At 51.6% G+C, this 114595-nt stretch carries 111 protein-coding genes, 1 tRNA gene and 2 other annotated features (2 of these 114 only partly in view); of the genes, 16 read left to right on the forward strand and 96 right to left on the reverse strand.

What is annotated here, in order from left to right; all coding sequences use genetic code 11:
* From rimM to ylxM, 4 genes are all read right to left on the reverse strand, one after another.
* On the reverse strand, positions 1–172 hold the 5' portion of the coding sequence (gene rimM / locus AC2JF8_RS06845; protein ID WP_500762291.1) for a ribosome maturation factor RimM. It extends 344 nt beyond the left edge of the window; 172 of the gene's 516 nt are visible here — the first part of the coding sequence; it begins with the start codon at positions 170–172; its stop codon lies off the left edge, out of view.
* Between the two features lie 68 nt (positions 173–240).
* Complete coding sequence (gene rpsP / locus AC2JF8_RS06850) at positions 241–513, reverse strand: 30S ribosomal protein S16 (RefSeq protein ID WP_500728965.1); 273 nt, start codon at positions 511–513, stop codon at positions 241–243.
* 102 nt (positions 514–615) lie between these two features.
* A complete protein-coding gene (gene ffh, locus AC2JF8_RS06855) occupies positions 616–2043 on the reverse strand; it encodes a signal recognition particle protein (RefSeq protein WP_500728966.1) in 1428 nt (475 codons plus the stop codon).
* Positions 2044–2046: 3 nt separating this feature from the next.
* The gene (ylxM, locus tag AC2JF8_RS06860; protein ID WP_500728967.1) at positions 2047–2388 is read right to left on the reverse strand and encodes a YlxM family DNA-binding protein; all 342 of its coding nucleotides are present in this window, start codon (positions 2386–2388) and stop codon (positions 2047–2049) included.
* Between the two features lie 353 nt (positions 2389–2741).
* Here ylxM and AC2JF8_RS06865 point away from each other — a divergent pair, with 353 nt between their 5' ends.
* Positions 2742–4169 carry an APC family permease gene (locus tag AC2JF8_RS06865; protein WP_500728968.1) on the forward strand — a complete coding sequence of 476 codons (1428 nt, stop codon included), beginning with the start codon at positions 2742–2744 and terminating at the stop codon, positions 4167–4169.
* Positions 4170–4222: 53 nt separating this feature from the next.
* Here the strand turns inward: AC2JF8_RS06865 and rsgA (AC2JF8_RS06870) are convergent, their stop codons facing one another.
* The 19 genes from rsgA (AC2JF8_RS06870) to AC2JF8_RS06960 all read right to left on the reverse strand — a co-directional run bounded on the left by rsgA (AC2JF8_RS06870) (position 4223) and on the right by AC2JF8_RS06960 (position 29535).
* Positions 4223–5131 (reverse strand): ribosome small subunit-dependent GTPase A, encoded by a 909-nt coding sequence (rsgA, locus tag AC2JF8_RS06870; protein ID WP_500762293.1) that lies wholly within the window; start codon positions 5129–5131, stop codon positions 4223–4225.
* On the reverse strand, positions 5058–5240 hold the full coding sequence (locus tag AC2JF8_RS06875) for a hypothetical protein (protein WP_500762295.1): 183 nt from the start codon (positions 5238–5240) through the stop codon (positions 5058–5060). The genes rsgA (AC2JF8_RS06870) and AC2JF8_RS06875 overlap by 74 nt, the downstream gene beginning before the upstream one ends.
* A gap of 76 nt (positions 5241–5316) precedes the next feature.
* Positions 5317–6852: an ATP-binding cassette domain-containing protein gene (locus tag AC2JF8_RS06880; RefSeq protein WP_500762445.1), complete on the reverse strand. Its 1536-nt coding sequence runs from the start codon at positions 6850–6852 to the stop codon at positions 5317–5319.
* 240 nt (positions 6853–7092) lie between these two features.
* Positions 7093–8517, reverse strand: a complete 1425-nt coding sequence (locus tag AC2JF8_RS06885; RefSeq protein WP_500728970.1) for a C69 family dipeptidase — start codon at positions 8515–8517, stop codon at positions 7093–7095.
* A gap of 32 nt (positions 8518–8549) precedes the next feature.
* Positions 8550–9821 (reverse strand): signal recognition particle-docking protein FtsY, encoded by a 1272-nt coding sequence (gene ftsY, locus AC2JF8_RS06890; protein WP_500762297.1) that lies wholly within the window; start codon positions 9819–9821, stop codon positions 8550–8552.
* Positions 9822–9823: 2 nt separating this feature from the next.
* A complete protein-coding gene (gene smc / locus AC2JF8_RS06895; RefSeq protein WP_500762299.1) occupies positions 9824–13387 on the reverse strand; it encodes a chromosome segregation protein SMC in 3564 nt (1187 codons plus the stop codon).
* Between the two features lie 14 nt (positions 13388–13401).
* Complete coding sequence (gene rnc, locus AC2JF8_RS06900) at positions 13402–14088, reverse strand: ribonuclease III (protein ID WP_500762301.1); 687 nt, start codon at positions 14086–14088, stop codon at positions 13402–13404.
* A gap of 143 nt (positions 14089–14231) precedes the next feature.
* Positions 14232–15998 carry an oligopeptide ABC transporter substrate-binding protein gene (locus AC2JF8_RS06905; RefSeq protein ID WP_500762303.1) on the reverse strand — a complete coding sequence of 589 codons (1767 nt, stop codon included), beginning with the start codon at positions 15996–15998 and terminating at the stop codon, positions 14232–14234.
* Between the two features lie 193 nt (positions 15999–16191).
* Positions 16192–17964: an oligopeptide ABC transporter substrate-binding protein gene (locus tag AC2JF8_RS06910; protein WP_500728975.1), complete on the reverse strand. Its 1773-nt coding sequence runs from the start codon at positions 17962–17964 to the stop codon at positions 16192–16194.
* A gap of 190 nt (positions 17965–18154) precedes the next feature.
* Positions 18155–19924 (reverse strand): oligopeptide ABC transporter substrate-binding protein, encoded by a 1770-nt coding sequence (locus AC2JF8_RS06915; protein WP_500728976.1) that lies wholly within the window; start codon positions 19922–19924, stop codon positions 18155–18157.
* Positions 19925–20151: 227 nt separating this feature from the next.
* A complete protein-coding gene (locus AC2JF8_RS06920) occupies positions 20152–21072 on the reverse strand; it encodes an ABC transporter permease (RefSeq protein ID WP_500728978.1) in 921 nt (306 codons plus the stop codon).
* 13 nt (positions 21073–21085) lie between these two features.
* The gene (gene opp4B / locus AC2JF8_RS06925; protein WP_500728979.1) at positions 21086–22045 is read right to left on the reverse strand and encodes an oligopeptide ABC transporter permease; all 960 of its coding nucleotides are present in this window, start codon (positions 22043–22045) and stop codon (positions 21086–21088) included.
* 2 nt (positions 22046–22047) lie between these two features.
* Positions 22048–23025: an ATP-binding cassette domain-containing protein gene (locus AC2JF8_RS06930; protein WP_500728980.1), complete on the reverse strand. Its 978-nt coding sequence runs from the start codon at positions 23023–23025 to the stop codon at positions 22048–22050.
* Positions 23026–23030: 5 nt separating this feature from the next.
* Positions 23031–24041, reverse strand: a complete 1011-nt coding sequence (locus AC2JF8_RS06935) for an ABC transporter ATP-binding protein (RefSeq protein ID WP_500728981.1) — start codon at positions 24039–24041, stop codon at positions 23031–23033.
* A 120-nt stretch (positions 24042–24161) separates the two neighbouring features.
* On the reverse strand, positions 24162–24404 hold the full coding sequence (gene acpP / locus AC2JF8_RS06940; RefSeq protein ID WP_500728982.1) for an acyl carrier protein: 243 nt from the start codon (positions 24402–24404) through the stop codon (positions 24162–24164).
* 33 nt (positions 24405–24437) lie between these two features.
* Positions 24438–25436, reverse strand: a complete 999-nt coding sequence (gene plsX, locus AC2JF8_RS06945; protein WP_500762305.1) for a phosphate acyltransferase PlsX — start codon at positions 25434–25436, stop codon at positions 24438–24440.
* Between the two features lie 18 nt (positions 25437–25454).
* Positions 25455–27491, reverse strand: a complete 2037-nt coding sequence (gene recG, locus AC2JF8_RS06950) for an ATP-dependent DNA helicase RecG (RefSeq protein ID WP_500762307.1) — start codon at positions 27489–27491, stop codon at positions 25455–25457.
* A gap of 2 nt (positions 27492–27493) precedes the next feature.
* Positions 27494–29152, reverse strand: a complete 1659-nt coding sequence (locus AC2JF8_RS06955) for a DAK2 domain-containing protein (protein WP_500762309.1) — start codon at positions 29150–29152, stop codon at positions 27494–27496.
* A gap of 20 nt (positions 29153–29172) precedes the next feature.
* A complete protein-coding gene (locus tag AC2JF8_RS06960; RefSeq protein WP_500728986.1) occupies positions 29173–29535 on the reverse strand; it encodes an Asp23/Gls24 family envelope stress response protein in 363 nt (120 codons plus the stop codon).
* A 163-nt stretch (positions 29536–29698) separates the two neighbouring features.
* Between AC2JF8_RS06960 and rpmB the strand changes: the two genes are divergently transcribed.
* On the forward strand, positions 29699–29884 hold the full coding sequence (gene rpmB / locus AC2JF8_RS06965) for a 50S ribosomal protein L28 (protein WP_046307139.1): 186 nt from the start codon (positions 29699–29701) through the stop codon (positions 29882–29884).
* A 170-nt stretch (positions 29885–30054) separates the two neighbouring features.
* Positions 30055–31272, forward strand: coding sequence for a CPBP family intramembrane glutamic endopeptidase (locus AC2JF8_RS06970; RefSeq protein ID WP_500762311.1), 1218 nt, complete (start codon positions 30055–30057; stop codon positions 31270–31272).
* 99 nt (positions 31273–31371) lie between these two features.
* Here the strand turns inward: AC2JF8_RS06970 and AC2JF8_RS06975 are convergent, their stop codons facing one another.
* The 10 genes from AC2JF8_RS06975 to gmk are packed head-to-tail and all read right to left on the reverse strand — an operon-like array spanning position 31372 to position 41911.
* Positions 31372–32058 carry a thiamine diphosphokinase gene (locus AC2JF8_RS06975; protein ID WP_500762313.1) on the reverse strand — a complete coding sequence of 229 codons (687 nt, stop codon included), beginning with the start codon at positions 32056–32058 and terminating at the stop codon, positions 31372–31374.
* The gene (gene rpe, locus AC2JF8_RS06980; RefSeq protein ID WP_500728989.1) at positions 32055–32705 is read right to left on the reverse strand and encodes a ribulose-phosphate 3-epimerase; all 651 of its coding nucleotides are present in this window, start codon (positions 32703–32705) and stop codon (positions 32055–32057) included. The genes AC2JF8_RS06975 and rpe overlap by 4 nt, the downstream gene beginning before the upstream one ends.
* Before the next feature lie 8 nt (positions 32706–32713).
* Positions 32714–33607 (reverse strand): ribosome small subunit-dependent GTPase A, encoded by an 894-nt coding sequence (rsgA, locus tag AC2JF8_RS06985; RefSeq protein ID WP_500762315.1) that lies wholly within the window; start codon positions 33605–33607, stop codon positions 32714–32716.
* Positions 33604–35586, reverse strand: coding sequence for a Stk1 family PASTA domain-containing Ser/Thr kinase (gene pknB / locus AC2JF8_RS06990; protein WP_500762317.1), 1983 nt, complete (start codon positions 35584–35586; stop codon positions 33604–33606). The genes rsgA (AC2JF8_RS06985) and pknB overlap by 4 nt, the downstream gene beginning before the upstream one ends.
* Entirely contained in the window at positions 35583–36332 is a 750-nt protein-coding gene (locus AC2JF8_RS06995; protein ID WP_500728992.1) for a Stp1/IreP family PP2C-type Ser/Thr phosphatase, read from the reverse strand. The genes pknB and AC2JF8_RS06995 overlap by 4 nt, the downstream gene beginning before the upstream one ends.
* A gap of 4 nt (positions 36333–36336) precedes the next feature.
* Positions 36337–37665, reverse strand: coding sequence for a 16S rRNA (cytosine(967)-C(5))-methyltransferase RsmB (rsmB, locus tag AC2JF8_RS07000; RefSeq protein ID WP_500762319.1), 1329 nt, complete (start codon positions 37663–37665; stop codon positions 36337–36339).
* Positions 37655–38599 carry a methionyl-tRNA formyltransferase gene (fmt, locus tag AC2JF8_RS07005; protein ID WP_500762321.1) on the reverse strand — a complete coding sequence of 315 codons (945 nt, stop codon included), beginning with the start codon at positions 38597–38599 and terminating at the stop codon, positions 37655–37657. The genes rsmB and fmt overlap by 11 nt, the downstream gene beginning before the upstream one ends.
* Positions 38600–38612: 13 nt before the next feature.
* Entirely contained in the window at positions 38613–41015 is a 2403-nt protein-coding gene (gene priA / locus AC2JF8_RS07010) for a primosomal protein N' (protein ID WP_500762323.1), read from the reverse strand.
* A gap of 60 nt (positions 41016–41075) precedes the next feature.
* On the reverse strand, positions 41076–41294 hold the full coding sequence (gene rpoZ / locus AC2JF8_RS07015) for a DNA-directed RNA polymerase subunit omega (RefSeq protein WP_500728996.1): 219 nt from the start codon (positions 41292–41294) through the stop codon (positions 41076–41078).
* 2 nt (positions 41295–41296) lie between these two features.
* On the reverse strand, positions 41297–41911 hold the full coding sequence (gene gmk, locus AC2JF8_RS07020; RefSeq protein WP_500762325.1) for a guanylate kinase: 615 nt from the start codon (positions 41909–41911) through the stop codon (positions 41297–41299).
* 209 nt (positions 41912–42120) lie between these two features.
* Here gmk and AC2JF8_RS07025 point away from each other — a divergent pair, with 209 nt between their 5' ends.
* A complete protein-coding gene (locus tag AC2JF8_RS07025; protein WP_500728998.1) occupies positions 42121–42396 on the forward strand; it encodes a hypothetical protein in 276 nt (91 codons plus the stop codon).
* A gap of 54 nt (positions 42397–42450) precedes the next feature.
* Here AC2JF8_RS07025 and AC2JF8_RS07030 read toward each other — a convergent pair whose 3' ends face one another.
* The 16 genes from AC2JF8_RS07030 to AC2JF8_RS07105 all read right to left on the reverse strand — a co-directional run bounded on the left by AC2JF8_RS07030 (position 42451) and on the right by AC2JF8_RS07105 (position 56999).
* Positions 42451–43323 (reverse strand): GNAT family N-acetyltransferase, encoded by an 873-nt coding sequence (locus AC2JF8_RS07030; protein ID WP_500762327.1) that lies wholly within the window; start codon positions 43321–43323, stop codon positions 42451–42453.
* On the reverse strand, positions 43320–45020 hold the full coding sequence (recN, locus tag AC2JF8_RS07035; protein ID WP_500729000.1) for a DNA repair protein RecN: 1701 nt from the start codon (positions 45018–45020) through the stop codon (positions 43320–43322). The genes AC2JF8_RS07030 and recN overlap by 4 nt, the downstream gene beginning before the upstream one ends.
* A gap of 8 nt (positions 45021–45028) precedes the next feature.
* Positions 45029–45841, reverse strand: coding sequence for a TlyA family RNA methyltransferase (locus tag AC2JF8_RS07040; RefSeq protein ID WP_500762329.1), 813 nt, complete (start codon positions 45839–45841; stop codon positions 45029–45031).
* Positions 45842–46708: a polyprenyl synthetase family protein gene (locus AC2JF8_RS07045; RefSeq protein WP_500762331.1), complete on the reverse strand. Its 867-nt coding sequence runs from the start codon at positions 46706–46708 to the stop codon at positions 45842–45844.
* Positions 46709–46710: 2 nt separating this feature from the next.
* Complete coding sequence (locus AC2JF8_RS07050) at positions 46711–46953, reverse strand: exodeoxyribonuclease VII small subunit (protein WP_500729003.1); 243 nt, start codon at positions 46951–46953, stop codon at positions 46711–46713.
* A complete protein-coding gene (gene xseA, locus AC2JF8_RS07055) occupies positions 46934–48301 on the reverse strand; it encodes an exodeoxyribonuclease VII large subunit (RefSeq protein ID WP_500762333.1) in 1368 nt (455 codons plus the stop codon). The genes AC2JF8_RS07050 and xseA overlap by 20 nt, the downstream gene beginning before the upstream one ends.
* Positions 48291–49139, reverse strand: coding sequence for a tetrahydrofolate dehydrogenase/cyclohydrolase catalytic domain-containing protein (locus AC2JF8_RS07060; protein ID WP_500729005.1), 849 nt, complete (start codon positions 49137–49139; stop codon positions 48291–48293). Before AC2JF8_RS07060 ends, xseA begins: the two co-directional genes overlap by 11 nt.
* A 52-nt stretch (positions 49140–49191) precedes the next feature.
* Positions 49192–49590: a transcription antitermination factor NusB gene (gene nusB, locus AC2JF8_RS07065; RefSeq protein ID WP_500729006.1), complete on the reverse strand. Its 399-nt coding sequence runs from the start codon at positions 49588–49590 to the stop codon at positions 49192–49194.
* Positions 49568–50026 carry an Asp23/Gls24 family envelope stress response protein gene (locus AC2JF8_RS07070; protein WP_500729007.1) on the reverse strand — a complete coding sequence of 153 codons (459 nt, stop codon included), beginning with the start codon at positions 50024–50026 and terminating at the stop codon, positions 49568–49570. The genes nusB and AC2JF8_RS07070 overlap by 23 nt, the downstream gene beginning before the upstream one ends.
* Positions 50027–50044: 18 nt before the next feature.
* Complete coding sequence (efp, locus tag AC2JF8_RS07075) at positions 50045–50614, reverse strand: elongation factor P (protein WP_500729008.1); 570 nt, start codon at positions 50612–50614, stop codon at positions 50045–50047.
* A 72-nt stretch (positions 50615–50686) separates the two neighbouring features.
* Positions 50687–51796, reverse strand: a complete 1110-nt coding sequence (locus AC2JF8_RS07080; RefSeq protein ID WP_500762336.1) for a M24 family metallopeptidase — start codon at positions 51794–51796, stop codon at positions 50687–50689.
* Between the two features lie 148 nt (positions 51797–51944).
* Positions 51945–52238 (reverse strand): 50S ribosomal protein L27, encoded by a 294-nt coding sequence (gene rpmA / locus AC2JF8_RS07085; RefSeq protein ID WP_500729011.1) that lies wholly within the window; start codon positions 52236–52238, stop codon positions 51945–51947.
* Positions 52239–52250: 12 nt separating this feature from the next.
* Positions 52251–52565 carry a 50S ribosomal protein L21 gene (rplU, locus tag AC2JF8_RS07090; RefSeq protein ID WP_500729012.1) on the reverse strand — a complete coding sequence of 105 codons (315 nt, stop codon included), beginning with the start codon at positions 52563–52565 and terminating at the stop codon, positions 52251–52253.
* A gap of 12 nt (positions 52566–52577) precedes the next feature.
* Positions 52578–52655 (reverse strand) — a sequence feature (ribosomal protein L21 leader region).
* Between the two features lie 97 nt (positions 52656–52752).
* The gene (locus AC2JF8_RS07095) at positions 52753–53592 is read right to left on the reverse strand and encodes a YitT family protein (protein WP_500762338.1); all 840 of its coding nucleotides are present in this window, start codon (positions 53590–53592) and stop codon (positions 52753–52755) included.
* Positions 53593–53705: 113 nt separating this feature from the next.
* A complete protein-coding gene (locus tag AC2JF8_RS07100) occupies positions 53706–55058 on the reverse strand; it encodes a DUF2325 domain-containing protein (RefSeq protein WP_500729097.1) in 1353 nt (450 codons plus the stop codon).
* A gap of 156 nt (positions 55059–55214) precedes the next feature.
* Positions 55215–56999 carry a DUF2207 family protein gene (locus AC2JF8_RS07105; protein ID WP_500762340.1) on the reverse strand — a complete coding sequence of 595 codons (1785 nt, stop codon included), beginning with the start codon at positions 56997–56999 and terminating at the stop codon, positions 55215–55217.
* 279 nt (positions 57000–57278) lie between these two features.
* Between AC2JF8_RS07105 and AC2JF8_RS07110 the strand changes: the two genes are divergently transcribed.
* From AC2JF8_RS07110 to AC2JF8_RS07130, 5 genes are all read left to right on the forward strand, one after another.
* Positions 57279–57352: transfer RNA gene (locus AC2JF8_RS07110), tRNA-Arg, on the forward strand.
* 425 nt (positions 57353–57777) lie between these two features.
* Positions 57778–57930, forward strand: a complete 153-nt coding sequence (locus AC2JF8_RS07115; RefSeq protein ID WP_500762342.1) for a hypothetical protein — start codon at positions 57778–57780, stop codon at positions 57928–57930.
* A gap of 10 nt (positions 57931–57940) precedes the next feature.
* Positions 57941–58978, forward strand: coding sequence for a PTS sugar transporter subunit IIC (locus AC2JF8_RS07120; RefSeq protein WP_500762344.1), 1038 nt, complete (start codon positions 57941–57943; stop codon positions 58976–58978).
* A 71-nt stretch (positions 58979–59049) separates the two neighbouring features.
* Entirely contained in the window at positions 59050–59406 is a 357-nt protein-coding gene (locus AC2JF8_RS07125; protein ID WP_500762346.1) for an arsenate reductase family protein, read from the forward strand.
* Between the two features lie 88 nt (positions 59407–59494).
* Positions 59495–61897 (forward strand): Xaa-Pro dipeptidyl-peptidase, encoded by a 2403-nt coding sequence (locus tag AC2JF8_RS07130; RefSeq protein ID WP_500762347.1) that lies wholly within the window; start codon positions 59495–59497, stop codon positions 61895–61897.
* A 337-nt stretch (positions 61898–62234) separates the two neighbouring features.
* Here the strand turns inward: AC2JF8_RS07130 and glnA are convergent, their stop codons facing one another.
* The 9 genes from glnA to AC2JF8_RS07175 all read right to left on the reverse strand — a co-directional run bounded on the left by glnA (position 62235) and on the right by AC2JF8_RS07175 (position 70291).
* The gene (gene glnA / locus AC2JF8_RS07135) at positions 62235–63572 is read right to left on the reverse strand and encodes a type I glutamate--ammonia ligase (RefSeq protein ID WP_500762349.1); all 1338 of its coding nucleotides are present in this window, start codon (positions 63570–63572) and stop codon (positions 62235–62237) included.
* A 161-nt stretch (positions 63573–63733) separates the two neighbouring features.
* Positions 63734–64981 (reverse strand): methionine gamma-lyase family protein, encoded by a 1248-nt coding sequence (locus tag AC2JF8_RS07140; RefSeq protein ID WP_500762351.1) that lies wholly within the window; start codon positions 64979–64981, stop codon positions 63734–63736.
* Positions 64974–65894 (reverse strand): tRNA (adenosine(37)-N6)-dimethylallyltransferase MiaA, encoded by a 921-nt coding sequence (gene miaA, locus AC2JF8_RS07145; protein ID WP_500762353.1) that lies wholly within the window; start codon positions 65892–65894, stop codon positions 64974–64976. The genes AC2JF8_RS07140 and miaA overlap by 8 nt, the downstream gene beginning before the upstream one ends.
* A gap of 75 nt (positions 65895–65969) precedes the next feature.
* On the reverse strand, positions 65970–66374 hold the full coding sequence (locus AC2JF8_RS07150; RefSeq protein WP_500729022.1) for a rhodanese-like domain-containing protein: 405 nt from the start codon (positions 66372–66374) through the stop codon (positions 65970–65972).
* Between the two features lie 66 nt (positions 66375–66440).
* Positions 66441–66647 carry a YqgQ family protein gene (locus AC2JF8_RS07155; protein WP_500729023.1) on the reverse strand — a complete coding sequence of 69 codons (207 nt, stop codon included), beginning with the start codon at positions 66645–66647 and terminating at the stop codon, positions 66441–66443.
* Positions 66647–67324, reverse strand: coding sequence for a rhomboid family intramembrane serine protease (locus tag AC2JF8_RS07160; protein WP_500762355.1), 678 nt, complete (start codon positions 67322–67324; stop codon positions 66647–66649). The genes AC2JF8_RS07155 and AC2JF8_RS07160 overlap by 1 nt, the downstream gene beginning before the upstream one ends.
* A 15-nt stretch (positions 67325–67339) precedes the next feature.
* Positions 67340–67912: a 5-formyltetrahydrofolate cyclo-ligase gene (locus AC2JF8_RS07165; protein WP_500762357.1), complete on the reverse strand. Its 573-nt coding sequence runs from the start codon at positions 67910–67912 to the stop codon at positions 67340–67342.
* Between the two features lie 54 nt (positions 67913–67966).
* On the reverse strand, positions 67967–68116 hold the full coding sequence (gene rpmG / locus AC2JF8_RS07170) for a 50S ribosomal protein L33 (RefSeq protein WP_172999151.1): 150 nt from the start codon (positions 68114–68116) through the stop codon (positions 67967–67969).
* 75 nt (positions 68117–68191) lie between these two features.
* Positions 68192–70291: a peptidoglycan D,D-transpeptidase FtsI family protein gene (locus AC2JF8_RS07175; RefSeq protein WP_500762359.1), complete on the reverse strand. Its 2100-nt coding sequence runs from the start codon at positions 70289–70291 to the stop codon at positions 68192–68194.
* Between the two features lie 283 nt (positions 70292–70574).
* Between AC2JF8_RS07175 and AC2JF8_RS07180 the strand changes: the two genes are divergently transcribed.
* Positions 70575–71489 carry an N-acetylglucosamine kinase gene (locus AC2JF8_RS07180; RefSeq protein ID WP_500762361.1) on the forward strand — a complete coding sequence of 305 codons (915 nt, stop codon included), beginning with the start codon at positions 70575–70577 and terminating at the stop codon, positions 71487–71489.
* 131 nt (positions 71490–71620) lie between these two features.
* On the opposite strand, the gene greA is transcribed toward AC2JF8_RS07180, so the two are convergent.
* The 5 genes from greA to AC2JF8_RS07205 all read right to left on the reverse strand — a co-directional run bounded on the left by greA (position 71621) and on the right by AC2JF8_RS07205 (position 77137).
* On the reverse strand, positions 71621–72097 hold the full coding sequence (greA, locus tag AC2JF8_RS07185) for a transcription elongation factor GreA (RefSeq protein ID WP_500729028.1): 477 nt from the start codon (positions 72095–72097) through the stop codon (positions 71621–71623).
* An 87-nt stretch (positions 72098–72184) separates the two neighbouring features.
* Positions 72185–74602, reverse strand: coding sequence for a phenylalanine--tRNA ligase subunit beta (gene pheT, locus AC2JF8_RS07190; protein ID WP_500762363.1), 2418 nt, complete (start codon positions 74600–74602; stop codon positions 72185–72187).
* Complete coding sequence (gene pheS / locus AC2JF8_RS07195; RefSeq protein ID WP_500729030.1) at positions 74602–75651, reverse strand: phenylalanine--tRNA ligase subunit alpha; 1050 nt, start codon at positions 75649–75651, stop codon at positions 74602–74604. The genes pheT and pheS overlap by 1 nt, the downstream gene beginning before the upstream one ends.
* Positions 75652–75940: 289 nt before the next feature.
* Entirely contained in the window at positions 75941–76291 is a 351-nt protein-coding gene (locus tag AC2JF8_RS07200; protein ID WP_500762365.1) for a winged helix-turn-helix transcriptional regulator, read from the reverse strand.
* A gap of 78 nt (positions 76292–76369) precedes the next feature.
* On the reverse strand, positions 76370–77137 hold the full coding sequence (locus AC2JF8_RS07205) for a TrmH family RNA methyltransferase (protein ID WP_500729032.1): 768 nt from the start codon (positions 77135–77137) through the stop codon (positions 76370–76372).
* Between the two features lie 91 nt (positions 77138–77228).
* Between AC2JF8_RS07205 and AC2JF8_RS07210 the strand changes: the two genes are divergently transcribed.
* Together AC2JF8_RS07210 and yidC are read left to right on the forward strand one after the other, a co-directional pair.
* A complete protein-coding gene (locus AC2JF8_RS07210) occupies positions 77229–77546 on the forward strand; it encodes an acylphosphatase (RefSeq protein WP_500729098.1) in 318 nt (105 codons plus the stop codon).
* A gap of 32 nt (positions 77547–77578) precedes the next feature.
* Positions 77579–78544 carry a membrane protein insertase YidC gene (gene yidC, locus AC2JF8_RS07215; RefSeq protein WP_500762367.1) on the forward strand — a complete coding sequence of 322 codons (966 nt, stop codon included), beginning with the start codon at positions 77579–77581 and terminating at the stop codon, positions 78542–78544.
* 52 nt (positions 78545–78596) lie between these two features.
* Here the strand turns inward: yidC and AC2JF8_RS07220 are convergent, their stop codons facing one another.
* The 26 genes from AC2JF8_RS07220 to AC2JF8_RS07345 form a co-directional block, all read right to left on the reverse strand.
* Positions 78597–80180 carry a sensor histidine kinase gene (locus AC2JF8_RS07220; protein ID WP_500762369.1) on the reverse strand — a complete coding sequence of 528 codons (1584 nt, stop codon included), beginning with the start codon at positions 80178–80180 and terminating at the stop codon, positions 78597–78599.
* A complete protein-coding gene (locus AC2JF8_RS07225; protein ID WP_500729035.1) occupies positions 80158–80871 on the reverse strand; it encodes a response regulator transcription factor in 714 nt (237 codons plus the stop codon). The genes AC2JF8_RS07220 and AC2JF8_RS07225 overlap by 23 nt, the downstream gene beginning before the upstream one ends.
* 123 nt (positions 80872–80994) lie before the next feature.
* A complete protein-coding gene (locus AC2JF8_RS07230; protein ID WP_500762371.1) occupies positions 80995–81561 on the reverse strand; it encodes a DUF177 domain-containing protein in 567 nt (188 codons plus the stop codon).
* A gap of 1 nt (position 81562) precedes the next feature.
* Positions 81563–82717 carry a nucleotidyltransferase gene (locus tag AC2JF8_RS07235; RefSeq protein WP_500762373.1) on the reverse strand — a complete coding sequence of 385 codons (1155 nt, stop codon included), beginning with the start codon at positions 82715–82717 and terminating at the stop codon, positions 81563–81565.
* Between the two features lie 6 nt (positions 82718–82723).
* Complete coding sequence (gene rsfS / locus AC2JF8_RS07240; RefSeq protein WP_500762375.1) at positions 82724–83071, reverse strand: ribosome silencing factor; 348 nt, start codon at positions 83069–83071, stop codon at positions 82724–82726.
* Positions 83068–83676, reverse strand: coding sequence for a bis(5'-nucleosyl)-tetraphosphatase (symmetrical) YqeK (gene yqeK / locus AC2JF8_RS07245; RefSeq protein ID WP_500762377.1), 609 nt, complete (start codon positions 83674–83676; stop codon positions 83068–83070). Before yqeK ends, rsfS begins: the two co-directional genes overlap by 4 nt.
* Complete coding sequence (locus AC2JF8_RS07250; protein ID WP_500729040.1) at positions 83669–84313, reverse strand: nicotinate-nucleotide adenylyltransferase; 645 nt, start codon at positions 84311–84313, stop codon at positions 83669–83671. Before AC2JF8_RS07250 ends, yqeK begins: the two co-directional genes overlap by 8 nt.
* Positions 84314–84324: 11 nt before the next feature.
* Positions 84325–85440: a ribosome biogenesis GTPase YqeH gene (gene yqeH / locus AC2JF8_RS07255; protein ID WP_500762379.1), complete on the reverse strand. Its 1116-nt coding sequence runs from the start codon at positions 85438–85440 to the stop codon at positions 84325–84327.
* Positions 85433–85957: a YqeG family HAD IIIA-type phosphatase gene (locus AC2JF8_RS07260; RefSeq protein ID WP_500729042.1), complete on the reverse strand. Its 525-nt coding sequence runs from the start codon at positions 85955–85957 to the stop codon at positions 85433–85435. The genes yqeH and AC2JF8_RS07260 overlap by 8 nt, the downstream gene beginning before the upstream one ends.
* Positions 85958–86061: 104 nt before the next feature.
* Positions 86062–86418, reverse strand: coding sequence for a 50S ribosomal protein L20 (gene rplT / locus AC2JF8_RS07265; RefSeq protein WP_500729043.1), 357 nt, complete (start codon positions 86416–86418; stop codon positions 86062–86064).
* 36 nt (positions 86419–86454) lie between these two features.
* Positions 86455–86655: a 50S ribosomal protein L35 gene (gene rpmI / locus AC2JF8_RS07270; RefSeq protein WP_500729044.1), complete on the reverse strand. Its 201-nt coding sequence runs from the start codon at positions 86653–86655 to the stop codon at positions 86455–86457.
* 21 nt (positions 86656–86676) lie between these two features.
* Positions 86677–87189, reverse strand: a complete 513-nt coding sequence (gene infC, locus AC2JF8_RS07275; protein ID WP_500762381.1) for a translation initiation factor IF-3 — start codon at positions 87187–87189, stop codon at positions 86677–86679.
* A gap of 38 nt (positions 87190–87227) precedes the next feature.
* Positions 87228–87340 (reverse strand) — a sequence feature (ribosomal protein L20 leader region).
* Between the two features lie 115 nt (positions 87341–87455).
* Positions 87456–88271 carry a transporter substrate-binding domain-containing protein gene (locus tag AC2JF8_RS07280; RefSeq protein WP_500762383.1) on the reverse strand — a complete coding sequence of 272 codons (816 nt, stop codon included), beginning with the start codon at positions 88269–88271 and terminating at the stop codon, positions 87456–87458.
* Between the two features lie 127 nt (positions 88272–88398).
* Positions 88399–90330 carry a threonine--tRNA ligase gene (gene thrS, locus AC2JF8_RS07285; protein ID WP_500762385.1) on the reverse strand — a complete coding sequence of 644 codons (1932 nt, stop codon included), beginning with the start codon at positions 90328–90330 and terminating at the stop codon, positions 88399–88401.
* Positions 90331–90608: 278 nt separating this feature from the next.
* Positions 90609–91508, reverse strand: coding sequence for a primosomal protein DnaI (gene dnaI, locus AC2JF8_RS07290; RefSeq protein ID WP_500729048.1), 900 nt, complete (start codon positions 91506–91508; stop codon positions 90609–90611).
* Positions 91509–91517: 9 nt separating this feature from the next.
* Entirely contained in the window at positions 91518–92864 is a 1347-nt protein-coding gene (locus tag AC2JF8_RS07295; protein WP_500762387.1) for a DnaD domain protein, read from the reverse strand.
* 2 nt (positions 92865–92866) lie between these two features.
* Positions 92867–93334 (reverse strand): transcriptional regulator NrdR, encoded by a 468-nt coding sequence (gene nrdR / locus AC2JF8_RS07300; RefSeq protein ID WP_500729050.1) that lies wholly within the window; start codon positions 93332–93334, stop codon positions 92867–92869.
* A complete protein-coding gene (coaE, locus tag AC2JF8_RS07305) occupies positions 93321–93938 on the reverse strand; it encodes a dephospho-CoA kinase (RefSeq protein WP_500729051.1) in 618 nt (205 codons plus the stop codon). The genes nrdR and coaE overlap by 14 nt, the downstream gene beginning before the upstream one ends.
* Positions 93935–94765 (reverse strand): bifunctional DNA-formamidopyrimidine glycosylase/DNA-(apurinic or apyrimidinic site) lyase, encoded by an 831-nt coding sequence (gene mutM / locus AC2JF8_RS07310; RefSeq protein ID WP_500729052.1) that lies wholly within the window; start codon positions 94763–94765, stop codon positions 93935–93937. The genes coaE and mutM overlap by 4 nt, the downstream gene beginning before the upstream one ends.
* Before the next feature lie 13 nt (positions 94766–94778).
* Positions 94779–97454, reverse strand: coding sequence for a DNA polymerase I (gene polA / locus AC2JF8_RS07315; RefSeq protein WP_500762389.1), 2676 nt, complete (start codon positions 97452–97454; stop codon positions 94779–94781).
* Between the two features lie 151 nt (positions 97455–97605).
* Positions 97606–98916, reverse strand: coding sequence for a UDP-N-acetylmuramate--L-alanine ligase (gene murC / locus AC2JF8_RS07320; protein ID WP_500729054.1), 1311 nt, complete (start codon positions 98914–98916; stop codon positions 97606–97608).
* Between the two features lie 133 nt (positions 98917–99049).
* A complete protein-coding gene (gene ytpR / locus AC2JF8_RS07325; protein ID WP_500729055.1) occupies positions 99050–99697 on the reverse strand; it encodes a YtpR family tRNA-binding protein in 648 nt (215 codons plus the stop codon).
* Between the two features lie 19 nt (positions 99698–99716).
* Complete coding sequence (locus tag AC2JF8_RS07330) at positions 99717–100037, reverse strand: thioredoxin family protein (protein ID WP_500726691.1); 321 nt, start codon at positions 100035–100037, stop codon at positions 99717–99719.
* 37 nt (positions 100038–100074) lie between these two features.
* Complete coding sequence (gene trmB, locus AC2JF8_RS07335; RefSeq protein ID WP_500729056.1) at positions 100075–100734, reverse strand: tRNA (guanosine(46)-N7)-methyltransferase TrmB; 660 nt, start codon at positions 100732–100734, stop codon at positions 100075–100077.
* Positions 100731–101930: an ABC transporter permease gene (locus tag AC2JF8_RS07340; protein WP_500762391.1), complete on the reverse strand. Its 1200-nt coding sequence runs from the start codon at positions 101928–101930 to the stop codon at positions 100731–100733. Before AC2JF8_RS07340 ends, trmB begins: the two co-directional genes overlap by 4 nt.
* Complete coding sequence (locus AC2JF8_RS07345; protein WP_500762393.1) at positions 101923–102663, reverse strand: ABC transporter ATP-binding protein; 741 nt, start codon at positions 102661–102663, stop codon at positions 101923–101925. The genes AC2JF8_RS07340 and AC2JF8_RS07345 overlap by 8 nt, the downstream gene beginning before the upstream one ends.
* 100 nt (positions 102664–102763) lie before the next feature.
* On the opposite strand from AC2JF8_RS07345, the gene AC2JF8_RS07350 reads away from it, so the two are divergent.
* The 3 genes from AC2JF8_RS07350 to AC2JF8_RS07360 all read left to right on the forward strand — a co-directional run bounded on the left by AC2JF8_RS07350 (position 102764) and on the right by AC2JF8_RS07360 (position 104595).
* Positions 102764–103195 carry an HIT family protein gene (locus AC2JF8_RS07350; RefSeq protein WP_500729058.1) on the forward strand — a complete coding sequence of 144 codons (432 nt, stop codon included), beginning with the start codon at positions 102764–102766 and terminating at the stop codon, positions 103193–103195.
* Positions 103196–103214: 19 nt separating this feature from the next.
* Positions 103215–103577, forward strand: a complete 363-nt coding sequence (locus tag AC2JF8_RS07355; protein WP_500762395.1) for a hypothetical protein — start codon at positions 103215–103217, stop codon at positions 103575–103577.
* Between the two features lie 115 nt (positions 103578–103692).
* Complete coding sequence (locus AC2JF8_RS07360) at positions 103693–104595, forward strand: peptidylprolyl isomerase PrsA (RefSeq protein ID WP_500729060.1); 903 nt, start codon at positions 103693–103695, stop codon at positions 104593–104595.
* 49 nt (positions 104596–104644) lie between these two features.
* Here AC2JF8_RS07360 and AC2JF8_RS07365 read toward each other — a convergent pair whose 3' ends face one another.
* The 5 genes from AC2JF8_RS07365 to AC2JF8_RS07385 are packed head-to-tail and all read right to left on the reverse strand — an operon-like array spanning position 104645 to position 111753.
* The gene (locus tag AC2JF8_RS07365; RefSeq protein ID WP_500729061.1) at positions 104645–105622 is read right to left on the reverse strand and encodes a 3'-5' exoribonuclease YhaM family protein; all 978 of its coding nucleotides are present in this window, start codon (positions 105620–105622) and stop codon (positions 104645–104647) included.
* A complete protein-coding gene (locus tag AC2JF8_RS07370; RefSeq protein WP_500762397.1) occupies positions 105615–108122 on the reverse strand; it encodes an ATP-binding protein in 2508 nt (835 codons plus the stop codon). The genes AC2JF8_RS07365 and AC2JF8_RS07370 overlap by 8 nt, the downstream gene beginning before the upstream one ends.
* Positions 108109–109320 (reverse strand): metallophosphoesterase family protein, encoded by a 1212-nt coding sequence (locus AC2JF8_RS07375; protein WP_500762399.1) that lies wholly within the window; start codon positions 109318–109320, stop codon positions 108109–108111. Before AC2JF8_RS07375 ends, AC2JF8_RS07370 begins: the two co-directional genes overlap by 14 nt.
* Before the next feature lie 8 nt (positions 109321–109328).
* A complete protein-coding gene (locus AC2JF8_RS07380; protein ID WP_500762401.1) occupies positions 109329–109679 on the reverse strand; it encodes a YlbF family regulator in 351 nt (116 codons plus the stop codon).
* 16 nt (positions 109680–109695) lie between these two features.
* Positions 109696–111753 (reverse strand): PBP1A family penicillin-binding protein, encoded by a 2058-nt coding sequence (locus AC2JF8_RS07385; RefSeq protein WP_500762403.1) that lies wholly within the window; start codon positions 111751–111753, stop codon positions 109696–109698.
* An 85-nt stretch (positions 111754–111838) separates the two neighbouring features.
* Here AC2JF8_RS07385 and AC2JF8_RS07390 point away from each other — a divergent pair, with 85 nt between their 5' ends.
* Positions 111839–112705: an RluA family pseudouridine synthase gene (locus AC2JF8_RS07390; protein ID WP_500729066.1), complete on the forward strand. Its 867-nt coding sequence runs from the start codon at positions 111839–111841 to the stop codon at positions 112703–112705.
* Positions 112706–113102: 397 nt separating this feature from the next.
* Here the strand turns inward: AC2JF8_RS07390 and AC2JF8_RS07395 are convergent, their stop codons facing one another.
* Positions 113103–114017: a proline-specific peptidase family protein gene (locus tag AC2JF8_RS07395; RefSeq protein ID WP_500762405.1), complete on the reverse strand. Its 915-nt coding sequence runs from the start codon at positions 114015–114017 to the stop codon at positions 113103–113105.
* A 28-nt stretch (positions 114018–114045) separates the two neighbouring features.
* A protein-coding gene (locus AC2JF8_RS07400) for an oligopeptide ABC transporter substrate-binding protein (RefSeq protein WP_500762407.1) crosses the window boundary here: on the reverse strand, positions 114046–114595 show its 3' portion. It continues 1217 nt past the right edge of the window; 550 of the gene's 1767 nt are visible here — the last part of the coding sequence; its start codon lies off the right edge, out of view — the gene reads right to left on this strand; the stop codon is at positions 114046–114048.

Raw genomic sequence — 114595 nt, forward strand, 5'->3', positions numbered from 1 at the left:
GCTTGAAGGGGCGACTGCTGCTAACCGTCAGCACCTGGCTCTCGTTACCCTTGAGCGCCAATTTGCTGCCCGGGGCAAAGCGCTCGGCGGGAAAGTCCGTGATTACCTTGACTTTCACTTCACCTGCCAGACCATGTGTCGTCAATACTTGCGCAACATCGTAAAATTGCATTTTTTCTCCTAGTCAACAAAGAAAAAAGTTTGAAGCAGCTGGCTCCAAACTTTTAACTGACAAATTCATTATTTGGTGAATTTTGATTCATGCAGCTTCTTCATTAAGCCGGCACCTGAAAGCAGTGACCGAACAGTGTCTGAAGGCTGTGCGCCCTTCTTCAACCATTCAAAAATCTTTTCTTCATCAAGTTTCAGTTCTTTTGGTTCTGAAACTGGGTTGTAGAAACCAACTTCTTCGATGAAACGACCGTCACGAGGCATTCTGGAGTCCGCAACAACGATTCTGTAGAAAGGCTTTCTCTTGGCACCCATGCGGCGCATACGAATTTTTACTGACATAATTAATTCCTCCTAAAAGTTACGAACATTAATATAGCACTTTTTTTGATGGGTGTAAAGTGTTTTTACTTAACAGGCAAAACAACCATAGACGCCTGCTAATTATGAATGATAACGTTTGACCTTCAGACGTTTTTTCTTGTTTTTCTTAAACTTCTTGCCCATGTGGCGCATTGCCATCTTGGCCATCGGCGAGTCCATTCCCGGCAGCTTGTCCATGCCCTTGAAGTTGCCCTTGGTGATCTTGCTCATCATGTCGCGGGCCTGCTTGAACTGCTTAATCATGCGGTTAACCTCGACAATCGGTCGACCGGAACCCGCCGCAATCCTCCTTCTGCGACTCGGGTTGAGCAGTTCCGGATTTTCGCGCTCCTGCGGGGTCATGGAAGAAACGATGGCCTTGACGTGCGTAATCTGACTTTTATCAAAATTAATGTTCTTAAGCTGGGGGTTGTTGGCCATGCCCGGAATCATCTTCATGATCTGGTCCAATGGTCCCATCTTCTCAACCTGGTCCAGTTGGTCAACAAAGTCGTTGAAATCGAAGGTGTTTTCCTTCATCTTTTCGGCAACTTCCTCGGCCTTCTTGGCGTCATAGTCCTCCTGGGCCTTCTCAATCAGGGTCAGCATGTCGCCCATGCCGAGGATTCTTGAGGCCATCCGGTCCGGGTAAAACGGCTCCAGGTCGGTCAGCTTTTCGCCCTGACCGGTGTAGATGATCGGCTTGCCCGTGACGGCCCTGATCGAAAGGGCCGCACCACCACGGGTGTCGCCGTCGAGCTTGGTCAGGATGATGCCGGTAATGTCCAGGCGGCTGTCAAAGCCCTTGGCAACGTCCGTAGCGGCCTGACCGGTCATCGCATCAACGACCAGCAGAATGTTGTCGGGCTGGGCTACCTGCTTGACCTGCTCCAGCTCTTCCATCAGCGGTTCGTCAATTTCCAAACGGCCGGCGGTATCGATGATAACGTAGTCGTTCTTATTTTGCGCGGCCTGCTTCAGGCCGTTTTCAACGATCTGCGCAACGTTCTTCTGGTCCCTTTCGCTGTATACCGGTACCTGCAGCTCATCGCCAATCTGCTGGAGCTGGTCAATGGCTGCGGGGCGGTAGACGTCGCCGGCAATAAAGAGCGGCCGTGCCTTTTCCTGCTTCATCAAGCGGCTGGCCAGCTTGCCGACCGTCGTCGTCTTACCGGTACCCTGCAGGCCGACCATCATGATAACCGTCGGGATGTGTTTCGACTTGTTCAAAGTTGCGGCACTCGTGCCCATCATCTTGGTCAATTCATCGTTGACAATCTTGATGACCTGTTGACCCGGATTCAGACTCTCCTGGACCTCCTTGCCCAGTGCCTCCTCCTTGATTTTCTTGATAAAGTCCTTGACCACCTTGAAGTTAACGTCGGCTTCAAGCAGAGCCAGTCTGATCTCCCGGCTGGCAGCATTAATGTCTTCCGCCGAAATTTTGCCCTTGCCCGTTAAATTGCGCAGCGCCTTCTGAATTCTTTCACTCAAATTTTCAAAAGCCATGAATTACTCTCCCCTCATTTTCGTCAATAATTCGTCGATTCTTTGTCTGGCTTTTTCTGGTTTCCCCTGCTTTAGCAGTCCAGAAATACCCGTTAATTCTTGCTCAATATCATCATAGTCCCGCTTCAGGTGCAGCTTAGCTTCATAATTGCCCAAAAGCTTGCGGCAGCGCCGCAGGTTGTCATAGACCGCCTGGCGCGACACGCCGTGGTTAGCCGCAATCTCGCCCAAAGAAAGATCATTGTAGTAATAGTCAGAAAAATAATCCTGCTGGTTCTGGGTGAACAGAGCACCGTAATATGCGTACAGGTCGCCTAATTCTTCATTTTTTTCGAGTTCATTCATTAACTTTCACCTTGAACCAGTATAGCAAAAATAGCGGCTATTGACGATTGAAAAAGCCAAGATTAGGCCCCCCAATTCCGTAAATCTTGCTTTTTGGCCTGAATATCTGTATGATTACCATTGATTATTTTTAACAACCAACTTATTATTTTTAATATAATGATGTTATTAATGTTAAAATATTTTAATTACGGCGCTTAAAGTTTGACCTGAGTGCCGTCTTTTTATTTAATCCTGCAAGGGTCACTAAAAGCATGACTACTTCGCACAATGCCAGTCACGTTAACGGTTACTCCGCGCTCCGGATTGCCGCCTTTTAGCGCCCATCTTAGTAACAAAGGAGTATATTTTACGTGAATTTATGGAAAGCAATGAACCGGAAAGAAGATCCCAGCATCTACCAGCAAAAAGACGGGCGGCTGGTTCGGACGCTCAAGGTGCGGGACTTTCTCGCCCTCGGGGTGGGCACAATCGTGTCAACGTCGATTTTCACCTTGCCCGGTGAGGTGGCAGCACTGCACGCCGGGCCCGCCGTTGCCCTCTCCTGTATCATCGCTTCGATCGTTGCCGGCCTTGTTGCCTTCGCCTACGCCGAGATGGCGGCGGCAATGCCGTTTGCCGGCTCCGTCTACTCGTGGATCAACGTCATCTTCGGCGAATTCTGGGGCTGGATCTCCGGCTGGGCCCTTCTGGCCGAGTACCTGATCGGAATGGCCTTCATCAGCTCGGGGCTTTCCGCCAACCTGCGGGCCCTGATTGCGCCCTGGGGCTGGAAATTGCCGCGTGCACTGGCCAACCCGCTCGGCGTTAGCGGCGGCATCCTTGACTTGGTTGCGCTGATTGCCATCGTAATCGCCGCCATTCTTGTTAGTTTTGGCGTTTCCAAGGCTTCACGCGTCGAAAACATCCTGGTCGTCGTCAAGGTATTGGCCATCCTCTTATTTGTGGTCGTCGGCCTCACCGTAATAAGAAAGGCCAATTTCTTGCCCTTCATTCCCCACTACCGCCAAACGCCACACGGACCTTTCGGTGGTTGGCAGGGAATTTATGCCGGCGTCTCGATGATCTACATTTCCTTTTTGGGCTTTGATACGATTGCGTCTAATTCGGCGGAGGCGGTCAACCCGCAAAAGACGATGCCCCGCGGCATTATCGGCTCCCTTCTGATTGCCGTCGTCCTGTTCGTTGCCGTCAGCCTGGTACTGGTCGGCATGGTGCCCTACCATCAGTATCTGAACTCGGCCGAACCCGTTGGCTACGCCTTAAGACAAACGGGCTATGGCAAAATTGCCGTCATCGTTCAGGGTATCGCCATCTTAGGCATGTTCACCGCGCTGATTGGTCTTGCCATGGCCAGTTCCCGCCTCGTCTATTCCTTCGGCCGCGATGGCATGATGCCGAAGGCGTTAGGAAAATTGAATAAAGACCACCGCCCGGCTAACTCGCTTTGGACCGTCGCAATTATCGCGATTGTGATCTCGGCCTTCATCCCCTTTTCGTTTCTGACCCAGCTTGTTTCCGCAGGAACGCTCATTGCATTCATGTTTGTTTCCATCGGCATCTACAAATTGCGCCCGCGTGAGGGGCTCGACATCGCTGACCCGGCCTTCAAGGTGCCCCTTTACCCGGTTCTGCCCGGTCTCGCCTTTCTGGGCTCTTTAGCGGTCTTCTGGGGCCTTGATAGCCAAGCCAAAAAATACATGCTGGGCTGGACCATCATCGGACTGTTCATCTACTACCTGTATGGAATCCGCCATTCGGCAATCATCACCAAACAGTAAATTTAATACTCAAAAAGCCGCGAGCAGAAATTACGCTCACGGCTTTTTTGTGCCTACATCGGGGGCTTGCGGTAGCGGCGCTTACTGACTGCCTCTTTTTTGCCTTCCGCCTTGCGCCGCAGCTTTTTGGCCGTCTTCACGTCCAGATATCCTTGAGTCCTGTTCCCTTCTGCCTGCAGTTCGATGAATTGTTCATAGTCGCGCGCGTCCAGCTGGCCGTTCTCAACGGCGGCACGAACGGCACACCCGGGCTCATTATTATGCCTGCAGTCACGGAAGCGGCAGTTTTGGGCTAATTCAACGATTACGGGGAAAACTTGGGCCGCGTTGCTTGTCCCGACGCCCACGCTCTTGATGCCGGGCGTGTCAATCAGGACAAAGCCACCGCGCGCAATCGGAATAAGCCGCGAAGAGGTCGTCGTGTGCCGGCCCTTGTCGGTCTTGGCACTGATGCTGCTCGTTGCCATTACCTCTTCGCCCGCAACCGCATTGACCAGTGTCGACTTGCCCACGCCCGAATTGCCGTAAAACGAGACCGTTTGACCAGGCAAGATGCTGGCCTTGAGCCCATCAATTCCCCCACCCGTGACGCTTGACGTGCAAAAAACGGCAACGCCCAATTCCGCCGCAAGCCTAGCCGCCAATTCACCGCTTGCCGGATTAAGGTCCGCCTTGGTCAAAACTAGGGACGTTTGGTATTCCTCATCTTTTTGGAAGGCGTAAAGGTAGCGCTTGATCCGCGTATCCTTAAAATTCTTGTTCAGCGAGATGCAAATGAATAGCTGGTCGAGGTTGCTGGCAGTATCCTTTTCGACGGCGTGGTACTCTTCGCCTGTTATGCGGCCCAAGGTGCTGTAACGCGGCAGGCGTTCATTAATGAGGTCGAAGTCAACTTGCCACCCAATCGCCCACCAAGAACCGCTCCGTGCGGTCCTTCGGAATGGCAGTATATTCGCTGCCATCGAGGTGCAGCACTTTGCAAACGCCCGCCGAGTTGAGTGCAACGCGTGCTAGCGTCAGGCTGCCTGCGACTTGCACGTGCTTTTTATATGTATCTAAACCTAATTCCATGTTTAACCCCTATAAAAAGCAGCGTTTGACGATGGCAGGCAACTTTTTCCTGCAGTCTTGCCACCGCTTTCAACGTTTAACTAACCTTTATTAGCTGCTTATCTTCTAATTTATACGCATGCGTAAACTCATTCTGCAAATCTTCCGGAATATGGTGATCAATCTCGACCACGGTCAGGTCGGAACCCAGAATTAATTCGTGAATTTCGTGTGCGGTTTGCGGATCTAATGAAGCGGTACCCTCGTCAATCAGCAGGAAATTGCGGTTATACAGGAATGCCCGGGCCAATTCAATCCGCTTCTTTTCACCGCCCGACAGGTTGGTCCCGTCTTCCTTGATGACCGCGTCCAGGCCAATCTTCTCGACCAGCGGTGTCAGGCCCGCTTCTTGAACGGCATGCGCTAGTTCCTGTTCAGAAAAATCCCGTCCCAGCGTCAGGTTGAAGCGCAGGGTATCGTGAAAAATGTTGGAATCCTGGTTAACCTCCCCGAAGTAGTCGGGGCGCGGGGCGATGGCCGTGCCGTCCGGCTGGATCAGTTCGACTCGACCCCGGCTAGGCTGCAGGACGTGGTCAATCAGCTTAAGCAGCGTACTCTTGCCCTGACCGCTGCGCCCGGTCAAAAGGATCTTCTCCCCGCGCCTAACCGTCAGGCTGGCGTTTTGCACAATGGGTTTATCTGCATAGCCAAAGGTCACATTGTCTAAATATAGCTCCTTGAAGTCGATTGTTGTCAGCTGGTCGCTTACTTCAGACTGGGGCAGCTTTTTAATCTTTTCCAGCTTGCCCAGAAGCGGCTTAGCCGAATTAATTGTTGTCATCGACTGGTTAATGGCTAAGATTGAGTTGACCACCCAGGTACTGGAATACTGGACCATGATAAAGGAAGAAAGCGGCAACCGGTGATCTAGAACAAACAAAATACCGATTCCGATGGGCAGGTACGACAGGGCATAAGCCAAGATGCCAGCCAGCAAGTTGCTCATAGCAATCGTATTCTCCCGCTTTTGCTTAGCAGCGGCAGTGGCGGTAATAGCCTTCCTACCCTTTAGTAAAAAGAAGGGCATAGCGTTGTAGTGCAGAATCAGGTCGATGTGCTTAAGGTAGTCCGACATGAAACCCTTGTACTTGCCCACGCTGGCACTCCACGCCTTGGAACTAAGCATGACGCGCTTGGCCATAATCCTGGGAGCGACTGCCGAAATAACCGAGAAACACATGAAGACCAAGGTTAGCAGGAAGTTGGCGTTTAGAGCCATGACCAGGCAAAGCAGCAGGTTAACAATACTAGTAATTAATTTAAAGATTTCCTTGACGTAATTATTCTCGACCAGCTCTAAATCATTGGTGACAAAAGACAGCTTGTCGGAAACCGATCCCTTCTGCCGGACAAAGTCGGAAGAGAGCAGGTCGCTGCGCACGTTCCGGTTAAAAAGGTAGATGTTCCGGTTCAGGGTCCGCTCATACAGGTAACGAGCAAACGTCAAAAGAATGGTAGCCAGGACAATCAGACTAACTTCGACCACCACCCGCCTTTTATCGGCGGCCTCAACCATGGCAAAGATCTGCGAATAGGTCCACGTGCTGAAGGGCGTATCCAGGCCCACAATCACGGTCAAAATATTTTTTCATAATTTTCCATTCCTTGCGTTATTTTAGAAGGCCCCTTGCCTATCGTTACAAGCCATAGTGCAGATGCTGCAGCAAAATACAACGAAACAATCTTTTCTTAATTATAGAATATCTTATTAATATTTCAATGTTAAACTAATATTTTTTTAATTAAGTGCAACAAAAAACGATTCAGTCATGCTGAATCGTTTTAAATTAAAGAGATAATTGGCGCTGTTGCCCTAAAGGTTGGCGTCCATGTTAAACGTCAACTTCGACATCTTGATCGACTCGATCATCATCTGGCCCCAGAATTTTTCGGAGCGTGTGCGCGTGTACTTAACCGTCTCCTGGTTTTCCTTGGTCAGGTATGCGGTCAGATCGGCACCGGTCTTGCCCTCTGCACCGTCAATTACATCGTGAACGCGACGACGGTAATACTGGTTCAACTCATTCAGGTAGTCCGTATCAAGCTGCACAAACTGCGGGTAGTGGCTTTCAACCAGAACGGCGAGCGACTTGTAGTACCACCAGGCGTCCTTCATGTTGTAGTCCAGGGACGTGTTGTTGTATGACGGATCCGTATCGCTCATGTTGGCAAAGAACGGCACAAACGGCGTGAAGGTCGGGCCGCCGATGCAGACCCACATGATGGCAGCGCGGTCTTGAGGCACGTCGTTCCTAATCTGCAAAATATGCGAGTTCTGCGTCCGGTTCAAACCAATTGGACGGAAGCGGTGCCTATCCTCTTCGGAACCGTGGCCAAACGGATCATACGGGGTGTTCTGGTAGTGACTGCCGAGGACAAACTCGATGTCCTCGCGCGTGATCTTCTTGGCGGCACGGCGAATGAAGGGCAGGTCGCCGTCGGTTGGATCCTGCTCAATTTCCGGGTTGAAGTACTTTTGGCCGTACCATACCCGGTTGGTGTTATAGAAGCGGTCCTGCTGGCTGTAAGTGCCGAAAATATGGCGGAAGTTCCAGCCCTCATGGTCAACGTTCAGGTGGTGGCTGGAGACAAAGTCCTGGATGCCCTCGCTCCACATGAAGTTGTCCGGATCATCGAAGTCCACCTGCTCGATTGAAACCCGGTTGGCTGCGACAGCATAGGCATCATCCGGAATGCGCTGTGCAACCCAGTGGTGACCCGTGACGATCTCCATGTACCAGATTTCGTCCTTGTCACCAAACAGAACGGAGTTGCCGGCAGGAGAACCATACTTCTTGATCAGCTTGCCCAGATACTCGACGCCGCCGCGGGCGGAGTGGATGTACGGCAGAACGACGGTCTGCATGCAGTCCTCGTCCAGGCCGTCTTTGACCAGCGGATCATAAGCCAGTGCGCGTTCGTTGCCGTAAGTGGATTCGGTGCAGGACATCGCCACGTTCTCCTGGTTGATGCCGCTTTCGTCGTAGTAGCCGCGGTGCTTGTAGTCAACGTTCGGAACGGCTGGGACCGCCTGTGCATCTTCCGGCAGGTCCATGGCGAACTTGTTCAGCCAGGACTTGATCTTGCGGCCCTTTTCACCCTTGGTGGCCGGTTCAATTATGAACTTCTGCGGGGTGATGGGGCGGAAGGTGTCGTCGTTGCGGGCAATCATCGTTGACCCGTCAACCGAGGCGTTTTTTCCAACTAAAATCGTGGTGCATGCACTATATTCTTTCATGTGTAAACTCCTTTAAACTAAATACAATTATACTAAACAAGGTCATGAAAAAGACCGACGGCATAGTCAGCGGCATCAAAGTCAGCCAGATCGCTAGGCTTTTCACCCAAACCCACCAGTTTAACCGGCAGCTTCATCTCATTGCGAATGGCTAAGACGACGCCACCCTTGGACGTCCCGTCCAACTTGGTCAGAACGAGCCCGGTCAGCTTCGTTGTCTTGTCAAAGTCCTTGGCCTGGAGCAGCGCGTTTTGCCCCGTTGAACCGTCCAGGACTAGCAGGGTCTCGGTTGGCTCGTCCGGTGCCTGCTTCTTGATCGTCCGCTCAATCTTTTCCAGCTCGCTCATCAGGTTCTTCTTATTCTGCAGGCGGCCCGCCGTATCCACAAGCAGGTAGTCAGCGTGATCTTCTAGCGCCCTGCTCGTGGCATCAAAGACCACCGAGGCCGGGTCGGCCTGGTCCTGCCCGGTCACAACAGGCACACCCACGCGCTTGCCCCACTCAACCAGCTGCTCAACCGCACCGGCCCTGAAGGTATCGGCAGCGGCCAGCAGAACCGACTTGCCTTCGTCCTTGAAGCGCTTGGCTAACTTGCCGATGGTCGTGGTCTTGCCGGCACCGTTCACGCCGACAAAAAGGTAGATGTTGGGCTTGCCGTCAGCGTGTGCGCGCAGATGCTCGTTTGCGGAATCACCATTTTGGTCGTAGAGGTTGACCAGCTTTTCGACGATTACCTTCTTCAAGTCATCGCGCGACTTAGCGTTCTGCAATTTGGCCTCATCCCGCAGCTGGGTTGTCAGCTCCTCGGCGGTCTCATAGCCCACGTCCGATTCAATCAGCAATTCTTCCAAATCATCAAAAAAATCCTCATCGACCGCGCGGAATTGGGCAAAGAAACGGTTGAGCCGGGCACCAAAGCCCTTGTTGGTCTTCTCCAGCCCCTTTTCATAGAGTGCGGTCTGGTCAACCGGACCGCTTGCTGCGGTTTTTTGCACGTCCGCCGGTGCAGAATCATCGCTTTCCGGTGCAGCATCCCCGGCTTCTCCTGCGGGTGCTTCCTTCGCATCATCGACTGCCAGGGCAGTGTCCGCTTCGCCTTCGCCCGCGTCTGACCCAGGAACATCCTGCCCTTTAGCGGGCGCATCAGCTTTTACCGCAGACGTTTCAGCTGAAGCGGACGCAGCATCCCCTTCAGCGGCGATCTCATCAGCGGCCGCTTTTTCCTGGCCATCCTGCTTCTTTTGCTCTGTCTGGTCACTATTGTCGCCAAACAATGACTTCTTAATCTTATCAAATAAACCCACTCTCAGCTCACCTCATCCTTTAATTCTCTTAACGAAACCGACAAAACCTGCGAAACGCCGGACTCCTGCATCACGACGCCGTACAGTTGGTCGGCCCGTTCCATCGTTCCACGCCTGTGCGTGATCACGATAAACTGGGTATGCATGTCGTAGCGCTCCAAAAACTGGGCAAAGCGCGTCACGTTGGCATCGTCAAGCGCCGCTTCGACCTCATCCAGTATGCAAAAAGGCACGGGCTTGACCTTGAGCAGCGCAAAGAGCAGCGTGATTGCCGTCAGCGCGCGCTCACCACCGGAAAGCAGACTCAACCGCTGCTGCTTCTTACCCGGCGGCTGCGCCACAATCTCAACCCCGCTCGTCAACAGGTCGTCGGGCGCAGTCAAAACCAGCTTGGCACTGCCACCGCCGAAGACAACCGGGTAAAGCGCGGTAAAGCTCTTGGCGACCGCGCAAAAAGTCTCGTTAAAGCGGCTGCAGACTTCGGCGTCCAGTTCAGCCATCGATTCGCGCAGGTTGTCGCGCCCCTTGAGCAGGTCAGACTGCTGGCCGGTCAAGAAGTCGTAGCGCGACTTAACGTCTTGGTACTCCTCAATCGCCTTCAGGTTGACCGGTCCAATGTCGGCTAGAGACAACTGGTGGAGCTTAACGCTCTTTTGCAATTTGGCCCTTGTTTGCTCATTATTTTCGCCTTCAGCTTGGCTCAGGGCAGCCTCATAACTCAAAGCGTAATCCTTGGAGAGCTTCTCTAGTCGCTGGTCAATCTTGCTGGCCAACTGGGCAATCTTAACGGAAAAATCCTGCTGCTCGGCGGCTGCACCCTTGCGCAGGTCATAGTTGCGACTCGCAACCTGATCAAGCTGGTTGATTTTGGCATCATACCTGCCCAATTGTGCACTCATAGTATTCAGCTTGGCCTGCAGCTTCTTTTTGCGCTCCGTTTCCCGCTTCAAATCAGCGGCCAGCTTCTTTTTCTTCTCCTGGTCCAAGCTGCCGTTCTGCTCAAGTGCCGCTAGCTTGGCCGTTAGGGTCTTAACCTGCTCTTGGGACTGGTTCAAGCTGTGGGACTTCTCCGTCTTCTTGTTGACCAGGTTCTCAAGCTTGTTGGTAAGGACGGCAATTTGCGGATCGAGGTCGGCCAATTTTTCCTGCACCTGCTGGTTGATTGCCGTAAAATTCTTGATCTGCTCCTGGACGGCGTTAATCGCAGCCTTTTGCTGGTCAATCTGTTCTACGTAGGCTTGCTGCTTGTCTTCAGCCGCCCTAATCTTTTCCTTGATTGCCTCGGCCTGCTCAGCACGTTCCTGCTTGCGCTGGACAAACAGCTTGCTGGCTGCCTTGAGGCGGTTGACTTCCTTCTCCTGGTTTTGGTACGAAAGCACCGCCTCACCCAAGTCGCGGCTGTATTCCTGCGTCCTGGTCTGGGCATCCGCCACCTTCTGCTCCACGTCTGCACTGGCCGCCGTTAACGCAGCAAACTGACTCTGGTCGTGATCCAGCTGCTGCTTGAGCTGCACAATATTCTTCTTCAGCTCATTAAGCTCGGTGGTCGTCTGCAGGGGCGAGTTGTTCTTCTGGCTGCGTGCCCCACCGGTCATCGAACCGCCGGGCGCAACCACGTCTCCGTCCAGCGTGACGATGCGGTAGCGGGCAATGCGCTGCCTAATCTTCATCGCATTATCAATCGTGTCGACGATTACCGTGCTGCCCAGCAGGTAATTGATGGCCGCACTAATGTCCCTTTTCGCCGAACTCGCAACCAGTTCACTGGCAATGCCCTGGTAGCCCGGATAGGAAGCCAAAATCTTGACCGTTGAAGGCGGAATTACGTATTCACGCAGACCGTCAAGCGGCAAAAACGTTGCCCGCCCAGCGTGGTCTGCCTTCAACTGGTTAATCGCGTCCCGTGCACTAACCCGCGTCGTTGTGACCAGGTCCTGGACGCCGCCGCCCAGCGCGGTCGACATCGCCGCCTCCAGCTGCACTGGAAAAGTGATCAGTTCGCCCACTGCTCCAATGACGCCCGGATAGCGGTCCAGGTGGTTGAGGACGTTTTTCACCCCGTAGTAGTAGCCCTCGTGGCGCTTACGGATATTTTCCAACGCCTCATAGCGGGCCTGCACCTGGCTGTAGCGCCGGCTGTTGTCATTGACCAGTTTGCGCAGGTCGGCCAATTCAGACTGCTGCTCCTGCTGCTTTGCGGTTAAGCCGGACCAGCGCTTTTTCTCGGCCTGATACTTTTGCTTGAGGGTTTTGCCCCGCTCGCGCAGCCGGTCCAGTTCCCCGCTCGACTTCTTCAGCTGAGCGGACACGTCGTCTTTTTGGTATTCACGGTCGTTAGCCGTCCGGCTCAGTTCCGCTTTGAGGTAGACCACCTGGTTATTGTTAGACGTCTGGTCCTGCAGCAGCTGAATGTAGCTGGCACGTAGGTCCTCAAGCTGCCGGTTCAGCTGCTCCGGGTTTGTGTCCAGACGGTTCGTCAATTCCCTGCGCTTATCCTGGAGCTTGGCCTGGTCACGCTTCAGCTCAGCCTCACCTTGGGCCAGCTTAGCGCATTCGTTGGTCAGCAGCTTAGTCTGCTCCTGCAGGTCGGCCAGTTCGGCTTCGTATTCCTTCTTCGTTGCATCGCTGTACTGCTTGCTCTGCTCTGCCACCTGCAGGCTGGTGTTAAAATCAGACAGTTTCTTGGTCAAAGCCAAGAGGTCGCTTTGGACCTGCTCGCGCTCCGTGCTGATCTGCTTGTATTCGTCACGCTTGGCCGCAACGGCATCCTGTGATTCCTTGACCTCCCGGTCAAACTTTTCAAGCAGAACCTGATTCTGGTCCGCCTGCTCCTGCACCTTCTGTTTCTGCTGGTCCAGGTCCGCAATTTCAAAGGCCAAAAGGGTCTTCAGGTCCCGATCCAGTCCTTCCTTTTGAAATTGGTGCTGCTTGGCCAGAGAACTTTGTTCGTGCAGCGGTTCAACCCGCTGCTCCAGTTCCTTGACCAGGTCATTGATGCGAATCAGGTTGTCGGTCGTCTGGTCGAGCTGCGCGCTGGCTTCTTCCTTCTGCTTCTTAAAGTGAAGGATTCCGGCCGCTTCCTCGAACAGGCTCCGCCGGTCCTCCGGCCGCGAATTCAGAATCTGGTCAACCCGTCCCTGCGAAATAATCGCCAGGCTGTCCTGCGAAATGCCCGAATCCAAAAACAGGGCCCGAACATCACGCTGACGCACGCTGTGCTTGTTGATTAAGTACTCGCTTTCGCCGGAACGCAAAATGCGCCGGGTAATAATTACCTGGTCGTCATCAAAATTGAGTTCGCGGTGCTCATTGGCAAAGATCATCGTTACTTCGGCGTGACTGGCCGCCTTGCGGAATTCGCTGCCCGCAAAAATAACGTCCTTCATATTCGAACCGCGCAGCGACTTGGCACTCGACTCGCCCATGACCCAGCGAATAGCTTCGGTGATATTGCTTTTGCCGCTGCCGTTGGGCCCAACTACACCCGTAATTCCGGTATTAAACTTGATCTCTGTTTTATCGGCAAATGACTTAAAACCATCAATAATAAGTTCTGTTAATGGCACTAACTCATCCCCCTTTAATTGAGCAGCTTCAGGGCGGCCTTGGCGGCCTCTTGCTCTGCGGCCTTCTTGTTGTGTCCTGCGCCCTGGGACACGGCCTTGCCGTTGACCGCCAGTTGGACGGTAAAGCGGGAAGGCATCTGCTCCTCTGTCAAGACCGTGTATTCAATCCGCACCGGTCCGTCCTGCTGCAATAATTCCTGCAGGTCAGTCTTATAGTCGCGCGAGGCATCAAACTTGCCGGCATCAATTAACGGGTAAACGGTCAGGCTTAAAAAGTGCTCGACCGCATCCATGCCCTGATCAAGGAAAAGCGCACCATTGAACGCCTCAAACACGTCTTCTAAGAGTGTTTTGCGCGCACGTGCCCCCGCTTTTTCTTCACCATGACCCAGATTGATTTGGGCAGGGAAGCCAAACTCCTGCGCAAACTCGGCAAAGCCCTCGGTGTCAACAATGTTGGACCGCATGCGCGTCAGTTCACCCTCGTTTAAATCGGGGAAATTCCGGTACAGGTAGTTCGAGATTGCCAATTCAAGCACCGCATCCCCCAAAAATTCCAGCTTTTCATAGTTGCGAATCCCGTCTCCGGGGTGCTCATTTGCATAAGAAGAGTGCGTAAAGGCCTCTTCCAGAAGTTTGGGATTATCAAACCTGATTTTGTATTTCGTCTTTAACTGATTAATAAATTTTGTACTAACCATTTTGCCAGCCCCCTTGTCTTCTTAGATTATACCAGTTTTTACCACCTAAAATAAAAAAGAAAACCATTGCTGAAAATTTATGCAATAGTTTTCTTCATTACTGTAAAAAGTGTGGTCTAATTGATGCATTAAGGAGACTTTAATTATTTAGCGTAGCCAACTTGGTACCATAATTGGTGACCATTATTGTTTTGTGAAGGTTTAAGTGAATATCCGGCCAGCTTGCTGTTAACAGCATCAATTTGGTATTCATTATAAGTTGGAATTACGTAAGCCTGATCAACCATGTACTTCTGCCACTCATGGAACTTCTCAACCCGGTATTTGTGATTGAAGGCCTTTTGCGAATCCATTTCCTCAATGAGCTTATTGTTCTCCGGCGTGACAAAACGGGAGTAGTTTGACATTGTTCCTTCACTGAACATTTGCTGCTGCGAAGGCTCTGAAGACAGACTCCAGCCTGCCATGAACATATCGACCTTCGGATCGTCGTGCTGGACCTTGTCGTAGAACGAATTGAACTCCGTTAGACGACCGCCCAGCAGCTTCACGTTCAGGCCAATCTTGTGCCACTGTTGAATATAGTTTTGCACAATCGGTTCCTGGATTGCACTACCAGACATGGCCGCAAAGGTAATCGCAAGCGGCTTGCCGTTCGGCTGCACCCGCCATTTGCCCTTCTTCTTAAAGCCGGCCTTATCCAGAATTTGGTTGGCCTTCTTCAGATTATAAGTGTAGCCCTTGTTGCTCTTGTCGAAGTAATCACCAAACTGGGCCGGAATTAATGTTGGAATCTGGAAACTCAAGCCATCAGTATAGTGCTTGTAGACCGCATCGGTATTCATCGCATAAGCCATGGCCTGGCGCAATGACTTGTTGCCCATTTTAGCGTTAGGATTCATGACATTCTTAGACTTCTTGTCATCCCACTTGCCGACCTTGAATGCAACATAGCGGTATGCAAGTGGAACCTGGGCGACAAACGTAACGTCCTTGGTGCCCTTTACCTGCTTCCACTGTGCGTTAACAACCCGTGCAACGTCAAACTTATGACTTTTAATTGATTGCGAAGCTGAATTAGGGTTAACCACTTGGTAGATGATCTTATCCAATTTTGGCTTGCCGCGCCAGTAGTACTTGTTTGGCACCCATGTAACCGACTGACCGCGGACGATATGATCGACTTTATACGGGCCAAAGTACAGCGGCTTTTTTCTAACTTCATCTGAAGCTTCCAACTTTGCAAACGGAATATGCTTTAAGTAGTGGTACGGAGCCGCTGATTCCCAAAAATAGCCATTGCCGCTGTTGTACATTCCGGGTTTCAATTCCTTGCAATGCAGCACAACTACACGGCCGTCTTCGCCATCCGGCATTTCGATGCCGGAAATCGTCTTGGCCTTGCCTTCATGATATTCCTGCATGCCATTAATGATATTAAATTGACTGGAATATCGCTGTGATTTTGTGGCCTTGTTGGCGATAATTTCATAAGCATATTCAATATCCTTAGCGGTTACCTGCTTGCCGTCGGACCACTTGACGCCCTTTTTAACCGTAATCGTAACCGTCTTGGCCTTACGATCTAGCTTTAAGGTTGCAGGACCCTTGTCAGTGATCTTATAGTGATCATCGGTATCAAACAACGATTCTTGTCCAGGCGATGAAACATCGGCGGAAGGCTGATCCATTTGCAGCTCTTCATTAAATACGCCAGTAAAAGGAGTATCGGTTTCTTCTGCAATTTTTAATGTTCCGCCTTGCTTAGCGTCCTTTTTAGACATTTCAACGGGAAACTTGCTGGCCGTTTTTGCACCTTCATTGCTGCTGCCGCTTTTGCCACAGGCTACTAGAGTAAGTGCTGCTGCACTAACAACGCCAATTGAACTAAGTAATTTTGTTTTATTCATTTTTTTACTCCTTTTCACTAGTAGAATAATTAGTGAAGTTTCTAAAACAAGTTAATGATTAAATAATACCACATAAAATGAAAAAAGCAATAAAATTATTCATTTTTATCTAATTAAATTTATAACATATTTGTGGCCACAATAAAAGATCCTGAGACAAAGCCCAAGATCTTTATTAACTAGTATTGACTATTTACTTAACAAAACCAACCTTGTACCACAGCGGGTAACCATTAGTGCTTTCAGACGGCTTCAAAGAGTAACCAGAAATCTTCTTATTAACTGCTTTGACACTGTAACTGTTCTGTTCGGGAATGACAAACGCCTGGTCAAACATGTACTTCTGCCATTCGTGGAATTTCTCCACCCTGTACTTGTGGTTGAAGGCCTTCTGTGAATCCATCTCCTCAAGCAGTTTATTGTTCTCGGGTGTCACAAAGCGATCATAATTGAACTCTGTATGTTCATTATAGAGACCCATTGGTGATGGCTCAGATGAAAGCGACCAGCCTGCTTCAAACATGTCATATGACGGATCATCGTTATGAATCTTATCGTAGAAGGAGTTGCCTTCGGTCAGGCGTCCACCGGTAAGGGTAACATTCAGACCAATCTTGTGCCACTGTTGAATATAGTTCTGGATAATCGGTTCCTGCGTAACGCCACCGGACATGGCCATGAACTTAATGCTCAGTGGCTTGCCGTTGGGCTGAACACGCCACTTGCCCTTCTTCTTGTAGCCGGCCTTGTCTAGAATTTCGTTGGCCTTCTTCAGGTTATACGTATAGCCCTTAATGTCCTTGTTGAAGTAATCGCCAAATTGGGCTGGAATTAAAGTTGGAACTCTAAATGACATGCCATGAGTGTAGTGCTTCAAAACGTCGTCAACGTTCATCGCATAGCCGATAGCTTGACGCAATGCCTTGTTGTTCATCTTCGACTTGTGATCCATCACGTTCTTGCCCTGTTTGGCATCCCACTTGCCGAGATGAAAGCCAATATACCAATAGCCCAATGGAATATCAGCTACAAAATTGACTCCTTTAGTGTCCTTAACTTGATTCCACTGGGAGTTGATTACCTGAGTAATGTCAAACTTGTGGCTCTTAATGGCCTGAGAAGCTGATTGTGACGAAACAACTTGGTAAACAATCTTGTCCAATTTTGGCTTACCGCGCCAGTAGTACTTGTTGGGCGTCCACGTAGCGGCTTGCCCACGCACTAACTTGGTTAAGACGAACGGTCCAAAGTAGAGCGGCTTCTTTCTGATTTTATCAGAAGACATCAACTTGCTGAACGGCACATCCTTCAAGTAATGATACGGCGCAGCTGATTCCCAGAAGTAATCATTGCCTGAGTTAGTCATGCCCGGCTTTAGTTCTGAGTAATGCAGAATCACTGTCCGACCTGATGGGCCATCCGGCATTTCAATTCCGGAAATCGTCTTTGATTTGCCGTCGTGGTATTCCTTCAAGCCCTTGATTTTTTCAAGTTGGGAATTATAGCGCTGTGACTTTGACGATTTGTTTGCAATAATTTCGTAGGGATACTCAACGTCCTTGGCAGTCACCTGCTTACCGTCGGACCACTTGACACCCTTCTTAACCGTGATTGTCACCGTCTTGTTCTTGTGGTCAATCTTCATCGTAGCCGGACCCTTATCGTTAATCCGGTAGTCATCATCCGTATCAAACAACGCTTCATTACCCGGTGATGCTACTTCTGAATCAGTCGTAACGGTAGACAGCTCATTAGAAAAGATACCGGTAAAAGGTGAGTTGGCAAGCAGGGCCAACTTTAACGTGCCACCCTGCTTCGTTTCCTTGGCCGGCACTGCGGCTGGAAACTTGCTGGCCGTCTTAGCATCGTCAGCATTATCATTGTTGCTGCTCTTGCCACAGGCAACAAGGGCAAGTGCTGCTGCACTAACGACCCCTAACGAACTAAATAATTTTGCTTTCTTCATATACATAACTCCTTCATTATTAGGATTGGCAATGTTTTCAAAACAAGTTAATAATTTAATATTAGCATAATTAATTAAATATTCAATAGCATTGTTCATTTTAATCTAATGCAATTCTATATAATTAAATATACGCTCACATAAAAACCCCGAGAAAATCTCGAGGCTTAACTGTCTTATTGAAAAATACTTATTTAGCATAGCCAACTTGGTACCATAATTGGTGGCCGTTGTTATTTTGTGACGGCTTCATTGAATAACCCGTCAGCTTGTCGTTAACCGCTACAACCTTGTAGGAATTATTAACCGGAATAACGTAGGCTTGATCAAACATGTACTGCTGCCACTCGTGGAACTTCTGTACCCGGTACTTGTGGTCGAAAGATTTTTGCGAGTCTAATTCGTTAATCAGTTTGGTATTCTCCGGCGTTGCAAAACGGGCGTAGTTCCATGATGCATTCTCCGCGTACATCGTAGCCGGGGAGGGTTCACTTGCCAAACTGATAGCTGCCATGAACATGTCAACAGACGGATCATCATTTCGAAGCTTGTCGTAGAATGAATTGAACTCGGTCAAACGGCCACCCGCAAGACTAACATTCAACCCAATCTTGTGCCACTGCTGCAGGTAGTTCTGCATAGTCGGCTCCTGGGTAGAATTGCCAGCCATGGCCATAAACTTGATCTTGAGCGGTTTGCCGTTAGGCTGCACGCGCCACTTGCCCTTCTTCTTGTAGCCAGCCTTGTCCAAAATCTGGTTGGCCTTCTTCAAATTGTAGCTGAAGCCCTTGGTATCTTTGTCAAAGTAGTCGCCAAACTGAGCCGGAATGAGGGTTGGCACCTGGAAGGATAACCCGTGCGTGTAGTGCTTGTCAACATCAGATACGTTCATTGCGTAGCCAATGGCCTGCCGCAGTGCCTTGTTATTCATCTTGGACTTCGAATCCATCACGTTCTTGCCCCTTTTGGCATCCCACTTGCCGACCTTGAACCCCATGTAGCTGTATGATAGCGGTATTTGTGCAACAAATTTTACGTCCTTGGTGTTCTTCACTTCAGTCCACTGGGAATTAACTACTTCAGCTACATCGAACTTGTGGCTCTTGATTGCCTGGGAAGCCGAGTTTTGTGAAACAACCTGGTAGACAATCTTGTCGAGCTTTGGCTGGCCCCGCCAGTAGTACTTGTTAGGCGTCCACGTAGCAGACTGGCCCCGCACCAATTTAGAAAGCTTGAACGGGCCAAAGTAAAGCGGGTTCTTTCTAATCTTGTCCGAAGATTCCAGCTTGTTAAAGGGCACATCCTTAAGGTAGTGGTAAGGGGCAGCACTTTCCCAGAAATATCCGTTGCCCGAATTGTACATGCCCGGCTTTAACTCCGTGTAGTGCAGTACCATGGTACGGCCATTCTCGCCTTCTGGCATTTCGATACCAGAAATAGTATCAGCCTTGCCCTCGTGGTAGTCCTTCATCCCCTTGATAAGTTCAAACTTGGAATCGTACCTTTGCGACTTGGTTGCCTTGTTGGCCATGATTTCGTAGGAGTATTCCATGTCCTTGGCGGTTACCTGCTTGCCGTCTGACCACTTGACGCCCTTTTTCATCGTAATTGTGACAGTATTGTTCTTGCGGTCAAGCTTCAGGGTAGCTGGCCCCTTATCGTTGATCCGGTAGTTATCATCCGTATCAAACAATGATTCCTCACCCGGGGAAGCAACATCACTATCAAAGGCCGTTGAATTTAATTCATCTGAGAAGATGCCCGTGAATGGGGACTCTGTCTCCAGGGCCACTTTAAGCGTGCCCCCCTTTTTGATATCCTTCTTCGGCATTTCACTTGGAAACTTGCTGGCCGTCTTGGCATCATCGGCATTGTTGTTATCGCTCTTGCCACAAGCAGCTAGGGCAAGCGCAGCTGCACTCACAATTCCTAATGTACCAAGTAATTTTGTTTTTTTCATTTACACATAACTCCTTCTTATATTGGAATAGAAAAAGTTTTTAAAACAAGCTAACAACTAAATACTAGCATAGATAATTAATAGTTCAACCTCTAGACGCCTATCACTTCTTTATGAATCAACAAGCAAACTCCATTTTAATATTTCGACATAAAAAAGCGTTCACAATAGTCAGACTGTTGCCTGTCTATTGTAAAGCACTCCCTTAATTATTATATTTTTCCTTGCTAGTTTTCACGCTGCCGAGCGTCACCCGCACGCTGCAGGGCCCGACCAACGTAGTTAATGCTAAGAGAAATCGCCAACAGCAAGATTGTCGCAGGCAGCCACAGCCACGGCCGACTGACAACATTCACCGGGTCGTTGGCAAACCCAATTAGGGTACCAAGCGATGGTACATCAGATGGCAAGCCGTAGCCGATAAAGGACAGAGTCGTTTCGATACCAATGTTGCCGGCAACCGTCAGAACCACGTCGATAATCAACATGGAGGTAATGTTAGGCAGAACCTCCCGAAACATGATCTTGATGTCAGATGAACCAGACGTCTTGGAGGCCAACACGTAGTCGCGGCCCCGCTGCGAGAGAACGAAGGCCCTCATCAGCCTTGCCGTCGAGGTCCAGCCAAAAAGCGAAATAATCCACACTAATGTTATTGGACTAAATTTAGGAACAACTGTTACTAAGACAATTTCAATTGGAAATGTCGGCAGCACCTGGACAAAGTCGACGATTCTCATGATGACTGCATCAACCCAGCCGCCGTAATAGCCTGAAACCAGACCAATGAGCAAGCCGACCGTCTCACAGACAGCGGTCACGCCCAGACCGATTAGGATAGAGTTGCGACCACCCATTATCAAGAGATTAAGGATGTCACGCCCCCCGTCATCGGTACCCAGCAAGTGGCCATTTGTGGCCCAGCTGGTATAAGATTCGATAATATTAGTCTCTGCAACCTTATCCGAATTGAGGAATAAGGAACCACCAAACGTAAATAGCAAGACCAGGATAATAACAATGAAGGCCGTCAGGGCAATCTTGTCTTTGACAATCTCGTGCACAACCACCTTGAAACCTGACGTCGGAGAGGAAATTTTACGCTTCTTAGTATCTTTTTTCAAAGTATTTTCTTTCTTTTCAGACATTTCTTTCTCCTCCCTATTTAATCCGGATCCGCGGGTCAATAATACTCATGATAATATCGGACAGCAGGTTGCCCAGAAGAGTCAAAATACCAAAGATTAAAATCAGCGCCGTCAGGGTCGTGTAGTCACGTTGAGCAATCGAATCCAGAAACAGCTTGCCCATGCCGGGGTAACTGAAGACGGACTCGATAATCATCGAACCACTCAAAAGACCGGTAATAACCGTACCAATTGATGAAGCAATCGGCAAAAGCGAGTTGCGCAGGATGTGCTTTCTGAAGACGACGTTTTCAGGAACGCCCTTACTGTGGGCCGTCCGCACGTAGTCTTCCACCTTGTTGTCAACGATCCCCGTTCTGAGGTACTGGACGATATTGGTCGTAGTGACCAGAGCAACCAGGCAGGCCGGTAAAATGATGTGGTAAATCTGACTACCTAGCGTTCCGAAGAAACCCGAAGCATTAGGTGAAACCGAACCAGAAATCGGGAACCAGCCCAGGGTAAAGCCGAAGAGCCAAATCCCTAAGATATAGAAGACAAACGGTGGAACTGCAAAGGTAATGTAGTTAAAAATCTGCACAGACTGGTCCTGCCACTCGTCCTGGTGACGTCCGGCAGCAACACCCATCGGAATAGAAATTGAGTAACTGATGATGGTTGTCAAAAGCGACAGCCAGAAGGTGTTGACCGCACGGTCGGCAATCAGCGAGGTAACGGGAACGTGCTGAATGTAGCTGGTCCCCAAATCGCCCTTAAAGAGGTTGCCCACCCAGCGCGCATACTGCACCGGTGCCGGATCATAAAGTCCAGCGGCACGCTTCAGTGCCTCTAACTGCTTAGGATCCGTGTTCGGGTTGATCTGCCCCGTGAACGGGTCACCGGGCATCATTTTAGCCAAGAAGAAGACCAAGATACTCAAAATAATCAACTGTGGGATCATGATTAATATACGTCTTAAGACTGTTTTCCACATTATTAGTCGCTCCCCTTTTCATTCAATGTTTCTTGTCTGACCTCATCTGCAGGGAGGGCAACCAGGTGGTTGCCGGATACCTGCTGCAGCGGGAAGACACGGCCATCCTTGTCATACCACTTGCTCTGATCATTCTGAAATTCTTGTTCAACTTCCTCACGGTGCTGCTTGTGTTCCTCTCTGTGTTCCACATCAACCATTGGAATAGCCGAAAGCAAACGCTTCGTGTAGATATGCATTGGATGCTTGTAAATATCTTCCCGACTACCGATTTCCACTAGCCGGCCGCGGTGCATAATCGCCAGATTCTCAGACATATGCTTAACCACACCCAAATCGTGCGAAATAAACAGGTAAGCAATGTTGTACTGCTGCTGAATATGCTTCATGAAGTTCAAAACCTGGGCTTGGACCGAAAGGTCAAGGGCACTCGTTGGCTCATCGGCAACAATCAGCCGCGGGTTGGTCGCAACCGCACGCGCAACACCAATTCTTTGCCGCTGGCCGCCCGAGAACTCGTGCGGATACTTATAGATCGAATCGCTCGGCATCCCCACAATATCAAGCAATTCCTGTACCCGATCACGCTCTTGGTCGGTCGTTAACTTTTCAAAGTTGCGAATCGGCTCGGCAATGATGTCTTCAATTCTTTTGCGCGGATTCAAGCTGGACATGGAGTCCTGAAAAATCATCTGCACGTCCTTATTGTAGTTAAGCTTGCGCCGGTTGGCGGACTTGGTAATATCCACGCCCTTATAAATAATTTGTCCACTGGTGACCGGTTCAACGCCCACAATTGCCTTACCGGTAGTGGACTTACCGGAACCAGATTCACCAATTAAGCCATAGGTCTCACCCTCGTTAATAGTGAGACTGACATCGTCAACGGCACGAACGTAGTCGGTAATTCTGTTCCAAAAACCAGACCTAATCGGATAGTGGACTTTTAAATTTTTAACTTGAATAATTTCTTTAGCCATAAAACTTACTCCCCACTCGCTTCATCCTGGAAGTGGAACGTCTTCCAACAGGTACATCTGACCCAGTGGCCAGGTTCAACTTCATGCATTGTCGGATTCTCTTCGTGTGCACTGGCCGGAATCCAGGGAATGCGGTCGGCAAAACGATCGCCTTCACGCGGCATGTTTTGCAGTGACGGCACTGTCCCTTGGATCACGTGCAAGTCATCTTCTTCATCTTCGGTTTGTGGCATCGAATTAAGCAATGAACGAGTATAAGGATGTAACGGATGTTCAAAGATCGTCTTAACGTCGGCTTTTTCCACAATTTGACCTGCATACATCACCGCCACCTGATCAGCTGTCTCGGCCACAACGCCCAAGTCGTGAGTGATTAAAATGATTCCTGAGTGTGACTGCCGTTGAATATCTTCGAGCAGGTCCAGAATCTGAGCCTGAATCGTCACGTCAAGCGCGGTGGTCGGTTCGTCAGCAATAATAATCTCCGGCTTGCAGGCAATCGCCATCGCAATTACAATCCGTTGCCGTAATCCACCAGAAAGCTCAAAGGGATACATTGCAAAAGTTTCTTCGGGCTTAGGCATCCCCACCTGGTTGAACAATTCAATCACACGGGCATGACGCTGCTTTTCATTCATATCGGTATGGTAGTAAAGCGTTTCTGCCACTTGGTCACCCACCCGCATCAGTGGGTTAAGGCTGGCCAAGGGATCCTGGAAAATCATCCCAATCTTATTCCCGCGGATTTTATCAAACAGGGTTTCGTTTAAACCTACAAGGTTCAATTCATTATACAGAATATCCCCGGTTACTTTCGTATTCTTGTGGTCATACAACCCAATAATACTTGCAGCAATTGTACTCTTGCCACAGCCAGATTCCCCCACAACTGATAAAATCTCATCACGCTTGAGCGTTATGTTAATATCATCCGCAGCATCGTAAAATTTTCCTTGCAAACGGTATGCAGTGTGCAAATGCTGGATATCTAGCAAGAGATCACTTTGTCTTTCCAAAGGTCATTTCCCCTCTCAAATTTTCAACGAATTTATTAAAGATATTTAATAAATTTATTTAATTTCTAATTATAAACATCAAACCGACTATATGCAAATCACAAATCGATTATTTAGAAATTATTTTTGGTGATCCGCAATATAATTCACCGCATCACCCACCGTTTTAATTTTTTCGGCGTCCTCATCAGCAATCTCGGCGCCAAATTCATCCTCTAGCTGCATGATAAATTCAACCAGATCTATGGAATCAGCGTCCAAATCCTTGGTAAAGTTGGTGGCATTAGTAATCTTATCCCGGTCGACTTCAAGGTTCTCCGCCAGGATGGCCTGGATTTTTGTAAAAATTTCTTCTTTAGTCATGACTTTTTCTCCTTATATAGGTTATACACCTAATTACTCAGCGTGCCCAAATTCAGCCCGAAACTCATCAATAATCTTTTCCTGCATGATCTTATCAACCTGCTTGATTGTGTAGTAGATCGCACGCGCATCGGAACGCCCGTGCGTCTTGACCACAGGGGCGTCAACGCCGAGCAGGACGGCGCCGCCGTACCTGTCGACGTCAAACTTCGCCACCAAGTTTTTCAGCGCCTTTTTAGTCAGCAAGGCGCCCATCTTAACCACAAGTCCGTTGTTTAGCAACCCATCCTTCAGCAGGTGTATCAGCACGCTGGCCGTGCCCTCGATATTCTTAAGCACCGCATTGCCGGTAAAGCCATCGGTCACGACGACGTCGGCCCGGCCGTCAAGCAGCTCGTTGCCCTCAATGTTGCCGATAAAGTTCAGCTTACTGGCCAAAAGCAGCTGGTAAGCCTGTTGGTGAACGTCGTCGCCCTTGTCGCTCTCAGCCCCGTTGTTGAGCAGGCCAACGCGCGGACTTTTGACGCCCCGGACCCGTTCGGCATAGTACGACGCCATTGTGGCCCAATTGAGCAGGTATTCTGGCTTGCTCTTCGCGTTTGCGCCAACGTCAATCATGTTGAAGCCCGCGCTTGAACTTTTAACCGGCAAGGTCGGCATCAGCCCCGGCCGTTCAATGCCCTTGATCCTGCCAATGACAAAAATGCCGCAGGCCAAAATTGCCCCCGTATTGCCCAAAGACAGAAGCGCATCCGCCTTGCCCTGCTTAACGCAGCGGGCGGCAGCAACAAGTGATGAATCCTTCTTGGTGCGGATTGCCTTAACCGGTTCGTCCTCATCCTTGATAATCTCGGTAGTTGCAACGACCTCTATGCGGTCGCCGTCAGCGCCTACCAACTCGCTTATTTTGGCCTCGTCCCCAAACAGGATGAACTTCGTTTCTGTTAGTTCGGCCTTCGCACGTAAAACGGCTTGGACGATCGCTTCTGGAGCATGTTCGCCACCCATCGCATCAACTGCAATTGTTCTCATTTGTTACCACAATCTTTCCTAAGTTCGCTTTTGTTGTAATTGTTTATATTCTAGCACTTGTTGCAGGTTTTTATGGGGCGGATCTTGCAATTCGGGATCTTTTCCGATCAACGCACGGGCCACCTGTTGGGCAACCACCAGCGTTTCGTAGTTGTTGACTACGTTGCCAACCTGAAATTCGGGCAGGCCCGACTGGGCGCGTCCAAAGATATCGCCCTCGCCGCGCATCCGCAGGTCCTCCTCCGCCAGCTTGAAGCCGTTGGTCGTTGAGGCCACCACCTGCATCCGCGCCTTGCCCGCTTCCGTCTTAGGGTCAGCGACGAAAACGCAGTAGCTCTGTGTTTTGCCCCGACCGATACGGCCGCGCAGCTGGTGCAGCTGACTGATGCCGAAGCGGTCCGCGTTGTAGATGACCATCATGTTGGCGTTTGCCACATCGACCCCGACCTCGATCACGCTCGTTGCAACCAGAATATTGATTTGACCGTCCGCAAAGGCAGCCATGATCTCGTCTTTTTTGGCGCCCGGCATCTGACCGTGAAGCAGAACCACCTTTTGGTCAGGAAAGTCGTGGCTCAATTTGATAAAGAGTTCCTCCGCATTTTTCAAGTCAAGCGCTTCAGATTCCGTAATCAGGGGCGTGACCGCGTAAACTTGAAAGCCCGCGTCCAGCTGCTTGCGCATTAGCCGGTAAACGTCGTCCATCTGGCTGCTGGTCTTCCACGCGGAAATGATTTTCTTGCGCCCGGCCGGCAGGTGGCGAATTTCGGAAATCGTCATGTCGCCGTAGACGGTCAGTGCCAGCGTCCGCGGGATAGGCGTGGCGGTCATCGCCAGCACGTCGGGCAGGTTGCCCTTGTTGATCAGCGCCTGCCGCTGCCCCACGCCGAAGCGGTGCTGCTCGTCAATTATTACCAGGCCCAAATTCTCAAAAATCACCTTGGACTGGATCAGAGCGTGCGTGCCGATCACCGCGTTGATCGTGCCATCGGTCAGTTCCCGGTATATTTCCCGGCGCTCAAGCGTCTTGGTCGTCCCCGTTAAAAGGGCGCTGCGCACGCCCAGGGGCCTGAGCAGCTCGTCAATTTTTCTAAAGTGCTGTGTAGCCAGTATTTCGGTGGGGACCATCAACGCAGCCTGAAAGCCAGCCGTAATGGCGGCGTAAATGGCGTAGACCGCAACGATTGTCTTGCCCGAACCGACATCCCCCTGGAGCAGACGCTGCATTTGCCTTTCCGAGTGCATATCGGCAAAAATTTCGTTGATTACCTGTTTCTGGTCGGCGGACAGTTCAAAGGGCAGGGACTTGGTCAGTGCCCCCACCTCTTTTAGGTTGTACTTCTTGGCAAAGCCCTTGTTCTTGGCGTTGCGGCTGCCCAACAGGGCCAATTCCACCTGAAAAATAAAGAATTCACGAAAGATTGCGCTCCTCTTGGCCAGTTCCGCTTCCCGGCCATTTTTGGGGTGGTGCATCTTTTTGATGATTTCCTGTTCGGGCAGCAGGCGGTACTTCTTGCGCACCTCGTCCGGCACTATATCAGCAACTTCAGGCAAAAAGTCCGCCAGTGCAAGGTCAATCAGTTCAACCAGCTTTTTTTGCCGGATGTGCCGGTTGACCGAGTAGATTGGCGCCATCCCGCTGTCGTTTTCCTTGGCGGCAACAAACTTAAAGCCGGACAGGCTCTGCCTTGCGGCGTTGAACTTGCCGTAGACCGCCACCTCGTCGCCCACCTCGATTCGGTCCTTAAGCCAGGGTTGGTTAAAAAAATTGACCATGACAACATCATGGTCAATTCGCATTTTAAAACTGAGCCGGCTCTTCTTGTAGCCGAAACGACTAATGAAAGCCTCAGTAGCAACGACGCCCTTCAGCATTGTTTTTTGACCATCCATGATCTGGTCAAGGGGAATCGTCTGGAGCTCGTCGTAACGGAAGGGAAAGTAAAACAGCAAATCATAAATACTGTAAATTCCTAGGCTGCCAAGGGCAGCTGCGGTTTTTGTCCCCACGCCCTTCAAGTCCGTCACGGGTGCAAACACCTTACTTGCGTCCATTGTTATTCAACGGAAACCAGGAAGTTGTAGACCGGCTGGCCGCCGTCATGAACTTCAAACTCGAGGTCATCGTGCTTTTCTTTCAAGGCGGCAACAACTTGCTGCGCCTCGTTTTTGTTTGCATCGCGCCCAAACATAATGGTAATTATCTCGGAATCCTCATCCAGCATCTTTTCAATCATCTTCACGGTTGCGCTCACCGCGTCCAGACCCGTAATCTTGATGTCGCCGTCGATAATGCCGAGGTAGTCATTCTGGTGGATATCAATCCCGTTGATCGTCGTATCGCGGTTGGCCTGAGTCACTTCACCCGAAACCACCGCTTCAAGCGCTGCGGTCATGCTGCTTACGTTCTCGTCCACCGTAGCATCGGCATCAAACGACAGCATCGCAGACAATCCCTGTGAAATTGTCTTGGTCGGAACAATGCCCACCGGAATGTCGCTGACCTCGGCCGCCTGCTTGGCCGCCATGATGATGTTGCCGTTGTTCGGCAGCACGATCGCCTGCTTGGCGCCCGACTTCTTAATGGCATCGATGATGTCCTGCGTTGACGGGTTCATTGTCTGACCGCCGGAAATTATCCGGTTTACGCCTTCGCTTTCGAACAAGCTGCGGATACCGTTGCCCGAAGCCACGGCAATTACGGCAAAGTCGACGCTTTCCTGGTCCTCCGCACTGTTATTGACAATCGTCTCGTGCTGGATGCGCATGTTGTCGATTTTAATCTTCCCTAACTGACCAAACTGGCTGCCGTATTCAAAAATCTGCCCCGGATACTCCGTGTGCACGTGCACCTTGGCAATCTCGTCGTCAGAAACAGCCAGCAGCGAATCGCCTAACTTGGACAAGTGTGCACGAAATTCTTCAAGGTTAAACGGTTTTTTATTGGGAACATTGGCAGTCAAATCAACCATAATCTCCGTGCAGTAGCCGTTGGCGATGTCCTGCGTTGCAAGCTGGGACTGGACGGACTGGTGGTGCATGGCGTTGATCATCTCATCCATCTCGCCTTCATCCGGCTGGTACTGGTCGGCAAACTTTTCGCCCAGCAGGCCTTCCAAAAAGCCCTCGTAGATGAAGAGCAGGCCCTGACCGCCGGAATCGACCACACCCACTTGCTTTAAGACGGGAAGCAGGTCCGGTGTTGTCTTCAAGGCCTTCTTGGCCCCTTCGACGATTGCCCTCATTACCTCTTCAACGTCATCGGTTGCGCTCGCCTTGTTCGCACCCTCCTGGGCGGCAACGCGGGCAACCGTGAGGATGGTTCCCTCTACGGGCTTCATCACGGCCTTGTACGCGGTTGCCACACCGTTGGAGAAGGCACTCGCAAACTCCTGGGCATTCAGGGTCTTCATCCCCACCGTGGCCTTGTACACGCCCCGGAACAGTTGCGATGAGATGACCCCGCTGTTACCGCGGGCCCCCATCAGCATCCCCTTGGCGAAGCTCTTGGTCAAATCGCCAACGCTGGTGCTGGTATCTGCGGCAACCGCCTTGACGCCGCTCTCGATCGTCAGGTTCATGTTGGTACCGGTATCGCCATCTGGAACGGGGAAAACGTTCAAAGAGTTGATAAATTCGGCGTTGCGCCCAAGCCGGTGCGCTGCTACGCGAACCATATCCCTAAATTTTTTACTATCTATTTCCTTTAAAACCAAATTATTAACCTCCGCTTGATTTATTCGTCAAGCACTTTAACACTTTGAACGATGACATTAACAGCTTTTGTATCAATTCCAAGCTGGTTCTTTAAGTTGAACTTCACGCTCCCCTGAACGTTGCGGCTCACCTCGGATATCTTTAAGCCGTAGCCCACGATAATGTAAACGTCAACCGTGATCTTATTGTCCTCCGACTTAACGACAACGCCCCGCTTATAGTTTGCCCGGTTCAGAATGCCGTCAAAGCCATCGCGAATGGCGTTCTTGGATGCCATGCCTACAACACCATAATTAGATGTAGCTGCGCAGCCAACGACAATTGCGACCACACCGTTTGAAATATCAATCAAACCATCTTTTGTTTTGATTTTAACAGCCATGTTTCTCCTCCGTATCAATGTTCTCAATATTATGACTCTATTTTATCATAGTAAGCAAGCATAAATACAACATTCCCGTTCAAAAATACTTTTGTTGTTGCAATGACCAAAAAGATATGCTATCTTAGTTAAGTATGAAAACACAATAAAGGAGGTTTAGCAAATGGCAAAAGATTATATCACTGGTAAAAAGACCACTTTTGGTAACACACGTTCGCACTCACTGAATTCATCACGGCGGACCTGGAAGCCAAACCTTCAAAAAGTTCGTATTCTTGTTGATGGTAAACCAAAGCGCGTATGGGTTTCAACCAAGACCTTGAAGTCTGGCAAAGTTACCCGCGCCTAACAAATGATTAAGAGACCAGCGATTTACTTCGCTGGTTTTTTGTTTGCCGTCAAATGTTAGCGCACACTTTGTTTACATCTTGTTTTTGCTAATATAATGTTGCACACAGCTGCCGATTAAAATATAATTAATTTCATACGTTAAGTTAGCATGAGTGAGGTGCAGGCGCAATGCTTACAGAACAAACAATCAAAAAATTTCACCTAGTGCAGACCAGCGGGCAGCTCATTATCCTGCTGGTTTGCGGTTTACTCGGTCTTACCCGGGGCGGACTGTTCGAGCAGACACAAATGTTTGACGTCTTGCTTTGCCTTTTGCTAAGCCTTCTGGAATTTTCCCTGCTAGTGCCCGAAAAAGAATCCCCCAAGCGCTGGCAGTTATTTAACCACTACTTCGAAACGGTCGCGCTTTGCTACACCATGCCGGAGAGTTTGTTTTTCCTGACGCAGACGCTAAATCATTATCACTTGGTTAATATGACCATCTGGATGATTCTGGTCACCCTTTATTCCTTTGTCATGTATATTCCAATGGCCAAGCTGGCGCTGGGGCGCGTGCGCAACAACTGGGGCAGGATCCTGCTTTTTGCAGGGGTCGTTTATAATTCGCTAATGTGGACGCCAAGTATGGTTGCCGGCTCTTCGCATTATGCCAAAATACTCATGCAGATGAATAATTCCGGCCTTGCCGGCATTCCGGTTCTGGTCATTATTACGCTAATTATTATGCCTGAATGGAAAGTTGCCAAGCCCCATTTTACTATTAGCCGGCAGGCTTCTCTTTGGTCTAGCAGCTTAATAATATTGCTGCTAGTTGCACATCTTGTCTACATCATTTTGCCAACTATACTTGGTGCATACAGCCTGGATGCCGTCTTAGATTACTACCTGGGGCTGATCAACTTGGGGGTAGTATTCACTGCACTAGAAGCCGGCATCGCCGAGGAATGGCTGATGCGCCTTATTGTCATTGCCCTTCTTGCCCAGGTCTTTCAGGGCAACAAGTACCATGTCTACCTAACCGTTTTGACGGACAGTCTCATCTTCGGTTCGTGGCACCTTGCCAACGTTTCACACCAGACCCTGGCATCCACGCTGCAACAAATGGTCGAAGTGGGTGGCTGGGCACTGCTTATTGCCGCCGTCTACCTCTACACGCATTCGCTGCTTCTAACGATGACTTACCACGGCTTGTACGATTTTACCTTATTTATGCTGCAGGGGGGAATTTCTGTATCTGGCAACCCAATAAAAAGCGTGACGCAGCCCACCGCATACGAATGGCAGGTGACCTTTATCAGTGTGGCAATCTGTGCCATCATTGCCCTGATCATTATTTCTGGCAAGCACAGACGCAGAGTGATTGAAGGTAATTTGGCCACCCTGTAGTCGTCATTCATCAAGACCAGTTAGGGAATATCCCTGGCTGGTCTTTTTTGCTGCAAAGAAAAAACCTGCTATCAAGCAGGATTCTATCTTTAATACTAACTAAATGTTCTGGTAGCGGTCAATGTCTTTGGACTGAATTACCGCCACCACGCCCTGTGCAAACGACAATTCAAAGTCGCGCCGCCCGGGCAAAAACTCATTGGAACTGAGGGACAGGGGGAAGCTGCTTTCATAGTGGGCCAGGTTGTACTTGGCGCGCGCAATGTTTAAGTCGCAAACGGCCGTTAAGGGGGCCACGCCAAAGTAGGCGTAGCCCGGCTCCCGCTTTACAACGTGCCTGCCCGGATTATAAAAACTGATCAGGTTCTGACTGTCAACAATTTTGATGCTCTCGGCATAGTCGTTAAATTCCGGCTTGGCCACCATTAACAGGTTGGTCAGAAAATGATCGAGCCGCCCGCCCGTTGCGCCAACCACTACCAGGCTGTCGGCCCGGTAGTCCACAAGGGCATAATTGACCGCAAGCTCGGCATCCGTGTAGTCTTTTTCCGGAACCGAATAGCGGATATCCACGACCTTTTGCTCAATCTTGGCCAGTTCCTGCGGATTGAGCGAATCGAAGTCGCCCACAGCCAGGTCTGGCGTCACGCCCATTTCCACCAGCAGCTGGCTGCCCCGGTCAACGCCGATTATCAGGTCGCCCTCAGCCCGACTGGTTTTCAAATCTTCTTTCAGGTTAGCAGCCCACTGCGCCTTGGGCCCGCCTAGCAGCGCAACTGCCCTCATTGCAAGATCCCCTGCAGTTCCTCAACCTGAGCGCGCACGCTCTTTTGGCAGAACAGGTAGGAGCCGGCCACAAAAATGCTGGCCCCGGCCTCTTTAGCAATCTTGGCCGTCTCTTTGTTGATGCCGCCGTCAACTTCAACGGGCACCCGGTCCCCCAGCAGACTTACCGTCTGCACTATTTTTTTACCAGATTCGGGAATGAACTTCTGCCCGCCAAAGCCGGGATAAACCGTCATGAGCAGAACCTGGTCAAGCCTGGCCGCAAAATGATCTAAGACATCTACCGGCGTATCGGGGTTGAGCACCAGGCCCGCCTTAACCCCGTGGTCCTTCAGGTAGTCCAGCCACTTGTCCAAAGCATCTTCGTCCATCGCCTCGTAGTGCAGCAGGACGAGGTCGGCCCCGGCCTTGACAAAGGCGGGAACGAAAACATCCGGGTTGTTGCTCATCAGGTGGACCTCAGCCTCAAGGTCTGGAAAGGCACGCTTGAAGTCACTCACGAGCTGCGGTCCAAACGACAAGTTGGGCACGAAGTGCCCGTCCATGATGTCAATGTGGAAGCGGGAAATTCCCGCCTCGGCGGCCGCCTTAATATCCTTAGCCAAATTCAAGTTATCAATATTTAAAATCGATGGTGCAATTAACATATTTTTCCTCACTTCAAGTATTCTGGCAGCTTGCTATTCGTTATCTCGGACCGCATCAGCAGGTAGTCGTCGTAGCGGCTCTTTTTAATCTGGCCCTCCTCAACCAGTTCTTTGACCGCGCACTGCGGCTCCTGTAAGTGCTGGCACGTGCGAAACTTGCAGCGGCTGCTGGCACGTTTGAATTCGCAAAAGTAGCTGCACAACTCATTGACCTTGACCGGTGACAGGTCAATTGCCGAAAAGCCCGGCGTGTCGGCCAAGAAACCCTGACCCAGGGGAAAGAGCTGGACCGTTCTGGTCGTGTGCTTGCCGCGGTTCAGGCTGGTCGAAATCGCCGCCGTTTCCTGTTTCAAGTCCTTCTTGAGGTGGTTGATCAGGGTCGACTTGCCGGCACCGGACTGGCCCGCAAGCGTCCAGATCTGCTCCGGACCGATTGCCTGCGGCAGTTTTTCCTCAAGCCTCTCCCAATCATCAAAAATGGGGTAGCCGATTTCGGCGTAGTAGTCTAGGTCCGCCCTGATTTTGGCCAGGGCACCCGAACCGGCCAGATCGCTCTTGGACAGGTAGATGCTGACGTCGACCCCCTTCCAGGAGAAGAAGGTCAGGTAGCGGTCCAGCAGCTGCAGGGAAAAGTCCGGTTCAACCGCCGACATGACCAGCAAAACGTGCGCAACGTTGGCCAGGGCCGGCCGACCAATCAGGTTGGTGCGGTCCAGGACCTCGACCAGGTAGCTGGTTCCCTGCTCATCCACCTGGATTCTGACACGGTCGCCCACCGTGGGCTTCAGGTTATTCTTGCGAAAAACACCGCGTGCCCTTGTACGCACGACACCTTGACTTGTCTGCACGTCGTAGAAGCCGGCAATCAGGCCCACGACAATTCCTTCTGCTTGCCTAGTCATTTGTTCACCCTTTCATTTAAAATGGTCTGTCCGTCACGGACCACGCGCAGAGACCCGGGCCCGTTCTTTAGTTCAAACGGAACCGAAAAACTAGTATCCCGCTTGATGTAGAGGTCGCGGTAAACGTCCGCCCGCGAATGGTTATCGTCTGCGACGTAAATCTGCACGTGGTTGCCCCGCTTGTCATCATCGTCTTCATCATCATTATTTTCATAGGTCACGGTGAAGGTCTTAATGGCGGTCGTGTCATTTTCCTTCTTAGGACCTTCCGAGACGCTGACCGTAATCGTGCTGCCTCGGGGCACCTTGGTTCCGGCCGCGGGACTCATCGAAACAATCATGTTCTTCTTAACCGTATCGGAATAAGTTGTATTAACTTGCAGCGCCAAATCGTGCTTCTTGACGTACCTTTTGACCTTTCTGAGCGAATAATCCTTGAGGTTAGGCAGCTTGATGAGGTTGCGCTTAACGTGGTCGTTGCGGCCCTTGGACACGGTCAAAGTGATCGTGGTTTGGGTGGGCTTAACTTCTACGCCGGCTGCAATGCTTTGGGCGATAACGTGGTCGGGGGGAACATCATCCGCAAACTGGTTTTCCCTAATAACGTCAAAACCCATCTTTTCCAACTTTTCAACCGCCGAGCGGTAATCGGCGCCCGTCACGTCGGGCACCTGGACCATGCCGGAGCCATCCGAAACGTAGAGGTCGATGTAGCGGCCCCGCTTAATGTGCTCCCCTGCCGGCGGCGAAGTTTCAATCACCCTGCCGGAATCAATGCTGGCGGAACTTTTGTGCTTGATGCGGCCCACCTTGAGTCCCATGGTCTCTAGCTTTTCACGGGCACTTCGTTCGCTCAGATTCGTCACGTCGGGAATCCTTACGTCCCCGTTACCACGATTGGAAAGCACTAAAAACATCAGGCCGACCACAACCAGCGCAGCCAGGCCGACAAAAAGCCACCACCACTTGTACTTGCGCAGACTGTACGCAAAAGCTGACCTTTGGGTTTGCTTGCCTTTATCCTCTGGCCAGTCTTCTGCATCGGTCTGACCTGCACCGCTTTTAGCTTCAGGGCTAGACTTGAAGTTAGGCAGAATAATTGTTTCATCATCATTCAAGTCGCCGCTAGCCATAAAGGCGGGTTCATTTGCACGCTCCGGGTTAAGGCTGGTATCCAAATCGGCCTGCATGTCGCTGGTTGATTCATAGCGGTTGCGCGGATTCTTAGCAGTTGCCCTTAAAACAACATTTTCCAGCGCCTGGGGGACCTCCGCATCCTTTTCCCTGATCGACGGAATCGGTTCCTGGGCGTGCTTGAGCGCGATTGCAACCGCGGAGTCACCGTTGAACGGCACGGAGCCGGTGATGAGCTCGTAGAGGATTATCCCTAAAGAGTAAATATCAGACTGCTTGGTAACGAGTCCGCCCCGGGTCTGCTCGGGGGACATGTAGTGAACCGAACCGAGCGCCGAATTGGTCTGCGTGATTGAATTTTGGTTCAGCGCAACGGCGATGCCAAAATCGGCAATTTTAATGTTGCCGTGCTTGTCCATCAAGATGTTCTGCGGCTTAAGGTCGCGGTGAATCACGTTGTGCTTGTGCGCCAGGGTCATTGCACTCAGGATCTGGTCCATGATGCGAATCACCCTGTGCAAAGCGAGCGGTGCATTCTGCCTGATGTAGTCCTTCAAGTCGGGACCGTCAACGTACTCCATGACCATGTAAGGCACGCCGTGATCATTGTCGACATCGAGCACCATGACAATATTGGGGTGGCTTAACTCGCTAGTCGCCAGGGCCTCACGCTGAAAGCGCGCAAGCGTCTGCGGCTCCTTCTGCAGGTCGAGGCGCAGGATTTTGACGGCAACCTTGCGCGCCAGGATAATATCATCGGCTAGGTACACGTTAGACATGCCGCCCTCGCCCAGCGTATCAATGATGCGGTAGCGGTCGCCTAGTAGATAGCCCTTAGTGATCACTGCTTTTCACCACCTTCATTCAGAACAAGGCAAACAGTGATATTGTCGCCGCCACCCAGACGGTTGGCCTCGTTGATCAGCTTGTGGCAGCGCTCCTTGAGCGACAGGTCCTTGGTGGCCAGTATCTGCTGAATCTGCGGATCACTGAGCGAATTGGTCAAACCATCCGTACACAGCAAAATAATATCATTATCGTTGAGAGCTATTTGGCGAAATTCCGGATTAATCGTGCTGGAAACGCCCAACGATTGGGTAATGATGTTTTTTTGCGGGTGGTTCTGGGCCTGCTGCTTGGTGATCTGGCCCATTTTAACCAGTTCATTAACCAGTGAGTGGTCTTCCACCAGCTGAATAAACTTGCCGTCCGTGTAACCGTAAGCCCGCGAGTCACCCAGGTGGGCAATGAGTGCCTGGTCTTCAAACACGATGGCTAATACGATCGTTGTCCCCATTCCGTTAAGGTCGGGAAAACGGTCAGCAGTTTTCAAAATCGTCTCATTCTCGGTGTTGAGCTGCACGTCGAGCCACTTGTGGGCACGCGCACAGTCGAAAAAGTCGGTTGTGCTGAAACTATGACCCAGGTGGTTGACGGCCATTGCCGAAGCAACGTCGCCGCCCTGATGACCACCCATGCCATCACATACAATCGCCATCGTTGCGCCATTCTTGTTTTCAAAAACCTGGACAAAATCCTGGTTGCTCTTTCGTATTCGTCCAATGCTTGAAGCAAATGCTGTTTTTATCAAAACCTTAACCTCGCATTACAAACTTGGCAATGAAAAAGCCATCACTGCCATAACTATCTGGCAAAATCTTCAGCATCCCGCTTGGTGCTGCTATTTTGCCCGCCGTAAAGGGCCGCAGCTCAAATGCCGGATTCGCCCGCAAAAAAGCCCTGACAACCTCTTCGTTTTCCGCAGCCGTGATTGTACAAGTAGAATATACCAATTCACCGCCAATAGACAAGAGCGGCGCCACGTGCTTCAAAATTGCCAGCTGAATTTGCGCTAAATCATCCAGGTCGGACCGGCTCTTGTTGTAGCGAATCTCGGGCTTGCGCCGCAGCAGTCCGAGTCCGGAGCACGGCGCATCCACCAGGATTTTGGCGAATTGGCCGGCTTCAAACACCGTATCCGCATTGCGGGCATCGATGGCCCTCGTCGTCAGCCGCTGCCCAACGTTCATCCGCTGGCAGTTCTGCTTGACCAGGCGCAATTTATTCTCGTGAATATCCAGCGCCGTCACGTGCCCGTGAGGCAAATTTTCGGCTATTTGAACAGTCTTGCCACCGGGCGCACTGCAGGCGTCAAGCACTTCTTCATCCCCGGAAAAAGCAAACGCGCTGACGGCCAAGCTGGCGGCTTCATCCTGAATTGTCAATTGGCCCCGTTTGAACAAGGCGGTCGTGCTGACGCCCCCGTGACTCAGAACCAGCTCCTGGCTGGTTAGGGCAGATTCTTGCGGTGCAAAGCCCAAAGCGGACAACTCGGCACTAACGTTGGCGGTGTCCGCCAGACGTGCAACCCGCACCGTATTTTTGGCGGGCTCGTTGATAGAAGTCAGGATGCTGGCAGCTCGCTCTGCGCCCCAATGATCAACCATGTACTGGACCAGCCACTTGGGCACGCTCTCCTTCACGCTGAGGTAATTGATCTTATCATCGGGGTTGGGCAGGAGTGGGCCGCGCCTAATGAGCGCACGCAGAACGCCGTTGACAACCTTAAAGCCCGTCGAATGGCTCTTGCCAAACTGCTTGGCCAAGATGTTGGCCTCATTCACAACCGCCCGGCTGGGCACCTTGTCCATGAAAACAATCTGGTAGGCCGACATGAGAAGGAGCGGCTGCAGATAATTCTCCTTGAGCTTGGTCTTGATGAGGTCGTGCAGCTGGAACTCCAGGTATATCTTGTACTGAATTGTGCCGTATACCAGCCGCGTTGCAAAACTGCGGTCAACGGGCGACAGGGAGGAACCCTGAAGGGCGTTGTTTAAACTGATATTGGAATACGACCCGTCGTGCAGAACGTGCACCAGGGTTTTGAGTGCCACGGCACGCGCGCTTTTGCTTTTACTCGTCAACAATTTTTTCTCCTACGTTGAACTTTGCGCCCTGCCCGTTCAAAAAGTTCTTAACCGGCATTGACTTCTTCCCCGCGGGCTGCACTTCTTCTAGGTCTAAAACCGTCCCGCTTGCAAAGCTGAGGGCAAAGCGGCCGTCCTTGGCAACGAGGCTGCCGGCGGGCAGGCTCGTCTTTTGCGGACTGACCCGTGCACGCCAGACCTTGAGCCTTTTGCCACCGACACTCAAGTAGGCCCCGGGCGCCGGATTAAGCCCCCGGATCAAGTTGTTGGCCGCGCTCGCCGTCATCGCGGGCTTGATCTGTTCCTGCTGCTTGCTGATATTGGGCGCAAAAACAACCTTGGCCGGATCCTGCGGCGTCTTCTTATCCGGATTGGCAATAATCTGGGGCAGGGTCTCAAGCAAGAGGTCGCGGCCCACAAGCGCCAGTTTGGCAAAAATGCTGCCCGCCGTATCGTCGTCTTCAATCTTAATGGCCTGCTGGGAGTAGATACCGCCGGCATCCATTTCCTTGACCATTTCCATGATGGTCACGCCCGTTTTTTTATCGCCGTTGATCAGCGAATACTGAATAGGCGCACCGCCGCGGTATTTGGGCAGGAGCGAGCCGTGAACGTTCACCGCAGCAACCTTGACGGACCGCAAAAACGTGGTGGGCAAAAACTGCCCGTAAGCAGCGGTGATTATCAGGTCGGCATGCAGTGCAATCAGGTCGGCCAGTTCCGGCGACCGCGGCAGCCTGGCCGGTTGGTAGACCGGCAGGCCCAATTCCTCAGCGGCGGCCTTAACCGGCGTCTCGGTTACCTGCTGCTTGCGGCCCACCTTCTTGTCCGGCTGCGTTACCACGGCCTTGACTTCATAATTATTTGCCACTAGTGCTTTTAAAATCGGCACGCCAAAGTCTGGCGTCCCCATAAAAATTACTGATGTCATTATCGTATCCCCCTTACATAATGCGTTCGGGCTCGTTATCAATGTAGATATTTAGTCCGTACTTCTTGACTTCCTGCGCTGAATCTTGAATTTGGTGCAACAAATTATTTAGGTTATCCTCTTTTTTATATTTTACCAGTATTTGGTAATAATATTGATTTTTTAGGCGAGAAATTGCGCTCGGCGTCGGCCCCAGGATAATGGTCGACCGCTGCAGGCTTTGCTGGAGGCGGTTTTTGATCTTGAAGGCCGCACGCGCGGCGTTCTGTTCCTTCTTGGAAGCAACCGCAATAAGGACGGTGTAAAAATAAGGCGGGTAATTGCCGGCGTGGCGCACGTTCATTTCATAGGAGTAAAAGCGCTCATAGTCCTGGGTCTGCGCAAATTTAACCGCATAGTGGTCAGGGTTAAAAGTCTGGATGATGACTTCCCCGGTCTTGTCCGCGCGCCCGGCGCGGCCCGCAACCTGGGTCAAGAGTTCGAAGGTGCGTTCGGACGCGTTGTAATCGGGCAACCAGAGGCCGGTGTCGGCATTGACAACGCCGACCAGCGTCACGCTGGGAAAATCCAGTCCCTTGGCAATCATTTGCGTTCCGAGCAGTATGTCTGCCTCATGACTGCCGAAGGCATCGAGGATTTTTTTGAAGGACCCTTTGCGCCTCGTCGTGTCCACGTCCATCCGCAGCACCCGGGCCGCGGGCAGCAGTGCGCCTAGTTCTTCCTTAATCTTCTGCGTTCCCGTTCCCAAAAAGCGAATCTTGCGGCTCTTGCAGTTGGGACAGACCTGCGGAACAGCAGTGGCATAGCCGCAGTAGTGGCACTGCATCTGCATTGTATCCTTGTGCATGGTCAAGGAGAGGTCACAATTGGGACACTTCATAACGTAGCCGCACTCGCGGCACAGCATGAAGTTGGCAAAACCGCGCCGGTTGAGCATCAAGATGACCTGCTCCCCGCGTGCCAGACGCTCCTTGATTGCATCAACGAGCCGGTCAGACAGGTCAAACTGGCTGCCCGCAAAACTGGTCTGCTTCAGGTCGATGAGAGATACTTCGGGTAATTTTTGCTGGTTGGCCCGCCTTGTCAGACGCAGCAAGCGGTAGACCCCCTTTTGGGCCCGCGCCCGACTGCCAAGCGAAGGCGTTGCACTGCCCAGGATCAGCGGGCACGAATTGTACTTGCTGCGCCAAATGGCAACATCGCGTGCATGATAGCGTGGATTATCCTCCTGCTTGTAGGAAGATTCGTGCTCCTCGTCAATCACAATCAGGCCAATATTGGTTAAGGGTGCAAAGACGGCGCTGCGGGCCCCAACAACGACGTGAACCTCGCCGCGGCGAATGCGCCGCCATTCATCGTATAGTTCACCCTCCGACAGTCCGCTGTGCATGACCGCAACCTGCTTGCCAAAGCGCCCCTTAACCTGCTCCACCATTTGCGGCGTCAGCGAGATCTCCGGCACCAGCATGAGCGCATTTTTACCGGTTGCCCGCACCTGACTAATCGCATGCAGGTAGACCTCGGTCTTGCCGCTGCCTGTTACCCCCTCAAGCAAAAAGGTTTGCGCCCGCTTTTCTCGGATTGCAGGCTTGAGTTCGTCTAGGGCAGCGCTTTGCTCGCTATTCAGCTGGTTTTCCTTGGGTTCATGAGCCTGGCCCGCAAAACCAGCCAGCGGATCGCGGTAAACCTCAGTTGCTTCCTTTTTAAGCCAGCCCTTCTTTACGGCCCCGTTCAGGTCTGCGGTGTGAACCCCGGCGCTTTGCTCTAGCTGCGCTTGCACCTGCGGAAAGTCCGCGTAATTCTCAATCACGTACATTAAAAGCTGCTTTTGCTTCACCGCGTTGGACCTAAGCGATTCATAAATCGCGGCGTACTTTTCCTTGTCCAGCGGCAGCGAGTAGCAGTTTTGCGTCTTGACGCGCGCCCGGTTTTCGACGATGTACTCAATCTTGGCGTCCTGCGCACGCAGCAGCTTGCGGATGAAAACAATCTCCTCGTTATCGGTGACCTGGGAAAGGTCAACCGGATCACCCTGAAAGAGGGGCATTTTTTTGGCCCGGGGCGTGACCGGCGTCAGGATCTTGCGGTAGTTTGCCCGCATCACCCGCGGCAGCATTGCCTTGAGAATCGAAATGCGGTAAGAAAAAACGCGGTTGGCCAGGGCCCGCGACAATTCCACCAGTTCGGGCGTCAGTGGCGGCATTTCGTCAACGACCAGCAGCAGGTCGCGCAGCTTGCCCTGGAAGTGGCTCTTCGTGCTTAAGCCCACAACGAAGCCCTGCAGTTTGCGGGTGCCAAAGGGGACAAAAACCCGGGAACCCACCTCAACGTCTCCCTCAAGCGCAGCGGGAATATGGTACTCAAAAATCCGGTCTGTCTGCTTGGCCGCAATATCAACAATAATTTGTGCAATCATTTAATCACCTTCAAAAAATGACCTCCATCCTTTTGGTGATGGGGGTCATAATTTTACCAACTATTTATTGACCTGGCTATGTTTAGGGTCAACCGTAACCTTGCCGGCTTCAATTTCCTCAAGGGCCTTGCCCACTGGTTTTAGTGATTGGTATTCCTTAAGCGCATCCGGCTCGCCGGCCTCTAATTCGTGTGCCCTCTTTGCGGCAAGCACAGAAAGTGAATAGCGCGAATCAACGCGGTCTAACAACTTATCAATTGATGGATATGTTACTCTCATCTTTAATCCTCCCTGACCATTTTCCGATAGGTATCAATGACACGCTTAACGCTCACGTGCTCGGCATCAACAATTGCTTTAATGTGATCAACGGCATTAGCAACCGTATCGTTGACGACGGCGTAGTCGTAATCCTGCATGACCAATATCTCATTGCGGGCCTGCTTGATCCGGCCCACAATCACGTCCTCTGGTTCTGTTCCCCGGTTTTCCAAGCGCAAGTGCAGCGTGTGCAGGTCAGGCGGCGTCAGAAAAATAAAGACGCCATCCGGCATTTTTTCACGCACCTTTTGCGCACCATTCACGTCAATCTCAAGCAGAACGTCCTTGCCCGCAGCCAGCATCTTCTTAACCGGTGCCAGCGGGGTGCCGTAATAGTTGTTCACGTACCGGTTGTACTCTAACAGCTCACCGCGGCCAATAGCTTCCTTGAATTGTTCTTCGCTAACAAAATAATAGTCCTGACCGTCAACTTCGCCCGGCCTGGGCCTCCTCGTTGTCATCGAAACCGAATACTCAAACGGGAAAACCTTGTTTTCGACGATTGCACTTTTAACGGTTCCCTTGCCAACCCCAGAAGGTCCCGAAAGGACAAGCAACAAACCTCTTTCTACCATGCCATACTCCCCTATAAAAAGCTATTATATCTAGTTTGCACTAAAAGGAAAATATTTTCAAGCTGAGCGATTAATAAAATATCCCGATAAGATATTTGCATACCAAAACGCCTCAAATAAATTCAAACTAAAAGCTTGTTTTTCTGAACAGATGTTCTATAATTGGTTTTGTCAAACAAATGTTCGATAAAACTGTGAGGTGCGTGCTGATGAAAAATTCACTCAAAAAAGTCTACCATTACTTATTCGCTTACGACGACGACAAATTAAGCATCTACAACCAGTACAATAGCGAAATCCTCTGCGCGCTGGAGTGGGCACTCCTTCACCGCGCATACGTTCTGCTCTCCTACCAGGACGGTACAAGCGAGGTTGGTCAGGTTGCCCGGCGCGTTTCGGCCGGCCGCTTTGTCCTACGGTCAACCGATCACAGACTGATCAGGATAGTGGACATCGACAGCATCTTCCGCGTCGACCTGGCATAAAAATTAAGCAAAAAAATAGTCAGAATTGCATCCTGACTATTTTTTATTTGCTGGTTAATCTTTCTTGACCAGGTAAACTGTTTTGCCCCTGAATTCAAACCCGGCATTTTGATAAGCGTGGATGGCCGCGCGGTTGTCAGCCTCGACGTCCAGGACAAATTTACTTGCACCCTGCTGTTGGCGCTTCTTCATCATCTTCTTGATGAAGTACGTGGCAAAGCCGTGGCCGCGCAGCTCTTTTACGACGAACAGGCCAAAAAAGTAGTCATACGTCCCGACGTCCACCGCACAGTAGCCCGCGATTTTATCCTGGCAGACCAGGACAAAGCTGCACGCATCCTTATCCTCCAGCCCCTGGGCAATATACTTCCTGGAAGATGCGGGGTTTTCGCCAAAGGCCTGACTGTGCATCGCCGCCACCTCGTCAACGTCTGCTGGACTTAACGTGCGCACGGTCAAAGCCTGGTCAAGCTCATCGTCATGGGCAATCGGCGCAGGTGCGGTGCAGCACATATTGTATTCCGCATCGTCCACTTCCAGCTTAACGTTTGCCAAAAACTGCGGATTGCGGTCTAAAAAGCCCTGCTCACAAACGTAGTAAAATTGCTCGTACCCGTAACGGGACAGGATTTTGTAAGCCCGCGCAAGCATTGCCTGCGCAATTTTGCGCCTGCGCATGCTTGGTGCAACCTCCAGGTGGATGTCGACCCCTTCATTGGGCGCATCATCGGCGTAGAGCATGGTCAGCCCGACCAGCTCGTCTTCGTGGTAGGCCAAAACAAAGGTCGGCATGTCCGCAAAGTAGTTGTACTGGTTATTCAGGTAGATATCCGAATAGGTACCGTCTTTTTCGTGCACCAATTGCGCCAACCTTTCAGCCTGGTCCGTTTCTTTTTTGGACAGCGTTATTTTTTCAACGTACTTCATTTTTGCTTTTTCCTTTTAAAACTCTTCATCAGGTCCTTGGCATTCTGCTTGGCCGCCTGGGTCACGTTGCTGCCGGCCATCATCTCGGCAATCGCCGTGACGGTCTCCTCCTGCGTGAGCGGACCGATCTGGGTGTAGGTGGCGCCGTCCTCAACCTTCTTGGCAACCAGGTACTTCTGGTCACCGGCGGCCGCAACTTGCGGCGAGTGCGTGATTGCAATCACCTGCTTGTGTTCACCGATTGAGTGCAGTTTCTGGCCGATTGCCGCCGAAACCCGCCCCGACACGCCGGTATCAATCTCATCGAAGATCATCGTCCCCACCGGTTCAACCCGGCTAAAGATTGCCTTTAAGGCCAAAATCAGGCGGGACTGCTCACCGCCGGAAACGATTTTTACCAGCGGCAGCAGCTCTTCCCCGGGGTTAGGCGCAATCAGGAAGACGACCTCGTCTGTGCCCTTTTTGGTATACGTGTTGGCCCGTGAAAACGAGATGGAGAACCGGGCCTTGGCCATGTAAAGGTCGGCCAGCTCCTGCTTGATCTTGTCTTCAAGCGTGCCCGCAACCTTAATGCGGGTTTGGTGCAGCTTCTGGGCTTCATCCGCCAGTCTGGCCTCAACTTCGGTCACCTGCTTCTGCAGGCTTTCCTCGTCGAGACCGCCGGTTTCGTACTGGCCTAACTCCTTTTGCACCTTCTCGTAAAAGGCAAAAACATCCCGCAGGGTCGGGCCGTATTTTTTCTTGAGCGAGTTGAGCAGGTCCAGGCGGCTCGAAACGTACTGGAACCGTTCCCCGTCAAAGTCAAGCGTATCAAGAACGTTGGATAACTCGCTGCGCGCGTCGCTCAGGGCAAAGACCCCGTCATCGATCGTCGCGGCAATATCCTTGAACTTGGCACCATACTCCGACAGTTCGTTAGCCGCATTCTGCGCATTGCCGAGCAGCGTTTCGATGCCGTGCTCATCGTCATCGTAAAGCTGCATCAGGTAGTTGGCCGTATCGACTATTTTCTGGTAGTTGTTAAGCTCGCTATACTCCTGTTCGAGGTGCTCGTCCTCAGCCGGATCGCTCAGGTTGGCCGCAGTCAGCTCATCGTTTTGAAAAGTCAGAATGTCCTGCTTCTGGGCGAGTTCCTGCGCGTCCTGGCGCAGGTGACTCAGCCGGGCGGTCAGCTTTTGCCAGTCGCGGTAATCACTCTGGTAGTCCGCAAGGGTCTGCTTGAAGCTTGCGGGGGCATAGTTATCGACCAGGTCGATCTGCCTGTCCTGGTCCATCAGGATCTGCTGGTCGTTTTGCCCGTGAATGTCGACCAGGTAGTTGCCCACCAAGCGCAAGACGTTGATGGTCGTCAACTGGCCGTTGATCCGCACGACGTTGCGGCCCTTTGCGGCCAACTCGCGGCTGATGACGAGCTGGCCGTCCGAATCGGGCAGGCCGTACTCCTCGCAGAGTGCGGCGATATGATTGGAACCGGCAGACCCCGGCTCAATTTCAAAAAGGCCGCTAACAACCGCCTTCTTTTCCCCCGAGCGGATCATTTCTTTCTGCCCGCGGCCGCCCATGAGCAGCGAAACGGCGTCAATAATGATCGACTTGCCGGCACCGGTCTCACCGATCAGCACCGTCATGTTTTCTTGAAAGCGAACCTTTAATGCCTTGATAATAGCGAAGTTTTTAATGTCCAGTTCAACTAGCATAATTTCTCCTAAAGTTCGGCAGCCGCCCGTGCGACAACGTCTTCTGCGGTTTCAGACCACAATAGCCTGCCGCCCTCACGAACGTCTTTTTGTAAGTGAATCAAGAATTCAATGTTGCCCTTGCCACCCTTAATCGGCGAATAGTCCACGTTTAGAACGTTGAAGCCGATTGCGCGCGCCTGGTCCACCGTGTGCTCAATGACCGCACGGTGGACGGCATGGTCGTGAACGATGCCGTGCTTGCCGACATTTTCTGGTCCCGCCTCAAACTGGGGCTTGATCAGGCACACCGCTTCGCAGTTGTTTTTCAAAATCTGAAACATGGGCGGCATGATGAGGTCCAGCGAAATAAACGAAACGTCGGTCATCGCAAAGTCCGGCAGGCCGCGTTTAAAGTCCTCCGGCTTGCTGTAGCGGAAGTTCTGCTTCTCCATTACCACGACGCGCGGATCGTCCCGCAGCTGCCAGGCCAACTGGTTGTAGCCGACATCAAGGGCGTAGACCATTTTCGCCTTGTTTTGCAGCGCCACATCGGTAAAGCCCCCGGTCGATGATCCAATGTCGAGGCAAACCTTGTCCGTCAAATCGATTGCGAAGGCCTTCAGGGCCTTTTCCAGCTTAAAGCCGCCGCGGGACACGTACTTCTTCTTGGCCGCCTTGACGAAGAACCGTTCGTCGCTTGGAAAGCTCGTACCGCTCTTGTCAATCCGCTGGTGGTTGTGGTCGGACACCAGTCCCGCCATGATCGCACGCTGGGCCTGCGTCCGGGAATGAAAAACGCCCTGCTTGGCCAGTAATACATCTGCTCTTTCTTTTGCCATCTATAACACCTTTTGGTACAAATCGAGAAAGCCGCTGAGAACACTTCCGTCAAGGCCCGCCAGGCTAGCCCTGGCCGCGCTGATCAAGTCGCTCAACTGGCGGCGGCTCTCTTTTAGCCCCTTCAGCGTCAGCGTGTTGTTTTTGCCGTGTTCTTGGTCCTTGTGGGTTGCCTTGCCGGCTTCCGCGGTAGTCTCAACAACATCAACCAGGTCGTCGTAGATCTGGTATGAGCGGCCGAATTTCTGCGCAAACGCCTGGAGCTTATTTTTGGTTTCACCGTCAGCACCCGTCAGGGCGACGGCCATCTCAACGCAGGCTTCAATCAAGCAGCCGGTCTTAAGCCACTCCATCCGGTTGATGAACGCAACGTCGCCGGCAACGCTGGCATTGTTGGTCGAGTCGATATCCAGGTACTGGCCGCCCACCATGCCGTTGGCACCGACCGCATCCGTGATAATCCTCACCAGTTCGATCTTGTTAGTGCCCGTGGCAATCCACCGGATGCCCAGTGGCAGGAGCGCATCGCCCGCCAAAATCGCCTCGGCTTCGCCCCATTTTTTATGGCTGGTCAGCTTGCCCCGCCGGTAATCATCATTATCCATCGCGGGCAGGTCATCGTGAATCAGCGAATACGTGTGAATCAACTCGATGCCGCACGCAATTTGCACGTCGGCGGGCGTTATTTCACGTTCAAGGGCAGCAAGAGTCGCCAGAAACAGGAGCGGCCGCAGCCGCTTGCCGCCGGCCATGACCGAATAGCTCATAATGCGGCTGATTTTTTCATCGTCTATTTCTCCCGCCAGGTGCGCAGACAGGAATTCATCCACCACCGGCGTCCATTTTTTCCTAAAGTCGTTAAAGTTCATCGTTATTCTTCCGGTGCCGCTGCATTGTTCGGATCCAGCGGATGTTCGGTCCCATCCTCGTCGATCAGCTTGGCCACAGTCTCCTCGGCCGCCGTCAACTTCTTGTTCAGGTCGCGGCTCAGCTTGACGCCGGTCTGAAACGCGGTCAGGGCTTCCTCCAAGGGAACATTGCCGCCTTCAAGGCTATTGACTATCTCCTGCAGCTCCTTCAATTGCTCTTCAAAATTATTTTTCTTTGCTACCATTATTGTTTCTCCTCGTTGATTTGATCACTGCGGTTGCACGACCATCCTTAAAGTGCAGGGCAACCCCATCTTCCTTTGCGACCTGCGCAACCGAGCTGACCGTGCCCTTACCAGCTGCGGTCACATAGACGTAGCCGCGGTCCAAGGTTTTAAGCGGGCTGTAATCGTTCAATTGCTGCGCGAGCTGGGCCAGTCCGTGTCTTTTATCACCCACAAAGTGGCGCATAACATCGAGCAGGTTCTGGTAATAAAACCCCGCCTGCTGCTGCATTTGCCCAATCCGCTTGTCCGGACTCGCAGAACGCAGCTTCTGCGCCAGCAAGCGGTAGTTCTGCCGGGCCCGTTCCATCTGGTGGAGCACGTTGCGGTTCAACTGCGCGCGCAGCAGGTCCAGTGTTTGGGCCTGTTCGTCGTAAAGCCTGCCCGGCTCGCGCATAATAACTGAGTTGTTGATCCGCTCGAGCGTCTCCCGCCGCACCCTGATGGTGTTCTGCATGCTTATTAGGAGCCTGCCCTGCAGCTGGTGAATGCTAGCCAGTTCATCCGTTAAGTTGGGCGTCGCGTATTCAGCCGCGGCCGTCGGGGTTGCGGCCCGAACGTCTGCAACCAGGTCGCAGAGCGTCGTGTCCGTTTCGTGGCCCACCGATGAAATGACGGGCATGGCCATCTGGTAAACCTGCCGCACGACCTCTTCCTCATTAAACGGCCACAAGTCCTCAAGCGAGCCCCCGCCGCGGCCAATAATCATTACGTCATACTTGTCGCCACACGCGGCAATCTGCTTCATAGCCCGGATCAGCGACGCTGCAGCACGGTCGCCCTGCACCTGCGCCGGGAACAGGTCGACCTGCGCGTGCGGAAAGCGCCGGTTGACCGTCACCAGGATGTCGTGAATGACCGCACCGGCGGCACTGGTAACAACCGCAATGTGGTCGGGAAAATGGGGCAAGGGCCGCTTGTGCTCTTGGTCAAACAAGCCCTCCTGGGCAAGTTTTTTCTGCAGCTGCTTGAGCTGCTCATACAGAGCGCCGAGCCCGGCCGGCTCCATTGCTTCGGCGTAAAACTGATAGGAGCCCTGGGGGCCGTAGACGCTGACGTAGCCGCTGATGTAAACCTTCATGCCCTCCTCCGGCCTGAACTTGACCTTGTCGAAGTGGGACCTAAACATGACTACATTAATCTTGGACTTCTCATCCTTCAGTGAAAAATACTGGTGGGAGTTGCGCCGGAAGCGAAAGTTGGATAATTCCCCCTGAAGAAAAACTTTGTGCAGGTACGGATCATTCTTAAATTTTTGCGTAATATAATAATTTAAATCCGTAACGCTAAGATACTTATTATCGTCCATCTTTTCTCCTCGTCAATTTTACCACTTGTTCCATCAGCGCCTCGACCGTTAAGGGCCCGATGCCACCCGGAACCGGGGTAATGTAGCTCGCCTTGGGCAAAACCCCGGCAAAGTCCACGTCGCCGACAACCTTGCCGCAAGCGCGGCTGATGCCAACATCCACAATAGTGGCGCCCTCCTTGACCATATCGGCAGTAACCAGGTGCGCATGGCCGGCCGCAGAAATCAGAACGTCGGCGTTTTTCGTATATTCCTGCAGGTCGCATGACTGTGAATGCAGAATCGATACCGTGGCGTCACGCTCTAGCAAAAGCGCGGCCAGGGGCTTGCCCACAATACCCGAGCGGCCAATAATTGCCACGTTTTGGCCGCGGAGATTGATGTGGTAATGATCCAGCAGGGTTAAAATGCCGTGGACGGTTGCCGGCTCGACGAAGTGGTCGCCGCGCCACAGCCGGCCGATGTTGCTTGGTGTCAGGCAATCGACGTCTTTTTCCGGATCAATGTGTTCAAGCGCCTCGTTAACGTCGATCTGTCCGGGTACGGGCAGCTGAATCATGACGCCGTGCACACGCTCATCCGCATTAAGGCGGTCGAGCAACGCGCACACCTCGCCCTGGCTTGCACTTGCGGGCAGCTGGTAGACCCGCTGGGCGATTCCCACCTCGTCTGCCCGCTTCTTCTTCGTTTTCAAGTAAATTTTGCTGCCAGCATCGTCGCCAACGTTAACTACGCAAAACAGGGGCCGTATCCCTTCGTGCTTGAGCTTCTTTACTTTTTCTTTAAGCGCGGCCGCACGGACATCCGCCAGCAGCTTGCCGTCTAACAATTGACCCATCCGTCCATTTCCCTTCTTAATAAAAAGAGTCGGCCTCACAGCCGACTACTAGTTATTTTGGAACAAAATTTGCCAGCAAACCGTTAATAAAGGGTTTGCTCTTGGGGTCAGCAAATTCGTCACATAAGTTTAAAGCTTCATTGACTGCTGCCCTGGGTTCGATTTCACCACTATAGGTAATCTCATACAGCGCAATTTCCAAAATAGCCAGTGAAATCTGGTCAACCCGCTCAATCCGCCAGTTTTCTTTGAGGTGAGCGGCCAGCTTGCCCTTAAGTTCATCTCGCTTCTCGATTACGCCCTCAATCACGGACTTGGAATAAGCGGACAATTCCTTAAGGTTGAGCATCGCAACAGTCTTAGCTTCAACTTCCTCAGGGGTATACTTAGTATCTTGGTTGGCTAAATAGACCGCCTGCATTGCAGTTCTACGACTCTCGTGTTGATTCATCTTTACTCTTTTCATCAATGTCAGCAAACAGCTTCGAGGTGCCGCTGGTCTCCTCTTCTTCATCCTCAGGAAATACGAGTCCGGTCACGTGAACGTTAATTTCCTTAAAGGACAGGTCAGTCATCTGCAGCACCTGCTGCTTCAACGATTTTTGCAAATCCATCGCAATTTTTGGCAAATAGCTGCCCGCTTCAATGCTGACGTAGACGTCCGCAATCAGGCTATTGTCGTCATCGAGCTTGACGACAACGCCGCGGCCCCGGTCTTCAAGTCCCAAAACCCGGTTAATGCCCGACCTGACGCTGCCATGCAGCTGTGCAACTCCGTCAACCTTTTCAGCAGCAATGCCCATGATAACTTCAAGAACACTTGGATCAATTTCGATTACTTCACCATTATTTTTATCATCTAAGACAATTTTTGAACTATCTGCCATTTTGTTTACCTCGAAAAATTATTTATTAGCACGCGATACATACGTCCCATCGACGGTATTAATAATTAAACTGTCTCCTTCATTAATGAAGAACGGTACGTTAACTACCAGGCCAGTCTCCATTGTTGCGGGCTTGCCGCCGCCAGAGGAAGTATCACCCTTAATATTAGGCTCAGTCTTGGCAACCGTCAATTCAACGGTATTAGGCAGCTGGATGCCCAGGGTTTTGCCTTCATGCATGATTACGCTTACTTCCATGTTTTCCTTGAGGAACTTAGCCTCTTCTTGGACCTGGTCGTTCGGGATGGCCAGCTGATCGTAAGTGGTCGTATCCATGAAGACGTAGCTTGAGCCGTCATTGTACAAGTACTGCATCCCCTTGGTCTCAATTTCCGCAGTTTCAACCTTGGCGGTTGAGCGGAACGTATACTCCTGCACCGCACCGCTGTTTAGGCTCTTAAGCTTCGAGCGCACAAACGCGCTGCCCTTGCCCGGCTTAACGTGCTGGAACTCGACAATCCGCCACAAATCGTTGTTATGCTTGATGGTCAGTCCATTTTTAAATTCGTTAACTGAAATCATTGTCATATTAAGTACCTCATCTCCATAATAATATCTTACCAATTCACACGTGATTTTACTATCAATAATCCTGAACTTTTACAAAGAAATTAATTCATCCTTAGGCAAAGTTGAGAGGGTTTCTGGCGTCTGCCCGTGGACCAGGACGTCGTCCTCAATACGCACCCCGCCCTTGCCCGGCAAGTAGATCCCGGGTTCGACGGTGTGCACCATGTTGTCAACCAGTTCCTGACGGCCAAAAGGCAGTGCGGGCTGGCACAACTCATGGATTTCCAAGCCGATGCCGTGACCGATGCCGTGGCCAAAGTATTGGCCGTAGCCCTGCTCCGTGATGTAGTCACGCGCCGCCCGGTCAACATCGCTGCCATGGTTGCCGGCAACCGCGGCCGCAATCCCGCGGCGCTGGGCTTCATGCACAATCTGATATATTTGGCGCAGCTCGCGTTCAACTTTGCCCACTGCCACCGTCCGCGTGATATCAGCCGCGTAGCCGTGGTAAAAGGCACCAAAATCAATGACGACCAAATCGCCTGTTTCGATCATCTTATCGCTGGCCACGCCGTGGGCCCAGGCCGAACGCACGCCCGACGCGATGATTGTGTCAAAGCTGGGGCCATCGCCGCCGTTGATCTTGAAGAAATAATCAAGCTTGGCACCAACGCTGCGTTCAACCGCACCGGGCTTAATCAGGGGCAGAATCTCGTTGAAACTGTCCATCGAGATATCGATTGCCCGCCGCAGCGTCGCAAGCTCCAACTCATCCTTTACGTTGCGGACGCGCTCAACCAACTCTTCACAGATTTCAAAATCAATCTGCGGATTTAGTTTTTGCAGCTGCTTAAATTCCACGACCGACACAAATTCGCCTTCGACCAAGACCTTTTTCAGGCCGGTACCCTGCAGCTGCCTGCTGATCTCCTCATCCTGGCCGCTGCGCTTCATGATGACCGTCATTTCGCCCGGCGCTTCAGCCTTGATCTGGCTGTCAAAGCGCGAATCCGACAGCAGGATGCGGTCACCGCGGGCCGTCAGGATCAGCTGGGCTTCCTCACCGGTAAAATTCGTCAAGTAGCGGTAGTTAGCCTGGTTAAAAACAAGCAGTGCATCGGCACCACGCTCGCGCACCAATGTGGTTACCTGATCGATTCTTCTAGTCAACAGCGTTAACAATTCGTCTTTTTCATTCATGCTGAATCCTCACCTAATACGCAAACACGTGCTTGCACTTTGTCGCTAACGTCTTCCTGCTGCCAGAGCATAAATATTAGCGCCTCAAAACCCCTAACGTAAAAAAGACGAGAAGCATATGCTTTTCGTCTTTTTGTTAAGAACTAAATTACTTAGCTTCTTCTTCGACTGGAACAACAGAAACTTGCTTCCTGTACTTGTCCAAACGTTCAAATTTAACTACGCCGTTTACCAAAGCAAACAGGGTGTCGTCTCCACCACGGCCAACGTTCTTGCCCGGGTGAATCTTCGTGCCGCGTTGCCGATAAATAATCGTACCCGCATGAATCGTTTGGCCATCAGCAGCCTTGGCGCCCAAACGACGTCCAGCTGAGTCACGACCGTTGGCAGTAGAACCGCCACCCTTGTGGTGGGCAAATAATTTAAGATTTAAAATATTCATAATGTATTACCTCTAGCTTAATTCAATCTTCTCAACTGCAACCTTGGTATAAGGTTGACGGTGACCATATTTTGAATGTGAGTGCTTCTTAGGCTTGTACTTGAAAGTAACAACTTTCTTTTCCTTGCCTTGTTTCTCGACCTTGGCAAGAACCTTGGCACCCTCGACTAACGGCGTGCCAACTTTAACGTCCTTGCCATCAGAAGCAAGAATTACCTCATCAAAAGTAACCTCTTGACCCTCTTCAACGTCAAGTTTTTCAACAAAAACACTATCGCCTTCAGCAACCTTGTATTGCTTACCACCGGTTTTAATGATTGCGTACATTACTACCCTCCAAAAAATACTTAGACTCGCCAATTGGGGTGCTTTTCGCTAAAAGACTTCTGACCCCAGTATGTGCGGTTGCAGATGTGGAGGTCTCCACAAATACAACTACTTCATGATACTACTGCCCGCGCGAATTGGCAATAAGAAAAGCCCGCAAATCCGCAGGTTTCCACCAAGAGCAGAATCAGATCTGCCACTTGCCGCCGTGCACCTTAGCAATGTTCTCGGTGACGATGAAGGCCTCGGCGTCAATTGCCCGTGCCTTCGCGACCAGCGGGCCGTACTCGTTGGTGTCAACGACGATGACCAGCTGCTGCTTAGTCTGGTCGCTGTATCCGCCGACCACGTTGTAGACGGTCAGACCGTCATAATCCTGCTGCAGCATGTCCTTAATAGTATCAAGCTGATCGTTGCTCATGATCCGCACCTGGTACTTCTTGTCAAAACCGGTCTCGGTGTAGCGCATCGTGATCGTCGTGATGATTTCTGAAAAAGCCGCGAGCAAGAATGCTTCCGTGCCATCCACAAACAGGTTGAGGACGATGATTGCAAGGTCGATGACCATCAAAGACAGTGCCGGATCGACGTAGAAATATTTTTTGATAATCAGCGGCGGGATTGTTGTACCGCCGGCCGATGCGTTGATGCGGTAAAGCATCGAAACGCCAATTCCCATGAGCATGCCGCCGTAGATCACCGCAAGCATGTTGTTTGCGGTCAACTTAAAGCTGGGCGTAACCTCCATTAGGACGGGCAGAAGCAGGCTGCCCAGGGCCGCCCTCTTTAGCGTCGCCCGGCCCAAGAAAATCGCCGCCAAGACTAGTATCAGGGTGTTGACGACGAAGACCGTCAGTGACCGGTTGATCCCCCAAACTGCATCAACCAAAATCGCAATCCCCGTCGAACCCCCGGCTGCTACGTTAATCGGCGCGTAGAAGAAGTTGATTGCGACCGCAATTATCTCCAGGCCGGCTAAAAAATAGAGCCAGTATTGCCATGTATGTGCGTGCTTTTTAGTTTTCATCTCATCTTCCTCTCATAAATTTCACTTCTTATTGTACTAAAAAGCAATACTTATATACAAGAAAGACGCATATTTCATTAAATTTTACTAAAGACTTGGCCTTGTGTCGCTGCTTAGTCCTGGACCTTGCCAAATGAACCGTCATTGGTCTTGTAGTCGATTGCCTGGTTGCCCTCATAGGCCGGCAGTCCCTTCTCCGCCCGGTAGAGCGCCCGTTCAAAGGCCTGATAGCCCTTGCTTGAGCTGACGGCAAACTTAACACTGTACTTGCTGGCAAACTCCTGGATGTTCCAGGTGCTGTCGTGTGCGGCAAAGGCCGTCACGAGAATAACAATGTCCAGGTCCCTGATCTGCCTTTCCATCACCTTCTTCTTGCCCTGGAAGGCGTCGACGGGAACCGGAATACCGTTGTAGCGGTTGACAATGCCCGCGAGCACCGCCTCATTCTGGTTGTCGCCCACCGCAATCCCCACACGCTGGTAGTGCAGGTCCATTGCCAGGCGGGGCAGCTCATCTGCCGGCCGGGTGCTCTTAGCCTTTTTCCTCTTCGTCACGGCTGCTGCCTGGGGCTGGTCAACCGGGTAGATCCAGCGAATCTGAATCGCGGCGGCCGGATTCTTCTTAATGCGCACGTCGCCGTCATACCACGCGAGGTCGACAATCGCTCCGTCCCCAATAAACGGCGTGCCCTCCGGGAATTTGCTGGGATCAACCGGCAAAAGAACGGATTTGCCGCGGACGCGCAGCTTTTGGCCCTTAATGTTGCGGCTGATTGCCAAATGCCCCGGGGCGCCCTGCACCACCGCGTACTTAAAGGTTGAGATCTGGTCGACTTCCATGCTGGAAAGCTGGCGAAAACCGACCACCCGCAGAATTTCTGCCTCATAAACCGTGCTGTTTTCCAGTGGGACTGCCTCGACCACATCGCCACTCTTTAAGTTCAGCGTGTGAATCTGCGATTCCTTGAGCGTAAAGACGCGGCGGTTGCCGTTGTCAATCAGATCGCACCCCGCCAGCAGGCGGATGACCGTGTAGCGCTTGCCCTTGCGGTAGTCGCGCTTGGGCTTTTGGTGTGGCTGCACGGCCTTTTCAAACACCTTTTGGTCGATTGCCGCCCTCGTCGCCTGTGACTTGTGAACGGCCTGCTCCAGCTCAGTCAGGCCGTGGTGCAGGACAGACTTGCCCGGGACTGCAAACAGCAGCTTGTGAATTGCCGCCAGACCGCTTTTCTTGGCCGCGGGGTCACCGGGAACAGTCAAAAGCGTGGCCACGTCAATAAGCAGCTGGTTAAGCTGTGCGGCGTCCAGGCTAACCATCCCGGTGCTGCTCGTTTTACCGCCCTGGTCTTTGTTATCGGCCGCCATCCCCAGGATGAGCTTAATCGCCGCCAGACCGTTCGTCAGGCTTTGGTCGTCGCCCGCCGTCTGGTTCAAAATTCTCTTCAAGTTATTACGGTAGTCAAACATGTTCATTCCAGCTTTTCTAATTAATTGTTTTAATAGCGCAATTTAAGTATAGCAACTTAAAAAGCCCGGCACAAAGCAAAGCGGGTTCTGAAGTTAGCACTCTCCTTCAGAACCCGCACGTATTTATCTCTTATTCGAATATTACTCGCTGCGTTTTTAGAAGGCCCCGCCACCGGAACCACCGCCGAAGCCGCCGGATGAACCACCCGAGAAGCCGCCGGACCCGCCGGATACGGAAGATGAGCCAGAGGAAACGCCCGCGGTGAAGCTATCGTTAAAGCTGCTGGCAAAGCCGTCGCTGCCGCTGCTGTAAAATGGACCGTAGAAGTAGAAGCCACCCTGCGCCAGTTCCTCGTCACTGAATTCGACCTTCAGCTCCTTTAGAACCTTCTTGGCCAGGTTGAAGGCCACGGCGTAGGGCATGATGTCCTCCCAGAGGACCAGGTCGCCGACGTCACGCATCTTGAAGCGGCCAATGTCGTCAAGCATCTTCTTAAAGCCGCGCACCTTGTCGGTTTCCTTTGCGCCCTTAGCCGTGTAGATCGAAACACGCCGCGTGCTCAGCACGAACGCAATAATTGCCAAAACCACAATGATGGGCTCGCCTATTAAAACAAGTGCGGTGTAGCGGTGGAAGATGCCAACGGCCATAACTGCGGCCGCCACGTTGATAACCATCAACAAAATGAGGCCGGTCTGATTAAGGCTGCGCTGCTCGGCAATCTTAGTCGACAATAGGCCCTGATCGCTAACTGCCTGCTTGCGGTCTTTGGACCACGAGTCAAAACTTTTGCCCAGGTTCTTATGGTGGTAGCGCTTCAGCTGCTTGGTCGTGAACGACTGTCCGTTGCCGACGTCGTTAAAGAGCGCCGCCAGGAGCTTCTCCTGGCTGACCAGTTCCGCATCAAGCAGGGTGATGCGGTAGTAGGTCCTGCGCCCCTCCTTGTAGTCCTCAATCTTTACCCTCTTCTGTGCAGCCAGCTGCATCAGGTAAGCCGTGAAGGCGCGACTGTCCGGGTTTGTCCCCGTGTCAAGCACTTGTGCGGTCACCGGGTCAACGTCCGGAATTTCATAGTTGTGCGCGAGCTCCTTGATCTTTACGGGTTTGGCCCCCAGCTCTTTGGTCATAAAACCCCTAATGATGGCAAAGACGCCGGCTATGGCACTAACGACAATCAAGATTATTTCAAAGACCTGGTTGCGCTGGCGCCTGCGGTTGGCCTGCCTGGCCAGCGCGGCCTCCTTTTTCAAGACTGCTTGGCGGTGATTCTGGTCGATTACATTCTTGTTTTTGGGGGTAACGCTGAGCGGAAAGATCGTGTGGACCTCCACGCCGGCGTCGCCCGGCAAATCATCGGCGGTCATCACGATCCGGCCTTCTTTAGGCGAAACCGCAATGTGACCGGACAGCGGGCCGTGGGCCCAGGCCTTCAGGCCCTTGACCGGCCCGGGAAAAACAACGCTGGCCTTGACGTGGTCCAGGTCGCTGTCCCAGGCGTTGCCGATAATCATAAAGTTCAACTCGGCCACGTCGCGGTAGTTGGTGATTGCACGCGTAATTTTGTAGCGGTAGGTGACCGTGAAGCGATTATCTTCTTTTACCGCATGGAAGACCTTGAAGCGTTCCCGATTTTCATACCGTTCTTCCTGGAAGTTTTGGGCCGGTTTGCTCTTTTGATTATTGTCCTGGACCCAAACCTTGAGGTCCTGAATCTTCTGACCCTTGGCCAGGGTTTGCGTGTAGTAGACGCCGTGGGCATCATCATCAAACCTATAGGTGATCCGCCGCTTCATGGTGAGCGAGCCGTCGGCATTCACCCGAGCGATTGCCGTGTTGTTTTCAATATCGTAGTCAACCTCAGCCTTGACCGGCCGCGTGACGGACACAAGGGCCACAAGCAGGCCGACAAGGGCCAGTAATTTTAAAATTGTGCGTTTCATAATTTTCCCACCATAATACAGTAATTTACCCTATTATACAGATTAGCCGGTAAAAAAACACGTAAATTTGTGTTCAAAGTGCTAGCGACTGGCCTGCTTATCGCCGCATTTTGGGAGACCTCCTAACCCTGCCGTCCCCCCAGAAAGGCCCAGGTCCGCGCGGCCTTTTGCAAAAGCGGTCCCGCTGCCAACTCGCGCCCGCTAAAATTTCTGGTTGCAATTAACCCCAATCTTCTCTATAATAATTAATGTTCTTACGGAGAACGTTAAATTCTGCATGGTCTGGTAGCTCAGCTGGATAGAGCAACGGTCTTCTAAACCGTGGGTCGTGAGTTCGAATCTCACCCGGATCATTTTTAGTAGATCTCAGAAAGTCTTGAAGAGCCAAAACCGCTGGTTCCAAGGCTTTTTTGTTGCTAAATAAACTATTAATAAGCACCAGAAGCTTTAACGTTGGCTAACATTTGGCTATCATTACAACAATTCAGCTTGGAACGTTGCTTAAATTTGCTGACCATGTTATGATAAGTACGGATCGCATATGGTCATGAGATTCAAAAAAACTGAAAGTCGTCTTAGTCCTCAAACTAAGGCGGCTTTTGCTTTTAATAGTACACGCACAAAGCTCCTATGGTTAGCAACCGTTAACCGTAGGAGCTTTTTTGGTATCGGTCTGCGCGAGCAGACGGGATGGGAACGCAACTGGGCTTCCACAGCTAACTGATCCGCCCTGCCGCCAAAAAAACAACTTGCACCATCAGGGGTGGTTAGGTATCATATGAAGCAACTCTTCGGTGTGAATAAAGGTATAGCTAATATGGCCAAGCAGAAAAATGATCCGGTGCAGGCTGCGCCGGTCTACGTTGTGCCCGGTGAACAGCTAGCTGCCGGCCGACCCCTTTTCTCATCAACCTGCTACAATTTATTATAGGAGATAGCAAATGAAAATATTCAAGCAAATCGTGTTGGACACGCTGAATGGCCTCTCTACCGGTATTGTGGTTGCGCTGATTCCCGGCGCGCTAGTCAATCAGTTGGTCAAGCTATTTCTGCCCGTCTGGCCGCAACTTGGACTTGTCCTGGCTTTGACCGCCTTCGCTGCGGCCCTCCTGCCGGCAATCAGTGCCGTTTGCGTGGGCATGACCGCTAAATTGTCGCCCATCCAGACATCGTCCCTGGCCCTCGCAGCCACGGCCGGTGCAGGCAGCTTTGCCGCGGTCAACGGCAAGGTGCTGGTAACGGGCAGCGGCGACGTCATCAACACCGCCATTACAATTATGATCGGCTACGGCCTCGTGCTTATTCTGGGCAAGAAATTCAAGGCCTACACCATCCTGCTTGTTCCCCTGCTGGTCCTGCTAATTGCCGGCGGAATTGGCTGTCTGACCCGGATACCCGTCGGCCAGGCAACCACCCTCATTGGCGTCGCAATCAAGCACCTGATGAACCTGCAGCCTGTTTTCATGGGGCTCATCATGGGCGTGGTCTTTGCCTTATTGGTTGTGTCGCCCATTTCATCGGTCGGCATCGCCACCGCCATCAGCATCTCCGGCATTGCTTCCGGAGCGGCCAACCTGGGCATCACCGCTGCCGCCTTTGCCCTTGCAATCTTTGGTTGGCGCGCCAATTCAGTGGGCACGTCGATCGCCCACTTTTTGGGATCACCCAAGATGCAGATGGCCAACCTGATGACCAAACCCAAGCTGCTGCTTCCGCTTCTAATTAATGCCGGAATCATGGGGGCACTAGGCGCATTGTTTCAGATCAAGGGCACGCCCATGTCTGCTGGCTTCGGCTTTTCCGGACTGATCGGGCCCTTGGCGGCAATGGCTGGTCGGCCCGCCACCGCCGGCAACATCTTGCTCATCGTTGTGCTCTTTTTCATTCTGCCCGTTGTCTTGGGGCTTTTAAGCGCTTATCTTTTTAATACCAAATTGCACTACTTCACCAGTCGGGACTTTAAACTTGACTTCAAGTAAGACGGACCGCCACATTTTTTACGCTTGCTTGCTATAATGGGTAATAAGAGAATTAAAAGGAAGGCAGAAGAATGATCAAATTTTACGGGTATAAGCGGTGCTCAACCTCGCGCAGTGCGCAGAAGTGGCTGAAGGAGCACGGCGTTGACGTTGATTTTCAGGATTTGGTGGAAAAGCCGCCGCTAAAGGAGGACCTAGTCAAGTGGATGACCGCGCACCAGGACCGCGGTCTTAGGTACTTCTTCAACACGCACGGCCAGGATTACCGCAAGCTGCACCTGAGCACCAAGGTGGACGGCATGACGATTGCCGACGCCGCGGACTTGATGGCACAAAATGGCAAGCTGATCAAGCGGCCGCTGGTCGTCGAGGGCGATAAACTAACCTGCGGCTTTAACGAAGACGTTTACCAGAAGACGTGGCTATAAAAAAGGCGGGCAATTAGCCCGCTTTTTTTGTCTCCTTTCCTATCTTTGACAGAACAGGTACAATAAGTAGTTAAAAAAGGAGAAAAAAATGAAATATAACCAATACGCCTACGTTGAAACCAATTTTGCAACGCAGGTCAACGAACTGCTAACCATCAAATTTTTGCCGGCCGACTACCAAACGCGGTCCTTCGGCGAGCTACTATCCGCAATGGTCAAGAATGCCCTAGCGGAGGTTGACCGTAAAGACAGTCCCGCCCGGTCCGCCAAACTGCGTGAATTTGCCGTTTCAGAGACGGAAAACCTGGCGGATTTTTTGGCCCGGCACCCCGAGAAGATGTCGCCGGACGAGTTTTACAACGTCGCTTTGCAGCTTTTGGGCTACCACGTGCACTACGACTATGATCTGAATGCGCCCGTCAAGTTCATGAACAAGCAAAATCTGCCTGTTGTCAGCGGCATTGACGATCAGTCCGACCTGATCACGGCCTTTTACCGCCTGCTGAACACGCGCTCCAAAAACGGTCAGCTTCTGATTGACGTCATGGCCGGCAGGGGCTACTTCTTCGACCGCAGGGGCGAATTTCCGGCAGATGAGTTTGTTTTGTTCAACGGCAAAAGCCTGCCGGTCTTTGATACCAGCAAGATTATTCGTGAGGTGGTCTACGTTGAAAGCGACCTTGATACTGACGGCGATGGTCGGTCCGATCTTCTTCAGACCACTATTTTTCGGCCGGCCGAAAGCGACCGCCTGCCCGTTCCTGCCCTCTACACCGCCAGCCCCTACTTCGGCGGAATCATTGACAACGAAAAGCGCAACCACTCGGTTGACGAGAACCTGACGGACGCAACCCAGTGGACCAACCCGCAGTATCAGGCCTCAAACCGGGTGCCGGCTTTAAGCCCCGCCGCTTCCGCACGCACGGCGTACCCGTCAACGGAAAAGGCCGTGGGCAAATCCTCATACGGACTGAACGAGTACATGCTCGCCCGTGGTTTTGCCAGTGTCTTTGCGGGTGCAATCGGCACGCGGGGCAGCGATGGACTCCGCATCACGGGGGCGCCCGAGGAAACCGAAAGCGCCAAGGAAATCATCGAGTGGCTGCACGGCGACCGCATTGCCTACACAGACCGCACACGCACGCACGAAACGAGGGCCAGCTGGTGCAATGGCAACATCGGCATGACCGGCCGCTCCTACCTGGGCACCCTGCAGATTGCCATCGCCACGACCGGTGTGGCCGGTCTCAAGACCGTCGTCTCCGAAGCCGCAATCTCGTCGTGGTACGACTATTACCGTGAACATGGCCTCGTCGTAGCACCGGAAGACTGCCAGGGTGAAGACCTGGAGCTCCTGGCCGAGACGTGCCAGTCGAACCTCTTGGATGCCGGCGACTTCCTGAAGATTAAGTCTAAGTACGACGCAATGCAAAAGGAATTGCTGGATAAATCCGACCGGACAACCGGACAGTATTCAGACTTTTGGGAGGCCCGCAACTACCGCCACCACACGGATGGCATCAAGTGCTCGTGGATCAGCGTTCACGGCTTAAACGATTGGAACGTCAAACCCAAAAACGTCTACAAAATTTGGCAAAAGGTCAAAAAATTGCCCGTTGACCACCACCTTTTCCTGCACCAGGGTCCGCACTACAACATGAACAATTTAGTTTCGATTGACTTTACCGACCTCATGAACCTATGGTTCGTCCATGAGCTGCTGGAAGTCGATAACGGGGCCGACCGGCAGTGGCCGACGGTGATGGTCCAGGACAACCTGCAGGCCGACCGCTGGCACGCTGAAGATGATTGGAGCAATAACATCGGCCACACCACGGTCTACTACCCAACCGACGACGGCGAACTGCAAAAAGATGGCAACGGCACGGGCCACCCTTCCTTCGTGGACAAGGGGGGCACGGAATTTAAAAAAGCCCACATCAGCGAAAGCGCGTGGCAGTATAAGTTTATCTCTGGCGACAAGCAGTGGAGCAAGCCTAGCCTGCGCTTTACCACAGATGAATTCATCCATCCCGTTACCATTGTCGGCCGACCAGAAGTCAAGCTGCGGGTATCGTCCAGTCTGAACAAGGGCCAATTATCGGTTGCCCTGGTTGAGGTGGGCGAGCGTAAGCGGTTGACGGCCACGCCGAAGTTTATCATGCCCGGCGGTCAGGAGCTGGGCTTCCGCTTCGGCACCGATACGCTGCAGGAATTCATGCCGGACAAGCCGACTTGCGCAAAAATGATTACCAAGGCGCACATGAACCTGCAAAATTACGCCGACATGAAAAAGCCGCAGGCAATTAAACCAGGCCAGTTTTATGATCTCAGTTTTAAACTGCAGCCCACCTACTACCAAATTCCGGCCGGCAGCAAGCTCTGCCTGATCATCTATTCAACCGACCAGGGCATGACGAAACGGCCGCTTGAAAACACGACCTACACCGTCGACCTGGCCGCAACCGCAATTATGTTCAGCCAGAAGTAAGCTAGTTAGCTCTTTCTAAATAACCATCTGCCAGCAGTTCAAGCAAAATATAGTAACTAGGGAAAACAACTAATACCTCTGGTGGCCCGGATTAAACTAGGATAACCAAAAGCTGTATTAAAAAGAGCATCAACCTGTTGCTTAAACAAAAATATTATTAAGCTCTATCTACTTTAGAATATTTGACAAAGAGCCATTAATTAATGTATCACACATGCAAAAAAGCGAACGTTACTACAGCAACGTTCGCTTTTTTGCTTTTAACGACTCCTAGTGTCATCTTGCCTTTTTTAATGCACTTGCGGGCAAACCTTCTAGAGCGGCTTATCCCCATGCCCTAGTAACCCATGTAGCGGTTACGCTCCCAGTCCGAAACGGACTGGGCATACTGGGACCATTCCAGTTCCTTGGAACTGATGAAGCTTTGCGTCAGGTGCTCGCCAAGAGCGGCTTTGATCAGCTCATCCTTCTTAAACGCCTTGAGCGCATTGTGCAGTGTCGACGGCAGCGGTTTGATGCCCGCCTTATTGCGTTCTTCTTCAGTCAACGTGAAGATGTTGCAGTCAACCGGATCCATCGGCATTTTTTCTTCCTTAATCCCGGCAAGACCTGCGGCTAGACAGGCCGCAAGCAGCAGGTAGGGGTTGGCCGTTGGGTCAGCGGACCGCATCTCAAGCCGCGTGTTGATCTCCTCGGCTGACGGCACCCGGACCATCGGAGACCTGTTCTTGGACGCCCAAGAAATGTAGACTGGGGCCTCAAAGCCCGGAATCAGACGCTTGTACGAATTCACGGTCGGGTTGCCAACAGCGGTGATTGCCCGGGCGTGCTCCAGGATGCCATTCAAGAAGTAGAGGGCGTCGTTAGACAGGTGGAACTTGTTGTCTGCGTTATAGAAGGCATTCTTCTTGCCCCGGAACAGGGACATGTTCGTGTGCATGCCGTTGCCCGCCTGGCCCTGCAGCGGCTTGGCCATGAATGTGGCATACAGACCATGCCGTTTGGAAATTTCGCGGACCACCAGCTTGAACAGCTGCACCCGGTCGGCAGTCGTCAGCGCATCGTCAAACTTAAAGTCAATTTCCTGCTGGCCGTCACCGACCTCATGATGGGCGGCTTCGACCTCAAAGCCAATACTCTCCAGCGTTTCAACAATGTCGCGCCGGCAGCTTGCACTCTCATCCTGTGAGGTCAGGTCAAAGTAGGAGGCGTGGTCCGGCACCTCGGTCGTCCAGTTGCCGTCTTGGTCGAGCTTAAGCAAGTGAAACTCGGCTTCAAAGCCAATGTCAAAGGCCGAAAAGCCCATGTCATTCATCTGCGCCAGAATCCGTTTCAGGTTGTTGCGCGGATCGCCGTCAAACGGCTTGCCGTCCGTAGTATGCACCGAACAGATCAGGCAGCCAATCTTGCCACCCTGCACATCCGTCCACGGCAAGACGGACCAGGTGGCAAAATCCGGGTACAGGACCATGTCGCTTTCTTCCAGACGGACAAAACCGTCGATTGAAGAGCCGTCAAACCTAATATCATTATTCAACACTTTTTCCAGCTGACTATTGGGTACCTCAACTGCCTTGAGGGTACCGTTAATGTCGGTAAACATGAGCCGCAAGAAACGCACATCATCGTCCGCGACACTCTTTCTAATATCATCTGCTGAAATTTTCTTTGTCATGCTTCTCCACCTAAAATATATATAACTAATAATTGGTATAAATCAATAAGAGCATGTCTTCCATGCAATAAACTGATTAACAGGTTAGCAAACCACCGCACAAATGTAAAGTGGTATAGCTTATGCCGCCCAACTTTTACCAAAGCTTTACTGGGGGCAGGCTAGTTTTGATAGAACAACTCGTTGACCGCGTTGGTAATCGCAATCTTGACGTGGGCATACGTGAGCCCGCCCTGCATATAGAGTGCATAGGGCGGACGAATGGGACCATCGCCGGAAAATTCGATGCTGGCACCGTCAACAAAGGAGCCGTCAGCCATGATCACCTTGTCCTCGTAGCCCGTGTCGTTGCTCGGAATGGGATCGACGAATGAATTCACCGGGGAATTCTGCTGCAAAACCTGTGCAAATCTGACCATCTTGTCCTGATCATGGAAAACAACGGCCTGGATGAGGTCCGTGCGGTCATCATTCCAGCGCGGCGTTACCTGGACGCCCATCCGTTCCAGCAGCGCTGAAGCGTAGATTGCGCCCTTAATCGCGTTGCCCGTCACGCTAGGCGCGAGGAACAGTCCCTCAAAGTAGTCCCGGTTGTTGTCGAGGCTGGCACCCTCTTCACGCCCGATGCCGCCCGCCGTCAGACGGGCCGCCGTGTTCTCGATGAGTTCGTGCTTGCCGACCACGTAGCCGCCAACCTTGGCCAGACCACCACCCGCATTTTTAATCAGGGAACCGGCCATCAGGTCAGCCCCGTATTCGGTTGGCTCGTGCATTTCGGAGAATTCGCCGTAGCAGTTATCGATAAAAATGATGCTGCCGGGGGAAACCTCCCGGATCATCTTGATCATCGGTTTAATCTTCGCCACGGTAAAGCTCTGCCTCGTGTCATAGCCGCGTGAACGCTGAATCACAACCATCTTGGGCTGGTGCCCTGCCAGCAGCGTGCGGGCAGCAGCAAAATCAGCCTCACCGTCTTTCAGGTCGACGTGGGAAAACTTCACGCCGTACTGCTTCAGGCTGCCACGACCATCACCGGCAATGCCGATCACCTGCTGCAGGGTATCATACGGCATCCCCGTCAGGTAGGTCAGTTCATCGCCGGGCAGCAGGTTGCCGGCCATTGCGGTGGCCAGCGTGTGCGTCCCGGAAACAAACTGCGACCGAACCAGGGCATCTTCGGTGCAAAAAATCTGCGCATAGATGCGGTCAAGCTTGTCCCGACCGCTGTCGTCACTGCCGTATCCGGTACTCCCCATCAGGTCAGCCTCAGCCACTTGGTGGTCCTTATACGCCTGTAAAACCTTGTTTTGGTTATACAGGATATTTTCGTCGATTTTTGCCAGCTGCGGCGCAATCTGCTGCTCCACCGTGCTGACAATCTGCTGCAATTCGACCGGCCAGTTATTCATTCATCCATTCCTCCGTTTTTTCTTCAATTTTACGCAAACACGCGGGATCGTTCAAGGGGTCAAACCACACTACCGGCAACTGGTGGCGCAGGTACGTCAATTGGCGCTTGGCGTACCTGCGTGACGCCGTCTTAAGCATAGCCACGCAGTCTTTTAGGTCGCATTCGCCAGCAAAATAAGGGAAAAATTCCTTATAGCCGATTGCCTGCAAAATCTGGTGTTCACGCGCCCGGTTGCGGTACACAAACTCCGCCTCCGCGAGCAGCCCCTCTTCCATCATCTGGTCAACGCGCTTTTCAATGCGGCGGTATATCTCCTGGCGCTGGGAGTTGAGGCCGATAATCAGGTAGTCATACCGCAGCGGGATCGCGTCTTGCTGCTGCGAAAACTTCTTCCCCGTCCGGGCTATCACCGTTAATGCCCGCAAAATGCGGCGGACATTAGCGGACGGAATTTTGGCCGCCGCCTCCGGGTCCAAACCATTCAATTCCCGCCACAATTTTTCCGGACCCGCCTCTTCAAGCAGGTCGAGCCACCTCGCGTCAACGCCGCCCTGCTCCCTGTTTCCTTCGCCCAGCTGCATCTTGTTGAGCAGCGCGTTCACGTAAAAGCCGGTGCCGCCAACGAGCATGGGCAATTTGCCCCGGGCACTGATCTGCGCAACCGCACGTTGCGCCTGTTCAACAAAATCCGTCACTGCGTACGGCTCAAAAACCGATTGCGTGTCCACAAGGTGGTGCGGGACGGCCCGCTGCTCGCTCGGCGTTGCCTTTGCGGTCCCGATTGCCACCTCGCGGTAGACCTGCATTGAATCCCCCGAAATCACCTCGGCGTTCAGCCGGGTGGCGATTTTAATCGCCAGACTGGTCTTGCCAATCGCCGTCGGCCCCACGACCGCTAGAACTTTCTGCATCTTTTGCTTTCCTTTTCCCCTTTTATTAATATCTAAAAAAACACGTTTGAACAACCTGCAAACATGTTTTTTTACTTAGTATTTAGATGACTTGGTGCGGCCGTTCCACTCGTCAAAGCCGGTCTTCAACCATTTAATCGACGTGAAGTGCTTTTTTTGCAGGAATCTAGCCGCACGCAAAGTAACGGACAAAGAATCCGAATACAGGTACACGGGCAAATCCTTCCTGAGCTCAGCGTACTGGTACTTGAGCATGGTGTACGGCAAGCTGCGCGCGCCATCAATGTGCTTGCGCTTGAACGGTGCCTTCTCCCGCAGGTCGACGATTTGCGCCTTGCGCATGCCCTTGTTGAACTCATCATTGGTCAAGTCGCCGTGGCCGAGGCGTTTAGTCTGAATTTTGTTCCACAGCCACGTCAAAACGAAGGCCAAAATCACGATCAATAATACTGCGTCAATAATAATTAAAAAAGTTGACATAAATTTTCTTCACTCCCAAAAAGCTTATAAGGATAATATACTACTAAATTCTTCTAAGAGCCACGCCTATCTTTTTTGTATCTTTTCCTCATACTCGTGTTCACGGCGCAGGATTAGCTTGGCCACCAGGTAATCGTGCTGGTCGATTAAATGCGCGCGGTTGATGTTGTCAAGTTCAAGTGCCATCAGCTCAATATCCCAAATTCGCCGGCCCACGTGGACGAAAATGCCGTACTTCTTCAAAAGCTGCTGTACATCATATAGTGTCTTCATTATAGTTTGATTATCATACCCATTCTAACCGCAGCAACGCAGTAAACGATCAGCACGCACACGGCAACAATCCGCCACTTGGCGGAATAGCGCTGCATCCGGTCACCAATAATCAGCACGATCAAAAAGCCGACGAGGAAGCCGCCGATATGGCCCTGAATGTCGATATTCGGTGCAAACAGGTCGAGGCCAATATTGATTAGGGCCAGCCAAAAGGCCTGCCGGCCCAAGTAAGTGATGATTGGATTGGCCCGGTTGCACACGGCAATCGCCGTCATGGCGCCGAACAGGCCGAATAAAGCGGTTGACGCGCCGGCGGAAATAGCCCGGTCGCTTCCCCACGCAAGGCTCAAAAGGTTGCCGCCAACGCCGGACAAGAGGTACAAGCAGAGAAAGCGCCAGTGCCCCAGGATTTGCTCGATGGAGATGCCTAGATAGTAGATCATCACGGCGTTAGAAACCAGGTGCATGATGCCGATATGCAAAAACTGGGCGGTAAAGAGCCGCCACCACTGGCCGCCGGCCACCACGGCGTAGTTGCTCATCGCCCCCATCTTGACCAGGACAAAGGTGTTCTCTGACCCGCCGAGTGCCACCTCAATTAGAAAAACAGCCAGCAGCACAACCAGGATGCCCACGGTCACGTATGAATTTTTCAGGTTTTGACGTTGATCCATCTTTGCCAGTCCCTCCTACCTCTGCATGACCGCTTGCGGCGTAATAATCGTTTGAATCTGCACGTCCGTTTTCTCGGGCTGCCAGGCAGCTGTTGCAAAAGTCATCTGCGAATTAGCGAGGGCAACCGTTTTTGTGTCCGGGTGCTGGGCCAAAAAGCGGTCGTAGTAGCCGCCACCAAAGCCCAGGCGCTCGTGGGAGTCAAGCGCAAAGGCCAGGCCGGGAACGACTATCAGGTCCAGCTTGTTGTTAATCCGGGCGTCAGGATCACTGACTTCCTCAACGCCGAACTTCGACTTGGTAATCTTGCTCGTGTAGCTGTAATAAATAAAATCCTGGGTACGCTCACGGTTATCGTTAGCGCGCGCCAAGTACACGTCCTTGCCCAGAACCCAGAGGCGTGCTATCAACTTGGAAGTGTCAACTTCATAGGACAAAGAAGAAGTAATGCCAATACTTTGACTGCTTGCAAGCATTTTCCACTTCATTATTTGCCCGAGCAGGGCCTCATCTTCGCGGGCTTTTTCCCTCGTACCCGCATATGCGCTTAACCTTTTAATCTGTTTTTGCCGTAGTTCTTTTTTATTCATGATTCTTCCATTACAAAAAATAGCAGGGGCACAGGCCCTTGCTATATTGGTTTACTACTTAGTTTCACGATGAAGAGTCGCGTGTCGTTCAACTGGACAATACTTCTTCAAACTTAAACGTTCCGGATGCTTACGCTTGTTTTTCTTAGATAAGTAACTTCTATCGCCACATTCGGTGCATTCTAAAATGATGTTATCTGCCATTTTTTTCACCACCTAAAACTTTATTCTGACTGTACTATTCTAGCATTTTTATGTTATCTTGACCAGCGTTATTCACTAATTTTTGCTTCTATGCAATTTAAAGTAGTCCTGAACCATCGCCTTGGTCATTTGCAGCGTGTAGGAACCCTCGAGTTCAGGGTCAAGACCAGGAAAAACAACTGCCGTCGCAATTTCGGGGTTGCTTGACGGGGCGTAGCCGACAAAGGTGGCATTGACCAGCTCCGGCGGATTCTTCCGGTTGGGGTGGTTAGGATCGAAGTAAAAGGTCTGGGCCGTCCCCGACTTGCCTGAAATCTCCGGCTTGACGTCCTTTAGCTTATGCGCCGTCCCCCAGGAATTGGTGCCGTGCACCACGCGCCAAAAGCCCTGTTGGACGATGTTTAATTCGTCCTGCGTCCACGGCACGCGCAGCTGGACCACCGGCTTCTTGTTGTAGTTGATGTAGATGTTCTTGCCACTGGTCGAGGTGTGTCCGATCGATTGCACAACGTAGGGCTGCATGCGGTAGCCGCCGTTGGCAATCGTCGACACGTACTGCACCATTTGAATTGGCGTATACGCGTCGTAGTTGCCGTAGGACAGGTCAAGGACAGACCCGGACAGGATTATCCCCTTGTCGTTAAACGACCGTCCCTGAATCCCGGAAATCTCGCCGGGCAGGTCAACGCCCGTTTTCTGGCCCAGGCCGAACATGTTGAAGTTGTGCCGGATGGTGTCAAAGGCCGTGTCCGGCATCCTGATTTTTACCTTCGGCACATATTCGGCACCCACCCAGTTCATCGCCAGGTGCATCATGTAGATGTTGCTGGACACCTCAAGCGCGGTTTCCGCGTCAAGTGCCCCAAACGTCCCCACGGGGTAGACGGACTTCTTAATCGGCGTGCCCGGCAGGTAAACCGGCGTGTCGGGCAAAACGTTGTTGGTCGGCGTGATCACTTTGTTGATCAGCCCGCCACTGACCATCGCGCCCTTAACGGCGGATCCCATGACAAAGGCCTGGTTGATTACGCCGAGCGCGTTGTTGGTCGTCTTGTTTTTTACCGGGTCACGGCTTATGCCGGCAATCGCTAGGAGTGCGCCCGTCTTCGGGTTCATCGCAACGGCATAGGCACCGTTGGAATAACGCGCGGCACCGGAGCCCAGTGCGGCCGCATAGGTGCGTTCAAGCGCGCTCTGAACCTTTTTTTGGTACCTGGCGTCAAGCGTCAAGACCAGACTGGCCCCGGCCTGGCCAGAGTATACCGACTTGGTCTGTTTGATGTCGCCACTGGTCTTGGTCCACACCTTGCTGGTGGCCTTGGTTCCCTTGAGCAGCGGCTCGTACTTTTCTTCCAGGTATGAAGTCCCGACGCGGTCATTGCGCGAGTAGCCGTTAGTCAGGTAATACTGCAGGTTGTCACTGGGCAGGCCCGCTTTTTCCGTTGACACGGAGCCAATGATGCTCTTGATTGACGAGCCGTTGGGGTATGACCGCTGCCAATCGGTACCGATGCCCACGCCCGGCAGTTCAGACAGGTGCTCGCCCACCTCGGCAATTTCCTTGTCGGTCAGGCCACTGTTCTTAATGTAGATTGTTGATAAGGTGTAGGCCCCAGAAATTTTGTTATAAATGAGCGCCGCCGTCTTTTCGCGGGCGGTCAGTTTAATGTGGCGTGCGCGCGCCTGCTTCATGATTGCCTGGTTGATCTGATCCTCGTCCTGGGTTGCCCTAATTGACTTGGGTACCCTAGACGTCTCGCGCATGCTGTTCTTCTTGTCGCCCAGGTAGTAGTCGATCACCTGCTGCTCGGTCGGCTTTTCATTGCGAATTCTGATGTAGCCGCTTAGTGCGTTCGAGATTGCGTAAATATCCGCCGCCGTAGTCGAGACGCTCTTGGTATAGGTGATGGCGTTCTTCGCCTTGTTGCCGACCAGGACGCTGCCCTTGGCGTCGTACATGACGCCCCGCGGAACCTGACTCGACACGACAGCCGAATTTGACTTCTGCACCTCGGCCTTGAAGCGCGAGCCATAACCAATCTGCAGGTAAGCCAGCTGGCCAATCAAAGTAGCAAAAAGAATAAAAATAATCCCCAGGATGATCTTCATCCTGATGGGTGTCGAAGCCTGGTTCTTCGAACCCCGGCCTCCCTGATTTTTCTTAAAAAATTTCACGTAATCAAACCTCACTAGACTAGGGTTATTCTAACAAAAAGCAGCGGGCAATTCTATCACTTGCGCGTTCCTTTGGCAAAATTTTAACAGATTGACTGCGGCGCCGCGGGCCTCTGGGCGCCATAACCAAAACACAAACACCCGTGACCAAGCGGCAGCGCACGACTTGCTTAAACTATTTCCCAGGAAATCGTCTTGTTATGAAAAGGCCTTCAGTATTCCACGCTTTTGTAATAAAATAAGTTTAAACGGTAACAATTTAAATAAAAGAGGAGAACAAGATATGACACTTAAATACCAGATCGGCGTAGACGCCGGCGGGACGCATACGATTGCAATCGCTTATGACATGAATGGACAGCAGCTTGAACAAGCCGAAACCGGTCCCGGACAGGTCAACACAGACTACAGCAGTGCAATCGCCAACATCGTTGGCGCAATCAACCAACTGATTGAGCGCATAGACGGCGATTGTCAGCGCATCATGTGCGGAATAGCCGGCCTGTCAGTCATCGGCCACGCGTCCGAAGTGGCTGCGGAAATTTCGTCGCGGGCCTACAACCTGCCGACCCGTGCGGTAACCGACTCCCTGCTCGCCCTGTACAACGGACTGGAAGGTGATGATGGGAGCCTGGTAATTGCGGGCACCGGTTCCGTCTTCAACGGCCTCCAAAAGGGCAGAATCATCACCACGGGCGGCTATGGCTTCATGCTGGGCGATGAGGGGTCCGGCTACGCGATTGTGCTGTCCGCGCTAAAGGCGGCCCTGCTCAGCTGGGACAAGCGCGAACCCAACCAGCTGATTGCGCTCTTCAACAAGCTCTTCAAAGTCGACAACATCGTTGATGCAACCGCAAAATTCTACAAGCTGGCCAACGCCGACGTCGCTTCCATGGCCGTTGATGTAGCCCGGCTTGCAGATGACGGCGATCCCGACGCCAAGGCCGTAATTATGGAGCAGGCCGAGCTATTAGCGCGCGACATCGTTATCGGCATGGACCGCTTCGAAAACCCGAAGCCGATGAAGGTTGCGCTAACCGGATCGGTTCTCGCCAACAACAGCATGCTGCGCGCGCATTTAGAAGAAAAGGTCCACGAGAAGTACCCCGACGCAGAATTTACCATCTCAAACGGGGAGAACGCACGTGGCGTAGTCTTCGACAAGAGCAAGGACTACCGCTACTTCACCAGCCACTAAAGACATGCTAAAAAAGACCAGAACGGCTTAAGTGCTGGGCCCCGCTTTAAGGGCCCGCTTCAAACATTCTGGTCTTTTTTGCTTGCCTTGAACGCGTTCTGCTCAATCTACAGAACCAGTCCGGCAATTATCTAGTCTTCCACCTTGTTGATCACGGCGTCAAACTTGCCGCCGGGCGTCGCAATGGTGACCGTATCGCCCTTCTTTTTGCCTAGAATGGCTTGGGCAATCGGCGAATCATTGGAAATCTTGCCGTTTAACGGGTCAGACTCGTCGCTGCCCACGATTGTGTAGGTTTCCGGCTCGTCCTCGCCCACCTCGGTGTAGGTAACGGTCTTTCCGACGGCAACCTCATCGGGGTTAGTGGAGTTGGCGTCGACAACGTGGGCGTACTTCAGCATTTCCTCAACGACGCTGATCCTGTCTTCCAGGTGACTCTGTTCGTCCTTGGCTGCATCGTACTCTGAGTTTTCGGACAAGTCGCCGTATGAACGCGCAACCTTGATGCGCTCAATAACCTCTGGGCGCTTAACAACTTTTAGATTTTTTAGTTCCGCTTCAAGTTTTTCTTTTCCCTCAGCGGTCATTGGATATGATTTCTCGGGCATAAAATTTTCTACTCCTTAAAGTTAAAATTTCGTTTGCATTGGTTTATGATATTGATTTCCCCGCTCAAAGTCAACCATAATTCAATTTTAACGAATAACCGCCTGCAGCTTCTGCTCTAGCTGGTCCATAATCGCATTCATGGCCTTGGTTACCACTTTCTCAGTCAGGGTTTCCTTTTCATTGTAAAAGGTTAGCCGGTAAGCCAGGCTCTTCTTGTCATCATCGATGTGTGAACCCTGGTAGACGTCAATCACCTGCAAGTTGCGCAGGTACTTGCCCCCGCTAGTTTTGATAACATCCTCAACAGTCTGGTTGACCACCTTGCGGTCGACCATGATCGACAGGTCCCGTTCAACGGTTGGGAACTTCAGAACCGGCTGCGCGACAGTCTTCGGGTCCATGATCAACGGGATGAGCACATCAAGGTCTAATTCGTAGCCGTAGACTGCACTGCCATTCATGGTCTTGCTTGTCCTTGTTACCGTGTGGCTGATCATGCCAATCATGCCGACGTACTGGTCCTTGACGTAGATGCCGGCGGTTCTTGTGGGGTGCATCCCCATGATGAACTCGGCCTTATACTCAACCTCGCTAGCAGCGATGCCAATAGCCAAGAGCAGGTTGGTCAGCTGCCCCTTAACGTAGTAAAAATCGATCTTCTCATTTTTGTGCTGCCAGTTTTCAAAGTAGGTATTGCCGGCGTAAAGGGTGGCCAGGTGTTCGTGCTCATTGTACGTACCGCCTTCAAGGTCGTAAACGCGGCCCTGCTCATAGAGGGCCAGCTGGTTTTGCTTGCGCGCCATGTTGTACGCTGCTGCATCTACCAGACCCGTCAGCAAATTCTGCCTGAGGCTAGAGCGACTGGAATTGAGTGGCATCTGCACCTTAACCAGCTTCTTAGGCTCCTTGACGAAGGACACCGCCTTTTCCGGCGAGGTCAGGGAATACGAGATTGCTTCAATCAGCCCCTGCCCCTGGGCAACGTTCTTGATCCGCCTGATTGCCTCTTCCTTCTTCGAGTAGCCGCCCTGCGTTTCAGCCAATACGGGCTGCGTCGACTTAATGTTGTCATATCCGTACAGGCGCCCGACTTCCTCAACCAGATCGGCCTGCAGCGCAATGTCCCAGCGCCGTGCAGGCACGTTAACCGTCAGGTTGTCACCGTCCTGGACGGCCTGAAAGTTCAGCCGGCAAAAAATATCCATCATCTCCTGGCCCGCAATCTCGGTGCCCAGGACATGATTTACATACGATACCGTTGTTTTGATCACCACGGGTTCACGCTCTTCATCGCTGGCCGTGACCACGCCTGAAGCGACCTGGCCGTTAGCCTCGTTGCGCAGGAGCAGCGCGGCCATGTCAAGCGCACGCCTCGTTGCGTCCCAGTTAACGCCCTTCTCATAGCGGCTCGACGCTTCCGTTCGGTTGGCGTGGCGCAGGGCGGCCTTGCGGATGAGCGTAGGGTCAAAGACGGCCGATTCAAGCAAAACGTCCGTCGTGTCGTTGACGATTTCCGAGTTCAGCCCGCCCATTACGCCGGCCATCATTACAACTTGGTCGCCGTTAGTAATGACAATATCGCTTGGGTCCAGGTCGACTTTTTTATTGTTGAGCAGGGTTAGCTGCTCGTTTGCCTGCGCCTTGCGCACCACGAGCTGGCCGCTCTCAAAGGCACGCGCATCATAAGCATGCATCGGCTGACCGGTAAGCAGCATCACGTAATTGGTAGCGTCGACAACGTTATTGACCGGCCGGATGCCGGCATTCCACAGCCGCTTCTGCATCCACAACGGGCTGTCTGCAATCTTGACCCCCGTGACTTTGCGCAGGTAAAACTTGGGCGCGAGCTGCGGATCCACCTTAGCCTTGAAGTCCTTGGTCCAGTCCGGACCATCGGCCTTCAGCGCCACTTCTTCCACCTTGACCGGTTCATTCACAATTGCGCCGACCTCATAGGCTGAACCCTCCATGGAAAGCGTATCAGCACGGTTGGGGGTAATGTCAAAGTCAAAGATGTAGTCGTCCATGCCCAGAGCCGCAAAGGCTTCTTGACCCGGCTTTAAATCGGCGTCCGCCGGGAAAACGTAGATACCATCTGCGTATTTTGCCGGCACAACGCCGTCAGCAAAACCGATTTCCTGCAGTCCACAAATCATGCCGTTTGACTCGACGCCGCGCAGCTTGCCCTTCTTAATCTTGACGTTGCCGGCAATCCGGGCACCCGGAAGCGCCACGATCACGTCTTCGCCGCTAGCAACATTAGGCGCTCCACAGACAATCTGGCAATCTTCACTTTCACCCACGTCGACCTGGGTCACGCTTAGGTGCGTGCCTTCGATTGGCTTGCAGTCGGTGATATGACCGACCACAAGTTTTTTCAAGCCCTCCTGAGGGTGCCTTACCTCAGCAACCTCAACGCCAGTACGGGTGATTTTTTCACCTAATTTTACAGGTTCTTGGTCTAATTTCACAAAATCCTGCAGCCATTGATATGAAACCAGCATTATCTTTCCTCCCTGCTGAATTGTTCTAAAAAGCGGACGTCATTGGTGTAGAAATCGCGGATGTCGGCAATCCCGTACTTGAGGATCGCAAACCGGTCAAGGCCGACGCCGAAGGCAAAGCCGCCGTACACGCTCGAATCAACGCCGGCATTTTCCAAAACGTTGGGGTGAACCATGCCGGCGCCTAGAACCTCGATCCAGCCGGTGTACTTGCAAATTGCACACCCCTGACCGTCGCAGTTGAAGCAGGACACGTCCATCTCAACCGACGGCTCGGTAAACGGGAAGTAGCTCGGGCGCAAGCGCGTCTTGCGGTCCTGCCCGAAAACGTGCCTCGTCATCATTTCAAGCGTCCCCTTCAAGTCGCCCATCGTGATGTTCTTGTCGACGACCAAGCCTTCCATCTGCATAAACTGGTGGGAGTGCGTTGCATCGTCATCGTCGCGGCGGTAGACCTTGCCGGGGCCGACCATCTTGAGCGGTCCCTGGGAAAAGTCAAACTTTTCCAGAACGCGAGCCTGGTCACCAGAAGTCTGCGAACGTAGCAGGTGCTCGGGGTCAATGTAAAAGGTCTCCTGCATGTCGCGCGCCGGGTGGTCCTTGGGCAGGTTCATCATTTCAAAGACGTAGTGGTCGCTCTCAACTTCGGGCCCCTGGACAACGGTATACCCCATGCCGATGAAGTATTTTTCCAGGTCGTCTAAAATAATATTGATTGGATGCTTGGCCCCCAAGTGCAGCCTGCGCCCCGGCAGCGTAACGTCGATCTTTTCCTTCTCGAGTCGCTCTTCGATCAATTCTTTAACAATTTCATTCTTGGCATCATCCAGCTTGCTGTTGAACAGGTCGCGCAGCTCGTTCACCCGTTGGCCGACTTCACGCCTGTTGCCCGGGTCAACGTCCTTCATCGAGTGCAGAATCTCGGTCAATTTGCCCTTGCGGCCCACCAGCTGGACACGCACATCGTTCAGTTTTTCCTCGTTTTTGGCCTTGTCGATTTCTTCTAGGCCCTTGTCATGCAGCTCTTTCAGCCGGTCAAATAAATCCATCGCTTTTTCCTTTCAAACAAAAAAGCTCCGTCCCTCAATAGGGACGAAGTTTCGCGGTACCACCCTTGTTTGGACTTTCGTTAAGTCCACACTCAAGTCTTCGATAACGGCGAATACCGGAATTGGTTAGATCCTACTCGCAAGGTGAAATTCACAGGTCCGGTTAAACTTTCTTTCCAGCTTAATAAAAAAGTTTCTCTGGGTAGCCGACCGCTGCTACTAGCCTTGCTTTATCGTAATTACCTAATAGGATAATTCTTTTCGGTCAAACTTGCAAGGGGTATTTGCGTTAAACCCACTTGTCCGCCCAATCGTGAATCTGGTCGAACACGGGCTTTAACTCGGCACCCTTCTTTGTCAAGCCGTAAGAAATTATCTTGGTCTCGCTGTCAACAGAACGCTTAACGATGTCTTCGCGCTCCAATTCCTTGAGCCGCTCAACCAAAACCCGGTCGGAGCAAGCCAGAACGCAGCGCGTCAAATCCTTGAAACGCATGTAATTGCCAGCACACAGTGAGCTGATGATTAGGCCGTTCCACTTTTTGCCGATGATTTTAAATGCGTTGATAAAGTGGTCGCATGATTCGTAATCGGTCGCTTGACAGCCACCACAATCCTTAATTTTTGCCTCTTCAGCCATAACACTCGTCCTCCCACAGAAAAGTAATTCTTAAAGTTAATTATAAGAAATTTACTTACTAAAAACAAGTACAAGTGCTCAGGCAAAGTGGTAAATGATGATGCCAGCGGCTACGGCGGCGTTCAGGGACTCGGCCTTGCCCTTGATCGGAATGTACAGGCGCTCGTCACTGGCCCCAGCAACTGCAGAACTGACGCCGTGGGCCTCGTTGCCGATCACCAGCCCCAGCTGCGGCACGGGCGCAAACTCCTGCAGCTGCCTGGCCGCCTTGTCCAGCATGCTGGAATAAACGGGGATGCCGTTAGCCCGCATTGTGTTGATCACCACCAGCAGGTCCTGCACAATCAAATTGACGTGGAACTGACTGCCCTGCATTGCACGCTGGGTCTTGGGGTTGTACAGGTCAACGCTGGACGGCGATAGCACGGCGCCGTCAAAGCCGGCCGCATCGACGGTCCTAATGATTGTCCCGACGTTGCCCGGATCGGCCAAGTCGTCGAGCAGGACCCACTTGCCGTAGTTAAACGTGTAGTTCTTGGGCTGGGCAATTTTCAGCACCCCAAAAATGTTCTGCGTAGTTTTGGTGCTGGACAGGTGGTGGGCAATTGCCGAATTGATCAGGATTGTCCGCGCGCCCGCCGGGTCAACCTGAAAAAGGTCCTCAGCCTGCGTTAAGGCCTGCTCGCTGCCCAAAAGATAGACAAAGCTGCATCCCGCCTTGAGCGCCTCCCCAATCAAATGGAAGCCCTCAATCATGTACAGCCCCGTTTCCTCACGGTACTTTTTTTGTTTTAGCTTCGCTAAGTCCTTAACCAGCTTATTGTTAACCGAACTAATTTGTTCCATCAATCAAACATCTTCTTTCAAACTTTATTGTAGTGTAACATTTAAGGGGTAAGATGGTAGAATCAAGGTAATGCAAGAGAAAGGACTAATTATGGGAATCTTTAACAAGCAAGACAAGTCGCCGGGGCAGCCGGCAGAGACATGGCAATTGACCGTTTCCGGCGTAGTCCAGGGTGTGGGCTTCCGCTGGAGCGTCCTCAACCTGGCTAAGCAGATGGGCCTTTCCGGCAGCGTCCGCAACAACATTGATCAAACCGTAACAATCACTTTACAGTCAAGCCTTGACCGTGTCAACCAATTTTGTCGGGAACTGCCACAAAATGTTTCGCCGTTTGCCCGGATCACCGACATCAAAAAAGAAAAATTGGCAAATGTAAGCAAAGTGCATGGTTTTCATGTATTATATTAGGTATTGAGAAAAGTATTAACATGGAGAGTTTAATGAGAAAACATCGTAAGTATATCGGATTGGCTGTCCTCTGCACGGCAGTCATGTTAATTGTTACCGGCTGCGCACAAAATGGCGGCTCAGCCACCACGCCCCCGTCGGGTGGCTTTTACGGTTGGATTTTCAGTTGGATTGGCCGGCCGTTGCAAAACATCATGCTGGGTCTATCCGACAAGATTAGCGGAGACAACGGTGCTGGCTGGTCAATTATCCTCATGACCTTCGTCGTCCGGATGATCCTTTTGCCACTGATGCTTAACCAGCAGAAGAAGTCGACGACGCAGCAGGAAAAGATGGCCCGCGTTCAGCCCCAGATGAAGCTGATTCAGGATACGATGAAGCGCAAGGACCTGACGCAGGACCAGCAAATGACCCTGGCCGGCTGGCAGCGCCAGCTGTACGCGCAAAACAACCTGTCGCTCACGGGCGGCATCGGCTGCCTTCCGCTGCTTATCCAAATGCCGATCATGATTGGTATCTACCAGGCCGTAATGTATTCCAAGCAGCTGGCCAGTTCAAGCTTCTTCGGGATTTCTATGAGCAGCAGGTCGATTGCGGTGACAATCGTGGCAACAATCTTTGCCTTCATCCAGGGCTACATCTCTTTGATCGGCATTCCGAAGGAACAAAAAAAGCAGATGCAGTCCATGATGCTGATGAACCCGCTGATGACCCTGTTCATTTCACTGTCGGTCTCCGGTTCAATCGCCCTCTACTGGGCCGCCGGCAACTTCTTCATGGTCCTGCAGCAGGTGATCGTTACCTTTATCATCATGCCCAAGGTCAAAAAAGAGGTAGACGCCGAACTCAAGCGCGAACCAATCAAGGAAATCGTTACGCAGGAGAAGATTGACCAGCTGGTTAACCAGACAGGCACGCCCCAGGCTACACAACAGGAGGCCACGATCCACGAGAACCTCCGCAACCGCAACAAGGGCAAGCAGCATAAGCACAGCTAGCTAGTGCTGCTATATTAAAGACATGCTAAAAGCGCCATCATTTAGGCTTGACCTAAGCGGTGACGCTTTTAGTTTGCTTTTTTTGCTTTTTTCCCGCACGGCTACGCAAATTCTGCGCCTGCTTCTTGGTCAGCTTGGGAAAGACGATGATAAACTGGCTGCCCTGGCCCTCAACGGAATCAACGCTGATCTTGCCGTGGTAGCTCGCTACCAGCTTCTGGGCGATCGACAGCCCCAGGCCGTTGCCGCCCTTCTCCCGGGTCCGGGCCTTGTCGACGCGGTAGAAGCGGTTGAAGATCTTGTGCTGCTCCTCGGGGGAGATCCCCTCGCCGAAGTCCTGGACAATGATTTGGACCTCATCGCGTGCCAGCCCGGCAGAAATGTTCAGCTCCTTGCGGTTCGTTGAATACTTGATGCCATTGTCAACCAAAATCACCAGCAGCTGTTCCAGGTGGCCGTGGTAGATTTGGATCTCCGTGTCGGCCGGCAGGTCGTCCATGTCAAGCCGGATTGAAAAGTCCTTGTGCACCAGTGCCATGTCGGCTGCGACCCGCTCCAGGACCTCGGAAACCCTGGTCACGGCGTTGGGGTACTGCACGTTGATTTGTTCCGCCCGGGTCAGGTCCAGCATCTCCTGGATGAGGTGCTGCATCCGTTTGGCTTCCTGCAGAGAGGCCGAAATCGATTCCGCCAATATTTCCGGGTCCTCTTTGCCCCAGCGCTCGAGCATATTTAAGTGGCCCTCAATCACGGCAACCGGCGTGCGCAATTCGTGGGAAACGTCCCCGACAAACTCCTTCTGCTGGTCAATATAGCCCTGCATCCGGTCCAGCATCTGGTTAAATGAAACCGCCAGTTCCTGCAGCTCATCGTGGCGGTGCAGGTCCCGAATTCTTGCGGTACTGTTGGGGTCATCGTTAACCTCGAGGGCGACGCGGGACATTTCCTTGATGGGCTTAACGATGCCGCTCACAATCACAAACGCAACCACCGTGAAAAAGACGATTGCGGCCAGTGAAATCCAGACCATCCACTTGAGCAGGTTTTTCATCAGGTCGTTGTAGTAGGACATCTTGTTGGCCACAACGATGTACCCCGTTACCCTGCCGCTCTCAAGCGCCCTGACCTTCCGGTACGTGACCAGCTGCTGGCGTCTCTCCTGCAGGATCCGCTCCGTCAGGTAGTCGCCACTGATCTTTTTGAACTTGGGAATTTCGCCCCCATTATCGAAAACATCCTCCCCACCGCGGTTGTAGACCACGACGGTCAGGTCAGGATTAGTCAAGGACGAAAGCAGGTCGTCGCTGAAGGCGCTGCTCGGGCGGTCATCCCTATTAATCGGCGAGTTGCCCTTCATCACCTGGCGCGTTGAGGGGCTGAGGGCCGGAACAACGTTGGCAATTTGCAGTTCTGTTGGAATGTGGTTCAGGCTGTCGTTGAGTTTGGCCACCATCCGCCCGGACGCCGCCCTCTGCTGAACCAGCGACTGCTGACCCACAAAATTGTAGATAATTACTGAGAAGACAATAAAAGAGACCGCAATTGTCAATGAAACAACGCTCACCCAGCGTACAATTAATGACGTGTGCTTGGTCTCTTTATTGTTTTTATTCTTACTGCTTTTCATCGTCTTCATCTCTTACCATATACCCAGTGCCGCGAACGGTCTTGATATAGGATTGCTGCCCCGGGATGTCAATCTTGTTGCGCAGGTAGCGCACGTAAACCTCAACAACGTTGGTTTCGATGTTTGAGCTCGGTCCCCAGATTTTGGACAGCAACTGGTCGCGGCTAACCACGTTGTTCTTATTCTTGATCAGCGTCATCAACAGGTTGTATTCCCGCTTGGTCAGATCGACGGCCTTGCCGTCACCGCGGCGGACAATCCTGTTGGCCGTCTCAATGGTCAGGTCCTTGAACTTGACCACTTTCTTCTCGATGCTGTCGTCGGACGCCTCTTTTTCAATCTTGACGCGGCGCAAAACGGCGCGCAGGCGGGCCAGCAGCTCCTCGATTGCAAACGGCTTGACGATGTAATCATCGGCGCCGTGGTCCAAACCGGAAACGCGGTCGATAACAGAGTCCCGTGCGGTCATCATGATAATCGGCGTGCTCTTAACCTGCCGAACGCGCCTTGCGATTTCCAAGCCGTTAAGGTCCGGCAGCATCAAGTCCAGCAGGATTGCGTCAAAATCTTCGTTGAGGGCAAGGTCCAAGCTCTTGCGGCCATTGCTTTCGACAACCGTATCGTACTTTTCGTGCTTCAATTCTAATTCAACAAAGCGCGCCAAATTCTTTTCGTCTTCAACAATTAAAATTCTTGCCATATTTTATCCTTTTCATAATTAAAAATAATAAATTTACTTTAGACTCTCATTATAATTAAAGCATACTTTAAAAGTGCTTTTAAAACAAGATTAAAAGTCAATTCCGCAATAATAACGCGCAGCCTACTTCTTTTGTGAACCGTCATCGCCGCTTGGCGTGTCAAACAGCTCCTTGAGCTTGGCAAAGGCGGGGTTGACCTGGTTCTTTTTGCCTTCTGCAAATTCGCTCTCCGAAACGACGGACCAGCCGGTGCCCCGTGGATATATGCCCTGCTGTTCCTCTTTTTGAGTCAGAACCGTGGTGGGAATATGCAGAAGGATGTTGTCCTCAACCGCCGTCTGCAGGTCGATCAGGTCGTTTGCAGCCTGCACGACGGGAACCGCGCTGTCATCGGCCTCCCTGGTTGGAATCGCTTCGTCGGTATAGTTTTCGCTAAAGTGAAAATCTTCCCTGAGGGCAACCGGCTTCAGGCTGCGGCTTGAGGGCACAACCAGGTCCGCCTCAACGTGAAAGTCGCCCGTAACGTACGGTTCGTTATAAAAGGCCGCTCCCGTCACGTGGATGCTTTTAACCTCATAAATCAGCTTCTGGCTGCGCTGCAAGAACGCCGGCCTAATCTCAGCCATGCAGTCAATGCTCGTTAGGGGCGCGGTGCTGTTTTTTACCTGTGCAAAATTAATCGTTAACATTTTAAACCTCCCAGGGACGCCGGCCAAAATTCTGATCAACCTGCACTATCTGCTCAAACAGGCGGTCAACCCGCAGCTGCAGGTGCATCGAACCGGTCCGCGTATTTTTTTGATCAACTTTGGAAACAATGTCAGCGCCCGTACTCTTCCTGATGCGCTTCAGGTACTTGCGGCCCAGATTGCTGTAGCCCAGCAGCAGCATGGCTTCGTGGTCGAAGCTGCGCAGCATGTCATCCTGCGTGACGTTCAGCAACGTGTACAAACTGAGCCGGCGCAAGCGTGAATAGGTGTAGCGCTTGGACTTCACACGGCGCAAAAACTCCGTGAAGCTTTGGGCCAGGTGAATCTCCTGCTTCATCTTGTACTCAAGTCCCTCGTTCATCTGGTAAATTCGCCGCAGTTCAGTGACGGACGAGGATTCGATCCGGTACTTCAAGAAGGGAAACAAAATGTTCCAGTTGGGGTAGGCCTTCTGCTTGTAAAGCCGCTGCACCTCTTCCTTGGGCATCCACTGCTCCAGTTCGCAGTTCAGCTTGCTGTGCAGGATAATATTGCGGATTGCGCTTGCACTCTGAACCGTGCCGTTATTCTGCAAGAGGTCATCGTGACCGGCACCGACCCGGTTGACCGGGTACAATTCAAGGGGGCTGCCCAGGTTGTGGTTGGCCACGGCGTAGGCCAAGGCAAGAATTGAGTTGGGTGCGCTCACCTCGTGTCCCACCTCCCGGGCAACCATCTGGTTGTACTGGGTCGAGTAAGTCTGGCTGTAGTCGTTGAAGTCCATGTGGCTCTGCGGAATCTCCGCGATTTTGCTGCCGAGGTATGCAAAGTTCTGCGTTGCATCCTCAACGCCAAAGACAAGGGCGCTCACGCCCAATTTGGCCAGCTGGTCAATACTGCCGAGGGCGAAGAGGTCCGCGGGTTCAACGGACGTGGAAAAAGGCAATTCAAAGACGAGGTCGGCCCCGCTATCAAGCGCGGCCCGGGCACGCGCCCATTTGTCCATTATTGCCATTTCGCCGCGTTGGACGTAATTGCCGGACATCACAACCACGATTGGATCCGTGCCGCCCGTCAGGTAGCGCGCCTTATTCATTAAAAATTCGTGTCCGCTATGAAAGGGATTGTACTCAGCGATGATTCCAACTACACTCATTACGCGTTAATCTTCCTCAACCGCTAATTTTTTACCGCTAGTCCACAATTTTTCGACGTTGTAAAAGTCGCGCGCGTCTTCCGTGAACACGTTGACCACCACGTCGCCCAGGTCGAGCAGCAGCCAGTTGGACTCGCTTGTCCCCTCCACGCGGTAATCATAAAAGTCGGCCTTGTGCGCTTCATCAATGATTGCATTGGCAATTGCGTGCAGCTGCCTGCTTGAGCCCGCGCTGGTGACGACGTAGTAGTCCGCCAGGATGCTAAGGCCCTGCATGTCATAAGCTGCAGTCTCCTCACCGTGGCGGTCGCTAATTGCCTTTAACGTGAATTCTAAGATTTCTTTACTAGTCATTTTTCTCCTTTTGCCTTAATGCTCCACACGTTGTATGAATCAAGCGTGCGGGGATAAATTTTGTCTCTGTTAGTGATTAAAAAGGCGAGCGTATGCGCCAGCTGGTACCCGACGCCCTCGTCCAGGCTTAGACGGGTTACCCGGCGCGCCTCCTCAGCGCCGGGAAAATCCCGGCCGGGCTCGATGTAGTCCGCCATGAAAACGATCTTGTCCAGCGTCGTCATCACCGTGTCGCCGGTCGTGTGCCGGCTGACGGCCGTCAGGATCTCCTCGTCGGTGATTTTGAGGTCACGCCTGATGAAGTAGGTGCCGACGATGCCGTGCCAGATGGAAGGCCCCCACTCAAGCAGGCCCAAGTCAAAACCCTGGGTCTTAATCGCCGCGCGGTACTCTGCAGCCGGAACCTGCTTGGCATAGTCGTGCACGAAGCCGGCCAGGGCCGCCTTGTCCTCATCGTAGCCGTTCAGGCGGGCCAGCTCGCGGGCCGTCTGGCTGACCCGCACGCAGTGGCCAAAGCGCCCCTCATCCATATTGCTCTTCTCGCGGGCAATCAATTCGCTGCTGGTGAGCGGCGAGTATGTCTTTTTAAAAAACAAATCAGTCATGATACAGCCCCTTTTTCTGAATGTAATTGCGTACGGCGTCCGGCACCAGGTAGCGGATCGAGCCCCCCATTGCGATTGCCTGCCGGATCGAAGTCGAGCTCACGTCGATGGCCGGCACGTCGACCCAGATCATCGGCAGCTGTGCCTTCTGCGGGTAACCGGCGCGCTGCACGCCAACCAGTGTCGCGATCCGGGCCAGCTTGTTGGGCTCCTTCCACTTGCTCAGGGAATTGACCTGGTCGCTGCCCATAATCAGGTAATAGTGGTTCTGCGGCTGCGTCTCATGCAGGTAGCGCAGCGTGTCGATGGTATAGGAAACGCCGCCACGGTAGAGCTCAAACAATTTTACCTGAAAGCGCGGGTTATCCTGGGTTGCCAGTTCCAGCATGTTGGCCCGATCCTGGGCCGAAACCGTCGGTGCATCCTTGAGCGGCGGGATATTGGTCGGTATGAACCAGATCTCATCCAGGTGCAGCTTGCTCAAAACCTGCTCGGCCACCACTAAGTGGCCGATGTGAATCGGATTGAACGTTCCGCCCAAAATACCGATCTGCTTGCCCTTTTCGGGCTCTTTTTCAATTTCTTCCTTTATTTCCACCGTCGGACTCTGGGCAAAATTCTTCGCTAACGCAATCATAATCTTCCCCCCTAAATTAAAGCTCGTCTAATTCCTAAACCAATTTTACCAGGAGTATAAACTTTTACTAAGCAATCCGCCGGCACGGTAATAAATCCAATGCCGCCGAACAGCAGGTCGCTCTTGCTGCTTGTCCGCATCTTTTGGCCCTGCAAGGGCGGCAGACTGTCCGCACTTGTGGGCGGTGCGAGCAAGTCGCCAACGTGTTTGCTATAGAACTCATCCGCCTTTTCCGTCTTCGTCCTGTGCACGTATAGGCCACGCGCGGCGTAGACCGTAAAGCTGACCTGATCGCCCTGGAGGTAGTCTACCCGGCCCAGACCCGCCAAAAAGAGGGTATTGCCCGGTCTTAGCTGGTAAGTCGCCGGCTTAAGCGGCTTCTGCGGGGAAACCACCGCCAGCTCCGCCGCATCTAAACGGGTAGCGAGCTGGTTGGCCGTCATGATTCCCGGCGTGTCAACCAGGTAGTGGCCGTTTGCCAGCGGAATCTCGATCTTGTCCAGGGTCGTCCCCGGAAAGCGCGACGTCGTAATCAGGTTCTTGACGTCACCCATCCGGTCAATAATTGCGTTGAGCAGCGTCGACTTGCCCACATTAGTCGTACCCACGAAGTAAACGTCCTGCTTCTGCGACCCGCTGTCCAGATATGAAATCAGCTGGTCCAAATTTTTCTTGTTCTTAGCGCTGACCAAGAAAATTTTCTTGGGAAAAAGCCCGACGCGGTTTGCCTCCTGCCGCATCCAGTCCTTAATCTTGCTCTGACGCGAGTTTTGCGGAAACAGGTCAAATTTGTTGCCGACCAGAATGAAGTCATTATCGCCGATGAAGCGCTTGAGCGCGGACAATAGCGAATTGGTGAAGTCAAACAGGTCAACCACGTTGACCACCAGCGCCCGCTTGGACGCCAGCGAGTTGAGCAAGCGCAAGAAGTCATCGTTGCTCGCGTCGACCGGCATGATTTCATTATAGTGACGCAAGCGGAAGCAGCGCTGGCAGTACACGTCACTGTCGCCGGTCACGTTTTCAGCGGCCACTTTTAGCCGTGCTGCTGGCAGGTAGCCGGCCGCAGCCGGATCGTCCGACTGCAAGACGGCGCCACAGCCGATACAAATAATTTCATCATCCATTTTTTAGTGTCTCCTTAAAAGTTACCCTGTGTGAAAGCGCCAATAGGCCAAAAATAATTTTTTCCAAAAAGCGGTTGATGCGCGTGTTCCACTTGTCGGTTTCAACCAGGGGCTTAACCAGTACCGACTCAACGCCGGCCAAGTTGCCCGCCTGAATGTCAGTAATCAGTTGGTCCCCGACCATCATTACCTGCTTCTTGGCGAAGCCCATTTCACGCCGCTTGCGAGTAATTGCAAACGGCAGGGGCTTCTTGGCCTTGGCCACGAAGGCAATCTGGTACGGGCTTAAGACCTTGCCAATACGGTGGGCGTTATTGTTGGAAATGACCACTAATTTGATTCCAGCACGTGCCAGGCGCTGGTTGAGCTGGTCCATTTCCGTGGCCGTCTCAAACTTGTTCCAGGCAAGCAGCGTATTGTCCAAATCAGCAAAAACCGCCCGAATATCCAGCTGGTGAAGCACATCTGTGTCTAAGTGATAGATTGTATCAATTGTATAACGTGGCCTGAATAACATGCAATTTCCCCTTTATTATCATTTCCCTAGTTTAATATATCAAATTAGACGCTTCAAGTGCTAAATTTCACCATAAAAAAACGGCGCCATGAGCGCCATTTAAATTAGTTTAAAGCTTTCTTAGCAGTTGCGGTCAACTGTGCAAAGGTTTCTGCATCGTTATAAGCAATGTCAGCCAGCATCTTGCGGTTGATGTCAACCCCGGCTAATTTTAAGCCGTGCATCAACTTCGAGTATGAAATGTCATTCTGCCTTGCTGCAGCGTTGATCCGGGCAATCCATAACTTTCTAAAGTCGCTCTTGCGACGTCTGCGGTCACGGAAGGCATACCGGTAAGAAACAAACAATTGCGTGCTTGCAGCCTTAAACTGCAGGTGCTTTGACCCGCGGTAGCCTTTGGCAAGCTTCATAACCTTCTTACGACGTTTACGTGTTACTGTTCCACCCTTAACTCTTGGCATTTAAAATTCCTCCTAAATATCGTCTTTAATTTGTGATTAACGCATCTGAGAGAGCATCTGTTTAATGCGCTTCAAGTCGCTGCGTGAAACCAGTGCAGCCTTCCTCAAATGACGACGTTGTTTCTTGGTTTTGCCGTGGAAACGGTGACCAGTAAAAGCGTGGTGACGCTTCAATGAACCAGAAGCAGTTCTTTTAAAACGCTTAGCGGAAGCGCGGTGAGTTTTCATTTTAGGCATTTTCTAATTCCTCCAAATTAACTATTTATTTTTATCACTCTTCGGAGCGAGCATCAAGAACATTGAGCGGCCTTCCATCTTCGGCTTGCTAATTACGGTAGCAATATCCGCAGTGGCCTCGGCCATCTTTTCCAGCACTTCACGCCCTAATTCCTTGTGAGTAATGGCACGACCCCTAAACCTAATCGAGACGCGCACCTTGGCACCCTCTTTGGTCAGAAACTTCTGGGCGTGCTTCAGTTTGGTGTTAAAATCGTTGCCTTCGATCGTAGGGCTCAGGCGAATCTCCTTGACGTTGACCGTCTTGGACTTCTTCCGGGACTCTTTGACCTTTTTTTGCTGCTCAAAGCGGAACTTGCCGTAGTCCATGATGCGGGCAACCGGTGGCTTGGCATTAGGCGAAATCAAAACTAAATCTAAATTTGCGCTGCTTGCTTGGCGCATGGCCTCAGTCTTGGTTACGACTCCGACTTGTTTACCATCTTCATTAATTAAACGAACTTCGCGCGCGCGAATCTGGTCGTTTAAAATCATATTCTTTGGTATAATTCTTCACCTCCATGGTAAGAACGAGGACAAGAAAAAGGCGGGTAAAAGTTACCCGCCCTTTAATCAACAGAAAATATCGATTAGCCCAGAGGTCAACTTAACGTAGGCGAGAAGCGGGAAGCTTCTTCTTGTTCTCAACTAAAGCAATTATACACGCACTAGGCGCCGCGGTCAATAAGTTAGCGCAGAAAATATCGTTTACACACTTCTGCAAGTTGTTGCCGCTGCCTTTAGAAAGCACTCTTCCTGTATCATTTGCAGTACATTTTATGATAATCAAAGCCCGGAACCTTGCCGAACCACTTTTTAATTAGGCGGTTATACTCGCCGCTACGCTTGATCTTGCCAATCGCGCGGTTGATGGCCCGAAGAAAACGGGTCTGATTGTGGTTAACCGCAATCCCGTAAGGTTCGTGTGTAAAGGTGCCGCCGCGCACCAGCAGGCCGGGGTTCTGAACGGCTAGACCATAAAGCACGCTGTTGTCGCTCGTCAAAGCATCCCCCTGGCCCGATTTTAGGGCCGAAACAGCCTGGCCGTAATCCTGCATCGTCACCACTTTGGCCCGGGGCGCAACCTCTTTAATCAGCGCGACCGAGTTATCGCCAACAATGCCGATAACGGTTTTGTTGGCCAAATCCCGGTAGCTCCTTATCTTGGAACCCCGTACAACTAAGAGCGACTGCCCCGCCTGAAAGTACGGCTGGGAGAAGGAAACTATTTTTGCGCGTTCAGGCGTGATCGTCATCGTCGCAATAACGGCATCGACGTTGCCGTTTTTGAGCAGCGGAATCCTGGACTGCGCGGTGACCAGGGTTAATTTGGCCTTGCCCCGTGGCCCCAAAGTCTTTTTGGTGACCGCCCTGGCCATGTCAACGTCGAAGCCCTTTTCCACGTTGTCTTTGGTGTCAATCAGGCTGAACAGCTTCTTATCGCCTTCAACGGCCCAGGTGATTGTTTTGGTTTCCTGCACGTTCCTCATAACCGACTGGTCGGCAGCACTTTTTTGGCAACCAGCCAGAAGAACGGTCCCAAACAAGGTGGCAACAAGCAAATATCTGTTCTTCATAGTGGTTTCCTCGCTCGCGCAATTGAGCTGCGCTTAATTTTGCATCCAATAATATTTAAAAATGTGCAGCTTTTTGTTGCTGCCGAGGTCGCTTAGCCGTTACGGGCGCGATTTTGCAGAGGGCAAACTAATTCTTGCGTGAATACGACTTAACGTCCTGAGCAATCTCCGTGATGAACTCGCTCAGGCTCTTGGCCACCTCTTCGTCCGTGCCGTAGCGCCGGACGTTGACGCTGTTGGCCTTCATCTCATTGTCACCCAAGACCAGCGTGTAAGGGATCTTTTGCGTCTGCGTTTCACGAATCTTATAGCCCAGTTTTTCATTGCGCAAGTCCGCCTTGGCCCTGAAGCCCTGCTTATTAAGCTCGTCGCGCACCTGCTTGGCATAGTCAGAGTGGGCGTCCAGGTTAACCGGAATAACCTCAACCTGAATAGGTGCAAGCCAGGTTGGAAAAGCACCCTTGTAGATTTCAATCAAGTAGGCAATGAACCGCTCCATAGTGCCGACAATTCCGCGGTGAATCATCACCGGACGGTGGTCCTCACCATCCTGACCGACGTAGGTCAAGTCGAATTGTTCTGGAAGCATAAAGTCAAGCTGAATAGTAGACATCGTTTCGTCTGCACCGAGGGCCGTCTTGGTCTGGATATCAAGCTTCGGACCATAGAAGGCGGCTTCGCCTTCAGCCTCAACGTAGTCAAGGCCCATGTCATCCATGGCCTTCTTCAGCATTGACTGGCTTTGCTCCCACATCTCGTCATTGGCAAAGTATTTTTCCGTGTTCTTCGGGTCACGGTAGGAAAGCCTGAAGTAGTAATCAGTAATATCAAAGTCTTCATAGACGTCCATGATTAGTTTCAGCGTCTTAGCAAATTCACTCTGCACTTGGTCCAAGGTTACGAATGTATGCCCGTCATTTAGCGTCATCTCGCGGACACGTTGAAGACCTGATAGGGCACCCGACTTTTCGTAGCGGTGCATCATGCCCAATTCTGCAATCCGAATAGGCAGTTCACGGTAAGAGCGAATGTGGTGCTTGTATATCTGAATATGGGAAGGGCAGTTCATCGGGCGCAGCTCCAGCATCTCGCCATCACCCATGTCCATTGGCGGAAACATGTCATCACGGTAGTGGGCCCAGTGGCCTGACGTCTTGTAGGCATCAAGGTTCATTAGGACCGGTGTGTTGACGTGCTCGTAGCCCGCAGCAATCTCCTTGTCGATGATGTAACGTTCAACCACCCGGCGAATAGTTGCACCCTTGGGCAGCCAGTAAGGAAGACCGGCACCGACCTTAGGGTCAACGAAGAAGAGGTCGAGGTCGCGGCCGATTGTCCGGTGATCGCGCTCCTTAATCTCGGCCCTCCGCTTCAGGTCGGCGTCCAGGTCAGCTTTCTTGAAGAAGGCCGTTCCGGAAATACGCTGGAGCATCGGGTTGGAAGACTGCCCCTGCCAGTATGCACCGGCAACGGACAGCAGCGTGAACTGCTTGATCTTGCCCGTGTTCGGCAAAAGCGCCTTAAAGCCAAAGTCAACGAAGTCGCCCAGCCTGTAAGCCTGAACCTGGTCGCCCTCTTCTTTTAACAATTCAAGCTTGAACGGATCGTCCCGGAATATTTCTGCCAGTTCAGACTTTGGCATTATGACTGCTTCAATCTTTTCGCCGGCTTTAATTTCTTTTTTAACGGCCTTTTCCAGTTCTGGCAACTCGCCCACGCCAATCTGGTTCTCCTTATCAGTGTCAACGAAGAAGCCATCGTCCCCGGCCTCGTGTTCACCGAAGTGCAGCTCTGGATACGTCTTCTTGGCTACCGCTTCAAAGACGAAGGCTGTAGTGGCCCGCAGAACGGCCAGCCCGTCCTCATCCTTGTCGGTAACAATAGCAACGCGTGCATCATGATCAACAACGAAGTCAACCGCATGCAATTCCCCGTCAACGCGACCGGCAAGTGCTGCTTTACCTAGTGATGTTGAAATACCGTGTGCAATATCAGCGATAGTGATTGCCTCGTCAAAGTTGCGCTTGGCGCCATCCGGCAGAATAACTGAAAAGCTCATATTTACTTACCTCCAAATAAAAAAGTCCCAGTGCAATATGCACTGGGACGTTATTAGCGTGGTTCCACCCAAAATTAGGCTAGATGGCTCTAGCCTACCTCGTTACGAATCGATAGTGGAATTCACCCTGGTTTAAGACTTTCTTAGTGGATGAGTGGGGTGCGCCTGCGGTAAGAAACTTCCAGCAATCTTGTTCCTCTCTCTGAAATGCAGCGCATCATGTTCATTCATTGAAGATAATTATACCTAAAGAAAACGTGAATGCAAGTCCTTTTTAACTAATGGCGCCGGTTGGGTCCGGAAACGGTCACCTCCGTGGCCAGCGCGCGCACCCTTTCCATGAGCCGGGCCGCCTTCACGGGGTCAATTGCATTCTTGGTCTCCTTGAAGTGCTCCTCTAAGTCAGCCATCGCCAGGTTGGACGAAAAGAAGGTGGGCAGGACATTATCCATGCGTCCCTGCAGGATCACGGCCAGAACCTCGTCACGTGACCATTGGCTCAGGTTCTCAGCGCCAATATCATCCAGAATCAAGACGTCGCAGCTTGCGATGCGCTGAATCTCGTCCGGCAGTGAATTGTCGCCGAAGTGACTGGACAAACCGGCAATGAAGGTAGGCACGTGTAGGAAAACGACGCGCCTGCCCAGGGCCGCAGCCTGGTTGGCCAAACCCGCCAGCATGTAGGTCTTGCCCACACCAAAATTGCCGTACAAGTACAGGCCCTTCTGGTGAATGTTTTTGGCATAACCCGCCAAAAATTGCTGAATCTGCGCCAACGCATCGATCCGGCCGTTAGAGGTCTCCAGCTTGCTCAAATTAACGTCATGCAGGCTCTTGGGCAGGTTGATCAACTGCACATTTTGCTTAACCATGAGCTCGTGGTCCCGTGCAAGCTTGCTGGCATCGGGCACATACTGCAGGTCGATTGCATTGCCGTTCAGAATCAGCTGGGGCCGGTATCCCGCGGTCACCGGGTCCTGTCTGTGCTGCTGCGAATAAAACTCGTAGAGGCTCGACATACTTTTGTCAATCATTTCCGGGGTAATCTTGTCCCTGTGCTCATCAATAAACTGGCGCACCTTGGGCGCAGCCAGAACCTGCTGGCGGAGCGCATCCTGGTTGCCACTAGCGGCTGCACCCGCAGCATTTTTTTTCATATAATCACCAATCGATTGCATAATATCCACCTAATTCAAGCCGGTCTGATCCTCAAGTTTCTTGAAAAACTTCTTCAAGTCATCCGCTGAAACATCCGTCCTGTCCTTTGCCTTGTGTTTATTCCAGTCGGTACCCTTTTCAACCCGCTTTTTATTCGGGTAACGCTGGTACTGTCCCTTATTCTGCTCCCTTTTCATCATGTACTCAATGGCCTGCGCACCGCTTTTGACCCCGTGCTGCAGCCAGTCGTGCAGGATCTTGTTGGCCAACCTGTACGACACATTGGGGCCACTCTTGAGGCAGGCGTAAGTCAAGATGTTGAGCAGCTCCGCCGGGATGCCCTTTTGGTTATAGAGGTCATCGAGCACCCGGTATTCGCTGGCGTCAACGTAGTCATGTCGCTCGGTCTTCAGCTTATACAAAAACTGACTGGGCGACTCGTTCTGTGCCAGGTGCAAGACCTTCTGGTCCCGCGGGCTAAAGGTGCTATTTTGTTTTGCATCGGAACCGCCCTGCGTGTCTTGCATAATCTGCCTGCGCGTGCTGTCTGCATGGATAGTGTTGGCGATGGTCTCTTTGATCAGGGTCATGTTCAGCTGGTAGTCGCCGTGCAAACACGGCAGCGCCTCGTCGACAAAGTCCTGCTCGGTCAGGCCATAGGTCCGCATTACGGCCCGGATTGCATCCCGGTTCTGGTCAACCTCGCTGCCGGCAATCTGGTATATTTCAAACTGCTGCTTCATGAAGTCCCAGTCGATGCTGTCATCGGCATTAACGCTGGCTTTGCGGGGACTAGACGGCTGATTTTCCCGTGCGGCCTGCTTGACGTCCGGCGATGGGTCGATTGCTTCTTCCTCAGGCAGACGGAACACTTCCATAAAGGAAGCAGAAACATTTTCAGCTTCGTTCAAGCCGTTAACCTGGTGCTCATTCTTCTTGCCTTCACGGGCAAAGTCGCGGCTCAATTTTTGAAAGGCACTGACGCCGACCTTTTCCTTCAGCAGGCTGGCCAAAAGAGCGGTCGCAAAGAACTCGCTGCTGCTGGGAACAATGGTCAGGCGAAAGGCAAGCACCTTCCCCATGACCTTGTTGTCAAGGACGCGGGTTTCAACCAGCCCAACGGCCTCAAGCCTGCGCAGCGCTCCAAACAGCTTCTTGATATCGCAATCCAGCTGTTCCTGCAGGGCATAAATCCCCCTGGCCTCCGACAGCATCTCGTCGTGGTCGTAGTCCTCGTTCAGAGTAAGATAGAGGGCAAGCGCCAGTGCACCAACGAGGGGCTGGTACAGCCTAACCAGCGTACGCACGTCGCGGGCGGAAAGGTCTACGCGATTGGTAATAAAAAAGGGCTGCTTGGGATTGGGTTGCTTGACCATGGCTAACTTTCTTTCTCCCGTTTGGCAATCATGTCTTCCATCGTCTTCATGAAACTCGACATGTCCTTGAATTCACGGTAGATCGAGGCGAAGCGGATGTAGGCAACGTCGTCAATTTCGGCCAGCTCATCCATCACGACCTGCCCGATTTTCTTGGAAGAAATTTCGCTGACGCCCTGCTTTCTGATTTTGTTTTCAACATGGTCGACCAGCTGTTCAAACTGGACGCTGGTAATCGGACGCTTCTGCCCCGCTGCCATCACGCCGTGGAGGATTTTTTTGCGGTTGAAGGGCTCGCGCGTCCCGTCATTCTTGATCACGAGCAGCGGCGTGGTTTCCACCCGTTCAAAAGTGGTGAAACGGTAACCGCAATTTTCACATTCCCGGCGCCGTCTGATCGCGCGGTTTTCGTCACTCGGACGCGAATCGATTACCCGCGAAGCATTCTCACGGCAATTAGGACATTCCATGTTGGTCCTCCTCTTTAATCTGCACTAGCAGCTTTCTTAGTTCGGCCTCTAAATCTTCTATCGTACCCGTATTGAAGACAACATAATCGGCCAGCTTTTCCTTTTTGACCAGTGGCATCTGACTGTGAATCCGTGCAAGCGCCGCATCCTGAGTCAGGTGGTCGCGCTGCATCAGCCGCTTGACCTGCACGTCTGCGGGCAACGCAATGAGCAGGGTCCGGTCACAGTAACTTTGGCCGCCCGTTTCAAACAACAGGGGCGCATCAACAATGACCAGCTCTTCGCCAGCCTGCTTGTTTTGCGTAATTTTAGCCTGAATTTCCTGAAAAATCAACGGGTGCGTGATGCTATCCAAGATTTTCAGCTGGTTCTGGTTGCCAAAAACCAGCCGCCCCAGCTTAGCGCGGTCGATTGTGCGATCGGGCCGGATGATTGCGGGTCCAAACTGCTTAACAACCGCCCGGTACCCGGCACGGTCAACATCCAGGATGGCGCGTGCAATCAGGTCGCTGTCGATTATGGGGATGTTGTTTTGCTGAAAAAAGCGATCGGCCGTGCTCTTGCCGCTGGCAATGCCGCCCGTCACTCCTAAAACAAGCGTCATTTGTACAGCACCTGGCAGTGCGGGCAGAACGTGGTGCCACGGCCCGTGACCTTAATCTTTTCGAGTGGCGTGCCACACCGAACGCACGGTTCGCCCTTGTGACCATATACCTGCAGCATCTTCTGAAAGGCACCTGTTTCGCCGTTGGCGTCAAGGTAGGTGTGAACGGTGGTACCGTGCTTCTCAATTGCCCGCGTGATCAGGGCGTTAATGTTGTCGTGCAATTTATTAATCTTGTACCTGCTGATTTTATTGGCTTGGCTCAGCGGGTGAATCTTGGTTTCCCATAAGACCTCATCGACGTAAATGTTGCCCAGACCAGCAACGACAGATTGGTCAAGCAGGGCATTTTTGATGCTCTTTTTTTTACGGCCGAGGCCGGCAGCCAATGAGGCCGCCGTAAACGCGGGTGAGTTGGGTTCAGCGCCCAGCTTGCTGATCCCCGTCACGGTCTTTTCCGTGCCCGTGACAACCAATTGCATGCGCCCAAACTTGCGGACGTCATTGTAGCGCAGTGCGGTCCCATCGCTAAAAGCAAACTGCACGTGGTCGTGCTTTCCCTTGGGCTCATCCGCTGCAACTAAGCGGTACTTGCCCTCCATGCGCAAGTGCGACACGATGGTCAGCTGCTTAGTGAGACGAATCAGGAGGTACTTGGCATAACGCTCAATCGCGATGATCTTTTGTCCCGCCACCCGCTTGGCAAACTCAGCCGGATCACTGGCAATAATTTTAGGGTACCATAAGGTAACCGCTTTGATTGTTTTCCCCCTAACTAGGGGCTCAAGCGTCCGGCGCACTGTTTCAACTTCCGGCATTTCTGGCATTAACTACTACTCCTTACTTCGCATCAAACCAATTATGACCGTACCCCGAATCAGCAACGAGCGGCACATCTAGCCGGACAGCCGCTTGCATGACCTGGGGCACAATCTTCTTGATTGTTTCAAGCTCATCCTTGGGAACGTCAAAAATCAATTCGTCATGCACCTGCACCACCATCTTGGTCTTAAGGTGCAACTCATCTAATTTCTGCTGCATATTGATCATCGCAATTTTGATAATATCAGCCGCCGAACCTTGAATAGGCGAATTAATTGCCGTCCGCTCCGCAAATGAACGAACGTTATAGTTCTTGGCGTGGATATCTGGCAGGTAGCGGCGCCGGTGCATGATTGTTTCTGCATAACCCTTTTCGCGCGCCACTTGCACCGCCTTCGTCATGTACTCCTGGATTTGCGGATACTGGTCAAAGTAGTTGTCAATGAACTCCTGCGCCTGCTTGCGGCTGATATTCAAGTTTTTGGACAGGCCGTAGTCGGAAATACCATAGACAATCCCGAAGTTGACCGCCTTGGCGCGGCGGCGCATCAGCGGCGTGACGTCTTCTGGCGACTTGAGGTGAAAGATCTTCATCGCAGTGTGTGCGTGAATATCGTAGCCCGTCTTAAAGGCCTCCTGCATCTGTTCATCCCCCGAAACCTGGGCGAGCACCCGCAATTCGATCTGGGAGTAATCGCAGGAAAAGATGTAGCCGTCGGGTTCACTAGGAACAAAGGCCTTCCTGATCTGCTTGCCCTCCTCGGTCCTGGTTGGAATATTCTGCAGATTCGGATCAACCGAGGACAGGCGGCCCGTTGCGGTCAAAGTTTGCAGGTAACGCGTGTGGACCCGCCCATCCGGCTGAATGACGTCAAGCAGGCCGTTGACGTAGGTCGACTGTATCTTGGCAATTTGCCGGTAGGACAGAATTTGGGCAATGATCGGGCTTTCGTCCTGCAGTTGGTTTAATACGTCGACTGACGTTGAATAACCCGTCTTGGTTTTCTTAATCGGCGTCAGGCCCATTTTTTCAAACAAGATGTGCCCCAGCTGCTTGGGCGAATTCAGGTTGAATTCCTCGCCCGCTTCCGCAAAAATCTTTTTTTCCAGGTCTTTCAGCTCCACCGCAAATTCATTTTGCAGCTGACTTAAAGTAGCGGCCTGCACCTTAATCCCATTTATTTCCATAATTGCCAAAACGCGTGCAACCGGAATCTCAATGCTAGCGTACAAGTCATCCTGCTCGTGCTCCTTAAGCTTGTCCAGCAGCGTGTTTTTGAGCGCCCCTATTGCCTCTACCTTGCCCGCAAGGTGGCGGAACAGAATCTGGTCATCAGTTGGAACGCTGACGCTCTTGCCCTTGCCGTAGACTTCGACGTCATTTTTGACCGCGTAATTGCCGTACATGCGGCAAATTTCACCCATGTCATCGGAATTGTTTTCATTATTGATGAGGTAGGAGGCGAGGAGCATGTCATAATCGATGCCATGGACATTGACCCCAAGGCGGTGAAGACCAACCATTGTCCTTTTGAGGTCAAAAACGCTTTTCTTAACCCGTTCATCTTCAAGCAACTGCTTTAAATTGCCTTCCTGAAGCAGGGAGACATCGCGGCTAACATAGATTTGATCGCCAGCCTTTACGGCAAAGCCCACAAAGTCCGCCAGGTGGTAATTGGCGCCGAGCATGCCAAGGTAGAAGCTGATGCTTAAGTCTTCTTCAGGCTTGATGGCTCCGACATTTTCCTTAGTGGCCTCGACAAATTCGACTTCTACCTCTTTTGTCTTTGCCGACTTTTTATTTGCCGCGTCTGCATTAGGATCCAGCTCACCCAAAAATTTGCGGAAATTCATCTTCTCATAGAAGCGGCGCAATTTTTGGTAGTCTTCAGGACGCTTCTTGACGTCATCAATCCCGATAGTGACCGGCGTCTCTCGGTCGATGGTCGCAAGCTTCTTGGCCAAAAAGGCCTTATCCCTATCCTTAAGCAGGTTTTCCTTGAGCTTGGACTTCTTCAACTCGTCCACGTGCTCGTAGAGGTTTTCAACCGAGCCGTATTCCTGAATCAGTTGTGCCGCGGTCTTGGGTCCAACCTTGGTCACGCCCGGATAATTGTCGGAGTTGTCGCCCATCAGCGCCTTCATGTCGATGAATTCGGTCGGCGTTACGCCGTAAAGCTCCTTCATGTGTGCGGGCGTATAGTTTTCCAGGTTCATTACCCCTGACTTGGTGACCATGACCGTGGTCTTGTCTGAAGCCAGCTGGGTCAGGTCCTTGTCGCCGGTCACGACGGTAACGGTGAAGCCCCGCTCCTCGCCCAGGCGCGCAAACGTTCCGATGATGTCATCGGCCTCGTAGTTGTCCAGTTCATAGGTCGAAATTCCCAGGTCGTGCAGCAATTCCTGGATGTAGGGCAGCTGCTCGGACAATTCGGGCGGCGTCTTCTGCCGGCCACCCTTATAGTCACCGTACATTTTGTTTCTGAACGTGGTCTTGCCGGCATCAAAGGCAACCAGGACGTGGTCGGGTTTAGCGTCGTTCAATAAAACGTCAAGCATGTTTTTAAAAGTGTAAATGGCGTTAGTATGCAGACCCTCAGGGTTCTTAAAGTTTTCGAGTTGGCGGTACAGTGCGTAAAAGGCACGGAAGGCAACGGAATTGCCGTCGATTAAAAGTAATTTTTGATCAGCCATTAAATCTCCTCACAAATAAAACTAGTTTATTATTCAGTTACCATTTTACCAGTTTTTGCGGGCATGTGCAGAATGCGGTCTGCCCCCGCAGGCCGGCAAACAAAAAGGCCGCCGCCGCACAGTGCGGTGGCACGCCTTACAACAATTTGGCCTAAAGCAGCTTTTCCAGGGCATCCTCATACTTCGGTATGTCACCGGCACCCATGAACACGATCACGCTGTTTTTGTTAGCGGCCAGATCGGCAATGTTGTCCAGGTCGATCACTTCCGCGCCCGGAATCTGGTCCACCAGGTCACGGCTAGTGATGTCGCCGGTTTTTTCCCGTGCTGACGCGTAGATTGGCGTCACGTAGGCCTTGTCGACCCCGCGCAGAATCGCAACGAAGTCCGCAGCGTATTTCCTCGTCCGGGAAAAGGTGTGCGGCTGAAAAACAACGACCAGCCGCTTACCCGGAAACTTCTGCCGCGTTGCCTGAATGGTTGCCCGCATCTCGGTTGGGTGGTGCGCGTAGTCATCAATAATATTGATGTCGCCAAAGTCCTTTTCGGAAAAACGCCGCTTGGCACCCCGGTAGGAGAGCAGGCCGCGCCTAATATCCGCGAGCGGAACTTGTTCAGTGTAAGCAACCGCAATCACGGCCGCTGCGTTGAGGACGTTGTGGTCGCCGAACAGGTGAATGGTGAACGCGCCCAGATCGTCGCCGCGGGCCACAACGCTGAAGGTTGAACCCGTGGTCGTCTTCTTGACGTCGACCACCTGAAAATCGTCCCCGGCTTCAAAGCCGTAGGTATACTTAGGAATCTTGGTCTGCAAATTGCGCAGGCGCTCGTTTCCGCCCCACACGAACAAACCCTTCTTGGTCTGGTCCGCCGCAGCCTGAAAGGCGGACGTATAGTCGTCCTGGTCCTTGAAGTAATCCGGGTGGTCAAAGTCAATATTGGTCATAATCTGGTAGTCAGGGTGGTAGGCTAAAAAGTGGCGGCGGTATTCGTCAGCTTCGTATACAAAGAAGCGGGAGCCCTCAACTCCCCTGCCTTCCCCATCTCCAATCAGATATGACGTAGGTGCAGCTGCACTCATTACACACGCCAAGAGTCCTGTTGTCGATGTCTTGCCATGTGTACCTGAGACACCAATGCTCGTATGCATTGCTACGACCTCTTCAACAGTATCAGGGTAGCTCTGCCAGGAAATTTTCTTCTCCTGGCAGGCCTTGACTTCAGCATTATCTTCTTTGAAGGCGTTGCCCTTAACTACTACTTGGCCTGAGCTCTTAATATTAGCTGCGGCAAAGGGTAAAATCCTGATACCTGCTTTTTCTAATGGCACCTGGGTAAAGGTGAACTTTTCAATGTCACTTCCGCCAACCTGGTAGCCCAGATCATGAAGCAGCATGGCTAAAGCGGCCATCCCCGTGCCCTTTATTCCAATAAACCAAATTTGCTTGTTTTTATCTAACATTTCATTAGCTCCAAAATAATCTTCACATTGCCTATTATTTTACCATTATTCAGCGCAAAAAAGCAGTGGACTTGCAAGCAGGTAGCTTATTTAGGACAAAGAAAAAGAACTGCAAGCAGTCCCTTATTTCTTCTTACAAGCCAATCTTGCCGGCAGCTAAAAGATTATCGCATTCAGCAGGATCAAATGCTGCACCAACCGTAAAATTGTCTGGCACAACCAGTATGCCACGCGCTTGCGGTGCATGCTTTAAATTTAGTTCGCGAGCTGAACAAATCATGCCATATGAGTCTACATGACGCAAACTGCCTGGCCAAATTTGCTGGCCGTTTGGCATCAGCGTTCCTGGAAGAGCAACCACGACCTTTTGTCCCTGGGCAATGTTGGGTGCACCACAGACAATTTGATGTTCCTCGCCTGCACCTACGTCCACCGTAGTGACATGCAGGTGGTCAGAGTCGGGATGTTTTTCACAGGTTTTTACATAGCCATATACCAGTGTCGGCTTGCCATATTCAAGTTGGTCATCAAAACCAGTTGCTTTCAGCTGCTTGTTCAGAGCAGCCAGGTCACTGTCAGACAGCTTAACTTGGCCATCAGGCAACTTGTTGTAGTCAATGACCTGGTCAACATTAAAAAAGTTATAGCCAGTAACATTGCCTTCTTCATCAGTAATTCGGGTGATGTCGCCTTTTTTCTCATAACTGGTCTTGCCGTGGTCTTGGCCCAAAATCACGATTAGGGTACCGGGATAACTGCGCTTGTTAATACTAGTAATCATCTATCAAATCCTCTTTCACTTAGTCAAGTGACCGCAAAAAGTCTTCAACTTGGTCCTTGGTTTTGCGGTCCTTATTAACTAGTCTACCAATTTCTTGGCCATCCTGGTAGACGATAAATGAAGGAATCCCCATAACATTTAACTCCTTGGCCATATCTGTTGCGCCATCAAGGTCAATTTGAAAGAACTTGCTGTCCTTAAAGTCTTGCTCAATTTGTGGCATAAACTGGGCTAAAAAGCGGCAATCTGGGCACCAGTCTGCAGAAAATTCCAGCACAACCCTACCCTCTTTGATGATTTCGCTCAATTTTGCTTGGTCTAATTTTTTGATTTGTTCCATTTTAAAAACCTCTCAATGTTTTTGCTTGTTCTGTTAATCATTTTACCCCAAAATCAGCATGAAGGGCATAAATCGGATTGCCCTTAGCAGCAAACTTTTGCTCATACTCTGTTTCAACGTTAGCCGCAATGATCTCTTCTGATTCATGGTGCAGGTCAACTGACATAAAGTCAAAGTGCATTCCATAGTTGTTCATGCTTTGCACAGAATAGGCAAATAAGCCAGCATTGTCAGTTTTAAACTCGATGTGGCCAGTTTCAGTCAGAATCTCCTGATACTTGGTCAAAAACGACTTATATGTCAGACGTCGTTTTTCATGCCGGGCCTTGGGCCAAGGGTCACTAAAGTTCAAATAGAGTGTCCGCACACTCTGCTCATTAAAAAAGCAGTCGATATTGGCCGCGTCCGCACAAAGAATCTGTAGGTTGTCCAAGTGCTGCTCTAGTTTGCTGCGTAGAATCATTCCGGCTGCGGTAATCTGCAGCTCAACGGCAATAAAGTTTTTTTCAGGGTGTTGAGCGGCCAGGCTGGTAATAAACTTTCCCTTGCCTGAACCAACCTCTACTTCAAGCGGTTTGGCAAAATCAGCAAAACGGTCTGCCCAATCAATTTTTTCAGCAGGATCGGGGCGGTCAAGGACGCTTTCTGGATGTTCTTCAACCAGTTTTACTGCCCAAGGCTTGTTTCGTAATCTCATTTTTGTGTTTTCTCTTTCTTAATCTTGGCTGGCAAATATAAACCAGCAATGGCCCAACTCCAAATTGCCAAGCAGCCAATTGCCTGCCACAAGTGCAAGTTTACCGGTAAGATAAATAGCCAAAACAGGCTGATAATCAACCACTGCAAAAGCAAGGCTAAAGTCAGTACATGCATTAAGTCAAGTCCGCGGCCTGTCTGGTCAATAGGATAGATGCGGTACATAACATTATCGTCAAACTCGCTAGCCAGCGGCAGCAACTGATAAACTGTCAAAAAAATTACCAAAGCAGATAAGCCAAGTGCCCACAAAGAGTTTTGTACTAGCCAAGATATCAAAACCGCAAAGGCAGTCATTCTAACCAGCAAGTTCAGGTATTCCGGATTACGCAACAGTGAGCGCCGGTACAAGAAACGGTTAGGGTTTTCGCCAATTAGAGCATGGGGCGATTTAGGCAGTAGGAAGTCCAGATATTTGCGCCGCTTGACTGTGACTTGCCTTTCCTTGACGTCGGTAAACATGGAAAAGGCCGAATAGACTCTGTTCTTGCGTTCTTCTTCCTGGTCGACTGCATACTGCCAGTCAACCAAGGGGACGTTTTTGGGTTTTGCAATTGTTGCCAACACGGCTATGAGCGCATAGGTGATGATTGGCGCTGTGAGCCCAGTTGTCAATCCTATAACCATGAACAAGGTCACCCACATGCTTGAAAACTTGCGGTTGGCATAGAGGTTGTATTCCTCGACTTTCAACTGCAAAATTTTCGCTAATAAAACTGCAAAGACTGCAAGGGCATAGTTTAAGGTTGAAATTTGCGCCTTGATAATTGCAAAGGGAAACAAGATTCCGGCCAAAAGCAACAAGACTAGCATGGGAACAATTAAACTATAAACAAACAGCGGCTTCAAATAATCTTGCAGGGCCTCGTCTTGGGCAAGCAAGAACTGTAAATCCGCAGGTTTAAAGAGCGTCACCAATTTTCCTACTAACAGGGGCAGACAAAGCACAAGCCCAACTATGGGGCGGTAAAACCATAATCCAACCGGCATAGTTTTCATGCTTTGAGCATACCAAAACATTAAAGCTCCAAACAAAAAAATCAAAGCCAAAATAAAGAAGTCATTGAAGACCAGCATTAAGTACTTGAGTGACTGCTGCACATTATCTTGCAGCCGTTTACGGGCCAACTCACGCATGGCGTGACTCCTCATTTAAAATGCGGTAAATCTTGTCAAAGGAATCAGTCTGCTTCAAGCCATAGTGCTTGCGGATCTCCGTCAAACTACCAATAACTTCAATTGTCCCATTGTTTAAAACCGCATACTTGGAAATTGCTTGTTCTGCATCAGCCAATATGTGGGTGGACATCAATACCATTTTGCCATCTGCTTGGGCCTGCTTAATCAAGTCAATCAAATTGGCAACAGCAAGCGGATCAAGGCCTGTAAAGGGCTCATCAATCACTAACAGGCTAGTATCAGCTAGGAAGGCAGCAACAATCATTACCTTCTGCTTCATGCCCTTGGAAAAGTGAATTGGCAGCCAGTCTAACTTGTTATCCAGCCTGAACATTTGCAAGAGTTCATGGGCCCGCGTCCATGCATTTTTTTCATCCAAGTGGTAGCTGAGGATGGTCAAGTCCAAGTGCTCTTTAAGTGTTAATTCCGAATATAACACAGGAACTTCAGGTATATAAGCCAATTGGCGCTTAAAATCACTTGGCTGGCGGGTCATTTCTACGTCATTCAGAATAATGCGGCCTTTTTGTGGACGGAGTAAGCCTAAGATATGCTTGATAGTGGTTGACTTGCCAGCACCGTTTAGCCCAATAATGCCAAGCGCTTGGCCGGGTCTGATTTCTAAATTAATGTCTTTGATAACTGGCACTCCAGTGTATCCGCCAGTTAAGTGCTCTATTTTCAGAACCATAATCCTCGTCTTTCTTTTAATGAATTTACTCATTTTATATGATAGCATGAACTTATACAAAACTGAATTTGAAGACAAAAGAATTACAAGAGGTTTAAATATGAATGGATTAGATGAAGATTGCTTGTTCTGTAAAATCATTCGCGGCGACGTGCCCAGCTACACGGTCTTTGAAAACGACGACGTCAAGGCCTTTCTCGACTTGTCCCAGGTAAATCCTGGGCACACGCTGATGGTGCCCAAAAAGCACATCGTCAACCTGTTTGACTACACGGCAGCAGACGCCCAGAGGTACCTGCAATACATCCCGGCCATCGCCAACGCAATCAGGCAGTCTGACAAGCGGATTAGCGGGATGAACATCAGCACCAATAACGGCGCCAGTGCCAACCAGGTGGTCATGCACTCCCACATCCACTTCGTTCCCCGTTTTGCGGGCGATGGTCTGAAAATTGCCACCCGCAACAACGCGGACAAATACACCGAAGCGGATTACCAAAAGATTGCCGCTGAAATCAAAGTCAATTTTTAGAATTAGATGAGGTGATACTATGAAGCATTTTAGTTTAGGCCTGGCAAGTGGGGCAGCAGCGGGCGTGGTTGTTTCGCTGCTCAGGGACAAAAACGGCAACCGCCTGGGCAAGCCGCTCCGCGAAGGGGTGCAGGCAACGCGCAAAGACGCAGACAACCTGTCAAACGCGCTCCACAGCCTCAAGGATGCGGGCCAGGAGTTGAGCGATGCGCTTCCCCAAGCCGAAAAGTCGCTTACCGAGCTGCAAAAGGAAATCGAGTACTACGAGATGAGCGTCTCGCGTCTGATTGACCACTTACAGGAGCAAGCCACCGTTCTGGGCCATAAGACCACACACAAGGGCGATGACAGCCCCAAAAAGGCCGGCTATTCTAAAAATTAATTAAAGAAACTGCGATTTTGGGGTAAAAAGGCTAAAATTAAAAACGGCGGCCGCCAGTTTATGTTATATTAGTTGTCAGTGATTTAATTTACTAAGGATGTGGAGAATTCGTTTTATGAAAAAATATTTTAAAAAGGCAGCTGCAGTTATCGCTGTAGCTGGTATTGCACTGTCAACTGCTGCTTGTTCTAATGGTGGCAAAACCGTTGCTTCATACAAGGGCGGCAAGATTACGGTGCAAGATTACTACAATGAGATGAAGAAATCGCAGGCTGGTCAAACCACCCTTGCCAACATGATCATCAACCGTGTTTTGGAAGAACAATACGGCAGCAAAGTTTCCAAGAATACGGTCAACAAGCAGTTTAACAACTACAAGAAGCAATACGGCGGACAATTTAGCGCTGTCCTACAGCAGAACAACATGACCGCATCCAGCTTCAAGCAGAACCTGCGGACTAACCTGCTGACGGAACAAGCCCTGAAAGACGTCAAGAAGATTTCCAAGAGTCAAGAAGACAAGGCCTGGAAGTCATACCAGCCCAAGGTAACCGTCCAGCATATTTTGGTTTCCAAAAAGTCTGAGGCCGAAAACATTATCCAAGAATTAAAGAACGGCCAGAGTTTCAAGGCCCTCGTCAAAAAGTACTCGCTTGATCCGGGCACCAAGAAGAACGAGGGCAAGCTGCCGGCATTTGATTCAACCGATAGCAGTTTGGATCCTGCATTCAAGAAGGCCGCTTTTAAGCTCAAGACCGGCCAGACGACGAGCAGCCCGGTTAAATCCCAGTCTGGCTACCACGTAATCAGAATGATCAAGCATCCGGGCAAGGGCACGTTTGCTTCACACAAGAAGGAAATTGACGACCAGATTTACCGGTCAATGTCACAGGACCAGGAAACAATGCGCAGCGTCATTTCAGCCGTTCTGAAGAAGGCCGATCCGTCGATTAAGGACAACGACCTGAAGAATGTTCTGTCATCATACGTTACGACCAACTCAAGTCCGAAAAAATAATTGCCGCATGAAATGGCATAAAAAAGAAGCTCACTATGAGCTTCTTTTTTTATTCTAATTTATGGGCCTGGGCAAGGGCATCATCCACCTTGGGCCGGTAAAACCGGCGACCACCCTGACTCATAATGTTGTCCGTATAGCTGCCGGGACGCGTGTGCTGCAGCGCATTGGTAATGGCGTACAGCGACGCGTCCAGATCATCGATGCGGTGCAGGAGTTCGGCCTCAAGCAGCGCGGGCAATTTGGGCGAGCCGTACTCAAACTTGCCGTGGTGCGACAGGACCATGTGCCGCAGCAGCAGCAGGTCTTCCGACTCCAGGTCAAGCTTAAGGTCACGCGCGGCCAGCATGATTTGTTCATCAATCAGGACGAGGTGACCGACAAGGTTGCCTTCGTTCGTGTATTGGGTCGCCGCCGGGCCGGTTAATTCCAGAACCTTGCCCATGTCATGCAGGATGCAGCCCGCATACAAGAGCGAGCGGTCAACCTGCTCGTAGTTGTTCGCCAGGGCCTTGGCGTCCCGCAGCATTGATACCGTGTGGTAGGCGAGCCCGCCGCGAACCGCATGGTGGTTGCTCTTGCCCGCCGGGTAATCAAAGAAGCGCTGCCCCCATTTTTTCAATAAATAGCGCACGATCCTGTTCCAATTCGGATTCAAAATTTCGAAAACAAACTGGTTGATTTCTTCTTTCATGCTTGAAATTTTTTCGGGCGCCGACTTAATAAACTTGTTGAGGTCATAGCCCTCTTCGGGCCCGACAACACGAAGACCGTAGATTTTTATTTGCGGTTGCCCCTGGTATTCCTCGCGCTCGCCATCCACTTCAACAATGGTGCCGGTACTGTAAGTGGTTGCATCCAGGTTGTCGGCATCCCAATAGTTGCCGCGAATTTCGCCAGATGAGTCGCTAAAGGTCAGTGCCAAGAAGAGTTTGCCCTTCTTAGTGTGCCGCAACTGGGAGTTTTTGATCAGAACGACCGCTTCCAGTTCCTCGCCGTCATTATAATCCAGCAAACGTTTATACATTTTGGGTTCCTTTCGTAAAAGTCAGCGGCCTCAGGCCCAGCCTATCGACTAGGCCAGCTTGTGCCGTAAAAATCAGTACCTGGTTGTTTTGGGCAACTTGCGTCAGCAGCTGCTTGATTTGCTCAATTCGCTTGTCATCAAAGTTGACAAACGAATCGTCGATCAGAATTGGCAGGTTGATCTGATCCTTGACCTGCTGGACGAAGGCCAGCTTCAGGGCAAAATACAGCTGTTCCGACGTGCCCCGCGATAGGTACTGCACCTTGATTTTTTTGCCATCAAAACGCGTGACCGTCAATTTTTTGTCAATTTCAATATCATTATAACGATTATTGGTCAGAAGCTGCAAATATTCCCTGGCCGCAACCAGCATCTTGGGGAAGCGTTCGTTAGAGGCCAGGTCGAGCGCACGCCCAATCCATTGTGCGGTCAGCAGGTCAGCCAGATATTCAGCCGACAAGTTCTTAAACCTGGTTGCAGTGTTGGCGAGGGTCTGCTTGGCGTTAAAGACAGCGGTCGAGTTAGCCAGGTTAGCCATCTTCACCTTGACCTCAGCCGTTTTGGACTGCAGGTGACGCACCGTTTCTTGTTGCGCCGCAATTTGGGGGGCTAATTCGGCCAAGGAGCTCTTAGCCTGGTCTTGACTTTGTGCCAGGCGCGTTAGCTCCGGCAGATCTTTTTCAAGGCTCGTGCGCAAAAACGCAATCTTCGTCTTTAACTCGTCCTGCCTGTGCTTCTTAGCCTGCAGGTCCTTATACCCGGCCATATCCTTGACCTGTGCCCGGGCCAAGGCCGCCTGCAGCTGCAAATTGGCCTCCGTTGTTTTCGCGGCATTCTGCTTAAGACTCAGCTGCAGGCTGGCTTTTTCCGCAAGCCGGCTGCGCGTGCGGGCAAATTGCTCTTCAAGCTGGTCAAACGCAGCCAATACGGAATCAAAGTCGGCTGCAACCTTCCGGTCCAGAACCCGGCTGACGCGTCCCGCAAGATTGTTCAACTGCTCAAGCACGTCCTCTTCATGCCTGTGGTTGGCCTCAAGCGTCTTCTCCTGCAGCTGAAACTGCCGCCACTCGTTGACCAGGCTATGCACGTCAAGGTGGTCAAGGGCAAGGCCGTACTTGCTGGCAAACGCGGCGCGCTTTTGCCTGGCCGCCGCACTTTGCGCCCGTCGTTGCGCAACGCGCTGCTTCTCCCGCTTTTGCTGGTTCTGCGCTGCGGCCAAACAGCCCGTCCCTGCAAGAAGAAGCATGCCGCCAATAATAACAGACATGCTGGCCAGAATGATCAAACCGATGATGCACAGGCCGCCGCCTACAAAGAGCAGGTAATTGGGCTTCATGCCTGAACTGGTCTGGTCTTCATCCGCCGGTTCAAGCGGCAATTCTCGGTAGTCCTTCTGCAGGTCAAGGATGGCCGCTTGGTCCATCGTGACAATCTTGTTTAACTCTGGATTCAACGCAATAAGCTGCTGTTGGTCGTCGATGTGCTGCTGGTCTTTTTCCGTGCAGCCGCGATAATCGCTTTGCCACTGCAGCAGCTGCGACTTCTGCTTCAGGAGTTCGCCTGCCGCCGCATCCTCACTCTGAACCTGGCCGATTTCTCGCAAGCGTTTTTGCATGCCCTGCCCGTTTTCTTCCAGGTTTTTAATGGTTGCAGCCAGATCGCGAGCAGATTGGTACTGGGCCAAGTCAAAACTAACAGGTTCAACCTGGGCCTCGAGGTCAGTCAATTCACGGTAGTTTGGCAACAGCTGCTGCAGCCGCTGCAGGCGGTCAGACTGCTTTTGCAAGTCCAAAAGGCGCTGCTCATGCTCCGTTTGCAGCCGCTTTTGCTTTTCATATTCATTGCTCAGACTCTGATAGGTGGCAAACTCGCCCTCCGCCTCGCTAACTGCATCTTTTTCCTCCCGCAGCTGACTCAGCAAGCGGTTAAGCGGCGGTTTGCTGCCCCCCTTCTTGAACAGGTCGCCCGCCTGCTTGGCAAAGTCATCGCGCAGGCCAATCAGCTTGTCGCTGTTCGAAGCACCCAGGTAGTATATTCGTTCAAGCAGGCCGCTCTGCCCGATCGCACTCACCTTTGCCAACATATCCTGGTTAAAGATAAAGCTGTCGGCGTAAAAAGCGCCGTCGATGTTTTTGACCTGGTCAAAAAAAACGTGCTCGGGCACGACCTGATTGTCGCACTTAACGGTCAGCGTGCCGACCTTTGACCCCCTGCCGCTGGCATACAGCCGTTCGAGCTCGTAGCGCTCGCCGGCATCGTTTTCAAAGAACAGGGAGCCGCCCATTGGACTGACGCGCGCAAGGGGCTTGTAATCTTCAAAAAAGTCCGAAGTGTGCTTGGCGAGGTGGAAGCCAAACAGCACCTGCTTGATAAAGGCAACCACAGTGCTCTTGCCGGCCTCATTTGCACCGAAGAAAACGTTGAGGTCGGCACTGGGCAGGTCGAGCGTAAAATTGGAAAACTGACCAAAGTTGACAATTTTAATCCTAATTAATTTCATTGCTGATCCCCTTCAGTTTGCTGTTCAACTTCACTTCAGTCAGCTGCTGCACCTCTTGTAAGAACTGTGGATCGGCAGCTAATTCCGCGGCCAGGTCGTCTTTTTTGGCCCAGTCGCTGCTCAGCGCTGCGAAGCTGTCAGCGTCAAAAACGTCCTTTTCCGCCTGGGCAAAGTATGCCTGGTCACTGGCAGCAACCTCCAGGTGGCTGCTGCTGGTGTAGCGAACGTCGACCAACTGGGATTCATGTGCCAGTTTGCCTGAAAGCAGCCGCCAAAAATCACTGTCATCAACCAGCTCGCGTTCTTTTTCATTCAAAAACTCGGCGCCGTGGATTTGCAGACTGAAGTAGGTCGTTTCGGGTGCAACAAGCTGCGCCAAAATTGCAGCCTGCAGGTCATTTTGACCGATAGGCGCAGTTAGCTCAACGACCGCCCGCCGCCAAACGATTGGACTCGTCTGGACAAAACTGATTTGGGTTTGTTTAGTATCTTCGTTAACCTCGCCCAAAATGCAGCCCTTGGCACCGCGTTCATTGACGTGGCGCCCCTGGATGTTGCCGGGGTAGAGCACGTAGGGCGTTTGGGACAGAACCTGCCGCAGGTGAATGTGACCCAGAGCAAAATAATCGTAATTAAGGTTTTTTAGTTCACTCAAAGAAAACGGGGCGTAAACGTTCTGTCCGCCCTGGCCCGCTTTTTCCTGAGCGTGCATAATGCCAAACGTGTAGTGGCTGCCCTTTGCGGGCAGCTGTGCGGCCTTGTCAACGGTAATGTGGTTGTTCCTGTAGGAAAAGCCGGTAACATCGTACTCAAACCCCGCTTGCGTTTGCCGCGTAATGGTCTCAATACTTTCGCCATCGCCCAGCAGCTTAAAGTATGGGCTGGGTGCAACCAGCAGATCTTCCGCCCGCATGTTGTCGTGATTGCCAAAGATCATTACCACCTGTATTTGGGCCGCGGTCAGCCGCTCCATTTCACGGGCAAAAAACAGCTGGCTGCTCGGATTAGGCCGCGGGCTGTCAAAGGTGTCGCCCGCAATCAGCACCAAATCAACTTTTTCCTGTAGGGCAAGGTCAACAATTTTGGTCAGCGATTGGTTGGGTGCCTGGTGAATCTTTTTGGCGCTCCTAGATGGCAAAAAAGATAGCCCTAAAAATGGACTATCTAAATGTGCATCCGCAAAATGAATAAATTTCATCGCTCTTTTTAGTTTCTAAGACCTTCGTAAAGATCGTTAATCGGCTTGGTGATTGCTTTTTGCACGTCATCAATCGTTTTGTACAGTCCTTGCTCAGCCTGCAGCAGTTTCATGATTTCAGCGTCCTTTTGAACCCGCTCATTTAATTTTTGATAGTTTTCCTGCAAGTCCTGGGACAGGTCTTTGCCCTGCGATTGCGCGTCGATAATTTCGCCTTGGATCTTGTTCATTTCCTGAAAAAGGGTTGAACTGGCTTGGTTAGCCTTGACACCAGCGATTGCTTCTTGCAAAGCCGTGAATTCCTCAGTCTTTTGCAAGTCAGAAGCTAATTGGTTAGCTGAATCGTAGATATTTACCATGTTTTTCCTCCTAAGATTAATGGCCCAAAAGGCCCTTGAAATCATTATACCATTCATTAAGTTTTTGGCCCGCGGTTCCCAAACCTTTTTCTATTTGTTCGCCCAGGCCCTTGGTCCAATCTGAGCCTGCGCCGTTGTTCTTGATGATCTGCCGCGGTGCCTGTTCGGCAAACTGGTTCTGCGCCGTGTAGGGCAGAATCCCTTCCATCTGGGCTTTGTACAGCCGCGTTATGCCCGTCTCGGAAACGCCGTGCATAAAATGCTGACTGTTTGTCCGATCAAAACCGACCCAGGTGGCGACAACAACGTCCGGCGTGTAACCAACGATCCACTGGTCCTTGGTGCCAAAGCCGTAGGAATTGGGCACCTCTGTCGAACCGGTCTTGCCGGCAACGCGGTAGCCCGCGGGCTGCGCCGATGTACCGGTACCGCCAGCAAAGACGCCTAAAAGCATCGTGGTCATCTCCTTGGCGGTATTCTCGGAAATGATGCGGTGCTTGCCCACATCGTGATTCTCCGCAATAACATTGCCGCTTGCATCCTCAATCCTGGTGATGAAGTAGGAGCTGTCCGGTAGGTTGCCCTTGTTGGCAAAGGCCGAATACGCACGCGCCATCTGCAAAGGCGACACACCCGCAGATAATCCGCCCAGAGCAAGAGCCAGGTTTTGGTCTTCCTTAGGCACCTTCAACCCGAAGTTGCCGGCGGATTGCACGCCCTTGGAAACGCCAATGCGGTCCAGCAGCCAGACGGCTGGCACGTTTTTACTCTGGGCCAGCGCCATGTACATCGGAATCTTGTCGGAATAACCGTTGTCAACGTTGTGCGGCTGGTAGCCGTTCTTGCCGAAACGCTGCAGCCGGTTGGAGAGTTCCGAGTCATAGTGGTAGCCCTGCTGCAGGGCCGGCGCATAAGTAACCAGCGGCTTGATCGAGGAGCCGGGCTGACGCTTCATCTGCGTGGCCCGGTTGTAACCGCGGAAGACGTGCTTGCCGCGGCCGCCCACGACTGCGCGTACAGCGCCGGTTGCAGGATCCATTACAACGCTCGCCCCCTGCGTCTTCGTGCCATCCGGTGCGTTCTGCGGGAAGAGCCAGTCTTGGCTGAACTTTTGCTGGAGCTGACGCTGATAATTCTGGTTCAGGGTCGTGTAAATCTTCAGCCCCTTGTTCATGACGTCCTCTTCTTTGAGTCCGTAGCGCTTGATGGCTTCGTCAACAACCGCATCGAAGAAGTAGGGGTAGCGGTAGCCGTCCTGATTGTGGTAGGTGTCCCGCAGCGTCAGGCCCTGACTCTGTGCACTCTTGGCCGCTTGACGCGTCAGTTTTTTGTTATCGACCATCAAGTCCAGGATCAGGTTCCGGCGCGATAGCGCATAGGACATGTGGTCAATCGGATTGTACTTGCTCGGGTTGCGCAGAATTCCGGCCAGCGTGGCCGCCTCACCGACCGTCAGCTCGCTCGCGTTCTTGCCAAAGTACTTGTGGCTGGCATCCTGAACGCCCCAGACGCCGTTGCCAAAGTAGGCGTTGTTGAGGTACATGGTCAGGATGTCCTTCTTGGAATAAACGTGCGTGATTTCCACCGCAAAAAATAATTCCTCAATCTTACGCGAAAGGGTCTGCCTTTGGGTGAGCAGGGCGTTCTTGGCCAGCTGCTGCGTGATGGTCGAACCACCCCCGGAAATCTGCCCGCGGTGAATAACCAACCCCAGTGCCGCACGTCCCATCCCCTTGATGCTGAAGCCCGGATTCTTCCAGAAGGTCCGGTCCTCCGTCGAGATAACGGCGTTCTTAATGTTGGGCGAGATTTTGTCATAATCGACAAAAGTCCCCTTCTGCGAATACAGCGTGCCCGCCTGCTGCTTCTTATAATCATAAATAGCAGTGGTGGCGGGAAGCGAGGCCTTCAGGTCAGAGATGTTGGAAGTCTTGACTTTGACGGTATAATAGGTACAAACCAAAAGTATGATGCTGAGCATTATCAAAATGATCCAGCGTCCGATGAAAAAACGGCTGTCAAAGCGGTGCCACATGGCACCCAGCCCGTTTTTATTTGGTTCCTTATTTTGCATTACATCTGCTCCTTTTAGAAACACCTAAAATTGTACCATACCGGAACAAATTACCCTTATTATCCAGAAGACTTAATAAATATTTATGAGCTATTATTTTTCTTTTAACTACCCTGAAAACCTTAAAACGCAGTCCGTAAACAGCCTGCTGCGTGAGCTTTTGATACCACGCAAGTGGCGTCACTACCTGCGCACCGAGCGCCGCGTCCTGGTCAACGGACAGTACCGCCACTTTAACCAACTGGTCCACCCTAAGGACCAAGTTGAATTGACCCTGGGCCACGTCGAATCCGGCCAGCAACCATATCCGGCAAGCGGGCACCTGCCCGATGTCATCTATGAGGACCCCAACCTGCTTGTCATTAATAAACCGGCCGGCCAGAAGACGCACCCCAACCTGGATGAAACAAACACTGCACTCAATGACTGTGCAACATACTTGCAGGCCTCCCCCTTTGTCGTGCACCGCCTGGACATGCTGACGAGCGGGCTCCTGTTGGTTGCCAAGAACCCAGCGGTCGTGCCGATTCTGAACCGGGAATTAACGACCAAGACCCTCCACCGCGAATATTTAGCCGCTGTGGATCACGCCGAAAGCCTGCAAGACGCCGGCACAATCGACTTGCCACTGGGCCATGACCCGCAAGACCAGCGCAAGCGGATGGTGCGCTCAGACGGCCTCAAATCGGTTACCCACTACCAAGTTATGGGGCGGCGAACAGACAAAACAGCATTGGTAAAGCTCATCCTTGACACCGGCCGCACCCACCAGATTCGTGTTCACCTGGCAGCAATCGGCAGCCCGATTATCGGCGACCCGCTCTACAATCCAGCCGCAGTAGCAGGTGATTTTTTGCACCTGACAGCTTACCAAATGTCTTTTACGCGGCCCTTCTCATTTGACCAAGTTAAAGTTGAATTGCCTCCAAATATAATATTTGCAAATGAATAAGAATGTGCAATTTAGTTTAGAAGTAACCTGATAAACATGCAAATACTAAAATAACCAGTGAATATAACACCACTAGTTATTTAAATTATAATTATCTGCTATTAATTAACTCAATCTTTGCGTATAAAAACTTTTCTAGCACAAGTCTTTTTAAGGTATAAAATGCCAAATTTGCAGTAACCCCCTATTCTTGTAAAAGTCCGGATTTTGATAGTTAAAATCATCTTTAATTGTGTGTGTAAAGCGCTGATAAGACTATTTGGGCAAGTTTAGCACAATATCATTGCTTTTTTGGTTGCTAAAATCATTTAACTCTCCAAGCTCAGCACTTTATCTTTGATAACTTTTAAAGTAATATTCTCCTTTCAAAACTTTTAGCTTAGCTGATTGAAATAAGCTATTCGGACTTAAAGGTACCTGATTCTACTTCCCGAATGAAGTCTGCCAAGTGCTTGTAATAAACATCGGGATTGTCCACCATGTGATGATGCCCAGCGCTAGGAGTCGTTACTAAACGTGCATGGGGAATCTCTTTTTGCATAATTCTAGCCGTTTCCAGAGGCATCGTATCCTCTTCCCCAAAGGTCAGCAGGGTGGGCATCGAAATATCTTTTAAGTGATTCCTAAAGTGCCACTCCTTTAGCTTACCAGTCACGACAAACTCATTGTCGCCTTGAAAAGTATGATAGACTGGCAAGCCACCGAGGCGTTTAATATGGTATAGCTTACATGGTTGGCGACGGTCCATGAAATTGATATTCAAAATTTGAATATCTTCCTGATAGCGCTTGTTCTCATAGTCGTCATTTGTTTCACATTCATGCATAAAGTTAATTTCACTTTGCGGAAATATTTCTTGCCGTCGCCTGTTAATGGACTCAATATAATCATCAATTTCGTCAACCATTGATGAAACAATAGTACCTTTGAGATGCTGGCCATATTTAACTGCATATTCCTGGGCCAATAGTCCGCCCCAACTCTGACCAATTAGGTAGAAATTTTCGAGACCCAATTTAGCACGTACTTCATCGACTTCATCCAAGAAGTACTCGTAAGTTAAATATTTTTCGGCATTCTTAGGATCAGAGTAATCGGGTTGATCCGAATAAAGAGAGCCGAGTTGGTCATACATCGTGACTTGAACATTTAAGCCTTGCTTTTGCAGTTGATCAGCTGCATCTTCCCAGTATTCATGATTGCCACCTGGTCCCCCATGTAGGGCTAATAGGTGTATATCGCCCTTACCTTGAGTGCTAGTCCAAAGGTGATAACCATTGTCTAAAGTTATTATTTTACTTCCTGTTTTCATTAATTTTTTCCTTACTATTTTTCTGAAGTTACTTGGCATAGCCCACTTTATACCATAATGGTTGCTGATTATTGCTTTGAGAAGGTTTCAATGAGAGACCTGTAATTTTCTTGTCAACCGCCGTAATTTGGTATGAATTATCGAGCGGAATCACATAGGCCTCTTTGTTCATATACTCTTGCCACTCATGAAATTTTTGCACTCGGTACTTGTGATGAAAGGCTTTTTGTGAGTTCATTTCATCAAGCAACTTATTATTATCAGTCGTTACAAAGCGCGCCATGTTAAACGGTGCACTCTCACTATAATATGTGTGCGGTGATGGCTCAGATGGCATTGACCAACCGGCAATAAACATATCAATGCCCTTGTCATCATTTTGCACCTTATCATAGAAAGAATTATGCTCAATTAAACGACCAGTTGCAAGCTTAACGTTTAAACCAACCTTATGCCATTGTTGAAGGTAGTTTTGAATTATTGGTTCTTGGGTTGAGTCCCCACTCATTGCAGCCAAATTAATGGTGAGTGGCTTACCATTCGGCTGAACTCGCCATCTCCCCTTCTTCTTATAACTT

The organism is Lactobacillus sp. CA30L (genome assembly GCF_059900845.1).

Bases quoted from the DNA above. Each gene is read 5' to 3' on its own strand.
- murC (WP_500729054.1), bottom strand. From the start codon at position 98,916: ATGTTAGATAAAAACAAGCAAATTTGGTTTATTGGAATAAAGGGCACG.
- AC2JF8_RS07125 (WP_500762346.1), top strand. From the start codon at position 59,050: ATGATCAAATTTTACGGGTATAAGCGGTGCTCAACCTCGCGCAGTGCG.
- acpP (WP_500728982.1), bottom strand. From the start codon at position 24,404: ATGACTAAAGAAGAAATTTTTACAAAAATCCAGGCCATCCTGGCGGAG.
- AC2JF8_RS07040 (WP_500762329.1), bottom strand. From the start codon at position 45,841: ATGGCAAAAGAAAGAGCAGATGTATTACTGGCCAAGCAGGGCGTTTTT.
- nusB (WP_500729006.1), bottom strand. From the start codon at position 49,590: ATGAATCAACACGAGAGTCGTAGAACTGCAATGCAGGCGGTCTATTTA.
- AC2JF8_RS07230 (WP_500762371.1), bottom strand. From the start codon at position 81,561: ATGTTAACGATTAATTTTGCACAGGTAAAAAACAGCACCGCGCCCCTA.
- AC2JF8_RS07130 (WP_500762347.1), top strand. From the start codon at position 59,495: ATGAAATATAACCAATACGCCTACGTTGAAACCAATTTTGCAACGCAG.
- AC2JF8_RS06910 (WP_500728975.1), bottom strand. From the start codon at position 17,964: ATGAAGAAAGCAAAATTATTTAGTTCGTTAGGGGTCGTTAGTGCAGCA.
- xseA (WP_500762333.1), bottom strand. From the start codon at position 48,301: ATGGACGATAATAAGTATCTTAGCGTTACGGATTTAAATTATTATATT.
- nrdR (WP_500729050.1), bottom strand. From the start codon at position 93,334: ATGGAATGTCCTAATTGCCGTGAGAATGCTTCGCGGGTAATCGATTCG.
- rsfS (WP_500762375.1), bottom strand. From the start codon at position 83,071: ATGACTAGTAAAGAAATCTTAGAATTCACGTTAAAGGCAATTAGCGAC.
- yidC (WP_500762367.1), top strand. From the start codon at position 77,579: ATGAGAAAACATCGTAAGTATATCGGATTGGCTGTCCTCTGCACGGCA.
- AC2JF8_RS07390 (WP_500729066.1), top strand. From the start codon at position 111,839: ATGAGCTATTATTTTTCTTTTAACTACCCTGAAAACCTTAAAACGCAG.
- rpe (WP_500728989.1), bottom strand. From the start codon at position 32,705: ATGTTAATTGCACCATCGATTTTAAATATTGATAACTTGAATTTGGCT.
- AC2JF8_RS07385 (WP_500762403.1), bottom strand. From the start codon at position 111,753: ATGCAAAATAAGGAACCAAATAAAAACGGGCTGGGTGCCATGTGGCAC.
- AC2JF8_RS07115 (WP_500762342.1), top strand. From the start codon at position 57,778: ATGAAGCAACTCTTCGGTGTGAATAAAGGTATAGCTAATATGGCCAAG.
- thrS (WP_500762385.1), bottom strand. From the start codon at position 90,330: ATGAGCTTTTCAGTTATTCTGCCGGATGGCGCCAAGCGCAACTTTGAC.
- AC2JF8_RS07250 (WP_500729040.1), bottom strand. From the start codon at position 84,313: ATGATTGCGTTAGCGAAGAATTTTGCCCAGAGTCCGACGGTGGAAATA.
- AC2JF8_RS07395 (WP_500762405.1), bottom strand. From the start codon at position 114,017: ATGAAAACAGGAAGTAAAATAATAACTTTAGACAATGGTTATCACCTT.
- trmB (WP_500729056.1), bottom strand. From the start codon at position 100,734: ATGAGATTACGAAACAAGCCTTGGGCAGTAAAACTGGTTGAAGAACAT.
- AC2JF8_RS06970 (WP_500762311.1), top strand. From the start codon at position 30,055: ATGCTTACAGAACAAACAATCAAAAAATTTCACCTAGTGCAGACCAGC.
- AC2JF8_RS07165 (WP_500762357.1), bottom strand. From the start codon at position 67,912: ATGAATAAAAAAGAACTACGGCAAAAACAGATTAAAAGGTTAAGCGCA.
- rplU (WP_500729012.1), bottom strand. From the start codon at position 52,565: ATGTACGCAATCATTAAAACCGGTGGTAAGCAATACAAGGTTGCTGAA.
- AC2JF8_RS07260 (WP_500729042.1), bottom strand. From the start codon at position 85,957: ATGTTATTCAGGCCACGTTATACAATTGATACAATCTATCACTTAGAC.
- AC2JF8_RS07150 (WP_500729022.1), bottom strand. From the start codon at position 66,374: ATGTCAACTTTTTTAATTATTATTGACGCAGTATTATTGATCGTGATT.
- rsgA (WP_500762293.1), bottom strand. From the start codon at position 5,131: ATGGCAGCGAATATACTGCCATTCCGAAGGACCGCACGGAGCGGTTCT.
- AC2JF8_RS06975 (WP_500762313.1), bottom strand. From the start codon at position 32,058: ATGAGGGCAGTTGCGCTGCTAGGCGGGCCCAAGGCGCAGTGGGCTGCT.
- ytpR (WP_500729055.1), bottom strand. From the start codon at position 99,697: ATGATTACTAGTATTAACAAGCGCAGTTATCCCGGTACCCTAATCGTG.
- polA (WP_500762389.1), bottom strand. From the start codon at position 97,454: ATGGCTGATCAAAAATTACTTTTAATCGACGGCAATTCCGTTGCCTTC.
- AC2JF8_RS07375 (WP_500762399.1), bottom strand. From the start codon at position 109,320: ATGAAATTTATTCATTTTGCGGATGCACATTTAGATAGTCCATTTTTA.
- AC2JF8_RS07360 (WP_500729060.1), top strand. From the start codon at position 103,693: ATGAAAAAATATTTTAAAAAGGCAGCTGCAGTTATCGCTGTAGCTGGT.
- fmt (WP_500762321.1), bottom strand. From the start codon at position 38,599: ATGACATCAGTAATTTTTATGGGGACGCCAGACTTTGGCGTGCCGATT.
- AC2JF8_RS07155 (WP_500729023.1), bottom strand. From the start codon at position 66,647: ATGAAGACACTATATGATGTACAGCAGCTTTTGAAGAAGTACGGCATT.
- ffh (WP_500728966.1), bottom strand. From the start codon at position 2,043: ATGGCTTTTGAAAATTTGAGTGAAAGAATTCAGAAGGCGCTGCGCAAT.
- AC2JF8_RS07160 (WP_500762355.1), bottom strand. From the start codon at position 67,324: ATGGATCAACGTCAAAACCTGAAAAATTCATACGTGACCGTGGGCATC.
- AC2JF8_RS07180 (WP_500762361.1), top strand. From the start codon at position 70,575: ATGACACTTAAATACCAGATCGGCGTAGACGCCGGCGGGACGCATACG.
- AC2JF8_RS07200 (WP_500762365.1), bottom strand. From the start codon at position 76,291: ATGGCTGAAGAGGCAAAAATTAAGGATTGTGGTGGCTGTCAAGCGACC.
- rpmG (WP_172999151.1), bottom strand. From the start codon at position 68,116: ATGGCAGATAACATCATTTTAGAATGCACCGAATGTGGCGATAGAAGT.
- miaA (WP_500762353.1), bottom strand. From the start codon at position 65,894: ATGCAGAAAGTTCTAGCGGTCGTGGGGCCGACGGCGATTGGCAAGACC.
- opp4B (WP_500728979.1), bottom strand. From the start codon at position 22,045: ATGTGGAAAACAGTCTTAAGACGTATATTAATCATGATCCCACAGTTG.
- AC2JF8_RS07100 (WP_500729097.1), bottom strand. From the start codon at position 55,058: ATGTTTGACTACCGTAATAACTTGAAGAGAATTTTGAACCAGACGGCG.
- yqeH (WP_500762379.1), bottom strand. From the start codon at position 85,440: ATGGATGATGAAATTATTTGTATCGGCTGTGGCGCCGTCTTGCAGTCG.
- AC2JF8_RS06875 (WP_500762295.1), bottom strand. From the start codon at position 5,240: ATGGAATTAGGTTTAGATACATATAAAAAGCACGTGCAAGTCGCAGGC.
- AC2JF8_RS07280 (WP_500762383.1), bottom strand. From the start codon at position 88,271: ATGAAGAACAGATATTTGCTTGTTGCCACCTTGTTTGGGACCGTTCTT.
- recN (WP_500729000.1), bottom strand. From the start codon at position 45,020: ATGCTAGTTGAACTGGACATTAAAAACTTCGCTATTATCAAGGCATTA.
- AC2JF8_RS07080 (WP_500762336.1), bottom strand. From the start codon at position 51,796: ATGAATGAAAAAGACGAATTGTTAACGCTGTTGACTAGAAGAATCGAT.
- AC2JF8_RS07205 (WP_500729032.1), bottom strand. From the start codon at position 77,137: ATGGAACAAATTAGTTCGGTTAACAATAAGCTGGTTAAGGACTTAGCG.
- coaE (WP_500729051.1), bottom strand. From the start codon at position 93,938: ATGACGCTTGTTTTAGGAGTGACGGGCGGCATTGCCAGCGGCAAGAGC.
- AC2JF8_RS06885 (WP_500728970.1), bottom strand. From the start codon at position 8,517: ATGAAAGAATATAGTGCATGCACCACGATTTTAGTTGGAAAAAACGCC.
- rpmB (WP_046307139.1), top strand. From the start codon at position 29,699: ATGGCAAAAGATTATATCACTGGTAAAAAGACCACTTTTGGTAACACA.
- greA (WP_500729028.1), bottom strand. From the start codon at position 72,097: ATGCCCGAGAAATCATATCCAATGACCGCTGAGGGAAAAGAAAAACTT.
- rplT (WP_500729043.1), bottom strand. From the start codon at position 86,418: ATGCCAAGAGTTAAGGGTGGAACAGTAACACGTAAACGTCGTAAGAAG.
- AC2JF8_RS07025 (WP_500728998.1), top strand. From the start codon at position 42,121: ATGAAAAATTCACTCAAAAAAGTCTACCATTACTTATTCGCTTACGAC.
- AC2JF8_RS07045 (WP_500762331.1), bottom strand. From the start codon at position 46,708: ATGAACTTTAACGACTTTAGGAAAAAATGGACGCCGGTGGTGGATGAA.
- AC2JF8_RS07220 (WP_500762369.1), bottom strand. From the start codon at position 80,180: ATGAAGACGATGAAAAGCAGTAAGAATAAAAACAATAAAGAGACCAAG.
- recG (WP_500762307.1), bottom strand. From the start codon at position 27,491: ATGGACGCAAGTAAGGTGTTTGCACCCGTGACGGACTTGAAGGGCGTG.
- AC2JF8_RS07355 (WP_500762395.1), top strand. From the start codon at position 103,215: ATGAAGCATTTTAGTTTAGGCCTGGCAAGTGGGGCAGCAGCGGGCGTG.
- yqeK (WP_500762377.1), bottom strand. From the start codon at position 83,676: ATGACTGATTTGTTTTTTAAAAAGACATACTCGCCGCTCACCAGCAGC.
- AC2JF8_RS07120 (WP_500762344.1), top strand. From the start codon at position 57,941: ATGAAAATATTCAAGCAAATCGTGTTGGACACGCTGAATGGCCTCTCT.
- AC2JF8_RS07030 (WP_500762327.1), bottom strand. From the start codon at position 43,323: ATGAAGTACGTTGAAAAAATAACGCTGTCCAAAAAAGAAACGGACCAG.
- glnA (WP_500762349.1), bottom strand. From the start codon at position 63,572: ATGACAAAGAAAATTTCAGCAGATGATATTAGAAAGAGTGTCGCGGAC.
- infC (WP_500762381.1), bottom strand. From the start codon at position 87,189: ATGATTTTAAACGACCAGATTCGCGCGCGCGAAGTTCGTTTAATTAAT.
- AC2JF8_RS07225 (WP_500729035.1), bottom strand. From the start codon at position 80,871: ATGGCAAGAATTTTAATTGTTGAAGACGAAAAGAATTTGGCGCGCTTT.
- rnc (WP_500762301.1), bottom strand. From the start codon at position 14,088: ATGGTTAGTACAAAATTTATTAATCAGTTAAAGACGAAATACAAAATC.
- AC2JF8_RS07210 (WP_500729098.1), top strand. From the start codon at position 77,229: ATGGGAATCTTTAACAAGCAAGACAAGTCGCCGGGGCAGCCGGCAGAG.
- AC2JF8_RS07060 (WP_500729005.1), bottom strand. From the start codon at position 49,139: ATGGGTCAATTGTTAGACGGCAAGCTGCTGGCGGATGTCCGTGCGGCC.
- priA (WP_500762323.1), bottom strand. From the start codon at position 41,015: ATGATTGCACAAATTATTGTTGATATTGCGGCCAAGCAGACAGACCGG.
- rsgA (WP_500762315.1), bottom strand. From the start codon at position 33,607: ATGACTAGGCAAGCAGAAGGAATTGTCGTGGGCCTGATTGCCGGCTTC.
- pheS (WP_500729030.1), bottom strand. From the start codon at position 75,651: ATGGATTTATTTGACCGGCTGAAAGAGCTGCATGACAAGGGCCTAGAA.
- AC2JF8_RS07105 (WP_500762340.1), bottom strand. From the start codon at position 56,999: ATGAAACGCACAATTTTAAAATTACTGGCCCTTGTCGGCCTGCTTGTG.
- AC2JF8_RS07095 (WP_500762338.1), bottom strand. From the start codon at position 53,592: ATGAAAACTAAAAAGCACGCACATACATGGCAATACTGGCTCTATTTT.
- AC2JF8_RS07295 (WP_500762387.1), bottom strand. From the start codon at position 92,864: ATGGTCAAGCAACCCAATCCCAAGCAGCCCTTTTTTATTACCAATCGC.
- AC2JF8_RS06960 (WP_500728986.1), bottom strand. From the start codon at position 29,535: ATGGCTGTTAAAATCAAAACAAAAGATGGTTTGATTGATATTTCAAAC.
- AC2JF8_RS07050 (WP_500729003.1), bottom strand. From the start codon at position 46,953: ATGGTAGCAAAGAAAAATAATTTTGAAGAGCAATTGAAGGAGCTGCAG.
- gmk (WP_500762325.1), bottom strand. From the start codon at position 41,911: ATGGTAGAAAGAGGTTTGTTGCTTGTCCTTTCGGGACCTTCTGGGGTT.
- rpmA (WP_500729011.1), bottom strand. From the start codon at position 52,238: ATGAATATTTTAAATCTTAAATTATTTGCCCACCACAAGGGTGGCGGT.
- plsX (WP_500762305.1), bottom strand. From the start codon at position 25,436: ATGAGAACAATTGCAGTTGATGCGATGGGTGGCGAACATGCTCCAGAA.
- mutM (WP_500729052.1), bottom strand. From the start codon at position 94,765: ATGCCAGAAATGCCGGAAGTTGAAACAGTGCGCCGGACGCTTGAGCCC.
- AC2JF8_RS07370 (WP_500762397.1), bottom strand. From the start codon at position 108,122: ATGAAATTAATTAGGATTAAAATTGTCAACTTTGGTCAGTTTTCCAAT.
- AC2JF8_RS06905 (WP_500762303.1), bottom strand. From the start codon at position 15,998: ATGAATAAAACAAAATTACTTAGTTCAATTGGCGTTGTTAGTGCAGCA.
- ylxM (WP_500728967.1), bottom strand. From the start codon at position 2,388: ATGAATGAACTCGAAAAAAATGAAGAATTAGGCGACCTGTACGCATAT.
- AC2JF8_RS07380 (WP_500762401.1), bottom strand. From the start codon at position 109,679: ATGGTAAATATCTACGATTCAGCTAACCAATTAGCTTCTGACTTGCAA.
- AC2JF8_RS07340 (WP_500762391.1), bottom strand. From the start codon at position 101,930: ATGCGTGAGTTGGCCCGTAAACGGCTGCAAGATAATGTGCAGCAGTCA.
- AC2JF8_RS06915 (WP_500728976.1), bottom strand. From the start codon at position 19,924: ATGAAAAAAACAAAATTACTTGGTACATTAGGAATTGTGAGTGCAGCT.
- AC2JF8_RS06920 (WP_500728978.1), bottom strand. From the start codon at position 21,072: ATGTCTGAAAAGAAAGAAAATACTTTGAAAAAAGATACTAAGAAGCGT.
- AC2JF8_RS07330 (WP_500726691.1), bottom strand. From the start codon at position 100,037: ATGGAACAAATCAAAAAATTAGACCAAGCAAAATTGAGCGAAATCATC.
- dnaI (WP_500729048.1), bottom strand. From the start codon at position 91,508: ATGCAATCGATTGGTGATTATATGAAAAAAAATGCTGCGGGTGCAGCC.
- efp (WP_500729008.1), bottom strand. From the start codon at position 50,614: ATGACAATGATTTCAGTTAACGAATTTAAAAATGGACTGACCATCAAG.
- rpsP (WP_500728965.1), bottom strand. From the start codon at position 513: ATGTCAGTAAAAATTCGTATGCGCCGCATGGGTGCCAAGAGAAAGCCT.
- AC2JF8_RS07070 (WP_500729007.1), bottom strand. From the start codon at position 50,026: ATGGCAGATAGTTCAAAAATTGTCTTAGATGATAAAAATAATGGTGAA.
- AC2JF8_RS07365 (WP_500729061.1), bottom strand. From the start codon at position 105,622: ATGTATAAACGTTTGCTGGATTATAATGACGGCGAGGAACTGGAAGCG.
- rpmI (WP_500729044.1), bottom strand. From the start codon at position 86,655: ATGCCTAAAATGAAAACTCACCGCGCTTCCGCTAAGCGTTTTAAAAGA.
- rpoZ (WP_500728996.1), bottom strand. From the start codon at position 41,294: ATGAGAGTAACATATCCATCAATTGATAAGTTGTTAGACCGCGTTGAT.
- pheT (WP_500762363.1), bottom strand. From the start codon at position 74,602: ATGCTGGTTTCATATCAATGGCTGCAGGATTTTGTGAAATTAGACCAA.
- AC2JF8_RS07235 (WP_500762373.1), bottom strand. From the start codon at position 82,717: ATGAGTGTAGTTGGAATCATCGCTGAGTACAATCCCTTTCATAGCGGA.
- AC2JF8_RS07140 (WP_500762351.1), bottom strand. From the start codon at position 64,981: ATGAATAACTGGCCGGTCGAATTGCAGCAGATTGTCAGCACGGTGGAG.
- AC2JF8_RS07345 (WP_500762393.1), bottom strand. From the start codon at position 102,663: ATGGTTCTGAAAATAGAGCACTTAACTGGCGGATACACTGGAGTGCCA.
- AC2JF8_RS07350 (WP_500729058.1), top strand. From the start codon at position 102,764: ATGAATGGATTAGATGAAGATTGCTTGTTCTGTAAAATCATTCGCGGC.
- AC2JF8_RS06930 (WP_500728980.1), bottom strand. From the start codon at position 23,025: ATGGCTAAAGAAATTATTCAAGTTAAAAATTTAAAAGTCCACTATCCG.